95 protein-coding genes (2 of these 95 cut by a window edge) are annotated in these 115,343 nt (G+C 76.8%); 55 read left to right on the forward strand and 40 right to left on the reverse strand.

Annotated features, from left to right (window positions below; all coding sequences use genetic code 11):
* Window positions 1–129, reverse strand: the 5' end (the start) of a protein-coding gene (locus Q0848_RS01945) for a PPOX class F420-dependent oxidoreductase (RefSeq protein ID WP_299034026.1). It extends 285 nt beyond the left edge of the window; the window shows 129 of its 414 coding nt (coding positions 1–129); it begins with the start codon at window positions 127–129; its stop codon lies beyond the left edge, outside the window.
* A gap of 82 nt (window positions 130–211) precedes the next feature.
* On the opposite strand from Q0848_RS01945, the gene Q0848_RS01950 reads away from it, so the two are divergent.
* From Q0848_RS01950 to Q0848_RS01960, 3 genes are all read left to right on the forward strand, one after another.
* Complete coding sequence (locus Q0848_RS01950) at window positions 212–2,173, forward strand: AMP-binding protein (protein WP_299034029.1); 1,962 nt, start codon at window positions 212–214, stop codon at window positions 2,171–2,173.
* A gap of 168 nt (window positions 2,174–2,341) precedes the next feature.
* A complete protein-coding gene (locus Q0848_RS01955; RefSeq protein WP_299034032.1) occupies window positions 2,342–2,593 on the forward strand; it encodes a hypothetical protein in 252 nt (83 codons plus the stop codon).
* Window positions 2,594–2,698: 105 nt separating this feature from the next.
* A complete protein-coding gene (locus Q0848_RS01960; RefSeq protein WP_299034035.1) occupies window positions 2,699–4,147 on the forward strand; it encodes an NAD(P)/FAD-dependent oxidoreductase in 1,449 nt (482 codons plus the stop codon).
* A gap of 592 nt (window positions 4,148–4,739) precedes the next feature.
* Here Q0848_RS01960 and Q0848_RS01965 read toward each other — a convergent pair.
* Complete coding sequence (locus Q0848_RS01965; RefSeq protein ID WP_299034038.1) at window positions 4,740–5,645, reverse strand: MerR family transcriptional regulator; 906 nt, start codon at window positions 5,643–5,645, stop codon at window positions 4,740–4,742.
* Between the two features lie 537 nt (window positions 5,646–6,182).
* Between Q0848_RS01965 and Q0848_RS01970 the strand changes: the two genes are divergently transcribed.
* From Q0848_RS01970 to Q0848_RS02000, 7 genes are all read left to right on the forward strand, one after another.
* Window positions 6,183–6,956, forward strand: a complete 774-nt coding sequence (locus tag Q0848_RS01970) for a bifunctional 2-polyprenyl-6-hydroxyphenol methylase/3-demethylubiquinol 3-O-methyltransferase UbiG (RefSeq protein WP_299034041.1) — start codon at window positions 6,183–6,185, stop codon at window positions 6,954–6,956.
* On the forward strand, window positions 6,953–8,914 hold the full coding sequence (locus tag Q0848_RS01975) for an ABC transporter ATP-binding protein (protein ID WP_299034044.1): 1,962 nt from the start codon (window positions 6,953–6,955) through the stop codon (window positions 8,912–8,914). Before Q0848_RS01970 ends, Q0848_RS01975 begins: the two co-directional genes overlap by 4 nt.
* Window positions 8,911–10,773: an alpha/beta fold hydrolase gene (locus tag Q0848_RS01980; RefSeq protein WP_299034047.1), complete on the forward strand. Its 1,863-nt coding sequence runs from the start codon at window positions 8,911–8,913 to the stop codon at window positions 10,771–10,773. The genes Q0848_RS01975 and Q0848_RS01980 overlap by 4 nt, the downstream gene beginning before the upstream one ends.
* Window positions 10,770–11,507 carry a hypothetical protein gene (locus tag Q0848_RS01985; protein ID WP_299034050.1) on the forward strand — a complete coding sequence of 246 codons (738 nt, stop codon included), beginning with the start codon at window positions 10,770–10,772 and terminating at the stop codon, window positions 11,505–11,507. The genes Q0848_RS01980 and Q0848_RS01985 overlap by 4 nt, the downstream gene beginning before the upstream one ends.
* 51 nt (window positions 11,508–11,558) lie before the next feature.
* Entirely contained in the window at window positions 11,559–11,744 is a 186-nt protein-coding gene (locus tag Q0848_RS01990; protein WP_299034052.1) for a hypothetical protein, read from the forward strand.
* Window positions 11,744–11,929 (forward strand): hypothetical protein, encoded by a 186-nt coding sequence (locus tag Q0848_RS01995; protein WP_299034053.1) that lies wholly within the window; start codon window positions 11,744–11,746, stop codon window positions 11,927–11,929. The genes Q0848_RS01990 and Q0848_RS01995 overlap by 1 nt, the downstream gene beginning before the upstream one ends.
* A gap of 126 nt (window positions 11,930–12,055) precedes the next feature.
* The gene (locus Q0848_RS02000; RefSeq protein WP_299034055.1) at window positions 12,056–12,229 is read left to right on the forward strand and encodes a hypothetical protein; all 174 of its coding nucleotides are present in this window, start codon (window positions 12,056–12,058) and stop codon (window positions 12,227–12,229) included.
* 90 nt (window positions 12,230–12,319) lie between these two features.
* Here the strand turns inward: Q0848_RS02000 and Q0848_RS02005 are convergent, their stop codons facing one another.
* From Q0848_RS02005 to Q0848_RS02035, 7 genes are read right to left on the reverse strand one after another with little or no spacing between them, the layout of a single operon-like run.
* Entirely contained in the window at window positions 12,320–13,027 is a 708-nt protein-coding gene (locus Q0848_RS02005) for a DUF1345 domain-containing protein (RefSeq protein WP_299034057.1), read from the reverse strand.
* 8 nt (window positions 13,028–13,035) lie between these two features.
* A complete protein-coding gene (locus Q0848_RS02010) occupies window positions 13,036–13,719 on the reverse strand; it encodes a DUF1345 domain-containing protein (protein WP_299034059.1) in 684 nt (227 codons plus the stop codon).
* A 55-nt stretch (window positions 13,720–13,774) separates the two neighbouring features.
* A complete protein-coding gene (locus Q0848_RS02015) occupies window positions 13,775–15,610 on the reverse strand; it encodes an ABC transporter ATP-binding protein (RefSeq protein ID WP_299034062.1) in 1,836 nt (611 codons plus the stop codon).
* The gene (locus Q0848_RS02020) at window positions 15,607–17,454 is read right to left on the reverse strand and encodes a gamma-glutamyltransferase family protein (protein ID WP_299034064.1); all 1,848 of its coding nucleotides are present in this window, start codon (window positions 17,452–17,454) and stop codon (window positions 15,607–15,609) included. The genes Q0848_RS02015 and Q0848_RS02020 overlap by 4 nt, the downstream gene beginning before the upstream one ends.
* Window positions 17,451–18,383 (reverse strand): ABC transporter permease, encoded by a 933-nt coding sequence (locus Q0848_RS02025; RefSeq protein WP_299034067.1) that lies wholly within the window; start codon window positions 18,381–18,383, stop codon window positions 17,451–17,453. The genes Q0848_RS02020 and Q0848_RS02025 overlap by 4 nt, the downstream gene beginning before the upstream one ends.
* A complete protein-coding gene (locus tag Q0848_RS02030; RefSeq protein WP_299034070.1) occupies window positions 18,383–19,330 on the reverse strand; it encodes an ABC transporter permease in 948 nt (315 codons plus the stop codon). Before Q0848_RS02030 ends, Q0848_RS02025 begins: the two co-directional genes overlap by 1 nt.
* Window positions 19,330–21,000 carry an ABC transporter substrate-binding protein gene (locus Q0848_RS02035; protein WP_299034073.1) on the reverse strand — a complete coding sequence of 557 codons (1,671 nt, stop codon included), beginning with the start codon at window positions 20,998–21,000 and terminating at the stop codon, window positions 19,330–19,332. The genes Q0848_RS02030 and Q0848_RS02035 overlap by 1 nt, the downstream gene beginning before the upstream one ends.
* A 411-nt stretch (window positions 21,001–21,411) precedes the next feature.
* Here Q0848_RS02035 and dxr point away from each other — a divergent pair, with 411 nt between their 5' ends.
* The 6 genes from dxr to Q0848_RS02065 all read left to right on the forward strand — a co-directional run bounded on the left by dxr (window position 21,412) and on the right by Q0848_RS02065 (window position 29,711).
* Complete coding sequence (dxr, locus tag Q0848_RS02040; protein ID WP_299034076.1) at window positions 21,412–22,701, forward strand: 1-deoxy-D-xylulose-5-phosphate reductoisomerase; 1,290 nt, start codon at window positions 21,412–21,414, stop codon at window positions 22,699–22,701.
* Entirely contained in the window at window positions 22,698–24,056 is a 1,359-nt protein-coding gene (locus Q0848_RS02045) for an RIP metalloprotease (RefSeq protein ID WP_299034079.1), read from the forward strand. The genes dxr and Q0848_RS02045 overlap by 4 nt, the downstream gene beginning before the upstream one ends.
* Window positions 24,057–24,455: 399 nt before the next feature.
* Entirely contained in the window at window positions 24,456–25,634 is a 1,179-nt protein-coding gene (ispG, locus tag Q0848_RS02050; RefSeq protein WP_299034082.1) for a flavodoxin-dependent (E)-4-hydroxy-3-methylbut-2-enyl-diphosphate synthase, read from the forward strand.
* A gap of 2 nt (window positions 25,635–25,636) precedes the next feature.
* Complete coding sequence (locus Q0848_RS02055) at window positions 25,637–27,007, forward strand: alpha/beta fold hydrolase (protein WP_299034085.1); 1,371 nt, start codon at window positions 25,637–25,639, stop codon at window positions 27,005–27,007.
* Between the two features lie 75 nt (window positions 27,008–27,082).
* Window positions 27,083–27,967, forward strand: a complete 885-nt coding sequence (locus Q0848_RS02060; RefSeq protein ID WP_299034088.1) for a GNAT family N-acetyltransferase — start codon at window positions 27,083–27,085, stop codon at window positions 27,965–27,967.
* Between the two features lie 157 nt (window positions 27,968–28,124).
* Window positions 28,125–29,711: a sugar transferase gene (locus tag Q0848_RS02065; RefSeq protein ID WP_299034091.1), complete on the forward strand. Its 1,587-nt coding sequence runs from the start codon at window positions 28,125–28,127 to the stop codon at window positions 29,709–29,711.
* 102 nt (window positions 29,712–29,813) lie between these two features.
* Here Q0848_RS02065 and Q0848_RS02070 read toward each other — a convergent pair whose 3' ends face one another.
* Window positions 29,814–30,818: a DUF4397 domain-containing protein gene (locus Q0848_RS02070; RefSeq protein ID WP_299034094.1), complete on the reverse strand. Its 1,005-nt coding sequence runs from the start codon at window positions 30,816–30,818 to the stop codon at window positions 29,814–29,816.
* Between the two features lie 589 nt (window positions 30,819–31,407).
* Between Q0848_RS02070 and Q0848_RS02075 the strand changes: the two genes are divergently transcribed.
* Together Q0848_RS02075 and Q0848_RS02080 are read left to right on the forward strand one after the other, a co-directional pair.
* Window positions 31,408–32,385, forward strand: a complete 978-nt coding sequence (locus tag Q0848_RS02075) for a glycosyltransferase family 2 protein (protein ID WP_299034097.1) — start codon at window positions 31,408–31,410, stop codon at window positions 32,383–32,385.
* Window positions 32,382–33,626, forward strand: coding sequence for a glycosyltransferase (locus Q0848_RS02080; protein ID WP_299034100.1), 1,245 nt, complete (start codon window positions 32,382–32,384; stop codon window positions 33,624–33,626). Before Q0848_RS02075 ends, Q0848_RS02080 begins: the two co-directional genes overlap by 4 nt.
* Window positions 33,627–33,721: 95 nt before the next feature.
* Here the strand turns inward: Q0848_RS02080 and Q0848_RS02085 are convergent, their stop codons facing one another.
* The 7 genes from Q0848_RS02085 to Q0848_RS02115 all read right to left on the reverse strand — a co-directional run bounded on the left by Q0848_RS02085 (window position 33,722) and on the right by Q0848_RS02115 (window position 44,462).
* A complete protein-coding gene (locus Q0848_RS02085) occupies window positions 33,722–34,900 on the reverse strand; it encodes a cellulase family glycosylhydrolase (RefSeq protein WP_299034103.1) in 1,179 nt (392 codons plus the stop codon).
* Window positions 34,819–35,991, reverse strand: a complete 1,173-nt coding sequence (locus Q0848_RS02090; protein WP_299034106.1) for a glycosyltransferase family 4 protein — start codon at window positions 35,989–35,991, stop codon at window positions 34,819–34,821. The genes Q0848_RS02085 and Q0848_RS02090 overlap by 82 nt, the downstream gene beginning before the upstream one ends.
* Window positions 35,992–36,167: 176 nt before the next feature.
* Entirely contained in the window at window positions 36,168–37,361 is a 1,194-nt protein-coding gene (locus Q0848_RS02095; RefSeq protein ID WP_299034109.1) for a glycosyltransferase, read from the reverse strand.
* Complete coding sequence (locus Q0848_RS02100; RefSeq protein WP_299034111.1) at window positions 37,358–38,494, reverse strand: glycosyltransferase family 4 protein; 1,137 nt, start codon at window positions 38,492–38,494, stop codon at window positions 37,358–37,360. The genes Q0848_RS02095 and Q0848_RS02100 overlap by 4 nt, the downstream gene beginning before the upstream one ends.
* Window positions 38,491–39,294, reverse strand: coding sequence for a hypothetical protein (locus Q0848_RS02105; RefSeq protein ID WP_299034114.1), 804 nt, complete (start codon window positions 39,292–39,294; stop codon window positions 38,491–38,493). Before Q0848_RS02105 ends, Q0848_RS02100 begins: the two co-directional genes overlap by 4 nt.
* Entirely contained in the window at window positions 39,284–42,541 is a 3,258-nt protein-coding gene (locus Q0848_RS02110; RefSeq protein ID WP_299034117.1) for a hypothetical protein, read from the reverse strand. The genes Q0848_RS02105 and Q0848_RS02110 overlap by 11 nt, the downstream gene beginning before the upstream one ends.
* A 244-nt stretch (window positions 42,542–42,785) precedes the next feature.
* Window positions 42,786–44,462: a hypothetical protein gene (locus Q0848_RS02115; protein WP_299034121.1), complete on the reverse strand. Its 1,677-nt coding sequence runs from the start codon at window positions 44,460–44,462 to the stop codon at window positions 42,786–42,788.
* Between the two features lie 239 nt (window positions 44,463–44,701).
* Between Q0848_RS02115 and Q0848_RS02120 the strand changes: the two genes are divergently transcribed.
* Together Q0848_RS02120 and Q0848_RS02125 are read left to right on the forward strand one after the other, a co-directional pair.
* Entirely contained in the window at window positions 44,702–46,549 is a 1,848-nt protein-coding gene (locus tag Q0848_RS02120; RefSeq protein ID WP_299034124.1) for a proline--tRNA ligase, read from the forward strand.
* Window positions 46,550–46,614: 65 nt separating this feature from the next.
* The gene (locus Q0848_RS02125; protein WP_366146376.1) at window positions 46,615–47,409 is read left to right on the forward strand and encodes a TSUP family transporter; all 795 of its coding nucleotides are present in this window, start codon (window positions 46,615–46,617) and stop codon (window positions 47,407–47,409) included.
* Window positions 47,410–47,451: 42 nt separating this feature from the next.
* Here Q0848_RS02125 and Q0848_RS02130 read toward each other — a convergent pair whose 3' ends face one another.
* The gene (locus Q0848_RS02130) at window positions 47,452–48,522 is read right to left on the reverse strand and encodes a DUF4439 domain-containing protein (RefSeq protein WP_299034129.1); all 1,071 of its coding nucleotides are present in this window, start codon (window positions 48,520–48,522) and stop codon (window positions 47,452–47,454) included.
* Between the two features lie 146 nt (window positions 48,523–48,668).
* Between Q0848_RS02130 and Q0848_RS02135 the strand changes: the two genes are divergently transcribed.
* The 20 genes from Q0848_RS02135 (at window position 48,669) to Q0848_RS02230 (ending at window position 71,495) form a co-directional block, all read left to right on the forward strand.
* The gene (locus Q0848_RS02135; RefSeq protein ID WP_299034132.1) at window positions 48,669–49,325 is read left to right on the forward strand and encodes a GNAT family N-acetyltransferase; all 657 of its coding nucleotides are present in this window, start codon (window positions 48,669–48,671) and stop codon (window positions 49,323–49,325) included.
* A 112-nt stretch (window positions 49,326–49,437) separates the two neighbouring features.
* Entirely contained in the window at window positions 49,438–50,013 is a 576-nt protein-coding gene (gene rimP / locus Q0848_RS02140) for a ribosome maturation factor RimP (RefSeq protein WP_299034135.1), read from the forward strand.
* Window positions 50,013–51,227 (forward strand): transcription termination factor NusA, encoded by a 1,215-nt coding sequence (nusA, locus tag Q0848_RS02145; RefSeq protein ID WP_299034138.1) that lies wholly within the window; start codon window positions 50,013–50,015, stop codon window positions 51,225–51,227. Before rimP ends, nusA begins: the two co-directional genes overlap by 1 nt.
* Complete coding sequence (locus Q0848_RS02150; RefSeq protein WP_299034143.1) at window positions 51,224–51,619, forward strand: YlxR family protein; 396 nt, start codon at window positions 51,224–51,226, stop codon at window positions 51,617–51,619. The genes nusA and Q0848_RS02150 overlap by 4 nt, the downstream gene beginning before the upstream one ends.
* A gap of 375 nt (window positions 51,620–51,994) precedes the next feature.
* A complete protein-coding gene (gene infB, locus Q0848_RS02155) occupies window positions 51,995–55,105 on the forward strand; it encodes a translation initiation factor IF-2 (RefSeq protein WP_299034146.1) in 3,111 nt (1,036 codons plus the stop codon).
* Window positions 55,106–55,195: 90 nt separating this feature from the next.
* The gene (locus tag Q0848_RS02160) at window positions 55,196–55,492 is read left to right on the forward strand and encodes a DUF503 domain-containing protein (protein WP_299034149.1); all 297 of its coding nucleotides are present in this window, start codon (window positions 55,196–55,198) and stop codon (window positions 55,490–55,492) included.
* Between the two features lie 116 nt (window positions 55,493–55,608).
* Window positions 55,609–56,154, forward strand: coding sequence for a 30S ribosome-binding factor RbfA (rbfA, locus tag Q0848_RS02165; RefSeq protein WP_299034152.1), 546 nt, complete (start codon window positions 55,609–55,611; stop codon window positions 56,152–56,154).
* Window positions 56,155–56,206: 52 nt separating this feature from the next.
* Window positions 56,207–57,133, forward strand: coding sequence for a tRNA pseudouridine(55) synthase TruB (truB, locus tag Q0848_RS02170; protein WP_299034154.1), 927 nt, complete (start codon window positions 56,207–56,209; stop codon window positions 57,131–57,133).
* A complete protein-coding gene (locus Q0848_RS02175) occupies window positions 57,130–58,293 on the forward strand; it encodes a hypothetical protein (RefSeq protein WP_299034156.1) in 1,164 nt (387 codons plus the stop codon). Before truB ends, Q0848_RS02175 begins: the two co-directional genes overlap by 4 nt.
* Before the next feature lie 91 nt (window positions 58,294–58,384).
* Window positions 58,385–59,860 (forward strand): sugar porter family MFS transporter, encoded by a 1,476-nt coding sequence (locus Q0848_RS02180; RefSeq protein ID WP_299034159.1) that lies wholly within the window; start codon window positions 58,385–58,387, stop codon window positions 59,858–59,860.
* Window positions 59,861–59,983: 123 nt separating this feature from the next.
* Window positions 59,984–60,961: a bifunctional riboflavin kinase/FAD synthetase gene (locus tag Q0848_RS02185; RefSeq protein ID WP_299034162.1), complete on the forward strand. Its 978-nt coding sequence runs from the start codon at window positions 59,984–59,986 to the stop codon at window positions 60,959–60,961.
* Window positions 60,962–61,095: 134 nt separating this feature from the next.
* Window positions 61,096–62,520: a M14 family metallocarboxypeptidase gene (locus tag Q0848_RS02190; protein ID WP_299034165.1), complete on the forward strand. Its 1,425-nt coding sequence runs from the start codon at window positions 61,096–61,098 to the stop codon at window positions 62,518–62,520.
* A gap of 151 nt (window positions 62,521–62,671) precedes the next feature.
* Entirely contained in the window at window positions 62,672–62,941 is a 270-nt protein-coding gene (gene rpsO, locus Q0848_RS02195) for a 30S ribosomal protein S15 (protein WP_299034167.1), read from the forward strand.
* Between the two features lie 331 nt (window positions 62,942–63,272).
* Window positions 63,273–65,516: a polyribonucleotide nucleotidyltransferase gene (locus Q0848_RS02200; protein WP_299034170.1), complete on the forward strand. Its 2,244-nt coding sequence runs from the start codon at window positions 63,273–63,275 to the stop codon at window positions 65,514–65,516.
* Window positions 65,516–66,874 (forward strand): pitrilysin family protein, encoded by a 1,359-nt coding sequence (locus tag Q0848_RS02205; protein WP_299034173.1) that lies wholly within the window; start codon window positions 65,516–65,518, stop codon window positions 66,872–66,874. The genes Q0848_RS02200 and Q0848_RS02205 overlap by 1 nt, the downstream gene beginning before the upstream one ends.
* 725 nt (window positions 66,875–67,599) lie before the next feature.
* Window positions 67,600–68,268 carry a riboflavin synthase gene (locus Q0848_RS02210; protein ID WP_299034176.1) on the forward strand — a complete coding sequence of 223 codons (669 nt, stop codon included), beginning with the start codon at window positions 67,600–67,602 and terminating at the stop codon, window positions 68,266–68,268.
* Complete coding sequence (gene ribB / locus Q0848_RS02215; RefSeq protein WP_299034179.1) at window positions 68,265–69,692, forward strand: 3,4-dihydroxy-2-butanone-4-phosphate synthase; 1,428 nt, start codon at window positions 68,265–68,267, stop codon at window positions 69,690–69,692. The genes Q0848_RS02210 and ribB overlap by 4 nt, the downstream gene beginning before the upstream one ends.
* Entirely contained in the window at window positions 69,689–70,225 is a 537-nt protein-coding gene (gene ribH, locus Q0848_RS02220) for a 6,7-dimethyl-8-ribityllumazine synthase (protein ID WP_299034182.1), read from the forward strand. Before ribB ends, ribH begins: the two co-directional genes overlap by 4 nt.
* Window positions 70,222–70,974: a 4-hydroxy-tetrahydrodipicolinate reductase gene (dapB, locus tag Q0848_RS02225; RefSeq protein WP_299034185.1), complete on the forward strand. Its 753-nt coding sequence runs from the start codon at window positions 70,222–70,224 to the stop codon at window positions 70,972–70,974. The genes ribH and dapB overlap by 4 nt, the downstream gene beginning before the upstream one ends.
* Before the next feature lie 86 nt (window positions 70,975–71,060).
* On the forward strand, window positions 71,061–71,495 hold the full coding sequence (locus Q0848_RS02230; protein WP_366146377.1) for a hypothetical protein: 435 nt from the start codon (window positions 71,061–71,063) through the stop codon (window positions 71,493–71,495).
* 75 nt (window positions 71,496–71,570) lie between these two features.
* Here Q0848_RS02230 and Q0848_RS02235 read toward each other — a convergent pair whose 3' ends face one another.
* Window positions 71,571–72,737 carry a heparan-alpha-glucosaminide N-acetyltransferase domain-containing protein gene (locus tag Q0848_RS02235; RefSeq protein WP_299034189.1) on the reverse strand — a complete coding sequence of 389 codons (1,167 nt, stop codon included), beginning with the start codon at window positions 72,735–72,737 and terminating at the stop codon, window positions 71,571–71,573.
* A 219-nt stretch (window positions 72,738–72,956) separates the two neighbouring features.
* Here Q0848_RS02235 and Q0848_RS02240 point away from each other — a divergent pair, with 219 nt between their 5' ends.
* The 5 genes from Q0848_RS02240 to Q0848_RS02260 all read left to right on the forward strand — a co-directional run bounded on the left by Q0848_RS02240 (window position 72,957) and on the right by Q0848_RS02260 (window position 77,956).
* Complete coding sequence (locus Q0848_RS02240) at window positions 72,957–73,673, forward strand: HAD-IA family hydrolase (protein WP_299034191.1); 717 nt, start codon at window positions 72,957–72,959, stop codon at window positions 73,671–73,673.
* Between the two features lie 167 nt (window positions 73,674–73,840).
* A complete protein-coding gene (gene thyX / locus Q0848_RS02245; RefSeq protein WP_366146378.1) occupies window positions 73,841–74,566 on the forward strand; it encodes an FAD-dependent thymidylate synthase in 726 nt (241 codons plus the stop codon).
* A gap of 176 nt (window positions 74,567–74,742) precedes the next feature.
* Entirely contained in the window at window positions 74,743–76,101 is a 1,359-nt protein-coding gene (locus tag Q0848_RS02250) for a class II 3-deoxy-7-phosphoheptulonate synthase (protein ID WP_366146379.1), read from the forward strand.
* Window positions 76,102–76,241: 140 nt separating this feature from the next.
* Window positions 76,242–77,288 carry a threonine aldolase family protein gene (locus Q0848_RS02255; protein ID WP_366146380.1) on the forward strand — a complete coding sequence of 349 codons (1,047 nt, stop codon included), beginning with the start codon at window positions 76,242–76,244 and terminating at the stop codon, window positions 77,286–77,288.
* The gene (locus tag Q0848_RS02260) at window positions 77,285–77,956 is read left to right on the forward strand and encodes a molybdopterin-dependent oxidoreductase (RefSeq protein WP_299034198.1); all 672 of its coding nucleotides are present in this window, start codon (window positions 77,285–77,287) and stop codon (window positions 77,954–77,956) included. Before Q0848_RS02255 ends, Q0848_RS02260 begins: the two co-directional genes overlap by 4 nt.
* 39 nt (window positions 77,957–77,995) lie before the next feature.
* On the opposite strand, the gene pknB is transcribed toward Q0848_RS02260, so the two are convergent.
* Window positions 77,996–80,074 carry a Stk1 family PASTA domain-containing Ser/Thr kinase gene (gene pknB, locus Q0848_RS02265; protein WP_299034201.1) on the reverse strand — a complete coding sequence of 693 codons (2,079 nt, stop codon included), beginning with the start codon at window positions 80,072–80,074 and terminating at the stop codon, window positions 77,996–77,998.
* Window positions 80,075–80,141: 67 nt separating this feature from the next.
* Window positions 80,142–81,665 (reverse strand): LysM peptidoglycan-binding domain-containing protein, encoded by a 1,524-nt coding sequence (locus Q0848_RS02270; protein ID WP_299034204.1) that lies wholly within the window; start codon window positions 81,663–81,665, stop codon window positions 80,142–80,144.
* A 424-nt stretch (window positions 81,666–82,089) separates the two neighbouring features.
* Here Q0848_RS02270 and Q0848_RS02275 point away from each other — a divergent pair, with 424 nt between their 5' ends.
* Window positions 82,090–82,500: an Rv2175c family DNA-binding protein gene (locus tag Q0848_RS02275; RefSeq protein WP_299034207.1), complete on the forward strand. Its 411-nt coding sequence runs from the start codon at window positions 82,090–82,092 to the stop codon at window positions 82,498–82,500.
* 42 nt (window positions 82,501–82,542) lie between these two features.
* Here the strand turns inward: Q0848_RS02275 and Q0848_RS02280 are convergent, their stop codons facing one another.
* The 3 genes from Q0848_RS02280 to Q0848_RS02290 all read right to left on the reverse strand — a co-directional run bounded on the left by Q0848_RS02280 (window position 82,543) and on the right by Q0848_RS02290 (window position 86,379).
* Window positions 82,543–83,550 carry a phytoene/squalene synthase family protein gene (locus Q0848_RS02280; protein ID WP_299034210.1) on the reverse strand — a complete coding sequence of 336 codons (1,008 nt, stop codon included), beginning with the start codon at window positions 83,548–83,550 and terminating at the stop codon, window positions 82,543–82,545.
* Window positions 83,547–85,061: a phytoene desaturase family protein gene (crtI, locus tag Q0848_RS02285; protein ID WP_366146381.1), complete on the reverse strand. Its 1,515-nt coding sequence runs from the start codon at window positions 85,059–85,061 to the stop codon at window positions 83,547–83,549. Before crtI (Q0848_RS02285) ends, Q0848_RS02280 begins: the two co-directional genes overlap by 4 nt.
* Window positions 85,062–85,302: 241 nt before the next feature.
* On the reverse strand, window positions 85,303–86,379 hold the full coding sequence (locus tag Q0848_RS02290) for a polyprenyl synthetase family protein (protein ID WP_299034216.1): 1,077 nt from the start codon (window positions 86,377–86,379) through the stop codon (window positions 85,303–85,305).
* 184 nt (window positions 86,380–86,563) lie between these two features.
* Here Q0848_RS02290 and Q0848_RS02295 point away from each other — a divergent pair, with 184 nt between their 5' ends.
* From Q0848_RS02295 to Q0848_RS02310, 4 genes are all read left to right on the forward strand, one after another.
* Window positions 86,564–87,589: a methylenetetrahydrofolate reductase gene (locus Q0848_RS02295; RefSeq protein WP_299034219.1), complete on the forward strand. Its 1,026-nt coding sequence runs from the start codon at window positions 86,564–86,566 to the stop codon at window positions 87,587–87,589.
* Window positions 87,590–87,594: 5 nt separating this feature from the next.
* Window positions 87,595–88,323, forward strand: coding sequence for a CDP-alcohol phosphatidyltransferase family protein (locus Q0848_RS02300; protein WP_299034221.1), 729 nt, complete (start codon window positions 87,595–87,597; stop codon window positions 88,321–88,323).
* Complete coding sequence (locus Q0848_RS02305; RefSeq protein WP_299034223.1) at window positions 88,320–89,429, forward strand: acyltransferase; 1,110 nt, start codon at window positions 88,320–88,322, stop codon at window positions 89,427–89,429. The genes Q0848_RS02300 and Q0848_RS02305 overlap by 4 nt, the downstream gene beginning before the upstream one ends.
* A 345-nt stretch (window positions 89,430–89,774) precedes the next feature.
* On the forward strand, window positions 89,775–91,352 hold the full coding sequence (locus tag Q0848_RS02310; RefSeq protein ID WP_366146382.1) for a DEAD/DEAH box helicase: 1,578 nt from the start codon (window positions 89,775–89,777) through the stop codon (window positions 91,350–91,352).
* A 250-nt stretch (window positions 91,353–91,602) separates the two neighbouring features.
* Here the strand turns inward: Q0848_RS02310 and crtI (Q0848_RS02315) are convergent, their stop codons facing one another.
* The 8 genes from crtI (Q0848_RS02315) to Q0848_RS02350 form a co-directional block, all read right to left on the reverse strand.
* On the reverse strand, window positions 91,603–93,150 hold the full coding sequence (gene crtI / locus Q0848_RS02315; protein ID WP_299034229.1) for an NAD(P)/FAD-dependent oxidoreductase: 1,548 nt from the start codon (window positions 93,148–93,150) through the stop codon (window positions 91,603–91,605).
* A complete protein-coding gene (locus Q0848_RS02320) occupies window positions 93,150–93,707 on the reverse strand; it encodes a hypothetical protein (protein ID WP_299034232.1) in 558 nt (185 codons plus the stop codon). The genes crtI (Q0848_RS02315) and Q0848_RS02320 overlap by 1 nt, the downstream gene beginning before the upstream one ends.
* A 107-nt stretch (window positions 93,708–93,814) precedes the next feature.
* The gene (locus Q0848_RS02325; RefSeq protein WP_299034234.1) at window positions 93,815–96,418 is read right to left on the reverse strand and encodes an alpha-L-arabinofuranosidase C-terminal domain-containing protein; all 2,604 of its coding nucleotides are present in this window, start codon (window positions 96,416–96,418) and stop codon (window positions 93,815–93,817) included.
* Between the two features lie 213 nt (window positions 96,419–96,631).
* On the reverse strand, window positions 96,632–97,801 hold the full coding sequence (locus tag Q0848_RS02330) for a glycosyltransferase family 2 protein (protein ID WP_299034237.1): 1,170 nt from the start codon (window positions 97,799–97,801) through the stop codon (window positions 96,632–96,634).
* Between the two features lie 56 nt (window positions 97,802–97,857).
* A complete protein-coding gene (locus Q0848_RS02335) occupies window positions 97,858–98,766 on the reverse strand; it encodes a carotenoid biosynthesis protein (protein ID WP_299034240.1) in 909 nt (302 codons plus the stop codon).
* Window positions 98,767–98,789: 23 nt separating this feature from the next.
* The gene (locus tag Q0848_RS02340) at window positions 98,790–99,509 is read right to left on the reverse strand and encodes a monooxygenase (protein WP_299034243.1); all 720 of its coding nucleotides are present in this window, start codon (window positions 99,507–99,509) and stop codon (window positions 98,790–98,792) included.
* Between the two features lie 81 nt (window positions 99,510–99,590).
* The gene (locus tag Q0848_RS02345) at window positions 99,591–100,262 is read right to left on the reverse strand and encodes an SPFH domain-containing protein (RefSeq protein WP_299034246.1); all 672 of its coding nucleotides are present in this window, start codon (window positions 100,260–100,262) and stop codon (window positions 99,591–99,593) included.
* Between the two features lie 357 nt (window positions 100,263–100,619).
* Window positions 100,620–100,775: a four-helix bundle copper-binding protein gene (locus Q0848_RS02350; protein WP_299034249.1), complete on the reverse strand. Its 156-nt coding sequence runs from the start codon at window positions 100,773–100,775 to the stop codon at window positions 100,620–100,622.
* A 371-nt stretch (window positions 100,776–101,146) separates the two neighbouring features.
* On the opposite strand from Q0848_RS02350, the gene deoC reads away from it, so the two are divergent.
* The 4 genes from deoC (at window position 101,147) to Q0848_RS02370 (ending at window position 103,708) form a co-directional block, all read left to right on the forward strand.
* Complete coding sequence (gene deoC, locus Q0848_RS02355) at window positions 101,147–101,821, forward strand: deoxyribose-phosphate aldolase (protein ID WP_299034251.1); 675 nt, start codon at window positions 101,147–101,149, stop codon at window positions 101,819–101,821.
* 65 nt (window positions 101,822–101,886) lie between these two features.
* Window positions 101,887–102,966 (forward strand): adenosine deaminase, encoded by a 1,080-nt coding sequence (locus Q0848_RS02360; RefSeq protein WP_366146383.1) that lies wholly within the window; start codon window positions 101,887–101,889, stop codon window positions 102,964–102,966.
* A 44-nt stretch (window positions 102,967–103,010) separates the two neighbouring features.
* Complete coding sequence (locus tag Q0848_RS02365) at window positions 103,011–103,460, forward strand: hypothetical protein (RefSeq protein ID WP_299034257.1); 450 nt, start codon at window positions 103,011–103,013, stop codon at window positions 103,458–103,460.
* A gap of 56 nt (window positions 103,461–103,516) precedes the next feature.
* The gene (locus Q0848_RS02370) at window positions 103,517–103,708 is read left to right on the forward strand and encodes a hypothetical protein (protein ID WP_299034260.1); all 192 of its coding nucleotides are present in this window, start codon (window positions 103,517–103,519) and stop codon (window positions 103,706–103,708) included.
* A 42-nt stretch (window positions 103,709–103,750) separates the two neighbouring features.
* Here the strand turns inward: Q0848_RS02370 and Q0848_RS02375 are convergent, their stop codons facing one another.
* The 4 genes from Q0848_RS02375 to Q0848_RS02390 form a co-directional block, all read right to left on the reverse strand.
* Window positions 103,751–104,446 carry a uridine kinase gene (locus tag Q0848_RS02375; RefSeq protein ID WP_299034263.1) on the reverse strand — a complete coding sequence of 232 codons (696 nt, stop codon included), beginning with the start codon at window positions 104,444–104,446 and terminating at the stop codon, window positions 103,751–103,753.
* Window positions 104,443–106,191: a phospho-sugar mutase gene (locus Q0848_RS02380; protein ID WP_366146384.1), complete on the reverse strand. Its 1,749-nt coding sequence runs from the start codon at window positions 106,189–106,191 to the stop codon at window positions 104,443–104,445. Before Q0848_RS02380 ends, Q0848_RS02375 begins: the two co-directional genes overlap by 4 nt.
* Window positions 106,192–106,247: 56 nt before the next feature.
* The gene (locus Q0848_RS02385; RefSeq protein WP_299034270.1) at window positions 106,248–107,120 is read right to left on the reverse strand and encodes a purine-nucleoside phosphorylase; all 873 of its coding nucleotides are present in this window, start codon (window positions 107,118–107,120) and stop codon (window positions 106,248–106,250) included.
* Between the two features lie 220 nt (window positions 107,121–107,340).
* On the reverse strand, window positions 107,341–107,835 hold the full coding sequence (locus tag Q0848_RS02390; protein WP_299034273.1) for a gamma-glutamylcyclotransferase family protein: 495 nt from the start codon (window positions 107,833–107,835) through the stop codon (window positions 107,341–107,343).
* A 150-nt stretch (window positions 107,836–107,985) separates the two neighbouring features.
* Between Q0848_RS02390 and Q0848_RS02395 the strand changes: the two genes are divergently transcribed.
* Window positions 107,986–109,656, forward strand: a complete 1,671-nt coding sequence (locus tag Q0848_RS02395; RefSeq protein ID WP_299034275.1) for an NAD(P)H-quinone dehydrogenase — start codon at window positions 107,986–107,988, stop codon at window positions 109,654–109,656.
* 404 nt (window positions 109,657–110,060) lie between these two features.
* Here the strand turns inward: Q0848_RS02395 and Q0848_RS02400 are convergent, their stop codons facing one another.
* From Q0848_RS02400 to Q0848_RS02415, 4 genes are all read right to left on the reverse strand, one after another.
* Window positions 110,061–110,927, reverse strand: coding sequence for an endonuclease domain-containing protein (locus Q0848_RS02400; RefSeq protein ID WP_299034277.1), 867 nt, complete (start codon window positions 110,925–110,927; stop codon window positions 110,061–110,063).
* Between the two features lie 274 nt (window positions 110,928–111,201).
* Complete coding sequence (locus Q0848_RS02405) at window positions 111,202–112,971, reverse strand: biotin carboxylase N-terminal domain-containing protein (RefSeq protein WP_366146385.1); 1,770 nt, start codon at window positions 112,969–112,971, stop codon at window positions 111,202–111,204.
* A gap of 375 nt (window positions 112,972–113,346) precedes the next feature.
* Window positions 113,347–113,985: a nucleoside triphosphate pyrophosphatase gene (locus tag Q0848_RS02410; protein WP_299034281.1), complete on the reverse strand. Its 639-nt coding sequence runs from the start codon at window positions 113,983–113,985 to the stop codon at window positions 113,347–113,349.
* A 105-nt stretch (window positions 113,986–114,090) separates the two neighbouring features.
* On the reverse strand, window positions 114,091–115,343 hold the 3' portion of the coding sequence (locus Q0848_RS02415) for a dicarboxylate/amino acid:cation symporter (protein WP_299034283.1). 163 nt of this gene lie beyond the right edge of the window; 1,253 of the gene's 1,416 nt are visible here — the last part of the coding sequence; its start codon lies off the right edge, out of view — the gene reads right to left on this strand; the stop codon is at window positions 114,091–114,093.

Raw genomic sequence — 115,343 nt, forward strand, 5'->3', positions numbered from 1 at the left:
GCCGACCGGCACGACGTGGGGGCTGCCGTCGCGGCGCAGCGACGTCAGCGTCGCCAGGTGCCGCTCGGCGAGGAAGGCGAGTGCCTGCTCGGGCAGGCGGCGGGGGTCCAGGCCGGAGGGGGTGCTCACGCCCGCGAGCCTGCCACCCGGTCTGCGCGGGCCGCGCGGGTCCGGCGGCGGGCAGCCGGCCGTCTGGGCGAGGATGGCGGCCATGACGACGCAGGGGTCCGACGGCGGAGCGACGCGGGGGACGGCGCGCACCGGGGTGGCCTCGGGCGGGGCCTGGGAGGCGGCGCACCGCGAGTCGCTGGAGGACCCGGAGGCCTTCTGGATGCGGGCCGCGCGCGACGTCCGCTGGATCCGGCGCCCGACGTCCGCCCTCGACCCGGCCGCCGACGCCGCCGAGGGGTCGGCGCTGCCGCGCTGGTTCCGCGGCGCGACCCTCAGCACGGCCTTCAACTGCCTCGACCGCCACGTCATCGCGGGCCGGGGGGAGCAGCCGGCGCTCGTGCACCACTCGGCGTACACGGGGGAGCGGTTGACGCTCACCTACGCCGAGCTGCTCGACCACTCCGCCCGCCTCGCCGGGACCCTGCGGGAGCTCGGCGTCGGCAAGGGCGACCGCGTCGTCGTCTACCTGCCGATGGTCCCCGAGGCCGTCGTCGCGATGCTGGCCTGCGCCCGCATCGGCGCGGTCCACTCCGTCGTCTTCGGGGGCTTCGCGGCGGCCGAGCTCGCCGCGCGCATCGACGACGCGCAGCCGGTCGTCGTCCTCACCGCCTCGTGCGGCCTGGAGCCGACGCGCGTCGTGGAGTACATGCCGCTGCTCGAGGCGGCCCTGGCGCGCGCCGAGCACGCACCCGCCCACTGCGTCGTGCTGCAGCGGCCGCAGGCCCGGGCCGAGCTCGTGCCCGGCCGGGACCTGGACTGGCGCGAGGCCACGCGCCCGGGGGCCGCGCCGCCGGCCGAGTGCGTCGAGGTGGCCGCCACCGACCCCCTCTACGTGCTCCACACCTCGGGGACGACGGGGCGGCCCAAGGGCGTCGTGCGCGACCACGGCGGCCACGCGGTCGCGCTGACGTGGTCGGTGCCGAACCTCTTCGGCCTCGAGCCCGGGGACGTGGTCCTGACGGCCAGCGACGTCGGCTGGGTCGTCGGCCACTCCTACATCGTCTACGGACCCCTGCTCGCCGGGTGCACGACCGTCCTCTACGAGGGCAAGCCCGTGGGGACGCCCGACGCGGGGGCGCTGTGGCGCGCCGTCGCCGAGCACGGCGCCTCGGTGCTGCTCACCGCGCCGACGGCCGTCCGGGCGATCCGCGCCCAGGACCCCGACCTGGCGCTCGCCGCCGAGCACGACCTGTCCAGCCTGCAGGCGCTCTACCTGGCGGGGGAGCGGCTCGACCCGGACACCTGGGCGTGGGCGGGCGAGCACCTGGGCGTCCCGGTCGTCGACAACTGGTGGCAGACGGAGACCGGCTGGCCCATCGCCTGCTCCCCGCGCGGGCTCCAGGAGCTGCCGCTCAGGCCGGGCTCGCCGTCGGTGCCCTCGCCCGGCTACGACGTCCGCGTCCTCGACTCCGCGGGCCAGGAGGTGCCGCCCGGGGTCGAGGGGGCGCTCTGCCTCACGCTGCCGCTGCCGCCGGGGACCCTCGCCGGGGTCTGGGGCGGGGACGAGGTGCTGCGGGCCTCCTCGCTGGACGCCCACCCGGGCTACTACGTCACCGGGGACGGCGGCTTCGTCGACGACGACGGCTACGTCCACGTGCTCGGGCGCACCGACGACGTCATCAGCGTGGCCGGGCACCGGCTGTCCGCGGGCCAGCTCGAGGCCGCCGTGGTCGGGCACCCCGACGTCGCCGAGTGCGCCGTCATCGGCGTCGCAGACCCCCTCAAGGGGCAGGAGCCGCGGGCGCTCGTCGTGCTCGCGGGCGGGACGACGACCTCGCCGCAGGACGTGGCCGCGCAGGTCGTCCAGCGGGTGCGCGAGGAGGTCGGCCCGTTCGCCGCCCTGCGCAGGGTCGACGTCGTCGCCGCCCTGCCGAAGACGCGCTCCGGGAAGCTCCTGCGCAAGACGCTGCGCGAGATCGCCGACGGCGTCGACGCGGTGGTACCCAGCACCATCGAGGACCGCTCGGTGCTCGAGGACCTGCGCCCGGTGCTGCGGGGCTGAGCCCGGGGGCCTGCGGCGGTCGCCGGGGCGGGACGTCGACGGACGATGTCACCGATCTCTGTCACGGCAGACGCTGCTGGAAGGGAGCGCTCCCGCCCGCTCGGTGCCATCCTCCGAGCACGACGGGGAGCACCCCGGCAGTCGGAGACGGACAGAGCGGGGCACGACATGGCGGCAGGCGACGGCAGGGCCACCTCGGGCGCGGGGCTCGGGGGCGGGGGGACCGCGGCGGGCAGGGCCCCCGCGCGCACCCAGCGGTGGGGCGTGCTGGTCGGTGCGCTGGTGGGCCTCGTCTTCGGGCTCGTCTTCTTCAGCGGTGACGGCCGCTCGCTGCTCGTGACCGGCGCCCTCTGCGTCCTGTTCGCGATCGTCGGGGCGGCGATCGGCCACTACGCCGTGCGCGGGCGCGAGCGGTCCTAGCGGTGCGGAGCCGGCGGCCGGGACCGACCGCGGGCGCCGGCTCGCCCGAGCACGCCAGCGGCGGCGCCGGGCGGGTGGGGGCCGGAGGGCCTCCCGCAGGGTGCCGTGCTTGACGCGGTGGTCGTGGGGTCGGGTCCGAACGGGCTGGCCGCCGCGCTGGTCCTGGCCCGGGCCGGGCTCGACGTGGAGGTGCTGGAGGCCGCCCCGACGGCCGGTGGAAGCGCTCGGACCGCGGAGCTGACCCTCCCGGGCTTCCTCCACGACCGGGGCTCGGCGGTGCACCCGATGGCGCTCGCCTCGCCGTTCCTGGCGAGCGTCGACCTGGCGGGCCTGGGCGCGGAGCTGCTCCAGCCGGAGGTCGCCTACGCCCACCCCCTCGACGGGGGGAGAGCCGCACTGGCCGTGCGCGACCTCGAGTCGACCGCGGAGGGCCTGGGGACGGACGGAGCGGCGTGGCTCCGGGTGTTCCGGCCGCTCGTCGAGCGGTGGCGGGGCGTCGTCGCGCTCGCCCTGGGGGACATGCGCAGCACACCTCCTGACCTCGCCGCCGCGTGGCGCTTCGGCCTCGCGGTGCTGGAGCAGGCAGGCCCTGCGCGCGGGGTCCGGTTCCGCGGAGAGGCAGCACGGGGCCTTCTCGCCGGAGTCGCGGCGCACGCCGCCGCGAGGCCGCGCGGCGTGGGGCCCGCCGGCGTGGCCGTCCTGCTCGCCGCCCTGGCGCACGCGGTCGGGTGGCCCGTCCCGCGCGGGGGCTCCCAGACGATCTCGGACGCTCTCGTGGGAGAGCTGCTCCAGCGGGGAGGGCGACTGCTCGTCGACACCCGGGTCGAGCGCCTGGAGGAGCTGCCCGCCGCGCGCGCCGTCCTGCTCGACGTCAGCCCCCGGGGACTGCTCAGCATCGCCGGCCCGCGGCTCCCCTGGTCCTACGCCGCTTGGCTGCGCCGCTACCGGTACCGGGCGGGCGCGGCTCCCGTCCACTTCGCTCTCAGCGGGCCGGTGCCGTGGAGCGCCGCGGGCGTGGGAGCCGCGGGGACCGTCCACCTCGGAGGACCCCGCGAGCAGGTGGACGCCGCCGAGGGGGAGGTCGCGGTCGGTCGCCACGCCGACCGACCGTTCGTCCTGGTCTCCCAGCCGTCCGTGGTCGACCCCGGCCGCGCCCCCTCCGGCTCCCACGTCCTGTGGACCTACGCGCACGTCCCGCTGGGCTCTCCCGTGGACGTCTCCGCGCGGGTGCAGGCGCAGGTGGAGCGCTTCGCGCCGGGGTTCGGCGACCTGGTCCTGGCCCGCACGTCGATCTCGGCCGCGCAGCTGGAGCGCGAGAACGCCAACCTGGTCGGCGGGGACGTGACCGCGGGCGCGGCCACCCCCTGGCAGCTGCTCTTCCGCCCGGTGCCCCGCTGGGACCCCTACCGGACGCCGGTCGAGGGCGTGTACCTGTGCTCGGCCGCCACCTCGCCGGGACCGGGCGTGCACGGCATGAGCGGCGTGCACGCCGCGCGCCGGGTGCTGCGGCAGCGGTTCGGCATCCGGGTCGGGCTCGACGGCGGGCGGCGCTAGGCGTGCTGCCCGGGGACGTCGCGTCGACCTGGTGGTGGGTGGGACCCCGCCGGCGGATGGCGCAGGGGGTCGGTGGTGACCGAACCGGTGGGGGAGGCGGGCCGCGCGTCGCGTCGACCGGCGTCACCCTCGGTGTGACGGGCGGTGACCGGTCCGCCGCGATGGTGCGGTGGAGGCGATCCTCCTCGCCGTCGGTCCGCGGCCGGTCGGGGAGTCTCCTCAACCGCGATGCCGAGGTCGGCGCACGCGGCCGCCCCGGCCGGAGCCCTGCGGGCTGAGCCGTCGCCGGGCAGCACCCGCTCGACGAGGCCCCGCGGGCAGCGGACCGGGGACGCCCGCGCCGGACCCCGGCGGCGGTGAGCGCGGTCTCGCCGGCCGAGATCTCGGCGTGGGGACCCCCGGACGTGGTCGTCAGTGACGGACTGCAGGAGAGCGGTGCCCGTCCGGGCCCCGTGGTGCTCGGTCCGGACCTCGTCGGGGGTGGCGGCGCGGTCGCGGTGGCCCGGGGCGCTCAGAGGTGCTCGCCCGGTGGGCACGACGCGCTCGCACGCCCAGGTCGCGCTCACGTGACCGACGTCCCCGGGCGGTGCAGCTACCGGGGTCCGGACACCGGCCCGGCCGCGGCGCCCCGGACGCCCGCGGAGGACGGCGGGCGCGGGCCCGCCCGGCGCCGCGGAGCAGCCGTCAGCCCGTCCACGGCGTCGCCGCCGGCGAGGGGCTCGTGCGGTGCCCGCCGCCCTCCGGCCGGGAGGTGCCCCAGGCCCGGACCGCGGACCTCGGGGAGCGCGGCGACCGCTGCCCGCTGAGCGGGCGCCACCACGGCCCCACCGGCGACGACCCACGGCAGGGGCGCCACCCCGGCGAGGAGGGCCTCGTCGGACGCGTGGCGCCGGATCGCCAGGACCATGGTGGTGGCGACGACCTCCTGGACCCCGCTGCGTCGGTCACCTCCCGCCGGCACGTGGGTGTCGATCCACCCCAGCACCTCCTTGGCCAGCGGGGAGAGCCCCTCCAGCAGCCGGCACAGGACGGCGGTCGCCGTCGTCTGGTCCGCGCCCAGCTCGACGAGGCGGGAGACGGCGCGCAGGGCCTCGGGTTCGAGGACCTCCCAGCAGCCGTCGACGCCGGCCCGCAAGACGCCGATGCGCTGCAGCACGTCGACGGCCGCCGGGCTGGTCACGTCGAGGCGCTCGAGGAGCCGCTGCTCGGGGGAGGCGTCCTCCGCAACGACGTCGGCCGCCGGGTCCCCCAGCGTCACCTGGATGGCCGCGAGGTTGAACCCGCGCCGCTGCATGAGCTGGATGGCCCGGATCCGCTCGACGTGCGCGGCGCTGTACCGGGCGCACCGGTTGTGTCGGCTCGGCGGGGACAGGAGGCCGCGCGCCTGGTAGGCGCGCACGTTGCGCACCGACATGCCGACCAGCGCTGCGACCTCGGCGACCGTGTAGCCGTCGCAGCCGTCGGGGTCCAGCGGGCCGTCGACGACCGCGTCCAGCACTGGTGGCAGCCGGGTCGGGGCGTCCGGGCGGGCGGCGCGGGCCGGGGACCGGCGACCCCCGGACGACGGTGGTCCGGTCCCTCGCTCGCGACCAGCCCCGCCAGCGCCTGTCGACACGCTCACGCGTCCCCCCGCCGCCGGTCGCAGCCCGACCGGCCGTGTTCGTCAGCCGCACCCCCGGCTTCCTGTCCGCAACGTACTCAGAAGGGGACCAAACGATCAAGAGATCACGAGATGGAGGAACGGTGGCGCGGTCCGCCGTGCCGGGGGGGGGCGGTGCGACACGGCGGTGGCCGAGCGGCGGCTCCGCTCGGTGGCACACCGGCGGCCCCGGGCCCGACGGTGACACCGACCGCTGGCACGCCAGTGCCGCAACCGCCGGCTCTCGTGGCATCGCGCCCGGGCTCTGGTCACCGACTCGCGGCTGCTGTTGCGTGAGCCGGACCCGGGCACCAGCCAGGTGCGGGGTGACGGGCCGGGCGGTGGCGTCGGCGAGGGGTCCGCGCCACGGGTCGCAGGAGCAGAAGAGGAGCGCACGTGGTGGTCCAGGACCAGTCCACGCGGTACGGCGCCCAGTACGCCGGCGTCTACGACCTGATCTTCCAGCGGGACGCGGCTGCCGAGGAGACCGCGGACATGCTCTTCCGGCTCGCCGGCGGCGGTCGCCCGACGGTCGTCGAACTCGGCGTCGGCACCGGCCGGATCGCGCTCCCGCTCGCTCGTCGGGGCGCCCGGGTCATCGGCGTCGACACCTCTCGGGAGCTCCTGGGGCTGGCCCGAGAGGCCGCTGAGCTGGACCAGCTCCCCGTCCAGCTGGTGCTCGCGGACATGCGCTCGTGGACCGCGGAGGTCCGGGCCGACCTCACGTACTGCGTGTGCGCCACGATCTCCATGCTCGCGACGGCGGCCGAGCAACTGCGCACCCTCGGGCGAGCCGTGGCGTCGACGCGTCCCGGGGCCCACGTCGTCGTGGAGACGCACAACCCCGCGTACGTCGCCGCGCTCCACGCCGACCGCGAGTCGGTCGACGTCCCCGTGCCGGTGAGCGGGCTGGTCGAGGGCATGGTCATGCACAGCCGAGCCCCCTCGCCCGATGGCCTCTGGCAGGTCACGAGCTCCTGGAGCGATGGATCGGAGCGTCTCTCGGCCGAGGAGTTCAGCCGGCTCACGACCCCTGATGACCTGGAGGCCCTCGCCCTCGAGGTGGGCCTGGTGCCCGTAGCCCGGTCGGGGGACTTCCGCGGCGGGCCGGTCGAGCCGACGAGCGCCACCTACGTCAGCACCTTCCGAGTGGGAGAGGACATCCGATGAGGACCACGTCGGCGGGCGAGCGCTCGAGGACGAGCAGGCGCGCGCTGCGGCGCGCCCGCGACGGGACGGCACCGCGCACAGGTCTGCAGGCGCTGCGACAGCTGCTGGTGCACGTGCGGCCGGTGCGGGCGGTCCTGCTCGCCGGGCTCCTGCTGCTGGTCGTCTCGACGCTCGTGGCCCTGGTGCAGCCGCTGGCGGCCCAGGCGATCCTCGACGGGCTCACGGCCGGGGGGGAGCTGAGAGGGCCCGTGCTCCTCCTCGTCGCGGTGGTGCTGCTGTCCGCCGTGACGCAGGGCTTCGGGAACTACCTGGTCCTGCGCGGTGCCGAAGACGTGGTCCTCGGCTCGCGCCGGCGTCTCGTGTCCCAGATCTTCGACCTGTCCCTGGGCGGCATGCGCGGTCAGTCACCAGGGGATCTCATGTCGCGCGTGACGTCGGACACGGCGCTCATACGCCAGGTCTGCGTGTCCTCGATGGTGCAGTTCGTCACGGGGTCGGTGGCCCTGGTCGGCGCCGTCGTGCTCATGCTGACGCTCGACGTCGTGCTCCTCGCCGTGACGGTCGCCGTCGTGCTCGTCCCCGCCGGGCTGCTGGGCGTGATCATGCCGCGCGTGCGACGAGCGGCGCGCGAGACGCAGGAGGCCGTCGGGCGGATGGGCAGCGAGCTCGAGCGCGTGCTCGGGGCCTTCACGACGCTGAAGGCGTCCGCAGCCGAGGACGAGGAGGACGAGCGCTTCCGGGCGACCAGCCGGCGCGCCCGCGACGCCGGCGTGCGGTCGTCGCTGTGGACGGCGCTCGCCGCCATGACCTCGGCACTGTCCGTCCAGGCGGCCTTCCTCGTGGTGCTGGGCGTCGGCGCGCTCCGCGTCCAGTCGGGGGCCATGACCGTCCCCGTCCTCATCGCCTTCCTGCTGTACGCCATGCAGCTGTCCGCACCGGTCGTGCAGCTGACCGCGGCGGTCTCGTCCTTCCAGACGGGGCGCGCTGCGCTCGAGCGCGTCGCCGAGGTCGAGAGCATGGAGCGGGAGATGGACGTCGAGGACTTCCGCCCGGCCGACGGCGGCGCCGTCGCCGAGCTCCCCGTCGCCGAGCGCGCGCCGGGCTCGCTCGCGGCCCTCGGCCCCATCTCCTGGAGTCCCGCGGCGGAGCTGCACGACGTGACCTTCCGCTACCCGGACGCCGAGGAGCCAGCGCTGCGAGACCTGTCGGTCACCATCCCCGAGCGCGGCACGACGGGCGTCGTCGGACCCTCCGGCTCGGGGAAGTCGAGCATCCTCCGGCTGCTCAAGGGGTTCTTCCCGGTCGAGGCCGGGCAGGTCGTCGTCGGGGGCAGGGACCTCGTCGAGTGGGACCTCACGGAGCTGCGCCAGCACACCGCCTACGTCGAGCAGGAGACGCCCGTCCTCGCCGGGTCGCTGCGCGACAACCTCGAGTACGGCCTCGAGGACGTCGACGACGAGCGGCTGCGGGCCGTCCTCGTCACCGTCCGCCTCCACGAGCGGTTCGCCGCTCCGGGCGCGCTGGACGCCGAGCTCGGCCACCGCGGGGCCTCGCTGTCCGGCGGGGAGCGGCAGCGCATCGCCATCGCCCGCGCCATCCTGCGCGAGCCGAGGCTCCTCCTCCTCGACGAGGCGACGTCGCAGCTGGACGCCCGCACGGAGGCGGTGATGCGCGACGTCGTGGCCGACCTCGCCCGGCACATGTCGGTCGTCGTGGTCGCGCACCGCCTCTCGACGGTGGTCGACGCCGAGCAGATCGTCGTGCTGGAGGCCGGCCGGCAGCGAGCGGTCGGCCGCCACCAGGAGCTCGTGGAGCGCGACGAGGTCTACCGGCGGCTCGTGCAGGAGCAGACGCTCCCGGCGAGCGCGGGGCCCTCGCTCCTGGGGCCGCCCCCGCCCGCACCACCGGGTTCCACCGCCACCGCCACATCCGTCCCCTCGTCCGTGGAGGCCCCGTGATCCCTGTCCGAGCGCTGTCGTCCCTGGTGCGTGCGGCGACGGCACCCCCGGGCGCGACCCGCGGCGGCGCCCTCGCCGCGACCGAGCGCATCTCCGCCGTCACCCATCTGCTCATCAGCAGCGAGCACCTCGCCCGGCCCGGTCTGCGCCAGGCGTCCGGGCTCAACGACTGGTCGCTGTCCGGCCTCGGGCTCGAGCAGCGGTCACCGCTGCTGGCAAGGGTGATGCGCGTCGTCGCGGACGACCGGGTCACCACGCTGCTCAGCGCCGCCCGGGCCGCCTCCGCGCTCGTGCTGCTGAGCCCCGTCCGCGACCCGAGGCTGCGGTGCGGCGCGGACGCGGTCGCCGCCGGCGCAGCGGTCCTGCTCCACCCCCGTCTGCGCTACGGCACCGACGGGTCCGACCAGGTGAGCGTCCTGGTGCAGGTGGCAGCCGCGACCGCGCGCGCGGCAGGGGCTCGCACCAGGGTCGTCGACGCGGCCCTGTGGGGCGTGGCCCTGCAGGCGACCCTCTCCTACGCGGCGTCGGGCTGGGTGAAGCTGGCGGGCGCGTCGTGGCGCAGCGGCGAAGCCCTGCCGGGGGTCATGCGCACGGCGACCTACGGCAACCCGGACGTCTGGCGGCTGGCGCGGTCGTACCCCGCCGTCGCGCGCGTCCTGGGCGCCGGCATGCTCGCCCTGGAGTGCACCTTCCCCCTGGCGTACGTGGCCGGCGGGCGCCTCGCCCGCCCCTACGTGGCGTCCGCCGCGTGCTTCCACCTGACCGTCGCGCGCATCATGGGGCTCGGGCGCTTCGTCCCCTCGTTCCTGTCCATGCACCCGGCGGTCCTCTACACCGCCCGGCGCCGGTCGGGCACCGGTTCGCCGGTCGACCCCCGCCGCGACGACGCCGTCCCGGTCGCCGCGGCGGTGGCGGTGGCCGCTGTCGCCGCGCGCGGCCTGGCGGTCCGCCTCGCGGACGAGCGGCTGCTGGACCGTCCGCGTCCCGGCGAGCAGCGGTTCACCACCCGCAGCGGCAACGAGCTCCGGTACGTGGAGCAGGGGCCGACGGGGACGGAGGTCGTCTTCATCCTCGAGAACGGCATGGCGTCGACCACGGAGCACTGGTCCTGGGTGGTCGACGACCTGCGGCGCGACCACGCCGTCGTCACCTACGACCGGGCCGGTTACGGGGCCTCGTCCTGGCGCTGCGGCACCGTCCGCTCGCTGGCGGGCATCGCCGACGAGTCGCGCCAGCTGGTCGAGCACGTCGCCCGGGGCCGACGCGTCGTCCTGGTGGGCCATTCCCTCGGTGGCTACCTGATGATGCTGGCGTCCCGGGGCGTGGCCGCCGACGTCGTCGGACTGGGTCTGGTGGACACCAGCCACCCCGACGAGCTGGTGCTGTCCGAGAAGCAGGCCCGTGGCGCGCGACACCTCGACGAGGTGCTCCCGGTCATGGCGCACTCCCTGGACCTGGGATGGGGCGCACTCCTGCGACCACCGGACTTCCTTAACCGGCTCCCGGCGGCCGCGCGGCGCCGGGCCGTGGCCCAGTACCGCACCAGCCGTCTGTGGCGGGCCGGGCGCCGCGAGTGGGCGGCGACCCGGGTCGAGTTCGAGGTCTCCCCTGGCCTGCCCCCGCTGACCGCACCGGTGCAGGTGGTCAGCGCGGCGAGGACGGTCGCGACCGACGGCGTGCAGGAGGACCTCTACCGGCGCATCCTCGCTGCCGCGCCGGCCGGCGGCTTCCACGTCGTGCCCGGCTGCGACCACGACAGCATCCTCAGCGACCGCACTGCCGCGCGTCAGGTCGCGGAGGTCCTCCGGGCGTCGGTGGCGGGGCACGTGCGGGCGTGCCTCCAGGAGGTGCCGGCATGAGCGCTGCGTCGGTCCTCGGCCGGGGCGCCGAGGTCGTGGTCCCGGTGGCCGTGGCCGGGTGGTGCGCCGTCACCGTCGTCAGCCAGCACCCGAACCGGGCCTTCGACCGGTTCCGCGGTGGCGTCCTCACGAGCGCCCTGCTCCCGAACTGGCGGTTCTTCGCGCCGGAGCCCGCGATGCACGACTTCCGGCTGCTGCACCGGTGCCTCCGGGAGGACGGCACGCAGACCACGTGGGAGGACACCCACGACATCGCCCCGAGGACGTGGCAGAACGCCTTCTGGTTCCCCGAGCGCCGTCGCGACAAGGCCCTCATCGACCTGTGCAACGAGTTGCTCACGCACGTCCAGCAGATGAGCGCCGAGGACCTCCCGGGCACGATCGCCTACCAGCTGCTCCGACGTTTCGTCGCCCGCGAGGTGCGGGCGCGCGAGGCGCTGCAACCCGGCGGGGCGCCGGTCGTGGGGCTCCAGTTCCTCGTGGTCCGCGACGCCGGGCACGACGAGGAGCCCGACCCCGAGTACCTGCTGGTCTCCCGGTTCGAGGAGATCGCCGCCACCGCCCCGGGCTCCGCGGCAGCGAGGACCCGCGTCGCCGAGCGGGCGTCGTCGCCCGCCGGGCCGGTACCGCGCACGACGTCCCGACCGCGGTCCGCCGCGGCGGGGACCACCAGCTCGGCCACGGACGAGCGGCGCGCCGGTGGCGCCCGGCCGTCCCGGGTCGTCACCGCGTGAGGGGCGCCAGGGCCCACCACGAGCAGCACCCACCACAGGAGGAGAGAGCACATGGACGCACTACCCCGACGCGTCGCAGGCGCGGGCGAGATCTGCGGTGACATGACGACGGGCGCGGTCCGCGTCGTCGTCCTCGAGGCGGCACCCGTCATGGCCACGCCCGCGATCGCCGCCGGTGTGGGCGTGGTGGGCAGCGCCGCGGTCGGGTACTTCGCCGAGGAAGCGGGGGACAGCTGATGGCCCGCACGCGCGTCGAGCGGGTCTCGCTCGACGCCCGGGTGGCCGAGATCGGCGTGGACGCCGGCTCGGTCACGGTCTTCCCAGACGTGACCCCCGTGACCGCCACGCCGGGCATCGTCATCACGGGGGCCATGGTCAGCGCGGCCGTCGCCGGCTCGGAGATCGGCAAGAACGCCGACTGAGGACGTTGCGGCCCGTCCGGGTGCGACCCGACGGATGCTCGTCGGGTCGCACCCGGTCGGACTCGCCGCGGTGAGGAGGACGGGGGCCTCGGCTGCCCGTGGTGGCCCATCAGCGAGGAGGACGGGATGGAAGCGCGCGAGCGCCGCGTCCGCGGTGCGTCCGCGGTCAGCGGCGACCTGTCGGAGAAGACGTGCCACGTCGTGGTGCTGGACACGGCACCGGTCACGTCGACGCCGGCGGTCACCGTCGGCACGGTCGTCGGTGCGGTCGACGTCGTCGCCCAGGTCGGCGGCGGCTGAGCACGACGTCCGGGTGCGGCACGGCGACCGGCGGTCGTCGTGCCGCACCCGTGGCACGTCCGGCACCCGCGGCCGGTCGCCCGGCCCAGGTCAGGCGGGGGCCAGGGACGCGACGAGGAGGCCGACGATGACCGTGTTGAAGACGAGGGCGACGAGCGAGTGGGCCGTGACGACGCGGCGCAGCTGCGGGGTGACCACCGCCACGTCCGTCGTGCCGAGCGTCGTGGACACGGCGCCGGCGAAGTACACGAAGTCGGCGAAGCGCGGGGCGTCGTCCTGCGGGAAGTGCAGCCCGCCCTCGAGGTGGGTCCGGGTCGCGTAGTCGGCGGCGTACGTGAGCGTGAGGGTCACCCAGGCGAGCACGACGGCCGTGGCCGACACCGCTGTCGCCGCGGCCGAGTCCGCTGCGCCTCCCAGCGCGCGGGCCGCCGGCAGGTACACGGCGGTGGCCACGAGCACCACGGGGCAGACGAGGACGGCCATGATCGTCCCGGCCCTCGGGACGAGCACCCACCGCACGACCCAGCCCCCCCGCGCGGGCCGTGCGCGCAGGCACTCCTCCGGGAAGCGCCAGAACGCGGCACCGGTCAGGCCGACGTAGGCGAGGAGGAAGACGGAGAAGCCGGCGAGGGCGCGGGTCGCTCCCTCGGCCACCTCGTCGACCGCCAGCTCCGGCAGCCAGGAGAGGCCACCGCCGCCGTAGACGAGCGCCCAGACCAGGATCGAGAGGTAGTAGCGCCCGCTCTCGCGGCCCACCAGTCGGGGGAACCACCGCGCCCCCGCCGCTCCTGCGACCACGGCGGGGGTCAGACGGCCAGCGAGGTCACGAGCAGGGCGAGGACCACCGTGCTGAAGGTGAACGCCAGGACGCTGTGCACGAGGACGACCCCGCGGCTGCCCCGGTCGCGGACCGCGACGTCCGTGGTGCCGAGCGTGGCGGAGACGGCGACCGCCAGGTAGAGGTGGTCGGTGAACCCGGACCCGCGTCGTCCGGGCACGTCGAGCCCGCCGACGTGCTGCTCGCGACGCGCGTACACCACCGCGAAGCTGACCGTCATGGTGATCCAGGCGGCGACGACGAGGAGCACCGCGCACGCACCGCTGACCAGCTGCGCCAGCGGCGAGGGCAGCCCACCCGCGTAGGGCACGTACCAGAGGGCCACCGCGAGGGCGATCATCGCGGCCAGCGAGCCGGGGACGAGGTCGCGGCGCGTGGGGGTCCTCATCCGCCCGGTGATGTCCTTCGACGCGTTGTCCTCGCGGTGCCTGCTGAAGGCGCGCACCGTCAGCGCGCTGAAGACCAGCATGGTCACGGCGTAGCAGAGCACCCAGCGGTAGGTGACGAGCGGCACCTCCGACGCGTCGTCGCGCAGGGGCTGCAGGGCGACCGCGAGCGCGAGCCCGCTCCCCGCGGCGGCGTACCACCGGGCGACGTCGGTGTGCCACCACGTCGGCGGCTGGCGCGAGGCGACGCGCTGCGCTGCGACCACGCGGGCATGCTAGGGCGGGCCGGGGGCACCGGGGGCACCGGGGGCCGCGGGGGCCTCAGCCCGCCCGGGCGGCGTAGAACTCGGCGCCGGGGATGGCGGCGAGCAGCTCGCGCGTGTAGTCCTCCTGCGGGTCGCCCATGATCGCGTCGGTGGTCCCGTGCTCGACGAGCCGGCCGCGGCGCATCACCGCGACCGCGTGCGCCACCTGGCGCACCACGGCCAGGTCGTGGGTGATGAACAGGTAGGCGACCCCGAGCTCGCGCTGCAGCTCGTGCAGGAGCTCGAGCACCTGGTCCTGGACGAGGACGTCGAGCGCCGAGACCGCCTCGTCGAGGACCACGAGGCGGGGCTCCACCGCCAGTGCGCGGGCGATGGCGACGCGCTGGCGCTGGCCGCCCGACAGCTCGGCGGGCCGGCGCTGCGCGGCGTCGCGGGGCAGCGAGACCTGGTCCAGCAGCTCGCCCACCCGTCGCCTCCTCGACGCGCGGTCGCCCTCGTCGAAGACGCGCAGCGGCTCGTCGACCAGCCGCTCGACGCTCATCGTCGGGTCGAGGGAGGCGTACGGGTCCTGGAAGACGGGCTGCATGGCCCGGCGGACCGCCCGCCGACGGGCGCCCCGGGCCTCGCCCACGACGTCGTCGCCGACCAGCAGCCGCCCCGACGTCGGCTCCTCCAGGCCGAGGACCATGCGCGCGAGCGTGGTCTTGCCCGAGCCGGACTCGCCGACGACCGCGGTGGTCGTCCCCGCCGGCACCACGAGCGAGACGCCGTCGACGGCGGTGAGGTCGCCGTTCCCCCGGCCGCGCACCCGGTAGGTCTTGGTGACGTCCTCGACGCGGAGCACCGGCACCCCGTCGCCGCGGTCGTGCCGGCGCCCGGCCACCGGGGCCTCGCGCGCCTGCGCCCGCACCGTCGCGCGCGCCGCGCCGACGCTCGGCGCCGCGGCGACGAGGCGCCGGGTGTACTCGTGCTGGGGGTCGGTGAGCAGCTGTGCCGCCGGCCCCCTCTCCACGACGCGCCCCTTCGACATGACGACGACGGTGTCCGCGCGGTCGGCCGCCAGCCCGAGGTCGTGCGTCACGAGCAGCATCGAGGTGCCCGTCGACTCGGTCAGGTGCTCGAGGTGGTCGAGGATCTGCCGCTGCACCGTGACGTCGAGCGCGGAGGTGGGCTCGTCGGCGACGAGCAGCCGCGGCTCGCAGGCCAGCGCGATCGCGATGAGCACGCGCTGGCGCATGCCCCCGGAGAACTCGTGGGGGTAGGCCCGCGCGCGCCGGGCGGCGTCGGGGATGCCCGCGTGGCCCAGCAGCTCCACCGCGCGCTCGCGCGCCCGCCGCCCGGAGGCCAGGCCGTGCGCCCGCAGGACCTCCTCGACCTGCGCGCCCACGCGCATCACCGGGTTGAGGTTGCTCATCGGGTCCTGCGGCACGAGCCCCACCTCCCGGCCGCGCAGCTGCTGCAGCCTGGCGGGGGACGCGTGCGTGACGTCCTCGCCCGCGAACGAGATCGTCCCCGCCGCGACCCGTCCGCTGCCGGGCAGCAGGCCGATGAGCGCGGCGGCCGTGGTCGACTTCCCCGAGCCGGACTCGCCGACGACGGCCACCCGCTCGCCCTCGCGCACGAGCAGGTCCACGTCCTGCACCGCGGGCACCTCGTCCGCGCCCGTGCGGTAGGTCACCGTCAGCCCGCGGACCTCGAGCAGGGGCGGCCCGAAGACCTTCTCGGGCGCCGGCTCGACGTCGCCGTCGGTCGTGCCCGGCGACGAGCCGGCGATCCGGGCGCGCAGGGCCCGGAAGGCCTCGCCCGCGCCCTCGACGCCGCGTCCCAGGGCGTGGCCCACCGGCCCGCCCGGCCGGTCGTCCGGGCCGGCCCCGCCCGCGACGTGGCTCATCGCCCCACCGCGTAGCCCTGGTCGCCGCGGGGGTTCGCGGCCCCCTGCAGCAGCCCGGTCGCGGGGTCGCGCGTCACGACGGACAGGCGTCCGAGCGCCCAGTCCCCGGCGCGGGTGACGACGTGCCCCCGCTTCTCCAAGGAGCCGATGACCTCCTCGCCGAGGCGGTCTTCGACGACGGCGCCGCCCGGCGTCCAGGTGCGCGGCCAGAAGGAGCCGGGCATGGACGTCGTGTGCAGCGCCGGCGCGTCGACGGCCTGCTGCGGGGTGTACCCGCCGACGAGCGTGCGCAGCAGGTACAGCAGCTGCCACTGGTCCTGCTGGTCGCCGCCGGGGGAGCCCAGCCCCGCGACGCAGGAGCCGTCGCGCAGCACGAGCGTCGGCGTCAGCGTCGTCCGCGGCCGGCGGCCCGGGCGCAGCGAGGACGGCGCCCCGGGCTCGAGCCACGTCATCTGCAGGCGGGTGCCGAGGCAGAAGCCCAGCTCGGGAATGGTCGGCGAGGACTGCAGCCACCCGCCGGACGGCGTCGCCGAGACGACGGTGCCCCAGCGGTCGACGACGTCGAGGTGGCAGGTGTCCCCGCGGGTCGCGCCGGAGGCGCGCGGCACCGGCGCGCCGGAGGAGCGGACGGTCGGCTCGCCGGCCGCGGCACCGGCGGCGGCGACGTCGTAGGTCTCGCGCAGCGGCGGGAGGAAGGGCGTGCGCCCGTCCGGGGACCCGGGGCGCACCTCCCGGCTGGCGCCGGAGCCGATGAGCGCGCGCCGCTCGGCCGTGTACGCGGGGGACAGCAGGGTCCCCAGCGGGACCTGCTCCTCGTCGGGGCCGGGGTCGCCGTACCAGGCGTCCCGGTCGGCCAGCGCGAGCTTGAGCGCCTCGAGGACGACGTGCGCCCCGTCCGGCGTCGAGGGGTCGAGGTCTTCGGCGTCGAAGCCCTCGAGCAGCGCCAGGGCCTGCAGGAGCACCGGGCCCTGGCCCCAGGCGCCCGTCTTGGCGACGGTGGCGCCGAAGACGTCGAGGGTGACGGCGTCCTCGAAGCCGGCGGAGAAGGAGGCCATGTCCTGCCCGCGCAGCACCCCGGCGTGGTCGGTGCCGCTCGCGTGGCGGTGGGGCGCGCGCACGAAGGCGTCGACCGCCTCGGCGACGAAGCCCTCGCCCCAGGCCGAGCGCGCGGCCTCGATGCGGGCCTCGCGGCTCGGCCGGCCCGCGCCGGCGTCCACCAGCCGGTCGAGCACGTCGGCGTAGGCGGGGTTGGCGATGCTCGTCCCCGCGGTCGGCGCGGCGCCCGACGGCATCCACAGCGCCGCCGAGGTGGGCCAGTGCTCGGCGAACAGCTGCGCGACACCAGTGATCGTCGTCCCGACGCGGGCGAGCACCGGGTGGCCGTGCCGGGCGTAGCCGGTCGCGTAGCCGAGCACGTCGGCCAGCTCCCACGTGCCGAGGTCGCGCAGCAGCACCAGCCAGGCGTCGACCGCGCCGGGGACCGCGGCCGCGAGCGACCCCGCGCCCGGCACCAGGTCGAGCCCCTCGGCGCGGAAGTGCTCGGGCGTCGCCCCGGCCGGCGCCGGGCCCTGGCCCATCAGCACCCGCGGCGGCGCGCCGTCGGCGGTCGCCACCAGCCCGGTGACGTCGCCGCCGGGTCCGTTGAGGTGCGGCTCGACGACGTGCAGCACGAACGCCGCGGCGCAGGCCGCGTCGACCGCCGTGCCCCCGCGCTCGAGGACGGACATGGCGGTCCCGGAGGCGATCCAGTGCGTCGTCGCGGCCATGCCGAAGGTGCCCTGCAGGGTCGGCCGCGTGGGCTGGACGTCGGCGGAGGGGGGCGTCGTGAAGAGCGGTGGCGTCATCGGGCTGCCTTCCCCCGGCTGCGGCGCCGGGCGGTCACGGTCATCGGGTCGAGGGCGTCGCGCAGGGCGTCGCCGAAGAGGTTGAAGCCCAGGCAGATCACGGCGATGGCCAGACCCGGCAGGACGGCGGCGGAGGGCGAGCGCAGGAGGTACTGCTGGGCGTCGGAGAGCATGATCCCGAGGCTCGGCGTCGGGGGCTGGATGCCCAGCCCCAGGAAGGACAGCAGGGCCTCGCCGATCACCGCCGTCGGCATGATGATCGTGGCCTGCACGATGATCGCCGACGCGGCGTTGGGCAGGACGTGCTGCACGAGGATGCGCGGGCCGGAGGCGTCCATGGCCCGCGCGGCGTCGACGAAGGGCTTCCCGCGCGTGCGCAGCGTCTCGGCGCGGACCACGCGCACCATCGTCGGGATCGCGGCGACGCCGAGCGCGATCGCCGCGTTCCCCAGGCTCGCGCCGCCGATGGCGGCCAGGCCCACGGCGATGATGAGGAACGGGAAGGCCAGCAGCAGGTCGGTGAGCCGCGACACGACGGCGTCCACGCCCCGCCACCAGCCCGCCACCAGGCCGAGCGGCACCCCCACGAGGACGGCGAGCCCGACGGCCAGGGCGCCCACCTGCAGGGAGGCGCGCAGGCCGAAGAGGATGCGCGAGAGCACGTCCCGGCCCAGGTCGTCGGTGCCCAGCAGGAAGCCGACGGTGAGCGGGCGCTGGAACGGCGTCTCGAAGTGCACCTGCGTGGGCGAGTACGGGGCCAGCAGCGGCGCGAGGAGCGCCGCGAGCACCACGACCGCCAGCAGCACGAGCCCCACGACGCCCTTGGGGTCGTGGACCAGCCGGCGCAGGACCCGACCCCGGCCGCCGCCCAGGCCGTCACCGGAGTACCCGCTGCCGGCGGGGACGGCGGCGGTCGCCTCGGCGGCCATCAGGCCTCCACCCGCACGCGGGGGTCGAGCAGGGAGTAGAGCGCGTCGACCGCCAGGTTGATGACGACGTAGAACGCCGTCACGAGCACGACCACCGCCTGGATCACCGCGTAGTCCCGCGTGAAGACGGCGTCCAGCGTGAGCCGCCCGAGGCCGGGGAGCCCGAAGATGCGCTCCGTGACCACGGCCCCGGAGATCAGGCCGCCCAGCTGGAGCCCGATGACGGTGACCACGACGACCAGGCTGTTGCGCAGCGCGTAGCGCCCCAGCACCCGCCGCGGCGACAGGCCCTTGGCGCGGGCCGTGCGGACGTAGTCGGCCGACAGGGTCTCGAGCATCGAGGCGCGCGTCTGGCGCATGACGACGGCGGAGATCGCGGTCCCGAGGACGAAGGCCGGCATGGTCAGGTGCCAGAGCGCGCGCAGGGGGTCCTCCAGGGGGGAGACGTAGCCGGAGGCGGGGAAGAGCCCGAGCCAGACCGCGAGCACGAGCACGGCGAGGATGCCGATCCAGAAGCTCGGCACCGACAGCAGCAGCACCGACGTCGAGGAGACGGCCCACTCCTGCCAGCGCCCGCGCCGGACGGCGGCCACCACGCCGGCGCCCACGCCGAGGACGACGGCGACGACCATCGCGTACAGCGACAGCCACGCGGTCACGGGCAGGGTCGTCGCCACGAGGTCGGCCACCGGCTGGCCGGTGCGCACCGACTCCCCGAGGTCTCCCCGGAGGAGGTTCCCGACGTAGCGCCCGTACTGGACCGGCAGCGACTGGTCGAGGCCCAGGTCGGCCCGCACCGCGGCGAGCTGCTCGGGGGTCGCCTCCTCCCCGGCGAGCGCGAGGGCCGGGTCGCCGGGCAGCGCGCGGACGCCGAGGAACACGACGACCGACGCGAGCACGAGCGTCACGAGCGACTGCCAGGTGCGGTGGAAGAGGTAGCGCCCCATCAGCCCTCCCCGGGGTCGACGAAGGCCGCGCGGGACAGGCGCACGACGCCGTCGGCGAAGGTCTGCACGCCGGCGAGCTCGTCGGTGTGCGCCGTGAGGTTGCGCTGGCGGTAGAGGTACACGATCGGGTTGTCCTCCTGGACCTTCGTCACGACCTCGCCGTAGGTCGCGGCCCGCGCCGCCATGTCGGTGCCCGAGGCCGCGTCGACGAGGAGGGCGTCCATCTCGGCGTCGGAGTACCCCGAGTAGTTGTTGCCCGCCCCGGTGGACAGGAAGTTCTGGGTGTTGGCCGCGGGGTCGACGCGTCCGGACCAGCCGAGCTGGAGCATCCGGAAGTCGCCGCGGCTCTGGACGTCGAGCAGCGTCGAGTACTCGACGGGGGAGATGTCGAGGGCGAAGCCGCCCTCGGCGACCGACGCCTGCAGGGCCTGGCCCAGGCGCAGGGAGTCGGGGGTGTTGGTGATCTCCATCTCGATCTCCAGCGGCGGCTCCACGCCGGCCTCGCGCAGCAGCTCCAGCGAGCGCTGCGGGTCGTGCTCGGGGCAGGTCTCGCTCGCGGGCGTGCTGAAGGGGCTGTCGGGGCTGATCGGCGAGCACGCCGGGTCGAACCAGCCGTTGAAGACGGACCCGACGAGCGTCTCCCGGTCCACGGCGTGGGAGAACGCGAGGCGGACCCGCGGGTCCTGCGCCTCGGGGGTGTCGACCTCGCCGGGGGGCTCACCCGCGCCGTCCACGTTCCCCACGTTGAAGGTGACGGCCTGGTAGCCCAGCGACCCGGTCTGCAGCAGCTCGACCCCGGACTCGCGGGAGAGCGCCTCGGCGTCCTGGGTGGAGACGGTGTCGACGACCTGGACGTCGCCCGAGCGGAGGTTGGCGGCGCGGATGGCGGCGTCCGTCATGATCCGGTAGGTGATCGAGTCGAGGTGCACCTCCTCGGCCGCGTAGTACTCCGGGTCACGCTCGACGACGATCTCGGTCTGGGGGACCCGCTCGACGAAGCGGAAGGGGCCCACGCACACCGGTGAGCTGCCGAAGTCCTCGCCGAGCTCCTCGAGCGCCGTCGGCGACATCACCATGCCGGCGCGGTCGGCCAGGGCGGCCGTGATCGGGGCGAAGGGCGTCTCGTAGGTGAGGCGGACGTGCGTCGGGTCCACGGCCGTGATGTCGGCGACCGGCCCCAGCTCGCTGCGCCGCGAGGAGTCGGGCAGGTCGAGGTGGCGCTGCAGCGTCGTGGCCACGGCGTCGGCGTCGAACGGCGTGCCGTCCGCGAAGACGGCGTCCTCGCGGACGGGGACGACGACCTCGAGCCCGTCCTCGGACACCTCGGGCAGCGCCGTGGCGAGCTGCGGGACCAGCTCGCCGTCGGCGTCGATGTCGTAGAGCTTCTCGCACATCGAGGCCATGACGTAGCGCGTGTAGAGCGACGACGACGTCGTCGGGTCGAGCACGTCGGGCTCGGCCGACAGCCCCATCACGAGGTCGCCGCCCTCGCGGACGGGCGCGTCGCCGACCGGCGTCCCCACGACGTCCGCGCGCTCCACCGCCGACCTGGTGTCCTGGACGGCGTAGCAGGAGGTGAGCCCGAGCAGGAGCGCGGCCGCCCCCGGGACCGCCGACCACCGCGGGAGGCGGCGCGGCGGACCGCCCTCTCGTCTGCGAGCTGCTGCCACGGGAGCCTCCTCGTGCGCTGACGTCCTGCGGCACCGGGGGACCGGTGCCGAGCCCCCCGGCTGGGGCAGACCGTACGGACCCGGGCGCCCGGAGGGAACGGTCCGCGCCGAAGTGGTCACGCCGGCCTCGACCGGCCCGGGTGCCCCCGGAGGACGGCCAGCGGGCGCTCGCGGCGGCCGCCGCGGCGCAGGGGGGGTGGGGGGTCTGAGCGCCGGCCCACCGGGGGAGGTCCCGGCCTCGGGCGCTGCGTCGCGGCAGCGAGATGGAGGTCTGGGTCGAGGACGAGGTGGATCCGTGACGCAGACCTCCATCTCGCCGCGGGACGGTGGTGGTGCGCCCGGTGGTGGGCGCCCGGCGCAGCGCGCGGGGCGGTCCAGGAGGTCTCCAGGCAGCGGTGGCACGATCCCGGTGTGACCCCACCGACGTCGCCGAGCACCCCCGACCAGCGCCGCGTCGTCGTCCTCGGCTCCACCGGCTCGATCGGCGTGCAGGCGCTCGCCGTCGTCGCCGCCGCGCCCGAGCGCTTCCGCGTCACCGCGCTGGCGGCGGGCGGCTCGGACCCGTCCCTGCTCGCGCGCCAGGCCGTGGCGACCGGCGCCGAGCACGTCGCCGTCGCCGACGAGAGGGCCGTGCCGGCGCTGCGCGAGCACCTCGCCGAGGCGGCCCGCGCCGCCGGCCGCGCCGGGTGGGCGCCGGTCGTGGAGGCCGGTGCCGACGCCGTGGTGCGGGCGGCCGCGCTGCCCGCCGACGTCGTCCTGAACGGCATCACCGGCTCGGTCGGCCTCGCGCCCACGCTGGCGGCGCTGGAGGCCGCGGCGCCCGGGGGCGCCGCCGAGGGGGCGCTCCTCGCGCTCGCGAACAAGGAGTCGCTGGTCGTCGGGGGCCCGCTCGTGCTGGCCGCCGCCGAGCGCGCGGGCGGCATGGACCGCGCCGTGGTCCCGGTGGACTCCGAGCACTCGGCGATCGCCCAGTGCCTGCGCGGCGGGCGCGCCGAGGAGGTGCGCCGCCTCGTGCTCACCGCCAGCGGCGGTCCCTTCCGCGGCTGGAGCCGCGAGCGCCTGGAGGGCGTGACCCGCGAGCAGGCGCTCGCGCACCCCAACTTCGCCATGGGGCCGGTGATCTCCACCAACTCCGCGACGCTGGTCAACAAGGGCCTGGAGGTGATCGAGGCGCACCTGCTCTTCGGGCTGCCGATGGACCGGGTGGACGTCGTCGTCCACCCGCAGCAGGTCGTGCACTCGATGGTCGAGTTCTGCGACGGCGCCACGATGGCCCAGGCCTCGCCGCCGAGCATGCTCATCCCCGTCGCGCTCGGCCTGGGGTGGCCCGACCGGGTCCCGGAGGCCGGGCCGGGCTGCGACTGGAGCACCGCGCAGACGTGGGAGTTCGCGCCCCTGGACGACGAGGCCTTCCCCGCCGTCCGCCTCGCCCGTCAGGTGGGGGCCGCCGGGGGCACCGCGCCGGGCGTCTTCAACGCCGCCAACGAGGAGTGCGTGGAGGCCTTCCTGGCCGGGCGGACGTCCTTCACGAGCATCGTCGACACCGTCGCCCGCGTGGTCGAGGAGTCGGCGTCCGCGCCCGACGTCGCGAGCGGGACGACCGCGCAGGAGCTCACGCTGGACGACGTGCTCGCCGCCGAGCGCTGGGCGCGGGCCCGGGCGCGCGAGGTGCTGGGCGCGCGCGAGGGGGCCGCGCGATGACGATCACGTGGGGTCCCGAGGCGGTCCTGCTCGTCGTCCTGGGCGTCCTCGTCTTCGCGCTCGGCCTGGCCGCCTCCATCGCCCTTCACGAGGTCGGGCACCTGCTGCCCGCCAAGCGGTTCGGCGTCAAGGTGACGCAGTACATGGTCGGCTTCGGGCCGACCCTGTGGTCGCGCCGGCGCGGGGAGACCGAGTACGGCGTCAAGGCGGTCCCGCTCGGCGGCTACATCCGCATGGTGGGCATGTTCCCGCCGCGGCGGGGGGAGGACCCGGCCGTCATCCGGGAGTCCTCGACGGGCGTCTTCCAGACGATGGCCGACGACGCCCGCCGGCTGTCCGCCGAGGAGGTCGGTCCCGAGGACGCGGGCCGCGTGTTCTGGCGCCTGCCGGTCTGGAAGCGCGTCGTCGTGATGCTCGGCGGCCCGGCGATGAACCTGCTCATCGCCGTGGTCCTGCTGGGTGTCCTGACCACGACGATCGGCACCCGGGCCGTCTCGACCACCACGGTCGGCGCCGTCAGCGAGTGCGTGCTGCCGGCGTCCTCGACCGCCAGCGCGTGCCCGGCCGACGCACCGCCCACACCCGCCGCGGCGGCGGGCGTCCTCCCCGGCGACCGCGTCACCGCCTTCGACGGCGAGCCCGTGAGCGACTGGGAGGCCCTGCGCCAGGACATCCGCGACGCCGCGGGTCGCGAGGTGCCGCTCGTCGTGGACCGGGGCGGCGAAGCGGTCGAGCTGTCCATCACCCCCATCGCCACCGAGGTGCCGCAGCTCGACGACGAGGGCGCCGCCGTCCTCGGCGCCGACGACGCCCTGCTGACGACGCAGGCGGGCTTCATCGGCGTCACGCCCGTCCAGGAGCGCGCGGCCGACCCGGTGACGGCGGTCCCCGGCGTCGTCGTCGACCAGGTGGTCGCGGTCGCGGGCGTGGTCCTCACCCTGCCGCTGCGCATGGTCGACGTCGCCCGGGCGGCCTTCGGCGACGCCCCGCGCGACCCCGAGGGCCCCATCGGCATCGTCGGGGTCGGCCGCCTCTCGGGCGAGATCGCCGCCATCGACCAGTTCGAGCTGTCCGACCGCGTGGCCGGCCTCCTCGGCGTGCTCGGCGGCCTCAACGTCGCCCTCTTCGTCTTCAACCTGATCCCGCTGCTGCCGCTGGACGGCGGGCACGTCGCGGGAGCCCTCTACGAGGGCCTGCGCCGCCAGGTCGCCCGCCTGCGCCGCCGCCCGGACCCCGGGCCGGTCGACGTCGCCCGCGCTATGCCGGTGGTCTACGTCGTCACGGGGCTGCTCCTGGTGATGTCGCTGATGCTGCTCTACGCCGACATCGTCCGACCGGTGACGCTGCTGGGCTGAGCTCCCACGGGTCCGCGCGGGGTCGGGTGGGTCCGGGCCGGGTGCCTCCCCGGGCACTGGCTGCGCGCCCGGTCGGGGCTGCCGCCCCAGCCCGGACGCTCGCCTCACGTGCCCGGGGAGCCACCCGGCCCGGACCCGCGGGCGGGTGGCGCTCGGTCACGGATCCCGAGCCCTCGGCCCAGTCCCGCGCGCGGGAAGCGCTCGACCGCGGGTCCGGGGCGGTGGCCTCACCGGGCACGTCAGGCGAGCGCCCCGACCCCAGCGCTCGTCTCCACCGCGCGCGCTGCCAGTGCCCTGGGAGGCCGCCGCGCCGGGCCACGCGGCCACACCGGAGCTGCCCCAGCGCACGCCGTCGCCGTCGCCGCGAGCTCATCGAGACCAGGGGGGATACTGCAGGGCATGAGCCCCTCGGTGCCCGTGTCCCTCGGCATGCCCGCCGCGCCGCCGCCGGTGCTGGCGCCGCGCCGGCAGTCCCGCAAGATCAAGGTCGGCACCGTGGACGTCGGCGGGGACGCGCCCGTCAGCGTCCAGTCGATGACGACGACGCCGACGACGGACATCAACGGGACGCTGCAGCAGATCGCCGAGCTGACGGCGACCGGCTGCGACATCGTCCGCGTGGCGTGCCCCAGCCAGGACGACGCCGACGCGCTGCCGGCCATCGCGCAGAAGTCGCAGATCCCGGTGATCGCCGACATCCACTTCCAGCCGAAGTACGTCTTCGCGGCCATCGACGCCGGCTGCGCGGCGGTCCGGGTCAACCCGGGCAACATCCGCAAGTTCGACGACCAGGTGGCCTCGATCGCCAAGGCGGCCAAGGACGCCGGGGTGAGCGTGCGGATCGGCGTCAACGCCGGCTCCCTCGACCGCCGCGTCATGGAGAAGTACGGCAAGGCCACGCCCGAGGCGCTGGTGGAGTCGGCCGTGTGGGAGGCGTCGCTGTTCGAGGAGCACGACTTCCACGACTTCAAGATCTCCGTCAAGCACAACGACCCCGTCGTCATGGTGCGCGCCTACCAGCTGCTCGCCGAGCGGGGGGACTGGCCGCTGCACCTCGGCGTCACCGAGGCCGGGCCGGCGTTCCAGGGCACCATCAAGTCGGCCACCGCCTTCGGGGCGCTGCTCTCGCAGGGCATCGGCGACACGATCCGGGTGTCGCTGTCGGCGCCGCCGGCGGAGGAGGTCAAGGTCGGCAACCAGATCCTGGAGTCGCTGAACCTGCGCCCCCGCAAGCTCGAGATCGTGTCCTGCCCCTCGTGCGGGCGCGCGCAGGTGGACGTCTACACCCTCGCCGACCAGGTGACGGCGGGCCTGGAGGGCATGACCGTGCCGCTGCGCGTGGCCGTCATGGGTTGCGTCGTCAACGGCCCGGGGGAGGCCCGCGAGGCCGACCTCGGGGTGGCGTCCGGCAACGGCAAGGGGCAGATCTTCGTCAAGGGCGAGGTCATCAAGACCGTGCCCGAGGACCAGATCGTCGAGACCCTCATCGCCGAGGCCGAGCGCCTGGCCGAGCAGATGGGCCTCGACGCGGAGGCGGCCGAGGCCGCCGCCGGGGCGCCGACCGTCAGCGTGGGCTGAGGGTGCCGCTGCGCTCGTCCACCCGCGTCCTGCTGCGGGGCCTCGCCGTCACCGACCACGTCGTCGACGTCCCGCTGCGGTGGGACGTCGGCCACGGGCGCCCCGTGCCCGCCGCCGGTCCCGTCGCCGCGGCGGACCCCGGCGCGACGCTGCAGGTCCTGGCCCGCGAGGTCGTCGACGTCCGGCGCGAGCACGAGGACCTCCCGCTGCTGCTGTTCCTGCAGGGCGGGCCCGGGGGCAAGTCGCCGCGGCCGGTGCCCGGGCAGGGGTGGCTCGCCCGCGCGACGAGGACGCACCGCGTCGTGCTGCTCGACCAGCGCGGCACGGGGCGCAGCAGCCGCGTGGACGCCTCCCGGGTCGCCGAGCTCGGCGGCGACGAGGCGGTGGCCGAGCACCTGCGCCACCACCGCGCCGACGCCGTCGTGGCGGACGCCGAGCACGTGCGGCACGCCGTCTACGGAGGCCGCCGGTGGGAGAGCCTCGGCCAGAGCTACGGCGGCTTCCTCACGCTGACGTACCTCTCGCGCGCCCCGCACGGCCTGGCCGCCTGCTACGTGACCGGCGGCCTCGCCGGGCTCGAGGCGAGCGCCGAGGAGGTCTACCGGCGCTGCTACGCGCGCGTCCTCGACCGGAACCGGCGCCACCGCGCCCGGTTCCCCGGCGACCAGGCGCTGCTCGACGCCCTGGCCGACCGGCTCGACGCCGAGGACGTCCGCCTGCCCTCGGGCGACCGGCTCACGACGCGCCGCCTGCAGTCCCTCGGCATCGCCCTCGGGCGCGAGGACGGCTCGGACGACCTGCACTGGCTGCTCGACGAGGCGTTCCGCGACGGCCCGGGTGCGGCGCCGGACGGGCCGCTCGCGCCGTCCTTCCTCGCGGAGGTCGAGGAGCGGACCGGCCACGCGGACGGGCCGCTCTACGTCGTCCTGCACGAGTCCATCTACGCGCAGGGGCCGGCGCGGGGCCAGGGGCCGACCGCCTGGGCGGCCCAGCGCACCCTGCCGCCGGAGCTCGCGCCGTCCGCGCGCCCGCTCGGGCTGGTCGGGGAGATGACGTACCCCTGGCAGCTCGAGGAGACGGCGGCTCTGCGGCCCTTCCGCGGCGCCGCCGAGCTGCTGCACGCGGTCGACGACTGGGAGCCGCTCTACGACCTCGACGTGCTCGCCGCCAACGAGGTGCCGCTGGCGGCGCTGGCCTACCACGACGACCTCTACGTCGACGTGGACCTCTCGCTCGCCACGGCGCGCGCCGTCGGGTCCGCGGAGGTCTGGGTCACCAACGAGTGGCAGCACGACGGCCTGCGCGCGAGCGGCGGGGCGGTGCTGGACCGGCTCCTGGGGTCCGTCGGCGACCGGGGCGGCCCTCTGCCCTGAGCCGAGCCGCCGGCCCGCGGGCGATCCGGCGGGGCGATGGCTGCGGCCGCGGCGGCGAGGTGGTGGGATGGCGGCGTGCTGCGATCCGGGGCGAGGGTGCTCGACGACGCCGACCGGGAGGAGCTCCTCGAGCTCTGCGCCCGCGACGCGGTGACCAACGTCTTCGTGGCCGGCCGGGTCGAGGCCCTCGGCGCGTCGCCGCGCCGGCTCGGCGGCGAGGTCTGGGGCTTCGGCGCCCCCGGCCGCCTCGAGTCCGCGTGCTGGTCCGGGGCCAACCTCGTGCCCGTCGAGGCGCACGACCGGGCCCTCGACGCCTTCGCGTCGCGCGCCCGGTCCCAGGGCCGGCGCTGCTCCTCGGTCGTCGGCCCGGCCGACGCCGCCCTCGGCCTGTGGGAGCGCCTCGCGCCGGCGTGGGGCCGGGCGCGCGAGGTGCGCCCCCGCCAGCCGCTCCTCGTGCTGGACGGCCCCGCCGCCGTCGAGCCCGACCCCTTCGTGCGGCGGGCGCGGCCGGACGACCTCGACCTGCTCGTGCCCGCGTGCGTGGCCATGTTCACCGAGGAGGTCGGCTACTCGCCGGTCGCCTGGGACGGCGGTCGCGCCTACCGCGCGCGGGTGGGCGAGCTGGTGGCGGGCGGCCGCTCGTTCCTGCGCCTCGACGCGGGGGAGGGGGCCGAGGCCCAGCCCCTGCTGCCCGGGCGGGGCGCCCGACGGGTCGCCTTCAAGGCCGAGCTGGGTGCCGTCTCGTCGGCGGCCGTCCAGGTGCAGGGCGTCTTCGTCGACCCGGAGCTGCGCGGTCAGGGGCTCTCGGCCCCCGGCATGGCCGCGGTGGCCCAGCTGGCCCGCGAGCGGTCCGACGTCGCGGTGAGCCTGTACGTCAACGACTTCAACGTCCCGGCCGTCGCCTCCTACCGCCGGGCGGGCTTCCGCGAGGCCGGCGTGCTCGCGACCGTGCTCTTCTGAGGGGCCCTGCCCACGGTGTCCTGGGCACCACGTTCGGGTGGATCGACCGCAGGACCGGCCCCGCCGTGCGACGATCGGTCGTCCGGCAGTCCCGAGGTGCGCCGCTGGAGTCGCTCCTGACGAAATCGACGGTCCACCCCAGGGAGAGCGACATCCCATGGCCGAAGCCCCCAGCGCCGCCCATGACGCCCGCTCGGTGACCACGTCGGCCGGCGGGGAGTCCCGAGCGCACGCCGCCGGCACCCCGAGCCTGGACGCCGTGCCCGGACCGCGGAGCCGCGCCGCCTCGCGGCTGGCCGCGGTGGCGGAGCGGACGGCGACCGGGCCCAACCCGGCCCTCCTGGGCTCCGGCGACGCGGAGGGGCTGCTGGCCGCCGCCGCGGCCACGGGCGCGAACCGGCGCCGCGAGGTGGACGTCCACGTCGTGCTCCTCCTCGCGGTCGACCTGCTGGTGGTCGTGCTGGCGGCGGTGGCCGTCGAGCTGCAGCCCCTCATGGCCGTGCTCACCACGCTGCTGCTCACCTTCAGCCGCGCGTCGCTCGACCTCTACCGGCGGCGGCTGGGCCTCAGCGTCCTCGACGAGATGCCGCGGGCCGTGCAGAGCACCGTGCTGACCCTCGGCGTGGCCAGCATCTCGGTGGTGCTGTGGGGGGCGACGTACCTGCTGGCGCCCACGACGCGCTTCCTCGCCGCCTTCCTCGTGCTCAGCGTGCTCGGGCGGCTCGTCGTCTACGCCGCGATGCGGCGTCGGATGCGGCGCCACCCGGAGGCGCGCCGCCGCACGCTGGTGCTCGGCGCGGGCGCCGTCGGGACGGAGCTGGCGGCCGCCATGCAGCGCCACCCCGAGCAGGGGCTGGAGCCGGTCGGCTTCGTGGACGGCCACAGCCGCCACCGGGGCGCCGCCCCCGACGTCGCCGTGCCGGTGCTCTCCCAGGACGAGACCCGGCTGCACGAGGCGCTGGAGCGCCACGGGGTCGAGACGGTCGTCGTCGCCTACAGCTCCCAGCCGGAGGCGGAGGTGGTCAACAGCGTCATCGTGGCCGCCTCGCACGGATGCGAGGTCCTCGTCGTCCCGCGCCTGTTCGAGCTGCAGCACGACGGCCCGGACGTGGAGAGCCTGCGCGGGACGCCCCTGGTCCGGCTGCGGACCGACGTCACGACCTCGCCCGCGTGGCTGGCGAAGACCCTGGTGGACCGGGTGGTGGCCGGGGTGGCCGTCGTCCTGCTGGCCCCGGTGCTCCTGGCCGTGTCGGTCGCCGTCGTCATGGACTCGGGGTTCCCCGTCCTCTTCCGCCAGGAGCGCGTCGGGCTGTGGTCGCGGCCGATCACCCTGCTGAAGTTCCGCTCGATGCGGCCGGCCACCGAGGAGGAGAGCCGGACCAACTGGAACATCGCCGGTGATGCGCGGGTCAGCCCCATCGGGCGTTTCCTGCGCAAGACGTCCCTCGACGAGCTGCCGCAGCTCTTCAACATCCTGCGCGGCGACATGAGCCTGGTGGGGCCCCGGCCCGAGCGGCCCGCGTTCGTCCAGCAGTTCTCCCGTGACCACGACCGCTACTGGGCCCGCCACCGGGTGCCCGTGGGCCTCACCGGCTGGTCGCAGGTCAACGGCCTGCGTGGTGACACGTCCATCCAGGACCGCTCCCGGTACGACAACTACTACATCGCCAACTGGTCGCTGTGGCTCGACGCCAAGATCATCCTGCTGACGCTGCGCGAGGTGCTGCGGGGCAGCGGCGGCTGACCGGGGCGCCGGGCCGCTGCAGCTCTCGGTTCCGCGCAGTCGGGGCGGAGGACGACGGCACGCCCGCGTCGGGGGGTGCCGCCGTCCGCGGTGCGGCCTCGGTCAGCCGGCGTCGGCCCGACGCCGGCGGGCGCTGGTGACCGTCCCGGCCGAGCCGCCGATCACGAGGAGGGCTCCTCCGGTGAGGAGGAGCGCGTCCGAGAGCCCGCTGCTCGCGCCGCCGACCCCGGTGTCAGCGCCCCCCGACGGGACGACCGCCATCCCCGCCGCACCCTCGGCGGCCGTCGAGCCGTCCCCGTCGCCCGGGACAGGGGTGCTGGTCGCACCTGCCCCTTCGGCGGGAGCTGCCACGCCGACCGCGGGGGCCACCCCGGTCGTGCCCGTGGCGTCGACGACGGGGAGCAGCGACGGCGCGTCGCCGTCCTGACCGAGGAGGAAGACGGTGTAGACGGTTTCGGCGTCCAGCGTCGCGGTCGCGGCGCTCACCGCCCCACCGGCGTTCACGCGCAGGTCCCAGTCGCCCGCGGGGACGTCGGAGTAGGCGGTCGCCTGCCCGAAGACCGCGCCCTGGGCGATGACGGGCCCGTCCACGGCTGCGACGTCGACCAGGGGCGTGCCCTGCGCCGCGTTGACGAGGCGGACGCGGGCGGAACCGTCCTCGGGCGCCGTCCGCTCGTCCGCCAGGGTGGCCAGGCGCGGTTGGTCGAGCGTCCCGAGCCCGGCCAGCGTCGTCGCGGCACCCGGCGCGAGGTCGAAGGTCCCCGACAGCGCGGGCGCGTCCGCCTCGTCGCTGCCCGTCGGGCGGACGTCGACGCGGTACTCGCCCGCGGGGACGTCCTCGTAGCCCCCCACGGTCCCGTAGCCGGCGGCGTCGGCCAGCTCGACGGGCTCGCCGCCGTCGAGGGGCGTCGCGACGAAGTCCATCCCCTCGAGACCCGGCACGAGGTGGGCCGCCCGGACGGACGTCTCGGCCGCGGGGGCGCCTGAGGCCAGCGCCGGGGAGGAGCCGAGCCCGATCGCCCCGGCGAGGAGGGGCAGGACCACGACGCCGCGTCGCGCGGGCCGCCCGACGCGACCCGTGGCGCCGTGTCGGGATGGGGTGCTCATGCGCTCGTCCATGGTGTCCCTCCGTGACCGACGGGCAGCGCGACCACGCAGCCCGGTTGCCACAGCATGCTGCACCGTGACCGTGCGCGAGCACCGGTGCGGCGAAGAGGGTGCGCCCGAGCCCGCGGCCCGGCGCCCCACCAGAGCGCCGGGGCGGCGTCAGCGTCGCGGGCTCGTCATCGCTGTCGCGCTCCTGCGCAGGAGTCGGTCGACGACCGCGGACCGCCGCGCGGAGGGCCCGTAGGAGGGGCAGGTCCGGGCGCCGCAGGCGCCGCAGTCCGACCCGCGGCGGAAGTGCTCGTGGGTGTCACGGTCGTGCCCGCACCGGCATGCGGTCGCGGTGCGGCGGGCGGCGGATCGCATGTCGTCCTCACACATCGTCGGGGTTGCTCACTCAGCGTAGATCCGACCCGCCGCTGGACGCGACGTCCGGTGAAGTTGACCCATCCGGGTCAGCGCGAGCGCCGAACAGGGGCGACTGCACGCCACTACTCTCGGTCCCGGAGTCGTCGCCTGCCGCGCCGCCTCCTTCGCGATCCCGACGGCGTGTGAGCGAAGGCTCTGCCCTCCTCGCCGAAAGGTGCCACTCATGAGCACGCTCCGTCATGTCAGGTCGCAGTGGGTTCGACCGGAGCGGACGGCCACCCCGAGCGTGACCATCGTCGTCCCGGCCCGCAACGAGGCCCGCAATCTCGAGGTCGTCCTCCCGCAGCTCCCTGCCGTGCACGAGATCCTCGTCGTCGACGGCCACTCCTCGGACGACACCGCGGACGTGGTCCGGCGCGTGCGACCGGACGCGCGCCTCCTCCAGCAGACGCGTCGGGGCAAGGGCAACGCCCTCGCCGTCGGCTTCGAGAACGCGACGGGCGACGTCGTCGTGATGTTCGACGCGGACGGCTCCGCCGACGCCGACGAGATCCCCGCGTACGTGGCGGCTCTCGAGGCGGGCGCCGACTTCGCGAAGGGGAGCCGTGTGCTCGCCGCGGGGGGCAGCGAGGACATCACCGTCCTCCGCGACGCGGGCAACCGGGGACTGACCCTGGTCGTCAACACGCTGTTCCGCACCCGCTACACCGACCTCTGCTACGGGTACAACGCCTTCTGGCGCGACATCCTCCCCGTCGTCTCCGTCCCCGCCTCGGCCGGGGCTGACCCCGTGTGGGGCGACGGCTTCGAGATCGAGACGCTCATCAACTGCCGCATCGCCGCGGCCGGTCTCGTCATCCACGAGGTGCCGAGCGTGGAGAAGGAACGGATCCACGGCGAGAGCAACCTCAACACCTTCCGCGACGGCTTCCGGGTGCTGAGGACCATCCTGCGCGAGCGCCTCCGCCGAGGTGGCGCGTCGCCGCGGGGGATCGAGCCGCCGGTGGTGGAGGTCCCCGCGGCCGAGGTCCTGCCCCAGGGCCTGCGCACCGACCACGTCGACCTCACCGTCGCCTCAGCGGCCGCCGAGGACCCGACCGAGCGTGAGCGCCAGCACCGGGCGGACGACGCCCAGCGCGAGCGGCACGCCGTGGCCCCGGAGCCCCGCCGGCTGGCCCCCACCAGCCAGGAGGCCCGGTGACGGGGACGGCCCCCGCGCCCCGGGCGCCTGGTGAGGCCCCCGGCCCCCCGTCCGTGCTCGTCGTCGGGGCGGGGTGGATGTTCACCTCGGGCATCAGCTACTACACCTGTCGCCTCGCGAACGCCCTGTCCACGCGGGCCACCACGAGCGCCCTCCTCATGCGCCGCCTCGTCCCACGCGCGCTGTACCCGGGCAGGGCGCGCGTCGGGACGCGCGTCAACGACCTGGACTACGTGCCCGAGGTCGACGTGCTCGACGGCCTCGACTGGTTCTGGGGCGCGTCGGCCCTCCGTGCCGCGAGGTTCGTCGGCCGCCGCTCGCCGGACGTCGTGGTGCTGCAGTGGTGGACCGGTGCCGTCCTCCACAGCTACGTGATGCTCGCCCTGCTCGCTCGACGGCGCGGCGCCCGGGTCGTCATGGAGTGGCACGAGGTCCAGGACACGGGGGAGGCGCGCATCCCCGGGGTGGCCCGGTACGTGAGGTTCGCGATGAAGGCGCTCCTGCGGATGGTCGACGCCCACGTCGTCCACTCCGAGTACGACCTCGACCTCCTCGTGCGCGCCTACCACCTCGACCGCGCGGACGCCACGCTCGTGGCTCACGGGCCGTACGACCACGTGGGCACCGGACCGGCGGCGCCGGCGGGCGAGATCCCCTCGCCGGGGGAGGGGAGTCGCACCAGCACGGTCGAGGACCCCTTCACCCTCCTGTACTTCGGCGTCATCCGTCCGTACAAGGGGGTCGAGGACCTCGTCGCGGCGTTCGAGGGGCTTCCCGACGAGGTCGGCCGCCGCGTCCGCCTCCTCGTCGTCGGCGAGACGTGGGAGGGGTGGACCGCCCCTCTCGAGGCCATCGGCCGCAGCCCGGTCCGCGACCGCATCGACGTCGTCAACCGCTACGTCACCGATGCCGAGGTGTCGGAGGTCTTCGCCCGGGCCGACGGCGTCGTCCTCCCGTACCGCCGCTCCTCGTCCTCCGGACCGCTGCACATCGCCATGAGCTCCGGGCTCCCCGTCGTGGTGAGCGCCGTCGGCGGGCTCGTCGAGGCGGCCGGGGACTACGAGGGCGTCCGCTTCGCGCCCCCCGGGGACGTCGATGCCCTGCGCTCCGCCCTGGTCGAGCTGGTCGACCGGCGCGGCGAGCGGTACGCGGACCCGCACAGCTGGTCCAGGACGGTGGAGCGCTACGGGCGGGTCCTGACCTCTGTGGGCGTCTCGTCGTGGGACCAGGGGCCCGCCTAGGCCGGCTCCTCGTCGCGCTCCTGCGGCGGCAGGCCGCCGCCCGGTGCCGGCCCTCCCGACGCCGGCACCGGGCCGACGGGTTCGGCTCGTGAGGGCTACGAAGACGGGTCCGAGGCCTCCTCGGCGGTGCGGGCCAGCTCGCCGAGCACGTCGAGCGCCGGGTCGCCGGGACCGATGTCGTAGCCGTCGGTGTCCTCACGGCTCCAGTGCCACAGCAGGTATCCGGAGGCCCCGGCGTCCAGCGCCGCACGGCCCTTGTCTGCCAGGAGCCGGGCGCGGCGCTCGCGACCGCGCTCGTCCTGCGCCGTGATGCCCACCTCGCCGACGACCAGGGGCTTCCCGAGCTCGGCGGCGATCGCGAAGGCGCATCCGACGGGGGCGTCCGTGCGCCGGCACCGGGCGTCGTCGACGGACGGCGGCCGGCCGGCCTCCCCGCCGGGCATCGCGGACTCGTCGTCGCCGTAGAAGGCCCAGTCGTGGACCTCGACGAAGTCCATCTCCGGCAGCTCGTACACCTCGCGCAGGTCGGTGCCGCTGCCGCCGGGGGCGCCGTTGCCCTGGGTGCCCAGAGTCACGAGGTGGTGCGGCGCAGCCTCGTGCACCACGGCCCCCACGTCCTGGGCGAAGGACACGAGGACGCTCCGGTCCTCGCTCGTCCGCCGAGGGGTCTCGGCCTCGTTGACGAGGGTCCAGGCGGCCACCACCGGCTCGTCCGCGTAGCGCTCGGCCACCAGGGCGGCGTAGTCCCGGAACGAGAGCCGCGCCGTGCCCAGGGGCTCCCGGTACCCCTCGGTGTACCAGCTGTCGCTCTCGACCTGGTCGAGCGGGACGTCCTCCTCTCCCGTCGAGCAGTCGCCCGGCCCGTCCTCGAGGACCGGCATGACGCGGAGCCCTGCGTCCTCGGCGGCCCGCAGCACGCGGTCGACGCCCGAGAAGTCCCGCCCGCCCTCGGTGTAGCTCTGGAAGGCCCAGAAGCGGACCACGCCCGCACCCTTCTCGCGCAGCTGCTCGAAGGTCGCGGCGAGCTCGACGTCGGTGAGCCGTCCCGCGGGGTTGCAGCTGTAGACGTCCGAGGCGGCGGCGTCGTAGAGGTTCACGCCCACGAAGCGGTACGGCTCGCCCCCGGCGACGAACCGGTCCCCGTCCCGCTCGACGAACGACTCGTCCGGGCCGGCGCAGGCGACCGCCGAGGTCAGGACGAGGGCGACCGCCGCGACGACTCCCCCAGCGCGAGGTCGAGAGCGGGCGCCATGCGCTCGACGACCCGGTCCCATGTGAGCTCCTCGACGACCCGCCGGCGACCGGCCCTGCCCGCGGCCGCTGCGGCGGCCGGGTCCGCCAACGTTCTCACGAGCGCGTCGGTGAGCGCGTCGACGTCGCCGCGGGGCCCGATCCGCCCCTCGACGCCGTCGGTGAGCATGTCCGGGATGCCGCAGCTGTCGCTCGTGACCACGGGGAGGCCGTGCGCCATGGCCTCGATGAGCACGAGGGGGAACGGGTCGAACAGGGACGGCAGGACGAAGAGGTCGGCCTCCTCGTACAGCCGGTGGACGACGGCGCGCTCGTGCACCCGCCCGAGCACCTCGACGCCCGGGGGGACGTCTAGGTGGGACGGGCGCGTCCCGACCAGCTGCAGGCGCGCGCCCGGGTGCACCTCGCGGACCCGCTCGAAGGCCTGCAGGAGCAGGTGCCCGCCCTTGCGCTCGAAGTCGTTGCCGATGAAGAGGAGGACGGGGCCCCTGCTGCCCGGGGCGCGCCGGGCGGCCGGTGCGGGCAGCTCGTGCGCGTTGACGCCGGCGCCCACGACGGAGACGCGCGCGGGATCGACCCCGTAGTCCTCGACCAGCGAGGTGCGGGTGGCCCGGCTGAAGGCGAACAGGTGCTCGGCGCCGCGGTAGGCGGCGCGCTCGCGGGCGTACCAGGCCTCCAGGTCCGCGCCCGCCAGCGGGTTCCAGGGCGCCCACCCCTCGGCGGACTGGCGGTGCGTGCAGTCCACGTAGAGCAGGGTCGGCGCGCCGGCCACCTCGAAGAGCGCGTGGACCTGCAGGACCGGGGTGCTGGGCGCCGCGAGGCGCTCCAGGCGTCGGACGGCGTTCGACGAGCGGAGCGCGTACGCCCAGCTGCTCTTGTAGAAGCGCTCGGCCCAGTCCTCCCGCCGGGGCCGGAAGGTGGTGGCGGCGACCGCGAGCCGCTGGATCCGCGTGAGCTCCGGGCTCAGGTGGGCGGCGACGTCGTACCGGCGGCCGACCGCCGCGAAGAGGTAGGGGGTCAGGGCGTCCCCCCGCGAGGCCAGGACGAGCCCTCCCGGTGGGCCGTCTCCCTCGCGCGCGGACCGCCCCGCCGCTCGGTCCGTCCCCTGGTCCACCGCCACGTCGTGCACTCCTCCTCCTCAGCCGCCGGCGGCGGCCCTGCTCATCGTGTCCCCCGTGCTGCCGCGAGGGTCGTCGTCCGGGCGGGCGTCACCGAGACGGAGGAACGAGCTCCTCGAGCGGCTCCGGGTGAGGGCGTCCGACCGGGGCGCGCCGACCGTCGCGGAGCGGGTCAGCCCCGCGCCGCCCGCCGACCACCGCGCGCAGACCGCCGCGGGCCCCGGACGCGCTCGGCCAGCAGCCGTGCGTAGAGGGCGTCGACCGCTGCCGCCGCGGAGTCGGCGCCGTAGCGCTCGACCAGGCGGTCCGGAGCCGGGCGGCGGGGGGCGGCCGCGTCGACGACCGCACCCTCCAGCGCCTCGGCGAGCTCCTCCACGTGCTGCTCGGCCGTGCTCATCGCCCCGTTGCTGCGCACCTGGTGAGCAGCGGGCGCGCCGCCGACCTCGTCCACCGCCGGGCACTGGGCGTAGGCCACCGGCAGCCCGCTGCCGAGGGCTTCGACGACCGCCATGCCGAAGGTCTCGTCCCTCGAGGCGCTGACGAGGACGTCCATCGCCGCGAGCACGTCCGGCACATCACCCCGAGCGCCGAGGAATCGGACGCTGCCCCCGACGCCCAGGTCGCCCGCCAGCGCCTCGAGCCGGTTCCTCAGCGGTCCGGTCCCGACGACGACCATCACCGCACCTCCCGCACGCAGGCGCGGGGCCGTGGCGCGCAGCGCCTCGTCCACGCGCTTGACCGGGTCCAGGCGCCCCACGAGGCCGAGGACGAGGTCATCGGTCGCCACCCCGAGCTCGGCGCGCACACGCTGCCGGGCCTCGGCGCCGGGGCGCAGCGCGGCGAAGTCGATGCCGTTCTCGACCACCACGACGCGGTCGGGCGGGACGCCCCACCCCTCCAGCCGCTCGGCGGTGGTCGCGGAGACGGCCACGGTCACCGAGGTGCCGCGCTCGAGCAGGCGGTACAGCGCTCCCAGCCACCACGAGCGAGGGCGGCCCTCGATCGTGCCGTCCATGAGGGAGTGCTCCGTCGAGACGACGACCGGCACGCCCGCGAGCCGCGCCGCCGGGATGCCCCAGAGCTGCCCGGAGAGCAGGTGCACGTGCACGACGTCCGGGCGCAGCCGGCGGAGGCGGACGGCCAGGCGGGGGACGGCGAGGGCCTTGCGCCACCCGTCCATGCCGAGCACGTCCACCACCCCGCCGTCGCGCCGGATGCTGTCCGCGACGGGCCCGCCGCCGTACAGGGCGACGGTGCGCGTCGAGGCCCCCGAGCGCGCCACGAGGGTCTCGAGCTGGCGCTCGGCGCCGCCGGTGACCAGCGTCGTGATGACGTGCACCACGCGCAGCGGGCGCGCGGGCGTCACGGCCGTCCCCGACGGGCGAGCACGTCGCGGTACACCTGCGCCAGCGCCTCGGCGCTCGTCTCCCAGGTGGGCAGCTCCACGGGCAGGGGGGTGTGCGGCACCGGGCCGCGGGCGGCCGTGGCCCGCAGGGCCGTGACGAGCGCTGCCGCGACCGCGTCGTCGTCGGCGTCCTCGGGCACCCCGGCGACGAGCCCGTCCTCCACGAGGTCGCCGATGCCGGCGACGTCCAGCCCGACGACCGGGAGCCCGAGGGTGACCCCCTCCATGACGGCCACGGGGTGGGCCTCGTAGCTCGACATCGCCGCCATCACCGAGGCGGACGCCAGCTCGCGGGCCATCGCCGACCGGTCGGCGGGTGGCAGGGAGCGGATCTCCACGGCATCGGCGACGCCCGCGCGGTCGGCCAGGCGCCGCAGCTCGCCCTCGAACTCCCCGCTGCCGAGGACCACGAGGTGCGCGCCCGGCACCTGGCGTCGCACGGCGGGCAGGGCGGCGACGGCCCGGTGGTGCCCCTTGTAGCGCTCGAGGCGCCCGCTGGACACGATGCGCCCCGGCACGGGGACGACGTCGCCCGGCACGGGTGGCAGGGCGCCGCCGTTGGGGATCACCGTGAAGCGCCCGGGGTCGATGCCGGCGGCCTGGGAGAAGCGGCTGCGCTCGAAGCGGCTGACCGCGACGAGGCGGTCGGCGCGGCGCAGCAGCGGTGTCAGCGCGGCCCACTGCGCGCCGCGGACCGCCGTGCGCGAGGGCGAGGAGTGGCCGCCGCTGTGGAAGGTGAGGACGTACGGCGTGCGGGACAGCGCAGCCGCGAGCATGCCGAGGGGCGGTACGAGGGTGTGGACGCCCTGGAAGTGGACGAGGTCCCACCCCCCGCGGGCGATGACGGGCACGATGCCCGGGCTCAGGTAGAGGTCGGCCTCCCGGGGCCAGGAGCGGCGACGGACCACGGGGACGCCGCCCACGACCTCCTGCCGCGGCAGGCGCCCGCTGCGGTCCGTGGCGAGGACCGTGACGTCGAGCTCGCCGGAGCGCACCAGGCGCCCGGCCACCTCGGCGACGTGCGTCTCCGTCCCGCCCAGCTCCGGGAAGAAGCGCTGCACGACCTGCAGCACCCGGGGCGCGCGCGCGCTCACCGGTCCACCACCAGCGTGCGCAGCGGCTGCGCCCTCCCCGGGTCGCTGACCGTGATGGTCGTGCGGCCCCGCTCGGGCACGAGCACCTCGGTCGTCGTGCTGCCGCCCGCGGGGACCTCGAGCACGGGGTAGCTGAGCGTCGACCCGGTGCCGGGGTCGGAGCGGATCTCGAGGGGACCGGTGCCGGCCTCGGAGGAGATGAGGACCCGGGCGCTGACGCCCTCGACCGAGACCAGAGAGGCCTCGAAGGAGGGGCCCTCGAGGGAGGAGAGAGAGCGGACGGAGGCGTGGACGGACACGGCGACGACGACGGCGACCAGGGCGCCCCAGACCGCCAGCCGCCCGCCGGCGCGGGTCGCGGCCGGCGACCCGCCGACCGGGGTCGCACGAGGCTCCACCTCGACCGGCGGGCGCGCGACGTCGGCGACGAGGACGGCGAGGCCCACGACGGCGAGCGACAGCGTCCACGACGTCTCGCCCAGCGGGATGCGCAGCAGATCCAGGACCACGCCCGTCAGGACGGTGGCGACGACCGCGCCCCCGACCGCCAGGAGCACGGCGTCGGCGCGCCCGCGCCCGCGCCCGCGCCGTCGGGCGCCCACCCGGGCCACCACGGCGACAGCCGCCGCCACGAGCAGCGCTCTCACGGGGGTCGGGGCGTGCAGCAGCACGGCCAGGACCGCGGCGAGGACGAGCGCGCCGGCGACGCCCGCGGCCCTCGGTCGGCGCGCACCGCGCCTTCCGGCGGCCCGGTGCCCACCGGCGTCCGCCCGGTCCTCGGCCATCGTCTCAGCGGTCACTGTCGAGCGCCTCCAGGTCGTAGATGCTGATCGCGCCGTTGTCGTAGATGCGGTCGACACCGGGGACGTCGTCGAACTTCGTGAGCGCCGCGAGCGGCACCGGCTCGGTGCGGCCCGCCTGGCCGAACTCGCCGTTCTCCACGTAGACCTGCTGGTTGGGCAGGCCGTTGGCGTCCCGGCGGTCGACGACCAGGTAGCGGATGCCCGCCCGCTGGACCAGCTCGGCGTCGCCGGGCGTCACCTGGGGGTCGAGGAGCAGGCGCGAGGCGTCCACCTCCGTGCTGATGTTGCGCACGGTGTACATCCCGCCGTCGGAGGCGGCGAGCAGGCCGTTGACGCGGTTGGCGTAGACGCGCGTGCCGGGCGGCAGGTTCTCCGCCATCCACTCGGCGGCCGCGACGCTGGTCTCGTCGACGCTGCGCGCGTCCGCGGAGATGCGGAACGGACCCGGCAGCTGCCCGGTGACGGGTCCCGCACCCAGGACCACGCCCCCGAGGAACGCCACGACCACGCCCGCGGCGCCGAGGGGGACGACCCAGAGCGGGCGCCGCCGCCGCAGCGCCCACCACGCCACGAGGAAGGCGGCCCCGACGTAGACGAAGCCCGCGGCCCGGTCGCCGACCTCAGCCGTCGCGTGGGTCAGGTGCCCGCCCGGCACGACGGGCCACAGGAGGGTGACGAGCACCAGCAGCACCGCGAGCGTGACGCGTCGGCGCACCCACGTGCGGGCGGCCAGGACGGCGGGGACGAGGACAGCCGCCGTCAGGAGGACGGCGGCGACGAGGAGGACCTGCTCCCAGGGCTGGCTGGTGGAGCCGGCGGAGTTCGCGAAGAGGGCCTCGCGCGTGCGCTCGCCCCGGCTGAGCGCGCTCAGGCTCTCGCCGGAGCTGGTGGCGATGGCCCCGAGGTAGCTCGCGAGGGTGTTGCCGGGCCGGGCCAGGGAGAGGGCGAAGAGACCGGCGCCGACCACCGCGGTCCCGGCCAGCAGGAGCGCCTCCCGGTGACCCTCCCGTCGCCGCAGCACGAGGGCCGTCGCGGACCACGCCGCGAGGGCGAGGACCACGAGCACCGTGGTGACGTGGTGGGTGGCGACGACGGCCGCCAGCGCCAGGAGCGCCGGCACGATGGCGGACCAGGAGTCCCGCCGGCGCGTCGCGAGCAGGTGGACCACCAGCACGGCCAGCGGCAGGGCGAGGGTCTGGTAGGAGAACTGGGAGTTGAAGAAGAGCATCTGCGGGTTGCAGGCGTACAGGACGACGGCCCCGGCGGCCACGCGCGTGGAGCCGGTGAGGTGCCGCACCACCCCGAGGAGGGCGAGGGTCAGGACGAGCCGGGCGGCCAGCAGCACCACGACGGACGCGAGGTGGTCGCCGACGCCGGTCAGGGAGGTCACCGCGTGGGTGGCGATGCCCAGACCGGGGTAGAAGCCGGTGATGGGCAGCAGCGGGTTGTCCGAGCCCAGACGGCCCGTGTCGTCGATCTGGCGCAGGACGGTCGCGTGGATGAGCTCGTCGTGGAACATGAAGCGGGTCGGGTACAGCACGAGCCGGCTCACCTGCAGGGTGAGGGCCATGGCGAGCGCGACCGCCACGAGCGTCGACCGGCGCACGCCGGGCAGGAGGACGACGACGGCGGCCGGGGCCACCATCAGGACCAGCCCGAGGACCCAGGCCGCGCTCGCGGTGGCGGTGTCGCCCTGACCCCGCGCCTCGGTGACGGCCAGCGCGGTCGCCAGGAGGCCGAGGGCGGTGGCGAAGACCCAGGCCCCAGGACCCGTGGCGGCGGCGCGCGCCGCGACCCGACGGGCGGCAGCGGCGCCGCCCTGCCGCGAAGATCGGTCCGCCGGGCCGGCCGCGACCTCGGTCGCCACCGGTGGGGCCTCGCCGGTCGCGGGCTCCGGCGTCGTCCCGGCGGGAGGTGCGACTGCTTCCCGGGAGGTCACCGCGTCGAGCAGGAGAGCGGCGCCGGCGCTCTCCGAGCCGCCCACGACGGCTGCGGCGGAGGGGTCGCCGGCGGGCGCGTCCCGACCGCCCGCGCGCGCGCGCCGCGCGGCGGACCACAGCGGCAGCACCAGCACGACGGCCTGGACGTAGACGACGACGAGCCAGGCGACCACGAGACCCTCGAGCCCGCCGGCCCGGGCGCCGGCGGCGGCCGCCAGGAGCTCGACGGCGCTGAAGGCGAGCAGGACACCGGTGGCGCCCAGCGTCCGCCCCTGGGTGCGGCGCAGCGCGACGAAGTGGTCCTTGACGACGAAGGGCATCCCGGCCAGGACGAGCAGCCGCAGCACGTCTGCGCCCTCGTCCGCGTACACCTCCCCGAAGAGCGACAGCACCAGCGGGGCGAGCGGGAGGAGCGCCAGGACGGCCAGCGCGCTGACCCCCAGCCCCAGGGGGATCGTCACCCGCATCTTGCTCAGCACCTGGCGCGGGTCGTTCTCGGCTGCGGCGAACAGCCCGACGGCGAGGGCGTACGGCAGGGCGAAGACGAAGCCCGTCAGCTGCAGGGCCGTGGAGAACAGGCCGTTGTCGCCCGTCGACAGCAGCACGACGACGAGGACGGGCAGCAGCTGGAGCGGTGCCTGCAGGGTCGTGTTGAGGGCGTGGTGGCCGGCCGCCGCTCGTCCCAGGCCGCGCAGGGACGACGGGTCGAGGAGCCGCCGCCCCGACTCCAGGGCTCGACCGCCCCGGGTGCGCCACGCCACCACGGGGAGGGAGACGAGGGTCCCCACCGCCCAGGCGGCGAAGACGGCCATGCCGTCCTGGGCGCCGAGCGCGGCCAGCGCCAGCAGCGCGAGGACCTTGACCGCGCTCGCGACGGCGTTGCGCTGCAGCTGGATGGCGCCGGACCCGAGGACGAGCACCGCCTGGTCGACCACGATCGCCACCGCCATCAGGCCGGTGCCGACCGCGAAGAGGGCTGCGCGCCCGGGGCCTCCGGCGACCTGCTCCAGCGCCTGCGCGCCGACGACGTGGATGGCCACCAGCGGCACCACCACGGCGAGCAGCGTGGCGGCACCACCCGCCACCGCGAGCGCGGTGCGCACCAGGACGCGACGCGAGCCCTGGTCGGTCTGCGGGATGCGGCTGATCAGCAGCGTCCCCAGCCCGACGGTGCCGAGGGCGCCGATGAGGCTCATCGCCGCCACGGACGCACCGGCCACCCCGACGGCCTCGACCGTGAAGGACCGTGCGGCGAGCGCCCAGAAGAGGAGGCCGAGGACGCTCGTGACCGCCTGCGTCGACACGAGGGACGCGCTGATCGTGACGATCCTGCGCAGACCGGACGGAGATGTCGAAGGCTGCGGCCCGGTCGCGGGTGGCGCGGCGGTCGGGCTCACGGAGCGGGCCTCCAGGTGGCGTGGGCGCGTGGGTCGAGGCGCCGTCGGCTCGACCGCACATGGTACGGACGGCGGGAGCCCGCCCGGTCTCTTCGGGGCCGCTGCCGCCCCGGTCTGGTCCTCCCTCCGGGTGACGCCGGGCGATGCAGGGTCAGGCCCGGCAGAGGGCGGCCATCCGCGCCGCGTGCGAGGTCAGCACCTCCTGGACGGCGGCCATCGCCGTCGTCGTCGCGGGCCAGTACATGGCGAAGCCGTCGTCGTGCGGGACGGGGACGCCGTCCTCCGCGTACGGGATGAGCGACCAGTAGAGGGTTCCCGCCATCCCCTCCTGCTCCGCCGCGGCCAGGAGCGAGCGCGTCGCCGACGCGTCGGTCCAGTCGAACTCGCCGACCACGTAGGCCTTGCCGTGCGCTCTCGCGGTGCGGGCGTCCCGGACCGCCCAGGCGACGTCGACGGGGTAGAAGTGCCCGCCGACGACGTCCACGTGCGGCGAGTCCAGCGCCGCGCGGGCGACCGTCATGCCGTCCGCAGCCGACCCGTCGGCGACCAGCTGCCGCACCCCGAGGTCGACCTTGAGGTACCGGGCGAGATCACCCGTCCAGGAGGTCGGGGCGGTCCACAGCTCGTTGCCCGTCTCCCAGGCGAGGAAGACGGGGTCGTCCTTCCACCGCAGGCCCGTGTGCGGGTTGACGTGCTCCAGCAGGCGGGCGACGTACTCCCGGAAGTCGGCGCGGGTGGCCGGGTCGCTGTAGAAGTGGGACTCGGCGGCGCGCTGCTCCGGGTCGTTCGCCGCCGTCCGCGAGCGGTCGGGGACGGACGGGAAGCCGTTGCGGGCCGTGAACTCGCCCATCCCGCCGTGGTACCAGCGCCACTGGTCGACGAGGGGCACGACCAGCCGCAGGCCGCGCTGCTTCGCCGCGGCCGCCGCGTAGTCCGCGGCCGCGAGCGCCGACTCCCGGTACACGCCGCGGCTGGGCGAGAAGCACTCCGCACAGCCGACCGAGATGCCCAGGGTGTGCGAGCGGACCACCGTGGCGCCGGAGGCCCTCGCGGCGTCGAGCGCCCGGTCGATGCGCCAGCGCGACGGCTGGGTGGGGCGGCCGCCGGCGTCACGGATGTTGTCGTCGAGGCCCAGCCAGTAGACGTTGGCGCCGGCGAAGCGGAAGGGCGAGCCGTCGAGGACGAGGTCGGCCCCCGATCGCGTGACGAAGGTGGTGGACGGGGTCGGCGCGGCCGGGAGGGGCGTCGTCGTCGCGGACGCCGCGTGGCCCAGCACCCGGACCGAGTCGAGCGACGCCCGCCGGCCGGTGGAGGCGGGGGCCCGGTCGGCCGTCAGCTGCAGCGTGACCTGGTGCCGTCCGTGCGGCAGCCCCTCGACGCGAGTGAGGGGGCGGTCGTCCTGGCGGGTGGGGGAGTACAGGTCGACGACGTCGTGCCGGCCGCCGTCGACCTGGACCCGCGCGCGGCCGCGGTCCGGTCCGGTCGCCCCCCGCAGCTCGACGCCCGTGCCCACGAAGGTGATCGTGGCCACGTCGTGGATCGAGGCGCTCGTGCGGTCGGTGCCGCCGACCCGACCCGGTCCGCGGCTGGTCCACCAGCCCGACGTGAAGGCGAAGGCGGCCGCCCCGGAGCGGCTCGTGTCGTCCACCACGAGATCCTCGGACGAGGCGGCCGACGCCGTGCCGCCGGGGGCGACCCCCTCCACCGCGACGAGGCCGGCCACCGCGACGAGCACGGCGGTCACGGCCGCGGCGGCGCGCAGGCGGCCCCGCCCGGCGGCGGCGTAGCGCGCCCGGGCGGGGGGGCGGTGGTCCTCGGTCGTGCTCACGTCGTCCTCCGCGGTCGCTGGCGCTCGTCGTTGCGGCCAGGAGCGGCCTCCGTCTCGAGGGCCTGATCGGCAGCCCGGCGCGGCGCCCCCCGGACCGGGCGCGAGGTCACCCGGACGGGTCAGCCGTCGACCCCGGGGCCCGGAGCCGGACGGGGAGCGGTCGAGCCGCCGCGCGCGGGCGCCCTCCGCGGGCCGGGCGCCGGGCGCCGGGCGTCCCGGGGCGCAGTAGCCTCGCCGACGTGCTGCTGCGGATGTCGTCCCTGTTCGTGCGAACGCTGCGGGACGACCCCGCCGAGGCGGAGGTCACGAGCCACAAGCTCCTGGTGCGGGCGGGCTACATCCGCCGCGCCGCGCCGGGCATCTACACGTGGCTGCCGCTCGGGCTGCGCGTGCTGCGCAACGTCGAGCGCGTCGTCCGCGAGGAGATGGACGGCATCGGCGGCCAGGAGGTGCTCTTCCCGGCGCTGCTGCCGCGCGAGCCCTACGAGGCCACCGGCCGCTGGACCGATTACGGCGACGGCATCTTCCGCCTCCAGGACCGCAGGGGCGGGGACTACCTGCTGGCGCCGACGCACGAGGAGGTCTTCACGCTCCTGGTGAAGGACCTGTACTCCTCGTACAAGGACCTGCCGCTCATCGCCTACCAGGTGCAGACGAAGTACCGCGACGAGGCGCGCCCGCGCGCCGGCCTCCTGCGCGGGCGCGAGTTCGTCATGAAGGACGCCTACTCCTTCGACGTCGACGACGCCGGCCTCGAGCGCAGCTACGCGCTCCACCGCGACGCCTACCTGCGCGTCTTCGCGCGCCTCGGGCTCGAGGTGGTCGCGGTCAAGGCCATGTCGGGGGCCATGGGCGGCTCGATGTCGGAGGAGTTCCTGCACCCCACCCCGGTCGGGGAGGACACCTTCGTGCGCTCGGCGGGCGGGTACGCCGCCAACGTCGAGGCGGTCACGACGACGGCGCCCGGGCCCGTGCCGTTCGACGGGCTCCCCGCCAGCCACGTCGAGGACACGCCGGGGACGCCGACGATCGACACGCTCGTCGCGCACCTGCAGCAGGCCCACCCCCGCGACGACCGCCCGTGGACGGCGGCCGACACGCTGAAGAACGTGCTCGTCGTGCTCGTCCACCCGGACGGGCGCCGCGAGCCCCTCGCCGTCGGCCTGCCCGGCGACCGCGAGGTCGACACGACGCGCCTGGAGGCCGTGCTCGCCCCGGCGACCGTCGCGCCGTTCGAGGCCGCCGACTTCGCCGCGCACCCCGAGGTGGTCAAGGGCTACCTCGGCCCCGGCGTCCTCGGCCCCAACGCGCCCCTCGGCGAGGACGGCGAGCGCGCCGCCTCGACGGTCCGCTACCTGCTCGACCCGCGCGTCGTCGACGGCACGCGCTGGGTCACCGGCGCCGACGCCGACGGCCGGCATGTCCTCGACCTCGTCGCCGGGCGCGACTTCACCGCGGACGGCGTCGTCGAGGCCGCCGAGGTGCGCGCGGGCGACCCGGCGCCGGACGGCTCCGGCCCGCTGGAGCTGGCCCGCGGCATGGAGATGGGCCACATCTTCGCCCTCGGCCGCCGGTACGCCGAGGCCCTCGGGCTCACGGTGCTGGACCAGAACGGCAAGCAGGTCACCGTGACCATGGGCTCCTACGGCATCGGGGTGAGCCGGGCGCTGGCCGCCGTCGCCGAGGCCGGCGCCGACGAGAAGGGCCTCGTCTGGCCCGCCGCGATCGCCCCGGCGCAGGTGCACGTCGTCGCGGCCGGCAAGGGCGAGGACGTCGTCGCCTACGCCGAGCAGCTGAGCAGCGACCTCGTCGCCGCCGGGCTCGACGTGCTGCTCGACGACCGGCCGAAGGTCTCCCCGGGCGTGAAGTTCAAGGACGCCGAGCTGCTCGGCATGCCCTTCGTCGTGCGCGTCGGCAAGCGGCTCGCGGACGGCGTCGTCGAGCTCGAGGACCGCCGCACGGGCGAGGTCGCCGAGGTCGCCGTCGGCGGCTCCACGACCGGCGCCGTCCTGGCCGCCGTGCGCGGCGAGCACGTGGGCGAGCACGGCAGCGACGTCCCCGACGGGTCGTCCGGCGGCCCCTCCTGAGCGGGGTCGTCCCCGTGCTGGCCGGCGCCCTCGCGGGGACGGCGAGCACCGGTGCCGGACCGGGTCTGCTCCCCGCGGACCTCGCTCTCGGCACGGTGCTCCTGCTCGTCCTCGCCGCGGCGACCGCCGGCTGGGTCGACGCGGTGGTCGGCGGCGGCGGGCTGGTCCAGCTCCCCGCGCTGCTGCTCGTCCCGGGCATCGCGCCGGTGCAGGCGCTGGCGACCAACAAGCTCGCGGGCATCGCCGGGACGAGCGTGAGCGCCGCCACGTACCTGCGGCGCGTCCCCGAGGAGTCGCGGCCGTCGGCGCGCACCGCCGTCCCGATGGCGCTGCTCGCCCTCGCCGGGGCGGCCGGCGGTGCCGCGCTGGCGTCCTCGCTGCCCGGGGAGGCGCTGACGCCCCTGGTGCTGGTTGCGCTCGTCGTCGTCCTCGTCGTCGTGGTGGCCAAGCCGAAGCTCGGGGAGATCACTACCCAGCGCCTGGCCGGTGCCCGGGAGGTCGCCGCGGCGGCGCTCCTGGGCGCGGCGATCGGCGCCTACGACGGCCTGCTGGGGCCGGGCACCGGCACCTTCCTCGTCTTCGGTCTGGTCGGGGTGCTGGGTCTGGCGTTCCTGCGCGCGACCGCCACGGCCAAGGTCGTCAACGTGGCCACGAACCTGGGGGCCCTGATCGTCTTCGTCCCGCAGGGCCACGTCGTCTGGGGCCTCGGCGTCCTCATGGCGCTCGCCAACGTCGCCGGCGGCTACGTGGGCGCCCGCACCGCCGTCGCCCGGGGCAGCCGGTTCGTGCGCGTCGTCTTCCTCGTGGTCGTCAGCGCGCTCGTGGTGCGCCTGACCGCCGACGTGCTCGGCCTGGCGTAGCCCGACGGGCGCGCGAGCCGACGGCCCGTCCCGCCCGGTGCGCTACGGCGCGGCGGTGCCCGGCAGCGCGAGGGTCGCCGCGTCGGCCGGGCGCGGCCGCCACGCGGCCGCCGTGACGGAGGTGCGGGCGAGCACGTCGGCGGCGAGCAGGCGCTCCTCGCCGTCGAGCGCGGGCACGGCCTCGAGGGCGGTCGCGGCGAGGCGCTCCAGCACGACGACGACGAGGCCCACCGCGTCCTCGGGACCCGTGACCGGACCGGGAAGCGCGTACCCCGGCGCGGGGACCGGGGTCGGCCCGCCGGCGACCGCGCCGGCGAGGGCCTGCGCCTCCAGCACGAGGGCGTCGCGCAGCGCCAGCGCCCGCGCGCGGTCGTCGTCCCCCAGCGCCGCCGCCGCGACCTCGGCGGCCCGCGAGGCGGCGAGCTGCCCGTCGACGACGTCGAGCAGCGCAGCGGCACCGCGCGGGACGGGTGCGCCGGTCGCCCCGGGCTCGCCCGAGCCGACGGCGTCGCCGTCCGCGGGCGCGGGGAGCGGGGGCGCGGCGGGTGCCGGCAGGGCGGCGGCCGCGGCGAGCGATTCCGCCAGCAGCGCGCGCGAGGCCGCCACGGAGGTCAGCAGGCGCGCCAGGCCGGGCGACGTGCCCGGCACGGCCGCGCGCGCCGACCCCGCCGCGGCGACGAGCTCGGCCAGCAGCGCCTCCGCCGACGGCGCCTCCGCCACCAGCGCCTCCGCGGACGGCGCCGGGGCCGACGGCGCACCCGTGGCGGTCGCCGTCGGTGCGGCGGCGTCCACGGGCTCGCCCAGCTGCTCCCGGTGGACGGCGCAGACGTCCACCACCAGGGCGAGCGCGGGAGCGAGCGCCGCGGGATCGGGCTCGAGCAGCGCCGCGGACGCGCGCAGCGCGCCGGCGGCGCCGGCGGCCTCCCGGCGCGCCAGCTCGTCCGCGTCGGGCACGGGCGGGGCGGGCGCGCCCGGCCAGTCGGGGTCGACCCGCACCTCGTCGAGGGCGGGCAGGCGGGAGCAGCCGGCGAGCGGTGCGCCGAGCGCCGCGAGCGCGAGCAGCCCCAGCGCCCGCCGCCGGGTCGGCGACCCGGGGAGTGGTCGGCTCGGCACGCCGCGATGCTGCCACGTCCGGCGCGCCGGCCGAGGAGGGCAGCGGGCGCCCGCCCCGGGGGGCCACCGCCGAGGGCGGGGTCGGGGCCCCGGTGACGGCGGTGCGGCGCGCGGCCCCGCCGGCGGCCGTGTGCCACCGTGCGCGCATGCCCGTCCCGGACCGCGCCGGCAGCCCGGGGAGCCTGGACGGCCCGCTCCACGACGCGACCACCGCTCGGTTGGGCCTGCGCGCGCCGGTCGCCGAGGACGCCGGGGTGCTGCACGAGCGGGTCATGACCGACCCGCGCACGTGGGAGCTCGACGCGGCCCTGCGCCCCGGCGCGGCCGTCGAGGTGGCCGAGCAGCTGCGCACGCAGGTCGAGCGGTGGCGCCGGCACGGGCTCGGCTCGTGGGTGGTGCGGGAGCTCGCGGGGCCGGGAGCCGGAGCGCCGGTCGGCATCGGCGGGTGCTCCCTGCCGACCGACCGCGCCTGGAACCTCGCCTTCCGCCTCCGGCCCGCCGTCTGGGGCCGCGGGTACGGCGTCGAGCTCGCCGTCGCCGCGCTCACCGCGGCGCACCGGGTGCGCCCCGACCTGCCCGTGACGGCCGTCGCCGTCGAGGCGAACGCGCCGTCGCGCCGGGTGCTCGAGCGCTCGGGCCTGGTGGAGGTCGCCAGGGCCCCGGACCCGCGGGGGCTCTCGCCGTCACCGGTGTGCCTCCACGCGGACCGGCCGCTGCCGCAGGAGCTCGTGCAGGCCCTGCTCGCGTGGCGACCGCGGCGACCCCCCGTCGTGCCGGACGGGGCAGCCCCGGGCGCCGGATAGTCTCCTCGTCCCGGCCGTCCGGCCGGCGGGGCGCGAGAGCGCGCCCCCACCGCACGACCGCCCCGGCAGCGCGCCGGGCGGAGCAGGACACAACTGGACACGGGAGGACGTCGTGGCGAGCAGCGCCCCGAGCAGGCCGGCGGAGCTCACGGAGCTCCTGGACCCCGTGGTCTCCGCCGCGGGTCTCGTGCTGGAGTCCGTCACCGTGACCCCCGCGGGGCGCCGCCGCGTGGTGCGGGTCACCGTGGACCTCCCGGAGGACGCCGTCGGCTCCATGTCCCTCGACCAGGCCGCCGAGGCGACCCGCGCGGTCTCCACCGCGCTGGACGACGCCGGCGCGTTCGGCGAGCAGCCGTACCTCCTGGAGGTCGGCAGCCCCGGCGTGGACCGGCCGCTGACCGAGCCGCGCCACTGGCGCCGCGCCCGCACCCGCCTCGTGGCGGTCGACGTCCGCGACGAGGGCGGCACCGTGCGCCGGGTCACCGGGCGCGTCGTCGAGGCCGGCGACGACGGCGTCGTCCTCCTCGAGGGCGAGACGCGCGTGGAGGCCGCCTGGGAGCAGCTCGGGCGCGGTGCGGTGCAGGTGGAGTTCCGCCGCCACGACGACGACGCGGACGACCAGGACGACGACGCGGACGACCAGGACGACGACGCGGACGAGCACGACGAGGACGAGGACGAGGTCTGATGGACATCGACATGGCGGCGCTGCGAGCGCTCGAGCGCGAGAAGGAGATCCCGCTCGACGTGCTCGTGGACGCGATCGAGGGCGCGCTGCTGCTGGCCTACCAGCGCACGGAGGGCGGGGCGGCGCGCGCTCGCGTCGAGCTCGACCGCAAGAGCGGCCGGGTCACCGTCTGGGCGCGCGAGCAGCAGCCCCCGGCGCCCGAGGCAGCCGAGGGTGACGAGCCGCCGCAGCCCCCGCCGGCGGCCCGCGAGTACGACGACACGCCGAGCGACTTCGGCCGCGTGGCCGCCTCGACGATGCGCCAGGTGATCTTCCAGCGGATGCGCGAGGCCGAGGACGCGGCCGTGCTGGGGGAGTTCCAGGGCCGCGAGGGCGACGTCATCTCCGGCGTCGTGCAGCAGGGACGCGACCGCTCGATGGTCCACGTCGACCTCGGGAGCGTCGAGGGCGTCATGCCGCCGGCGGAGCAGGTGCCGGGGGAGACCTACCCGCACGGCTCGCGCGTCCGGGCGATCGTGGTGTCCGTGCGACGGGGGATGCGCGGGCCCTCGATCACGCTGTCGCGCACCCACCCCGACCTCGTGCGGGAGCTCTTCGCGCTCGAGGTGCCGGAGATCGCCGACGGCGCGGTGGAGATCGTCGCCCTGGCCCGCGAGGCCGGGCACCGCACCAAGGTCGCGGTCCGCACGGACGTCGCCGGGCTCAACCCCAAGGGCGCGTGCATCGGCCCCATGGGCCAGCGCGTGCGCGCGGTCATGGCCGAGCTGCGCGAGGAGAAGATCGACATCGTCGACTGGGACGACGACCCGGCCCGCTTCGTCGCCGCGGCCCTCTCGCCCGCCCGCGTCTCGAGCGTCGAGGTCGTCGACGCGGAGGCCCGCTCCTGCCGCGTCGTCGTGCCCGACTACCAGCTCTCGCTCGCCATCGGCAAGGAGGGCCAGAACGCCCGGCTCGCCGCGCGGCTCACCGGCTGGCGCATCGACATCCGCAGCGACACCGCTCCCGAGCCGCCGCCGCTCGACCCGTCCGCCCCGCGCCGCGAGCCCCTGCGGGGGGGCCCGCGCACGGGTGAGGCCGGCGGCCGCGGCGGTCCGCGTGACGGCGGCCCCCGGACCGGCGGGCCCCGGACGGGTGGACCCCGCGCGGGTGCCCCCCGCACGGGCGGCCCTCGCGGCGGGGCCGCGGGTCCGCCGCGCCGCGACCCCCGCGGGTGAGGCCCGCGGGGGGCGCCGCGGGGGAGCGGCACCGCCCTCGTCGCACCTGCGTGGGCTGCCGCGCCACGACGACGGCCGACGAGCTGCTGCGCCTGGCCCTGCCCGGCTCGGCTCCCTCGGGCTCGGCTCCTCCGGGCACGGCTCTACCGGGCACGGCGCCGTCGGTCCCGGCGCCGGACCTCCCCGCGCCGGAGGGCGGCGGCTCGACGCCCGCGGTGGTGCCGGACGTGCGGCGGCGCCTCGGCGGGCGCGGGGCCTGGCTGCACCCCGACCCCGCGTGCCTGGCCCTCGCCGTCCGCCGACGAGCGCTGCCGCGCGCCCTGCGGGTGCCGCCGCCGGTCGACGTCAGCGCCGTCGAGGCGCTGCTGGCACCGCGCGGCGACGCGGGCTGAGCCGCGCTCGGCGCACCCCGGGAGGACGGCGCTCCTGGGCGGCGCCGCACCCGGTGGCAGCCGCGGCTCCCGACCCCCGGCGAGCACTCCCGGTGCGCCGTCCGGACGCCGCGACCGGTCCGAGCGGGCCCCGTGGTGACGCGCAGTGGCGCGGAGGGGGCACAATGGTCTGCGGTGCGTCGGTCTCCCGGTCGACGCCCGCTCCCGCCGACGCCCTCGGGCGGGCGGGTCCGCTCCACGGCACCACCCCGGGACGACGGTCGATATCGAGAGCGGGTCGGCATCTGATGGGCACCCGATGAGCTCCCAGCGATGAGCACCCCCCAGCATTGATCGGCTCGTGCCTGCCATGGCCCGGGCCAGGACAGGAGAGATGTGGCAAAGCCCCGGGTCCACGAGATCGCCAAGGATCTCGGCGTCGAGAGCAAGGTCGTGCTGGCCAAGCTCCAGGAGATGGGGGAGTTCGTCCGGTCGGCATCGTCGACCGTCGAGGCTCCCGTCGTCCGACGCCTGAAGGACGCGTTCCCCGCCGCTGACGGCGCGGGCGCCTCCACCAGCACCCCCCCGAGCTCCGGCGGCAGCCGGAGCAGCGCGGCCCGTCCGGGCCCCGCGCGCCCCGCAGCCCCGACGTCGGCCGCGGCCGGCTCCGGCGCCCCCGCGCAGCCGCGCCCCGCCGGCCCGGCGCCCACGCCGGGTCCCCAGGCGCAGCGTCCCGCCCCGGCCCCCGAGGTCCCCGCGGCGCCCGCCCCGGCACCGCAGGCCCCGGCGCCCCAGAGCCCGGCCCCCCAGGTCCCGCAGGCGCCGGCCGCCCGTGCCGACCAGGGCGCCCCCGGCGGCGCGCCGAGCCCCGGCGCCCGGCCCGGGCCCGCGCGTCCCGCCCCGCAGGCGCCCCAGGCGCCGGCGGCCCGCTCGAGCGAGCGGCCCGCCCCCGGCGGTCGTCCCTCGTCCGGCGAGCGCGGCGGCCGCCCCGGCGGCCCCACGCGCCCGGGCAACAACCCCTTCGCGACGAGCCAGGGCATGCCCCGGCCCGGCGCGCGCCCCGGTCCCGCGGACCGCGGCGACGCCCCCGCCCGTCCCGGCGGCGACCGTCCCGCGGGCGAGCGCCCCGCCGGCGACCGTCCGACCGGGGACCGTCCCGGCGGCGAGCGCAGCGGCGCGGCCGCCGGTGGCGGCCCCCGCCCCGGCGCCCCGCGCCCGGGCAACAACCCCTTCGCCACGAGCCAGGGCATGCCCCGCGGCGGCGGTCCCCGTCCCGGGGGTCCGGCCGGTGCGGGCGCGGGTGCCGCGGCCGGCGCCGGCGACCGTCCGGGCGGACCTCGCCCGGCGCCCCGTCCCGGTGGTGCGGCGGGCCCCGGTGGCCCCCGCCCGAACCCGGGCATGATGCCCGGCCGCTCCACGGTCGGTCGTCCGGGCGCCCCGGCGCGCGGCGGTCGCCCGGGTGCGCCCGGACGCCCCGGTGCGGGCGGTCGTCCCGGCGGCGGCGGCCCCGGCGGTCCCCCCGGTGCGGGCGGCGGCGGCTTCCGCGGCCGCGGCGGCGGCGGTCGCGGTGCGACCGCCGGCGCGTTCGGCCGCAGCGGCGGTCGTCCGGTCCGCGGGCGCAAGAGCAAGCGCGCGAAGCGCCAGGAGTACGAGGCGATGCAGGCGCCGTCGGTCGGCGGCGTCACCGTCCCCCGCGGCGACGGCTCGACCGTCATCCGCATCCGCCAGGGCGCGTCCCTGACGGACTTCGCGGAGCGGATCGAGGCGAACCCGGCGAGCCTGGTCACCGTGCTGTTCCACCTCGGTGAGATGGCCACGGCGACGCAGTCCCTCGACGAGGACACCTTCAAGCTGCTCGGCACCGAGCTCGGCTACGACATCTCCCTCGTGTCGCCGGAGGAGGAGGAGCGCGAGCTCTTCGCGTCCTTCGACATCGACCTCGAGGGCGAGCTCGAGGGCGAGGGCGACGACGTCCTGGAGCAGCGGCCGCCGGTCGTCACGGTCATGGGCCACGTCGACCACGGCAAGACGCGCCTGCTGGACGCCATCCGCTCCGCGGACGTCGTCTCCGGCGAGGCCGGTGGCATCACGCAGGCCATCGGCGCCTACCAGGTGCTGACCCAGCACGAGGGCGCCGACCGCGCCATCACGTTCATCGACACCCCGGGTCACGAGGCCTTCACGGCCATGCGAGCCCGCGGTGCCGACGTCACCGACATCGTGGTGCTCGTGGTCGCGGCCGACGACGGCGTGATGCCCCAGACGATCGAGGCGCTGAACCACGCCCAGGCGGCCGGCGTGCCGATCGTCGTGGCCGTCAACAAGATCGACAAGGACGGCGCCAACCCGGACAAGGTCAAGCAGCAGCTGACCGAGTACAACCTGGTCGCCGAGGAGTACGGCGGCGACACGATGTTCGTCGAGGTCTCCGCGCGGGAGAACGTGAACATCGACGGGCTGCTCGACGCCGTCCTGCTCACCGCGGACGCGGCGCTCGACCTGCGCGCCAACCCCGACAAGGACGCGCGCGGCGTCGCCATCGAGGCCCACCTCGACAAGGGCCGCGGCTCCGTCGCCACGGTGCTCGTGCAGTCGGGGACGCTGCGGGTCGGCGACGCGATCGTCGCCGGCGGCGCCCACGGCCGCGTGCGCGCCATGCTCGACGAGCGCGGCGGCACCGTCACCGAGGCGGGGCCCTCCCGCCCCGTGCAGGTGCTCGGCCTCACCCAGGTCCCGGGCGCCGGCGACACGTTCCTCGTGGCGTCCGACGACCGCACGGCCCGGCAGATCGCCGAGCGCCGCGAGGCGAGCGAGCGCGCCGCCCTCCTGGCCAAGCGCCGCAAGCGCATCAGCCTCGAGGACCTCACCGCCGCCCTGGCCGAGGGGAAGGTCGACAACCTCAACCTCATCCTCAAGGGCGACGGGTCCGGCTCGGTCGAGGCGCTGGAGGAGGCGCTGCTCAAGATCGACGTCGGCGAGGAGGTCGCGCTGCGGATCATCCACCGCGGCGTGGGCGCCATCACCCAGAACGACGTCAACCTCGCCACGGTCGACAACGCGATCATCATCGGCTACAACGTGCGCCCCGCCCCGCGGGTCGCCGAGCTGGCCGAGCGCGAGGGCGTGGACCTGCGGTTCTACTCGGTCATCTACGCGGTGATCGACGAGGTCGAGGCGTCGCTCAAGGGCATGCTCAAGCCCGAGTTCGAGGAGGCCCAGCTCGGCACCGCCGAGGTGCGCGAGGTCTTCCGGTCCTCCAAGTTCGGCAACATCGCCGGCTGCCTGGTCCGGACCGGCCTCATCCGCCGCAACTCGAAGGCGCGTCTGCTCCGCGACGGCGTCGTGGTCGGGAACGACCTCACGCTCTCCTCGCTGCGCCGCTTCAAGGACGACGCCACCGAGGTCCGCGAGGGCTACGAGTGCGGCATCGGGCTCGGGACGTTCAACGACATCAAGCCGGACGACGTCATCGAGACCTACGAGATGCGCGAGAAGCCGCGCGCCTGAGGCGCACGGCACTCCTGACGGGCGCCCCCGCACTGCGGGGGCGCCCGTCGGGCGCGTGCGGCCCCCGCACGGGGGAGAGGAGGAGGACGCGTGTTCGTCGGCGCCCTGGTGTGCGACCTCCTGCTGCCGCCCGAGGTCGGCTCCCTCAAGGGCAAGCGGTCCGTCGTGCGCCCGCTGCTGGCGGACCTGCGCCGCCTGGAGGTCGCGGTGGCCGAGACCGGCTCCCTCGACCTGCACCGCCGGGCCGAGGTCTCGGTCGCCGTCGTCGCGGCGACGGCCGACCGGTGCCGCGAGGTGCTCGCCCGCTGCGAGCGGCTGGTGGCCGACCGCCCCGAGGTGCAGCTGCTCTCCGCGCACGAGCTGCTGCGCTCCGACACCGACGAGTGAACGGCACCGACGAGTGACCTGCACGGGCGGGTGAGCCGCACCGCCCCGGACCACGCACGACCGGACCCGCACGACCGGGCCGCACCACAGGGGCCCGCACCAGCCGAGGAGGACCGATGGCCGACCCCGCGAGGGCCCGCAAGCTCGCCGACCGCATCAAGGTGGTGGTGGCCGAGACGCTGGAGCGCCGCATCAAGGACCCGCGCCTGGGCTTCACCACGATCACCGCGGCGCGCGTGACCGGGGACCTCCAGCACGCGACCGTCTTCTACACGGTCTTCGGCGACTCGGCGGAGAAGCGCGAGACCGCCAACGCGCTGGCCAGCGCCCGCGGCGTGCTGCGCGCCGAGGTCGGCCGGCGCACCGGGGTGCGGCTCACCCCGACGCTGGAGTTCGTCGAGGACGCCGTGCCCGAGAACGCCCAGGCCATCGAGGACCTCCTGCGCGCGGCCCGCGAGCAGGACGAGGCGGTGGCCGCGCTGGCGGCCTCCGCGCAGCCCGCCGGCGAGGCCGACCCCTACCGCCACGACCCGGTGGCCCTCGACGACGAGGACGACGAGGACGACCTCGAGGACGACGAGGTCGAGGACGTCGCGCACGACCCGGACGCCCGCCCCGGGGCGGACGTGCTGGACCCGGACGTCCGGGACCGCCGCCGGTGAGCCGTCCGCCGGCGGGCGCGTCGCCGGGGGAGCCGGCGCCGGGGGGCTCCGCATGAGCCGCCGTGAGGCGGGCCCCGCGCCCGCGGGCGGCCTCGTCGTGGTCGACAAGCCGGCGGGCTGGACGAGCCACGACGTCGTCGCCCGCACCCGGCGGCTCGCGGGCACCCGGCGCGTCGGGCACGCCGGCACGCTGGACCCGATGGCGACGGGCGTCCTGGTGCTGGGGGTCGGGCGGACGACGAAGCTGCTGACGCACCTCGTGCGCGCGGACAAGGAGTACCTCGCGACCGTGCGCCTCGGGGAGTCCACGACGACGGACGACGCCGAGGGCGAGACCACGACCGCCGCCGGGGCTCCGCGCCTCGACCGCGCCGCGCTGGAGGCCGCCGCCCTGCCGCTGACCGGCAGCATCGAGCAGGTGCCCAGCTCGGTGAGCGCCATCAAGGTCGACGGACGCCGGGCCTACGCGCTCGTGCGCGGCGGCGAGGAGGTGGCGCTGCGGGCCCGACCCGTGCAGGTCGACGTCTTCGAGCTCGGCGAGCCCCGGGCCGCCACCGGAGCCTCGGGCGTCCCCGTCGTCGACGTCGACGTGCGCGTCGTCGTCAGCTCCGGCACCTACGTGCGCGCCCTCGCGCGCGACCTCGGCGCCGCGCTGGAGGTCGGCGGCCACCTGGTAGCCCTGCGGCGCACGCGCGTCGGGCCCTACGCGCTCGAGGGCGCCCGCACGCTGGAGCAGCTCGAGGAGGCCTTCGCCGTGCTGCCCCTGGCCGACGCCGCGCGCGCCGCGTTCCCGGTGCGCGAGCTGACCGAGGCCGAGGCCCTCGACCTGCGGCACGGCCGGTCGGTCGCCCCCGCCGACGGCGCCGCCGGCACCCGGGAGGCTCCCGTCGCGGCCTTCGCGCCCGACGGCGCCCTCGTGGCCCTCGTCCACGACGAGCGCGGCGCCACGCGGCCCTCCCTCGTCCTGCAGCCGGCGTGAGCGCCCCCGCGAGCGGTCCGACGACGCCCACGGCCAGGTCCTACGCCGTCCTCGTGACCCCGGTGGCCAACCGCGCCTTCGCGGGCGCCGCGCCGCGCCTGCTGGCGGCCGAGGTCGCCGCCGTGGGGCGCGGCCCCCTCGGCGGGCGCCTGCGCGACGTCGCGGTGCTGGAGCTCGCGGGCGTCGCCTACGTCGGCCTCACCAGCGAGGGGCCCCTCGAGGGCGACGACCTGCGCGCCGTCGCCGCCCTCTCGACGGCGCACGCGCTGTTCGAGCGCCGCGGGCGGCCGGGGGAGGACGAGGCGCTGGTGCCCGTGCGCCTGCCCGCCCGGGACCGCTACGACGACGACCTCGTCACCATCCCGAAGTACGTCGGCAAGACGAACGAGCACGTCACGCGTCTGCTGCTCAACCTCACGACGGCCGCCCTCGAGGCGCCGGTGGGCGCCCCCGGGCGCGTCCCGGCGCGCCGCCTGCGGCTGCTGGACCCGCTGGCGGGGCGAGGCACCACCCTGAGCCTGGGGCTCCTGGCCGACATGGACGTGACGGGGGTCGAGGTCGACGCCGGCGAGGTGGACGCCCATCGGGCCTTCCTCACGCGGTGGCTGCGCACCAAGCGCCTCAAGCACTCCGTGCAGGCCGAGCGCCTGCGCGTGGCGGGGAGGACGCTGGGGACCCGTCTGCGGGTGAGCCTCTCGCCGACCAAGGAGGCGGCTCGGGCCGGTGACGTGCAGACCCTCGAGCTCCTGGGCGCCGACACCGCAGCGGTCGGCCCGGTCCTCGCCGCGGGCTCCTTCGACCTCCTGGTCACCGACGCGCCCTACGGCGTCCAGCACGGCAGCAGCCGGGCCGGGGGCGGCCTCGCGCGCAGCCCGCGCGAGCTGCTGGAGCGGGCGCTGCCCGTGTGGGTGCCCCTCCTGCGCCGCGGCGGGGCGCTGGGCATCGCCTGGAACACCCACGTGCTCCCGCGCGCCGAGCTCCGCGCGCTGCTGGAGGCGAACGGCCTCGAGGTGCTCCCGGCGGGGGAGGACGGCGAGCTCGCCCACCGCGTCGACCAGGCCGTCCACCGCGACCTGCTCGTCGCCCGCCGCCCCCGGCGAGGCGCCGGCAGCGGAGCCGCACCCGCGTCCGACGGGAGCCCGCCGCGCCGCGCCGGGTGATCGTGCTGGTGGCGCGGGGCCCCGACGGGGCGTACAACGGTCCGGCGGCGCCGCACCTCGCGGGTCGCGCGCGCAGCGACGGGAGCCCGGCATGAGCAGCAGCGACGAGGACGGCGGCGGCGGGACGGCGCCACCGGCCCAGCGGGACAGCAACCGCAAGGCGGTGGCCCTGGCCCTGGCGGCGGCGGTCGGCGGCTTCCTGTTCGGCTTCGACTCCTCGGTCATCAACGGGGCGGTCTCGGCGATCCAGGGGCAGTACGAGCTGACCTCCTTCGTCATCGGCTTCGTCGTCGCGATCGCCCTGCTGGGGTCCGCGGTCGGCGCGTGGTTCGCCGGGTCGATGGCCGACCGCATCGGCCGCACGCGGGTCATGCTCGTGGCGTCGGTCCTCTTCCTGGCCTCGGCGCTGGGCTCGGGCTTCGCCTTCACCCCCTGGGACCTGACCTTCTGGCGCGTGGTCGGCGGCTTCGCCATCGGCATCGCCTCCGTCATCGCGCCCGCCTACATCGCGGAGATCTCGCCCAGCAAGATCCGCGGTCGGCTCGCCTCGTTCCAGCAGCTCGCCATCACGCTCGGCATCTTCGCCGCCCTGCTCTCCAGCGCCTTCTTCGCGGGCGCGGCGGACGGCGGCGCGTCCGGCACCTTCGCGGGCCTCGACACCTGGCGCTGGATGCTCCTGGCCGAGGCCGTCCCGGCGGTCGTGTTCGGCATCCTGGCCCTGCTCATCCCGGAGTCGCCCCGCTACCTCGTGGCCAAGGGGCAGACGCAGAAGGCCATCCACGTCCTGCGCGACTCCCTGCACGCCCGCAACCCGGAGAAGCTGGTCGCCGCGGTCAAGAAGAGCCTCCAGCGCGAGGACGAGCCGTCCATGAAGGACCTGCGCGGGCCGAAGCTCGGCCTCCAGCCGATCGTCTGGACCGGCATCACGCTCTCGGTGCTGCAGCAGTTCGTCGGGATCAACGTGATCTTCTACTACTCGACGACGCTGTGGCAGTCCGTCGGCTTCGACGAGTCGGACTCCTTCACCATCTCGGTCGCCACCGCCGTGCTCAACGTCCTGGTGACCTTCATCGCCGTCGCCTTCGTCGACAAGGTGGGCCGGCGCAAGCTGCTCATGGCGGGCTCGGCGGGCATGGTGCTCGGCCTGGGGGCCGTGACGGCCGCCTTCACCCAGGGCGTGGCCGTCCCCGGCTCCGACGACGTCTCCCTCCCGGCCGGCTGGGGCACGGTCGCCCTCGTCGGCGCCAACCTCTTCGTCATCGCCTTCGGCGCCTCGTGGGGCCCGGTCGTCTGGGTCCTGCTCGGCGAGATGTTCCCCAACCGGATCCGCGCCGCCGCCCTCGCCGTCGCCGCGGCGGCCCAGTGGGTGGCCAACTTCATCGTCACGGTGACCTTCCCGGTGCTCTCCCAGGACGTCTCCCTGTGGGCGACCTACCTCATCTACACGATCTTCGCGGCGCTCTCCTTCGTCTTCGTCAAGACCAAGGTGCAGGAGACGAACGGCGTCGAGCTCGAGGACATGGGCACGGACGCCCAGCCGGCCGCGAGGGCCGGGAAGGGCGCCTGACCCGCGCACCGCTGCCGCCGGCGTCCGGCGGCAGCGGTGCGGGGCCGGGGCGGTCGCCGCCCGGTCCTCCTGGCACAGTGGGCCCGACCGGGACCGGCCCGGACCGAGAGGGGCGGCCCCGCCGTGGAGCGCTGGTTCGGAGCGGACGAGGTGCCCGTGGCACCGCAGGGCTCCGTCGTCGCCGTCGGGAACTTCGACGGCGTCCACCGCGGCCACCGGGTCCTGCTCGACGAGGTGGTCCGCGTCGCCGGCGAGCGCGGGCTGCGCTCGCTGGCCGTCACCTTCGACCCCCACCCCCTCCACGTCTTGCACCCCGACCGGGCGCCCGGGCTGCTCACCGGCCTGGAGGAGCGGCTGGAGCTGCTGGCGGGCACGGGCCTGGACGGCGTCGTGGTCCTGCCCTTCACCCCCGCGCTGGCGGCGCGCACGCCCCGCGAGTGGGTGGCGGAGGACCTCGTCCGCGATCTGGGCATGCGGGTGCACGTCGTGGGCCACGACGTCCGCTTCGGAGCGGGCAACAGCGGTGACCTCGGCGTCCTGCGGGCCATGGCCCCCGACCTGGGCCTGGAGGTCGTCGTCCTGGACGACGCCCGCTCGGCCGGCCGCCGCTGGTCCTCGTCGTGGGTGCGCGAGCTCCTGGCCGCGGGCGACGCCGTCGGCGCGGCGGAGCTGCTCGGCCGGCCGCACCGCGTCGTCGGCGAGGTCGTGCACGGCGACCACCGCGGCCGAGAGCTGGGCTACCCCACCGCCAACCTGTCGCCCGAGGCGCAGGGCCTGGTCCCCGCGGACGGGGTCTACGCCGGGTGGCTCACCGCGCTCGCGGACGGCGCGCCCGGCAGCGGCGTGCGCGCGGGGGAGCGACGCCCGGCGGCCGTCTCGATCGGCACCAACCCGACCTTCGACGGCCTCGAGCGCCGCGTGGAGTCCTTCGTGCTCGACGTGCCGCCCGGGGCGCCGCTGGACCTCTACGGGACCCGCGTGCGCGTCGAGCTCGTCGAGAGGCTCCGCGAGACGCTGCGCTTCGACGGCGTCGAGGCCCTCTGCGCGCAGATGGCGCGCGACGTGGCCACGGCCGGCGACGTCCTGGACGCCTCCCGCTGAGCGGACCGCGGGACCGGGATCGGTGCGCAGCCCTTGACCGCCGCGGGAGCGGCTGGTCTGGTGTGCATGTCCGCTTCGTCCTCCCGGTCCTGCGCGTCCGCCCGACGGCAGGGCTCCCACGCCTGGAGCCGTCCGTGCGCCGTCGCCACCCCGCCCGCGTCACCGTCCGACCGGCCGCCGCCGCGCGTCCCGCCGCCCGCCGGAGCATGGTCGCCGTCGGCCTGGCCGCCGCGCTGGCCCTGACGGGCGCGCCGGGAGCCGCAGGCTCGGCGGCCGCACCCGCGCCCGACCCGGCGGCGACCGCCGCCGGCGACCCCGTGCTGCCGGCCGACGCCCCGCGCACGGCCTTCGAGGAGTCCGGCGGCGCCGCCTGGACGAGCCTGGAGGAGGAGCAGGACTTCCTCGCGGCCGTCGACGCCGCCAGCGACCGCGTGGGCCTGCGCACGCTCGCCACGACGGCCGCGGGCCGCCCGCTGCAGCTCGTGCAGGTCGGCTCCCGGCAGCTGTCGCCGCGCGAGGTGGCCCTGCGCCCGAGCATCCTCATCACCTGCCTGCAGCACGGCAACGAGCCCGCCGCCCGCGAGGGGTGCCTGCAGGTGGTGCGCGACCTCGCCCTCGACGACAGCGCCCGGACCCGCGGCCTGCTCTCCCGGGCGACCGTCCTCGTCGTCCCCACGGTCAACCCGGACGGGCGGGCGGCGAACACCCGCGCCAACGCCGACGGGGTGGACGTCAACCGCGACCACCTGGCGCTCGAGACGCTCGAGGCGCAGACCGTCGCCGCCCTCGTGCGCGACTACGACCCCGAGCTCGTCGTCGACGTGCACGAGTACGGCGGCCGGGCCGACGTCTACGACCGCGACCTCATCCGCCTGTGGCCCCGCAACCTCAACGTCGACGAGGGCCTGCGCGCCCGCGCCGTCGAGCTGGCGGAGGACTTCGTCGACCCGGTGGTGGAGGCGGGCGGCTGGAGCACCGGCGTCTACGGCATCTGGAACGGCCCCGGCGGGGAGCCGATCGCCCAGGTCGCCGGCGACGGGGACGAGCGGATCATGCGCAACGCCGTCGGGCTCAAGCACACGGTCGGCCAGCTCACCGAGTCGCAGGTGCGGGCGCTGGCGCCCGACGAGCAGGCCGACCCGCGGGTGAACGCGAACCGGCGCGTCGAGACGAACGTGCTCGCGCTGCGGGGCTCGCTCGACATGCTCCGCACCCGCGGAGGCGAGCTGCGCCGCGAGACCGACGCGGCCGAGCGCGAGGCCACCCGCCTCGGGGCGGCGGGCGAAGGCCGGATCGCCCTCGGCGGGGCCGACAACGAGCCGCCCGCAGCCGACCGGCTGCTGCTCGAGCCGCCGTGCGCGTACGTGCTGACGGCCGAGCAGCACGAGGCGGTCGCGCAGACCCTGGCGCTGCACGACGTCGCGACGACGCCCACGGGGGAGGCCGACGGCTCCGTCGAGGTGCCGATGGGCCAGCCCGCCCGCGGCGTCATCCCGCTGCTGCTCGACGAGCGGGCCACCTACGCGCTCGTGCCGGCCGCGCCCGTCGCCTGCGGCTGAGGACCGGGGGCCGACGGCGGGCGGCCGCGGCGCCGGGCATGCCGGCGGGGGCCCCGCTGCTAGTCTGGGCGAGCCGTACGACCGGCCGCGGAGCCAGAGAGCCCGGGTGGACCAGCCCCGGAGCACCGCGCAACGAACCCCAAGGAGAGCAGTGCCCCTCGACGCCGCCACGAAGCAGCAGATCATGACCGAGTACGCGACGCACGAGGGCGACACCGGCTCGCCCGAGGTGCAGATCGCGATGCTCACCAAGCGCATCACGGACCTGACCGAGCACCTCAAGGAGCACAAGCACGACCACCACAGCCGCCGCGGGCTGCTGCTGCTGGTCGGCCAGCGCCGCCGGCTCCTGAAGTACGTCGCCAAGAGCGACGTCAACCGCTACCGCGACCTCATCGGTCGCCTCGGCATCCGCCGCTGAGCCCCTGACGCCGCCCCCTCCACGAGGGGGCGGCGTCGGTGCGTCCCGGCCCGTCGAGCCGACGGCCCCGCGGCGCCGCACCACCCGCACGACGCACCAGCACGACCGCACCAGCACGACGCAGACCCGTCGCGACCCGGCCCGAGGCCGGGCGCCGCGACCACGGGTGCCGACGAGCCGGAGAGCCGGTCCTCGGTGGTGGCCCCCGGGAGGCGCGCGAGCAGCGCGCCGGCCCGTGGGCCTCGATCGGGAACTGGCCCCGCACCGGCCGTCGTCGCCCCGGTGCGCACCGGGACCCCGGTGCGCCGGACCGACGAACGGAGACCTCCTCGTGGAGACCACCCCCACCGCCGTCGAGACCGTGATCGACAACGGCTCCCACGGCACCCGCACCATCCGCTTCGAGACCGGCCGCCTCGCCAAGCAGGCCGCCGGCTCGGTCGCCGCCTACCTCGACGGCGAGTCGATGCTCCTGTCGGCGACGACGGCGGGCAAGCACCCCAAGGACCACCTCGACTTCTTCCCCCTCACGGTGGACGTCGAGGAGCGCATGTACGCCGCCGGGCGCATCCCGGGGTCGTTCTTCCGCCGCGAGGGCCGCCCCAGCACCGACGCGATCCTCACCTGCCGCCTCATCGACCGGCCGCTGCGCCCGTCCTTCACCTCGGGCCTGCGCAACGAGGTCCAGGTCGTCATCACGGTGATGGCCCTGCACCCCGACGACGGCTACGACGTCCTGGCGATCAACGCCGCGTCGCTGTCCACGCAGCTGTCCGGCCTGCCCTTCTCCGGCCCGATCGGCGGCGTCCGCGTGGCGCTGGTCGACGGCCAGTGGGTGGCCTTCCCCAAGCACAGCCAGATGGAGCGCGCCGTCTTCGACATGGTCGTCGCCGGCCGCGTCGTCGGCTCCGGGGACGACGCCGACGTCGCGATCATGATGGTCGAGGCCGAGGCCACCGAGGGCTCCTGGGCGCTGGTCTCCGAGGGCGCGCAGAAGCCGACCGAGGAGGTCGTGGCCGCGGGCCTCGACGCCGCCAAGCCCTTCATCGCGCAGCTCTGCGCCGCGCAGCAGCAGGTGGCCGACGCCGCCGCCAAGGAGACGCAGGAGTTCCCGCGCTTCCTCGACTACCAGGACGACGCCTACGCGGCGGTGGAGCAGGCCGGGGCCGAGCGCCTCACCCAGGCCCTGACCATCGCGGGCAAGCAGGAGCGCGAGGCCGCGATCGACGAGGTCAAGGACGCCGTCCGCGGCGACCTGGCCGACGCCTTCGCCGGCCGCGAGAAGGAGGTCTCGGCGGCCTTCCGCTCGCTGACCAAGCAGCTCGTGCGCCAGCGCGTCCTGCGCGACGGCGTGCGCATCGACGGCCGCGGCCCGGCCGACATCCGCACGCTGGGCGCCGAGGTCGAGGTCCTGCCGCGCGTCCACGGCTCGGCGCTGTTCGAGCGCGGCGAGACCCAGATCCTCGGCGTCACGACGCTGAACATGCTCCGCCTCGAGCAGCAGATCGACTCGCTCGGCCCGGAGACGCGCAAGCGCTACATGCACAACTACAACTTCCCGCCGTACTCCACCGGCGAGACCGGCCGCGTGGGCTCGCCCAAGCGCCGCGAGATCGGCCACGGCGCGCTGGCGGAGCGGGCGCTCATGCCCGTGCTGCCCAGCCGCGAGGAGTTCCCCTACGCGATCCGCCAGGTCTCCGAGGCGCTGGGCTCCAACGGGTCGACCTCCATGGGCTCGGTCTGCGCCTCGACCCTGTCCCTGCTGAACGCCGGTGTGCCGCTGCGCGCCCCGGTGGCCGGCATCGCCATGGGCCTGATCACCGACACGGTGGACGGCGAGACCCGCTACGCGGCGCTCACCGACATCCTCGGTGCCGAGGACGCCTTCGGGGACATGGACTTCAAGGTCGCCGGCACGAAGGAGTTCGTCACGGCGATCCAGCTCGACACCAAGCTCGACGGCATCCCCGCCTCGGTCCTGGCCGGCGCCCTGACGCAGGCTCGCGACGCGCGCCTGCACATCCTCGACGTCATGGCCGAGGCCATCGACGCGCCCGACGAGATGAGCCCGCACGCGCCGCGCGTCATCGCCGTCCAGGTGCCGGTCGACAAGATCGGCGAGGTCATCGGGCCGAAGGGCAAGATGATCAACCAGATCCAGGACGAGACCGGCGCCGACATCTCCATCGAGGACGACGGCACGGTCTACATCGGCGCGACGGACGGCCCGTCCGCCGAGGCGGCGCGGACGATGATCAACGCCATCGCCAACCCGCAGATGCCGGAGGTCGGCGAGCGCTTCGTCGGCACCGTCGTCAAGACGACGACGTTCGGCGCCTTCATCAGCCTCTCGCCGGGCAAGGACGGCCTGCTGCACATCTCCCAGATCCGGAAGATGGTGGGCGGCAAGCGGATCGACTCCGTCGACGACGTCCTCGGCATCGGCCAGAAGGTCCAGGTCCAGATCGCCGAGATCGACCCGCGCGGCAAGCTCTCCCTCGAGCCGGTCCTGGCCGAGGGTGCCGACGGCTCGGGCGACGCCCAGGGCCAGCAGGCGGAGGCCGCCAACATCTGATGCCGGTCGACCTGACCTCGCTCGAGGGCCCCACGGGGTGGCTCGAGCGCGACGCCGCCGGGCAGGCGGGTGGGCGCGTGCGCCGCACCCGCCTGCCCGGCGGCGTCCGGGTGCTCACCGAGCAGGTGCCGGGCATGCGCTCGGCCACGCTCGGCGCGTGGGTGGGCGTCGGCAGCCGCGACGAGGCCGACGACCAGCGCGGCTCGACGCACTTCCTCGAGCACCTGCTCTTCAAGGGCACGCGCCGGCGCTCGGCGATGGACATCGCCGTCGCCCTCGACGAGGTCGGCGGCGACGCGAACGCCGCCACCGGCAAGGAGTCGACCTCCTACTACGCGCGCGTGCTGGACGCCGACCTGCCCGTCGCGGTGGACGTGGTCTGCGACATGGTCACCTCCGCCGTCCTGCGGCCCGAGGACGTCGACAGCGAGCGCGGGGTCATCCTCGAGGAGCTGGCGGCCGCCGAGGACGACGACGACGACGTCGCGCACGAGCGCTTCTCCGAGCTCGTGCACGGCGACACCCCGCTGGGCCGCCCGATCGGCGGGACGCCCGCCGACATCGAGGCCGCGACCCGCGAGGCGATCGAGGCGCACTACCGCCGCCACTACGTGCCCGAGGGCCTCGTGGTCACGGCCGCCGGCGGGCTCGAGCACGACGCCGTCTGCGACCTCGTGAGCGGCGCCCTGGCCGAGGCGGGCTGGCCCGTCGGGGACGGCGCGCCGCCGCTGCCGCGGCGGACGAGGACGGTGGGGGAGCCGGTGCCCAGCACGCGCCGCCCCGGCGGTGTGCTGACGGTGGAGCGCGACACCGAGCAGGCCCACGTCCTGCTGGGCGGACCGGGCCTGACCGCCACCGACGAGCGCCGCTGGGTCCTCGGCGTGCTGACCGCCGTGCTGGGCGGAGGCATGAGCTCTCGGCTGTTCCAGGAGATCCGGGAGAAGCGCGGCCTCGCCTACTCCACGTACGCCTTCGACGCCGGGTACGCCGACGACGGCCTCTTCGGGCTCTACGCCGGGTGCACGCCCCAGCGCGTGCCCCAGGTCGTCGAGCTGCTCGCCGAGCAGTGGGCCCTGCTGGCCCGCGACGGGCTCGGCGAGGACGAGATCCGCCGGGGCCGCGGGCAGCTGTCCGGCGGCCTCGTGCTCGGCATGGAGGACTCCGGCGCCCGCATGACGCGCCTCAGCCGCGCCGAGCTGGTCCACGGCCAGCACACCGGCGTCGACGAGGCCCTCGCCCGCATCGCGGCGGTGACCGCCGACGACGTCGTCGCGCTCGCGCAGGAGCTGCACGACGCGCCGCGCTCGCTGGTCGTCGTCGGCCCCTTCGAGGACGACCCGGTGCCCGTCGCCCCCTGAGCCGCTCCCTCCCCGCACCCTGTCGGCAGTTCGCCGTCTTGGGGTGCCTCTTCCCGCACTCTGTCGGCAGTTCGCCGTCTTGGGGTGCCTCTTCCCGCACTCTGTCGGCAGTTCGCCGTCCTGGGGCGCCCCTTCTCGCACTCTGTCGGCAGTTCGCCGTCTTGGGGCGCCTCTTCCCGCACTCTGTCGGCAGTTCGCCGTCGGGGAGGCGTCGGACGGGCGCTCTGCCGGCAGATCGCCGTGGGGACAGACGCTCGTGGGGCACGTCGTCGGCGGGCGCCGCGCCCATGGCCCGCCGCCGCCTGCGCCGTCGGAGGGAGCCTCGGTGCGCGGGTGCGCCCCGCAGTGGCACCATGGGGGTGCTCGACGTGGCCAGCGCCCCGTCCAGCGCGTGCTCCCGGGGTCGGTGAGATTCCGAACCGGCGGTGACAGTCCGCGAACCGCGGGGACGTCCGCACCTCCCAGGTGCGCTGCGCCCCGCGGCCGACCCGGTGGAACTCCGGGACCGACGGTGACAGTCCGGAGGGGAGGCAGCACGCGGTGGCCCGGTGGTGCGCTGCGCCGTCGACCCGCCGCGGGCGCGTCCCCCGGTGCGTCGTCGGCGTGCGCGCACGACCGCTCCGCCGACCGCCGCACACCGGCGGTGCTGCCCCCTGCACGCCCTCCCCGGCGGCCGCTCTGGCGCGGTCGTCCGGCCCGCGAGCTGCGGAGCGGAGGAGGAGCGGATGTTCACGGGGATCGTGGAGGAGCGCGGCGAGGTCGTCGCGCTCGAGGCCAGGGGCGACGACGACGCGCGGCTGCACGTGCGCGGGCCGCTGGTCGTGTCGGACGCGCGCGAGGGCGACTCGATCGCCGTCGACGGCGTGTGCCTGACGGTGACCGGGCGGCCGGTGGACGGCGTCTTCGCCGTGGACGTCATGGGGGAGACCCTGCGGCGCTCCAGCCTGGGCGCGCGCAGCCCCGGGGACCCGGTGAACCTCGAGCGGGCCCTGCGCGCCGACTCCCGGCTCGGCGGCCACGTCGTGCAGGGGCACGTCGACGGCGTGGGCCACGTGCTCGCGCGGACGCCGTCCGAGCGCTGGGAGATGGTGCGGTTCTCCGTGCCCTCCGCGCTCGCCCGGTACGTCGCCGAGAAGGGCTCCATCACCGTCGACGGCGTCTCGCTGACGGTCACCGGGGTCGGCGACGACGGCCCGGAGGTCGGCCCCGGCGGGCTGGACCTCACCGGCGAGCGGTCGTGGCTGGAGGTCGGGCTCATCCCGACGACGCTCGCCGCGACGACGCTCGGCGCCCGGCAGCCGGGTGACGCCGTCAACCTGGAGGTCGACGTCCTCGCCAAGCACGTGGAGCGGCTGCTGCAGGCGCGCGGCGGCTCGGCGGGGGACGCCCGGTGAGCGCCCCGGCGAGCGCCGCCGCCGTCGTCCCCCCGCGCGACGGCGAGGGCGTCGTGGCGCTGTCCGCGGACGCCCCGGCGGTCGACGGGGACTCCGGCGTGCGGCTGGACCCGCTCGAGGACGCGCTCGCGGCGCTGGCCGCGGGCCGTCCCGTGGTCGTGCTCGACGGGGCGGACCGCGAGGACGAGGGCGACCTCGTGGTCGCGGCGCAGCTGGCGACGCCGGCGTCCGTCGCCTTCGTCGTGCGCTGGACCAGCGGGCTGCTCTGCGCGCCGCTGGCGCCCGAGGTCGCCGACCGGCTGGACCTGCCCCTCATGGCCGCGCCCTTCGCGCGCGCCGGCGGGGACGCCCACGGCACCGCCTACACGATCACCGTCGACGCCGTCGCGAGCACCACGACGGGCATCAGCGCCGCCGACCGCGCCCGCACCCTGCGCGTGCTCGCCGACCCCGCCTCCGCGCCCGCCGACCTGCGCCGCCCGGGGCACGTGCTGCCGCTGCGGGCCCGCGCGGGCGGCGTCCGGGAGCGGCCGGGGCACACCGAGGCGTCGGTGGACCTGTGCCGCCTCGCGGGGCTGGCGCCGGCCGCGCTCATCGCCGAGCTCGTCGACGACGCCGACCCCGAGGGCGGGATGCTGCGCCGCGACGGCTGTCGCGCCTTCGCCGACGCCCACGGCCTGCCGCTGGTCTCCATCGCCCAGCTGGCGGCGCACCTGGACGCCGCGGGCGTCCCGCAGGCGCCGCCGGCGGAGCAGGGCCTCGTCGTGGCGGGGGCGGTCGCGAGCCTGCCGACGGCGTCCGGCGCCTTCACCGTCCACGCCTTCACCGAGCCCGCCACCGGGACCGAGCACCTCGCGCTCGTCCCCGCGGGCGCCGCGCTGCCCGCCGACGGAGCGCTCGTGCGCGTGCACTCCGAGTGCCTGACCGGTGACGCCCTCGGCTCGCTGCGCTGCGACTGCGGCCCCCAGCTGCGGGCCGCCCTGGGGGCCGTCTCCGCCGAGGGCGCCGGGGTGGTCGTCTACCTCCGCGGCCACGAGGGCCGCGGCATCGGGCTGGGGGCCAAGGTGGCCGCCTACGCCGAGCAGGACCTCGGCGCCGACACCGTCGAGGCCAACCTGCGCCTGGGCCTGCCCGTGGACGCCCGCCAGTACGGGGCGGCGGCCGGCGTGCTGCGGGCCCTGGGCGTCCGCAGCGCGCGGCTGCTCACGAACAACCCGGAGAAGGAGGAGGGCGTGGCCGAGCACGGCGTCGCCGTCAGCGACAGGGTGCCCCTGGTGGTCGCCGCGGGGCCGGAGTCCCGCCGCTACCTGGAGGTCAAGCGCGACCGGATGGGGCACCTGCTGCCGCTGTCCGCACCCGACGGGGCCACCGCCGACGGGACCGGCGACCACCAGACCAGCGACCACCAGGGAGGTGCCGCGTGAGCGGTGAGGGATCGCCGACGCCGGCGCTGGACGGGGCGGCGCGCCTGCGCGTCGCCGTCGTCGCGGCGTCCTGGCACGAGCAGGTCATGGGCGGGCTGGTCGCGGGCGCGCGGGCGGCGCTCGCCGACGCGGGCGTGCGCGACGTGCTCGAGGTCCGCGTGCCGGGGACGGTCGAGCTCGGCGTGGCCGCCGCGCGGCTGGCCCCGCGCGTCGACGCCGTCGTGGCGCTCGGCGTTGTCGTCCGCGGCGGGACGCCGCACTTCGAGTACGTGTGCCAGTCCGCCACCCAGGCGCTGACGGAGGTGGCCGTCCGCACGGGGATCCCCGTGGGCTTCGGCGTGCTGACCGTCGACACGGTGGAGCAGGCGCTCGACCGCGCGGGCCTGGAGGGCAGCCGCGAGGACAAGGGCCGCGAGGCCGTGGAGGCCGCGCTGGCGACGGCGCTGGTGCTCGACGACGTCGCCCCCCGCAGCGGCGCGGCCCTGGCGCACCGCAGCACCCTGCCCGGCGACGTCGCGGGAGCGCGCGCGTGAGCGCTCCGCGCAGGGTCGCCGTCGTCGGCGCGGGCGGGCGCATGGGCACCGCGGCGTGCGCCGCGGTGGAGGCCGCCGAGGACCTCGAGCTCGTGGCCCGCGTGCACCGGGGCGACTCCATGGACCTCGCGGCGGGCGCCGACGTCGCCGTCGTCCTGTCCGTGCCCGACGCCGCGCCGGCGCAGGTGGACTGGTGCGTGCGGCACGGCGTGCACGCCGTCGTCGGCACGACCGGGTGGACCGACGAGCGCCTCGACGCCGTCCGCGGGGCCCTCGGCCCGGAGCCGGCCACCGGGGTGCTCGTGGCGCCGAACTTCGCCGTCGGCGCCGTGCTGGCGATGCGCTTCGCCGCGCAGGCCGCGCGCTTCTACGAGTCCGTCGAGGTCGTCGAGCTGCACCACCCGGACAAGGTGGACGCGCCGTCCGGCACGGCGGTGCGCACCGCGCGCGTCGTCGCGCAGGCGCGCCGGGACGCGGGCCTGCCCGCCTCGCCGGACGCCACGACCAGCGCCCTGGAGGGCGCCCGGGGGGCCGACGTCGACGGCGTGCGGGTGCACAGCGTCCGGCTCCGGGGCCTCGTCGCGCACGAGGAGGTCCTCCTCGGGAGCCCGGGGGAGCAGCTGACCATCCGCCACGACTCCTTCGACCGGGAGTCCTTCATGCCCGGGGTGCTGCTCGCCGTCCGCCGCGTCGCCGACCACCCCGGCCTGCTCGTGGGGCTCGAGCACCTGATGGACCTGGACGGCTGATGCCCGGCTCGAGCGCCGTCCCCGACCGCCCGGACGAGGAGCCCGTCGACCCCCGCGGGGACGCCGGGCCGGCGCCCCGGCGCGGCGTGCCGACCAAGGCGGTGCTGGCCGTCCTCCTGGTGCTGTCGGCGCTCTACCTGGGGCTGCTGGTGCAGCAGGGCGTGCGGCTGGTCGCCACGGGCGAGGTGGTGGGCGTGCTGCTGGGCGTGGCCGTGCTGCTCGTCCCGCTGCTGTGCGGCTGGGCGGTGGTGCGCGAGCTGGCGTTCGGCCGCTCCACCGAGCGCCTGGCGGACGAGCTGGCCGCCGTCGGGGGGCTCCCGGTGGACGACCTGGAGCGCCGTCCGTCCGGCCGCGTCGTGCGGGCCGACGCCGAGCGCCTCTTCACGCGCTACCGGGCCGAGGTGGAGGCCGAGCCGCAGGACTGGGCCGCGTGGTTCCGCTTGTCCCTGGCCTACGACGCCGCGGGGGACCGCCGCCGCGCCCGCGCCGCCGCCCGCCACGCGATCGAGCTGCACGGGTAGGGCAGCACCCCACCTGCTCGACGGACGTGACCGTGCACGGTCACCTCCGCCGAACAGGTCCTCGGGGAGGGGCGCTCAGCGCGCGGACCCCCGCGCGGCGGCCGAGGCGGAGGCGGCGAGGCCCTCGAGCGGGCCGCGGAGGCCGGTGAGCTGCCAGAGGCCGCCGACGAGGAGGAGCCCGGCGACCTGGGCGGCGTACAGGGGCGCCTCGGGCACCGTGGCCCCGGTCGCGAGCTCGCGGGCGGAGAGCACGGCGAGGGAGAGGACGTGGAGGGAGTAGAGCGTCAGCGTCATCGCCCCCATGGCGGCGAACGGCCACACGAGCGGCCGGGCGACGCGCGCCAGGAGCAGGGCGGCGCCCAGCACGACCAGCGCGCTGCCGGCGACGCCGACCAGGTCGGGGGGCGTGCCGGAGTGCGGGGCGTCCACGACCAGCCACCACCAGGACGTCGTGGGGGTGGTCCCGTAGAGGCCGGTCTGCAGCGTCGTGGCCAGGGAGTCGCCCGACCCGGGGAAGCCGGACGGGACCTCCAGGGAGGGGGCCGCCCGAGGGGTGAGCGCGGCGGAGACCGCCCAGGCGCCGAGGGCGGCGGCGAGGCCCGCCAGGGCCACGGCGACCACCGTCGACGCGCGGCGCAGGTCGAGGCGTCCGACGCCGAGGCCCAGGAGCACCAGGCCCGTCCACGAGAGCACGGGGTAGTACCCGGTCAGGAGGAGCTGGCCGAGCAGGACGCCCGGCTCGGCCAGCGACAGCAGGGACGGGCTGCTCCCCGGGCTGACCGGGAGGACCCCGCCGCCGACGAGCGCGTCGCGCACCGGGTGCAGCAGCACCGGCACCACGAGGAGCCACAGCGCTCCGAGCGGCAGCAGCCGCCGCGGCCCCCACCCGAGGAAGGGCAGCACGACGAGGAAGAGCAGCCCGTAGTTCACGAGGATCACCGCCACCGGCGCGCCGAGGGCGCCCACCAGCAGGCCGATCACGGCGACGACGCCCGCCCGGGCCGCGACGCCCCGGCGCGCCCGGGCGAGCGAGGTGCCGGTCGGCGGCTGCGCGCCGCCGTTCGCCAGCGCCAGCGAGACGCCGGCCAGCACGGCGAACAGGGCCGACGCCCGACCCGCCGCGACGAGCGCCGTGGCGCTGGGGCCGGTCTCGAAGCCGTCGGCGTCGTAGAGGACGAGCGACAGGACGTGCGTGGCCACCATCCCCAGCAGCGCGAGGCCGCGCGCGGCGTCGACGCCCACGAGCCGGGACGGTGAGCGCAGCCCCGCCCCGCGGGACGGCGGGGCGGACGGGGCGGTCACGGCGCGGTCACGGGGCGATGCTCGCACGGGCCCCGCGCGCCGTCGCGGCTCCCGGCTCGACCCGCGCGTCCCGGTCGTCGGCACCGACGCGGCGACCTCCGGGGCGGGCGTCCCCGCAGCGCGCCGAGCCGCCCGGTGACCGCCCGTAGGGTTCCGGCCATGTCCAGCGACACCGCGCCGACGGCCCCGACCGCCCCGCGCCCCGACGGGACCCCCCTCCACCCCGGACGCTCGCCCTTCGCCGCCGTGCTGTTCGACATGGACGGCACGCTGATCGACTCCACCCCGTCGGTCGAGCGCTGCTGGGCGCGCTGGGCGGAGGAGATGGGCATCGACCTCCAGCAGCTGCTCGGCTGGCACGGCGTGCCGGCGCGCGCCATCGCCGAGGCGCTGCTGCCGCCCGAGCGGGTCGAGGCCGGCGTCGCGCGCATCGACCAGCTGGAGGTCGAGGACACCGACGGCATCCGCCCGCTGCCCGGCGCCGCCGAGGCGCTCGCGCTGCTGCCCGCGGGCCGGGCCGCCATCGCCACCTCGTGCACCCGCACCCTCGCGGCCGCGCGGATCGCGGCGGCGGGGCTGGTGGTGCCCGAGGTGGTCGTGACGGCCAGCGACGTGGCGCGCGGCAAGCCCGACCCCGAGCCCTTCCGGCTCGCGGCGCAGCGCCTCGGCGTCGACCCGGCGCGCTGCCTGGTCGTCGAGGACGCTCCCGCGGGCCTGGCCGCCGCCCGCGCGGCCGGCTGCGCCACGCTCGGCGTGACCACCACCACCCCGGCCGAGGGCCTGGACGCCGACGTCGTCGTCCGCGACCTGTCGCAGGTGCGGGTCGTGGTCGACGACGACGGCGTGCACGTCCTCGCCGCGGGCGGCCCGGCGTGAGCGGCGGCGAGCAGGACCCCCGCGTGGGCGCCGAGGAGCAGGGCCCCGGCGTCGACGGCGGTGTCGGCGGGGGGAGCCCCGCCCAGGAGGTCGCCCGCCAGGAGCAGGTGCAGGGCGCCGCGCCGGCCGGGAGCGGCGCGGGCGGCAGCGGGGCCGGGGGGGAGCCGGTGCCCGAGCCGGTGTTCCGCAGCGACGTGGTCGTCGAGCTCGTCCGCGCCAGCGCGAGCGACGCCGACGTCCTCTTCGCGGCGCGGGTGTCCACGCGCGGGGAGGCCAGCCGCGAGGACGTCGACGCGGACGAGCAGGCGCAGGCCCGCTCGGCCGGGCTCGTCAACTACCTGATGCGGGACCGGCACGGCAGCCCCTTCGAGCACACGTCGATGACCTTCTACGTGCAGGCGCCGATCTTCGTCTTCCGCGAGTTCATGCGGCACCGGATCGCCTCCTACAACGAGGAGAGCGGGCGCTACCGCGAGCTGCGGCCCGTCTTCTACGTCCCCGGGCCGGAGCGGCGGCTGGTGCAGGAGGGCAAGCCCGGCGCCTACCGGTTCACCGCGGGCACGCCGGACCAGCACGCGCTCGTCGACGCCGAGGTCCGCGCCGCGAGCACCCGCGCCTACGAGGCCTACCGCGCGATGCTCGACGCCGGGATCGCCCGCGAGGTCGCCCGGGTGGTGCTGCCGGTCACGACCTACTCGTCCATGTACGTGACGATGAACGCCCGCGCCCTGATGAACTTCCTGTCGCTGCGCACGCAGCGCGAGGGCTCGACGTTCCCCTCCTACCCCCAGCGCGAGATCGAGATGTGCGCCGAGGTGATGGAGGAGGTCTGGCGCGGGCTCATGCCGCTCACCGCCGCCGCCTTCGAGCGCAACGGGCGCGTCGCGCCGTAGACGTGCACGAGCCGGGCGGGGGCCCGCACCCGACCGGGCGTCGCCCCGGGCGCGCAGCGCCCGGTGCCCGCGCTGCGGACGCCGGGACCGGGCTGTCGGCGGCGGCGCCTACCCTGGCGCGCGTGAGCACCGCACCCGTCACTCCCCGTGACCACTCTGGCGTCCTCGACGGGGCGGTGGACGACGTCCCCGGCCCCGCGCCGCTCGCCCCCGGCGGCCTCGACGCCCACCGCGACCTGCCCCGGGTGCAGCAGCCCAGCTGGCCGGACCCGGTGGCGCTCGACCGGGCGACCGCGGAGCTGTCGGCCCTGCCCCCGCTCGTGTTCGCGGGCGAGGTCGACCGCCTGCGCTCGCGCCTCGCGGAGGCGGCCCAGGGCCGGGCGTTCCTGCTCCAGGGCGGGGACTGCGCGGAGACCTTCGCCGACGCCACGGCCGACGCCATCCGCCGCCGCGTCAAGACGGTGCTGCAGATGGCCGTCGTCCTCACCTACGGCGCCAGCCTGCCGGTCGTGAAGATGGGGCGGATGGCGGGCCAGTTCGCCAAGCCCCGCAGCAGCGACAGCGAGACCCGCGAGGGCGTCACGCTGCCGGCCTACCGCGGCGACGCGGTCAACGGCTTCGCGTTCACCGAGGAGGCGCGCACCCCGGACCCGCAGCGGCTCGTGAAGGCCTACCACACGGCCGCGAGCACGCTGAACCTCATCCGCGCCTTCACCTCCGGCGGCTTCGCCGACCTGCGCCAGGTGCACGAGTGGAACCGCGGCTTCGTCGGGAACACGGCGACCTCCCGGTACGGGGAGCTGGCGGGCGAGATCGACCGGGCCATGGCCTTCATGGCCGCCTGCGGCGCCGACTTCGACGCGCTGCGCTCGGTGGAGATGTTCTCCAGCCACGAGGCGCTCCTGCTCGACTACGAGCGCGCGCTGACCCGCATCGACTCGCGCACGCAGCTGCCCTACGACGTCTCGGCGCACTTCCTGTGGATCGGGGAGCGCACGCGCCAGGTCGACGGCGCGCACGTCGACCTGCTGTCGCGGGTGCGCAACCCCGTCGGCGTGAAGCTCGGCCCCACGACGACGCCCGAGGACGCCCTCGCGCTCGCCGACAAGCTCGACCCCGAGCGCGAGCCGGGCCGCCTGACCTTCGTCACGCGCATGGGCGCCGGGAAGATCCGGGAGGCGCTGCCGGCGCTCGTGCGCGCCGTCGCCGACGCGGGCCGGACGCCGCTGTGGATCTGCGACCCCATGCACGGCAACACGTTCACGACGCCGTCCGGGGTCAAGACCCGCCACTTCGACGAGGTGGTCGACGAGGTCCGCGGCTTCTTCGAGGTCCACCGCGCCGCCGGCACGGTGCCGGGCGGCCTGCACATCGAGCTCACCGGGGACGACGTCACCGAGGTGCTCGGCGGCGTCGAGGACATCGACGACGCGGCCCTGTCCACGCGGTACGAGTCGCTGTGCGACCCGCGGCTGAACCACCAGCAGTCGCTCGAGCTCGCCTTCCTCGCCGCGGACATGCTGCGGGGGCGCTGAGGGTGGCGGCCCCCGCGGCGTCCGCCGCCGTCGCCGACCCGGCGGCGGCTCCCGCCCCGTCGACCTCCGGCGCCGGGCCGGACGGCGGCGACCAGCCGGTGGACCTGCGCTCGGACACGGTCACCCGGCCCACCGCCGCCATGCGCCGGGCCATGGCCGAGGCGCTGGTCGGCGACGACGTGTACGGCGAGGACCCCACCACCTCGGCGCTGGAGGAGCGGGTGGCCGCCCTGCTCGGCCACGAGGCGGGCCTCTTCACGCCCACCGGGTCGATGGCCAACGTCCTCGGCGTCCGGCTGCTCGTCGAGCCTGGCCAGGAGCTGCTGTGCGACAGCCTCGCCCACGTCGTGCGGGCGGAGATGGGCGCGCACGGGGCGCTGGGCGGCATCACGACCCGGACCTGGCCCTGCGTGCCGGGGCCGGGCGCGCCGGCGGGGCTGGTCGACGCCGGCGTCGTCGAGGCGATGATGACGCCCGACGCGGGCCCGTACCTCGTCTCGACCGCGGCGGTGGCGGTGGAGAACACCCACAACTTCGGCGGCGGCACCATCACCCCGCTGCCCGTGCTGGAGGACCTGCGCGAGCGCACCCGCGCCGCCGGGGTGGCGGTCCACCTGGACGGCGCGCGGCTGTGGAACGCGGCCGTCGCCGACGGCGTGGAGCTCGCCGCCTACGGGGCCTGCGCGGACACGGTCTCGGTCTGCCTGTCCAAGGGCCTCGGCGCACCCGTCGGCTCGGTCCTCGTCGGCAGCGCCGAGCGCATCGCCCGCGCCCGGGTGCTCCGCAAGCGGTTCGGCGGGGGCATGCGCCAGACCGGCGTGCTCGCGGCCGCGGGGCTGCACGCGCTCGACCACCACGTCGACCGCCTGGCCGAGGACCACCGGCGCGCCGCCGACCTCGCGGCCGCGTGCGCGGCTGCGCTGCCCGGCTGCGTCGACCCCGCCGCGGTGCGCAGCAACATCGTCGTGCTCGACGTCCCCGGGGCGGCCGCGCTCGCCGCCGCGGCCGCCGAGCGCGGGGTGCGCACCTCCGCGCTGGGCCCGCGCATGCTCCGGCTGGTCACGCACCTGGACGTCGACGAGGCGGGTGCGCGCCGGGCCGCGGAGGTGCTCGCGGAGGTGCTGCACGGCGCCGCGGAGACCGGCGGCGGCGCCGCGAGCGGGTCACCGGGACGCCGGCAGCCGTGAACCGGGGAACGGGGGGACCGACCGGGGGCGACGGGGAGGACGACGGTGCGGGGGCGCCGCTGGGCGCCTACGTCGCGCCGCGCGTCCTGCCGCCCGGCCAGCAGGCGCTGCCGGACCTGCCGGTCATGCACTACGGGCGCGTGCCGCGCTTCCGCCCCGAGCGGTGGAACCTCGTCGTCGAGGGCGCCACCCGGGACAGCCAGCGCCACACCGTGGACTACGAGGCCTTCAGCGCCATGCCCCGTGCCCGGGTCCGGGCCGACCTGCACTGCGCGGCCCGGTGGAGCGTCCTCGACAACGAGTGGGAGGGCGTCCCCGCCCGCGAGCTGGTCGAGCAGCACCCGCCGTCCGACGACGTCGTCGGCGCCCTCGTCTACGCCGAGTACGGCTACTCGGCCACCGTGCGCCTGGAGGACCTCACCTCGCCCCGGACCCTGCTGGCCACCCACCGCGGCGGGGAGCCGCTGACGCCCGAGCACGGCTTCCCGGTGCGCCTGGTCCTGCCGCACCTGTACTCCTGGAAGGGTCCCAAGTGGTTCCGCGGCTGGGAGTACCTCACCGAGGTCAAGCGCGGCTTCTGGGAGGACCGCGGCTACCACGCCGTCGGGGACTGCTGGCGCCAGGAGCGGTACGCCTACCAGGAGGACGAGGCGCCCGGTCGGGGCTGACCGGCACCCGCGGCCCGGCGGACGGCGCGCCGACGGCCGTCAGACGACGGTGAGGGTGACCGTGCTCCCGGGCTCGGCCTCGCTGCCGCCGTCGACGCTCTGGTCGCGGACGGTGCCGAAGAACCCGCCGAGGACGCTCTCCTCCTCCACGACGAACCCGGCGTCCTCGAGGGCCGTGCGCGCCGCCTCCAGCTGCAGGCCGACGACGTCGGGGACGGGCACGAGCTCGGGGCCGAGGGAGACCACGAGCGCGACGTCGTCGCCGGCGAAGAGGGTGCCGTCCTCGGGGCTCTGCCGGACGACCTCGCCCTCGGGCACCTCGTCGCTGTTCTCCTCGGTGACGACGGCCTCGAGGCCGGCCTCCGAGACGGCGTCGACGGCGTCGCCCCGGGGGCGTCCGACGACGTCGGGGACGTCGAGGGGCTCGCGGCCCCGGGAGGCCACCACCTCGACCCCCTCGCCGCGGCGCAGCTCCTCGCCGTCCTCGGGCTCCTGGCTCACCACGTCGCCCTCGGGGACCTGCTCGTCGTAGACGGGCTCGCCCTCCTCCAGCACCAGCCCGAGGCCCTCGACCTCGCGGCGGGCGTCGCCGAGGTCGTCGCCGACGAGGTCGGGCACGGCGGCGAACTCCGACCCGCGGGAGACGAAGAGCCGCACGACCTCGCCCGGGCCGACGTCCTGGCCCGCGCCGGGGCTGCTGTCGATCACGGTGCCCGCCGGGACCCCGTCGTCGAAGCGCTCGGAGACCTCCGAGGCGAGACCCGCGTCGGCGAGGACGTCCTGGGCCACCTCGGCGGGCAGCCCGGCCGTCGGGGGCGCGGCCACGTCCGCGCCGGGGCCGAGGAGGACCCACCACGCGGCGCCGCCGACGAGCACCGCGGTGAGCACGAGCGCCAGGAGGGCGCCGAGCGCGCGGCGCCGGCGCCGGGGCCGACGGCCCGGTGCTCCTGCGGGCGCGGGCGCGGGCACGGCGGCGGCTGCGGACCGGCTCCCGCGGCGCCCGCCGGTGCCGTCGGGCAGCGCCGTCGTGGGGGAGGTGGTGCCGGGGGACGAGGCGTCGTGCCCGGACGCGCGCGTGCCCGCGCCGACCGCTCCGCCCTCCACGGCCGCGGGCTCTCCGACCGGGAGGGGTCCCACGTGCTCGCGGTGGCCGGGCAGCGCGGCCGTCGCCAGCGCGGGAGTCGCCGCGCCCGCCCCGCGCTCGGGTGCGCGACCGGTGGGGCGGGGCGCGGCGTCCGCGGCCGTGACGGGCAGGTCGCGGCGCAGGGCCCGCACCTCGTGCACGAGCTCGCGCGCGTCGGCCGGGCGCTCGTCGGGGTCCCGGGCGGTCATCCACAGCACGAGGTCGTCCAGCTCGGCGGGGACGCCGTCCACGAGCTCGCTGGGGGCGGGCACGTCGCGCGTCACGTGCTGGTGCGCCACCTGGATCGGCACCTCGCCGGTGAACGGCTGCGTGCCGGTGAGCATCTCGAACAGCGTGATCCCGGCGGCGTAGACGTCGGTGCGGGCGTCGGCGGTGCCGTGCAGGACGAGCTCGGGGGAGAGGTAGGCCACGGTGCCCATGAGCACGCCCGTGGCGGTGGACGTCTGCGTGCTGGCCGCCCGCGCGAGCCCGAAGTCGGCGACCTTGACCCGCCCGTCGTCGGTGAGCAGCACGTTCTCCGGCTTGACGTCGCGGTGCACGACCCCGGCCCGGTGAGCGGCGGCGAGCGCCTCCAGGACGGGCTCGAGCACCGCCAGCGCCGTGCCGGCGCGCAGCGGGCCCTCGGCGGCCAGCAGGTCCCGCAGGGTGCTGCCCGGGACGAGCTCGAGGACGAGGTAGACCACGCCGTGGCCGAGGGCGTCGTCGCGTCCCTGGTCGAAGACGCCGACGACGCTGGGGGACGACACGCGCGCCGCGGCGACGGCCTCGCGGTGGAACCTCGCGACGAAGTCCGGGTCCTGGGCGAGGTGGGGGTGCATCACCTTGAGCGCGACGTCGCGGTCCAGCCGCGTGTCGGTGGCGCGGTAGACGGTGGCCATCCCGCCCCGCGCGATCCGGCTCACCACGGTGTAGCGACCGTCGACGGAGGCGCCGACGAGGGGGTCCGCGACGCCGTCCGCCAGACCTCCCGCCATGGGCCGAGTCTAGGGAGGGCCGTGCGCCGGCCCGGTCAGCCCCGCCGGGGCGGACCGGGCCGACCGGTCAGCGGTACTGGCGCATCAGGGTCTGGATGCCGGCGACGTACCGGCGCGTGTCGGCGTACATGCCGCGGCTGCGGACCGAGCCGAGCCCCTGGTAGTACCCGGCGATGGCGGTGGCCTGGTCCGGGGCGCTGCGCGTCAGCGAGCGCAGGATCACGACGCCCGCCGTGACGTTGTCCTGCGGGTCGAGCAGGTCGATCCGCTGGCCGGAGAGCTGCGAGGCCCACTCCCCGGACGACGGGACGACCTGCATGACGCCGACGGCGTTGGCCGGGGAGACGGAGCGCATGTTGAAGCCCGACTCCTGGAAGGCCACCGCCTGCGCGAGGGCCGGGTCGACGCCCCAGCGCCGGGCCGTGTCGCGGACCATCTGCCGCATCTGGTCGCGGCTCGGCACCGAGCGGGCGGCGAGCGCGTCGCGGTTCGCCGTCGCCGCCCGCGTCGTCGAGGACGGGTACGAGCGCCCCAGGAACGTGGAGGGCACCGGTGCGCTGCTGCTGGGGGCGGGGGAGGCGGAGCTCCCCGGGACCGAGAGCCGCTGGCCCACCCTGATCAGCCCGTCGGCGCCCACGCCCGGGTTCACCTGGCGCAGCGCGGACACCGTGGTGCCCTGCCGGCGGGCGATGGTGCTGAGGCTGTCGCCGGGGCGCACGGTGTAGGTGCCGGACGCGCGGGGAGCGGCCGGCGCGGGTGCGGCCGCGCCCTTCCCGCCGGACAGGCGCAGGACCTGGCCGGCGCGGATGGAGGCGCGGGAGTCGAGGCCGTTGGCCTCGATGATCGCGCGCTGGGAGGTGCCGGTGCGGGCGGCGATGGCGCCGACGGTGTCGCCGGGGCGCACGGTGTAGGTGCCGCCGGCGGGCGCCGCGCTGCGGCCGGGGGCGGCCGGCGCCGCAGCGCCCTTCCCGCCGGACAGGCGCAGCTCCTGCCCGGCGCGCAGGGACCCGCGGGAGTCGAGGCCGTTGGCCTCGATGATCGCGCGCTGGGAGGTGCCGGTGCGGGCGGCGATGCCGCTGACCGTGTCCCCGGGCTGCACGACGTACGTGCCGCCACCGGGCGCCGCGGCCGCGGCGGCGCGGTCGAGGCGCAGGACCTGGCCGACGCGGATCGAGCCGCGGTCGTCGAGGCCGTTGGCGGCGACGACCTCCTGCTGGGACAGGCCGCTGCGCCGGGCGATGCCGCTGACGGTGTCCCCACGCTGCACGACGTAGGTGCGCCCCGTGGCCGCAGCCACCACCGCCACCGGGGCGGCGAGCTGGACCTCCTCGCGCGGCGCCTCGGGGCGCGGGGCGGCCGCGGTCCCGCCCGCCGGGCGTCCGCGCTCGTCCGCGCGGGGAGCCTCCTCGGCCGAGGCCGCCGCCGCCGCGGGCAGGAGACCGCCCGCGCCGAGCGCGGCCGCGACGACGAGGGAGAGATGGCGGCCGCGTCGGCGGCGGGGGGTCCCGTGAGCGCTCGCAGTGGCCGTGGTCGGGGCGGTGGCGTGGGGGGCGTCGGTGCCGGCCGGGGCCAGCGCGGGGGGCGTCGTCATGGCGTCCTTCGCGGTTCTCGTCTCGATCGGGCGGACCCGGTCGCCCCGGCGGGGCGGGCCCCGCAGCAGCTCGTCGACGGGCGACGTCGCGGGACGTGTGACTCGTGTGACTGGCGTGGTTCGGGAGGTTCAGGTGGTTCGTGATGCTGCTGTGACGAAACGTACCTCAGTGACGAACGGCTGCGGAGAGTCACAACGGTGCAACTCCTCCTGGCGGGTGACGGACGCCGCGCCGCCGTCGGGACGGGGCGTGTCGGGCGGTCCCGCCGCGGTTCTCGTGCTGCGGCGGCGACGCGGGGCCGAGCCGTCCGGCCGCGGTGCCGGTGGGCGTGGGAGGGCGGCCGTCGGGGGCGGCACGGAGGCCGGAGCGGGACGCGAGCGGCGGTGCGTGGTCCGGCGGAGCCGTCCGTGGCAGGCTCGGGGCGTGAGCACGGCACCCGCGAGCCCCCGAGGCGACGACCACCAGCAGGAGCGGTCCGCCGCCGCCGAGCTCGAGGAGCTCGTGGAGGAGTGGTGGACGCTGGCCGAGGTGGCCGAGCACCTCGACCTGTCGCTGAACCAGGTGCGGCGACTGGTCGCCGACCGCGACCTGGTCGCCGTCCGCCGGGGGAAGCCGCGCGCCGACTGCGTGCCCCGGGCGCTGGTGGACCCGGAGCCGCTCCGGCGGCTGCGGGGCACGGCGGTGGTGCTCCACGACGCCGGCTACTCCGACGCCGAGGCCCTGCGGTGGCTCTTCACGCCGGACCCCTCGCTGCCCGGGACGCCCGTGGAGGCCCTGCGCGCCGAGCACCGCACCACCGAGGTCCGCCGGAGGGCGCAGGCGCTCGCGTTCTGAGGCGCCGCCCCTGACCCCACCCCCGCGGCGGTCCGGGCGGGGTCAGGCGCTGCGCCAGGCCCGCTCGTCGCGCCGCGCGCGCCGCGCGCGGGCCAGCGCGGGCAGCGCCACGCGCAGTCGCCGGGGCGTCGGCACGGAGACGCGCCGGTGCAGCACCCGCAGGTCGGCGTCCTCGACGGCGCCGAGGATCCCGCCGTAGAGCTCCTCGGCGCAGGCGATGGCGTCGCGGGTCGTGGGGTCGAGCATCCCCACGCCCGGCGCGGCGCGCGCGTACAGCTCGCGCGTGCGGGCCACCTCGAGCTGCAGCAGCGTGCGCACGCCGGGCGTCAGCGACGCCGACCGGCGGCAGTGCCACAGCTCGTCGCGGTCGACGCCGCAGGCGTCGAGGTCCTCCTGCGGCAGGTACACGCGGCCGCGCTCGAGGTCCTCGCCGACGTCGCGGATGAAGTTCGACATCTGGAAGGCCTCGCCGAGGGTGCGCGCGCACCGGGCCGCCGGCTCCTCCAGCCCGGGCAGCGGCTCCAGGACCGGCAGCATCTGCAGCCCGATGACGGCCGCGGACCCGTGCATGTACTCCACGAGGTCGGCCCACGTCGCGTAGCCGGTCTCGGTGATGTCCATGCGCATCGAGGCGAGGAACGCGCGCACGTGCACCCGGGGGATGTCCCAGCGCTCCATGGTCAGCGCCATGGCCCGGCTCACGGCGTCCGGCGCCGTGCCGCCGGCGCGCGCGCCGTCCAGGCCGAGCCAGAACTCCTCCTCGAAGCGCACGAGCGCGTCGGGGTCGGGGGAGGTGAGGCTGTCGACGAACTCGTCGGCGTAGCGCGCGAAGCCGTACAGCGCCCACACCCAGGGGCGCTTGGCCGGCGGCAGCAGCGTCGTCGCGAGGTAGTACGTGCGCCCGTGCTCGGCGTGCAGCCGGCGGCACTCCTGGAAGTCGGCGCGCAGGCCGGCGTCGGAGATGCCGGCCGCGTCGAGCGAGCGCTCCCCGACCCGGTAGCGGCCGTGCGCGGGCGCCCGCACGCCGACGGTCGTCGTCGCCCCGCTCACCGGTAGGCCCGCGAGCGGTAGCCGGGCACCTTGCCGGTGATGCGCTCGGCGGCCAGCCGGCCCGAGACGAGCACCATGGGCACGCCCACGCCGGGCTGGGTGCCCGAGCCGGTGAAGACGACGTTCTCGCCCCACATGTTGCCCGGCCGGAAGGGCCCGGTCTGGCTGAAGGCGTGCGAGGCCGCGAACGGCGCCCCCGCCTCCATGCCGCGGCGCTGCCAGTCCAGCGGCGTCGTGACGTCCTCGACCTCGATGCCGTCCCCGAAGCCCGGGAAGCCCCGCGACTCCATGGTCCGCAGCACGTGCTCGCGGTAGTGCGGGCCGATGCGCTCCCAGTCCAGGTCGGGGGCGCTCTGGAGGTTGGGCGTCGGGAAGAGCACGTAGTAGGTGTGCCGCCCCTCCGGCGCCGCGGTCGGGTCCGAGACCGAGGGGGTGGAGATCAGGACGCTGGGGTCGCTCATGAGCCGGCCGCCGGTCAGCTCGGCGAACACCTCCTCCCAGGCGTGCCCGAAGGAGATCGTGTGGTGGGCGGCGTCCGGGTAGTGCGCCGTCGAGCCGGCGAGCATGAGGTAGCAGGACGGCGAGTACGTCATCCGCTTCGACGTGCGGCTCTCGACGCCCAGCAGGTCGCGGTAGGCGACCGGGAGGTCGGGGTTGAGGACGACGGCGTCGCAGGGGATGCGCTCGCCGCCCTCGGTGATGACGGCGCTCGCCCGACCGCCGCTGTGCTCCACCGAGGCCACCGGGGTGCTGTACCGGATGTCGACGCCGTGGGCCTCCAGCGCCCCGGCCATGGCCTCGGGGACGGCGGCCACGCCGCCGCGGGGGAAGTACACGCCCGCGACCGAGTCCATGTAGGCGATGACGGCGTACAGGGCGAGGGCGTCGTAGGGCGACAGGCCCGCGTAGAGCGCCTGGAAGGAGAACGCCCGCTGGGTCCGGGTGTCCTTGAGGTAGCGCTCGACCCGCGGCGCGAGCTTGCCGAAGCCGCCGAGGGCGGCGAGGCGCGCGAGGTCGGGCGTGACCAGGTCGAGCGGGGTGTCGATGTTCGTGTCGATGAAGTCGCGCATCTCCGCGCGGTAGAGCTTGGAGACGTAGTCGACGTAGCGCAGGTAGCCCTTCGCCTCGTCGGGACCGACGACGCGCTCGATCTCGGCGGCCATGTCGCCGGCGTCGGAGTGCACGTCCATCGAGGAGCCGTCCGCGAACTGGGCGCGGTACAGCGGGGAGACAGGGTCGAGGGTGAGCCAGTCCTCCATCGACTCCCCGAGCGCGTCGAAGCAGTCGGCGATGAGGTCGGGCATCGTCAGGACGGTGGGGCCCGGGTCGAACCGGTAGGTGCCCGTGGGGCCCTGCAGCTCCAGGCGGCCGGCGCGGCCGCCCGGGACGGCCTCGCGCTCGAGCAGGGTCACGCGCCGCCCGGACCCGGCCAGGCGCATGGCAGCGGACAGGCCGGCCAGGCCGGCGCCGACGACGACGACGTGGTCGCTGGGGCCCGACGTCGTGCGCAGCCGGCCGGGGACGGCGGCCTGGGCGGCCCAGCGGGCCCAGCGGCGGGAGCTGCCGGAGCCCTGGCCGAGGCCGGTGAGGAGCGGGCTCACGGGGCGTCCTCGCGCAGGCGGCTCGTGCGGTCCTCGGGGTGCTGGCTCATGGGGTGTCCTCGCGTGGGAGCGGCTGGTGCCGGGGGGATGTCGGCGGGGTCGGGGCCGGCACGGTGAGGCGGTGGGGCGCGGGGCGGGGCGCCCCGCGCGGTCAGGCGGTGCGGGCGGTGGCGATGGACACGAGCTCTCCCAGCGCCGCGCGGGCCTCCTCGGTGACGGGAGCGCCGGACAGCGCCGCTCGGGAGCGGGCGACGAGGTCGTCGATGAGCTGCTCGACGGCCGCCAGCGAGCCCGTCCGCTCGATGAGGTCCTGCAGCGAGGCCACGCCGTCGTCGTCGAGGTCGGGGGCGCCGAGCAGCGAGGCGAGCAGCGCGGCGTCCCCCGCGCTGCCGCGCTGGGCGGCGAGGGCGACGAGCATCGTGCGCTTGCCCTCGCGCAGGTCGTCGCCCGCGGGCTTGCCGGTGACGGCGGGGTCGCCGTACACGCCGAGGACGTCGTCGCGGAGCTGGAACGCCTCGCCGAGGGGGAGCCCGTAGGCCGACAGGGCGGCGCGCTGGGCCGCGTCGGCGCCCGCGAGGGCGGCGCCGATCAGCAGCGGGTGCTCCACGGTGTACTTGGCGCTCTTCCACCGCAGCACGCGCAGGGCGCGGTCGTCGGCGCCCTCGGGGGCGCCGCCGGAGGCCTGCTCGAGGACGTCGAGGTACTGCCCCGCCATGAGCTGGGTGCGCATGCGGTCGAAGACGAGCCGGGCCGCCACCAGGCGCTCGGGGTCGGCGCCGCAGGACGTGAGGGTCTCGTCGCTCCAGGCCAGGCAGAGGTCCCCGGCCAGGATGGCCGCCGCCTCCCCGAACCGCTCGCACGACCCGCTCCAGCCCTCGGCCGCGTGGGCGTTCGCGAAGCGGCGGTGCAGCGCGGGCATGCCCCGGCGGGTGTCGGAGCCGTCCATGACGTCGTCGTGGATGAGCGCGGCCGCCTGGAACAGCTCCAGGGCTGCGCCGACGCGGGCCTCCACGGCGCCGTCCTGCCCGCCCGCGGCCCGGTATCCCCAGGCGCAGAAGGACGGTCTCAGCCGCTTCCCCCCGGCCACGAGGTCGGCCACCGCGTCGACCAGGGGCTCCGTCTCGGGGGCCACCTCGGCGAGCACGCCCCGCTGACGGGCGAGCACGGCGTCGAGCTCGGCCTGGACGCCGCGCCGCAGCGCCTGGGCCCTCGCCGCGTGCGCGTCCACGTCCGACCTCCTGCCGTCGTGCCCGCTGCTGGACCCGATCGCCTGCCGCCGCCCGGAGGGGCGCCGTCCGGGAAGCGTAGGCGCCAGGGCCACAGCTGTGGGGGTCGGGCGCCGCGGGCGGCTCGGCGCGTCCACGGGCCGGAGCACCTCGGGGCGCCCGGACGGGCGCGGCTAGCCTCAGGCCATGGTGACCGGCGGGGCCCCCTTGCAGGACGTGCTGGCGGACCTGCGCGCCAGCGGCAGGCCGTCGCTGTCCTTCGAGTTCTTCCCCCCGCGCGACGACGCCGGGGAGGGCGTGCTCTGGGAGTCGCTGCGGCGCGTGGAGGCCCTCGAGCCCACGTTCGTCTCCGTGACCTACGGCGCCGGCGGGTCGACGCGGGACCGCACCGTGCGCGCCACGCGCGCGGTCGCGCGCGAGACCACCATGTCGCCGGTCGCCCACCTCACGTGCGTCTCGGCCTCGCGGGCCGAGCTGCGCAGGGTCGTCGGCGAGTACGCCGACGCGGGCGTGTCGTCGGTGCTGGCGCTGCGCGGGGACCCGCCAGGCGGCCCCGGGACTCCGTGGGAGCGGCACCCGCAGGGGCTCGGGACGGCGCTGGAGCTCGTGGAGCTGCTGCGCTCCCTGGGGGGCTTCACCGTGGGCGTCGCGGCCTTCCCGCACCGGCACCCGGAGTCCGCCGACGCCGAGCAGGACGCCCGCGTGCTGGCGCTGAAGGCCCGCGCGGGCGCCTCCTTCGCGGTGACCCAGCTGTTCTACGAGGCCCGGCTGTGGACCGAGCTCGTGGACCGCGCCGCCGGCCACGGCTGCGACATCCCGGTGCTGCCCGGGCTCATGGCGATCACCTCGCTCAAGCAGGTCCCCGTCTTCGCGAAGCTCTCGGGGGCCCCGGTGCCGCCGCCGCTCGTCGCGCGGCTCGAGGCGGCGCAGCGCAGCGGCGGGGACGCGGAGGTGCGCCGGGTCGGCGTCGAGGCGACGGCCGAGCTCGGCGCCGAGCTCCTCGAGGCGGGCGCCCCGGGGCTGCACCTGTACACGCTCAACCGCTCGTCCGCGTCGCTGGAGGTCGTCCGCGCCCTCGGCCTGCGCGACGAGGACCGCACCGCCGCAGCCGTCCGAGCCGTCCCGGCCCAGGCGGGCGCGAGCCAGGCGGGGGCGAGCCAGACGGGTGCGACCCCGGCGGGCACCGCGCACCCCGTGCCCGCGGCGCCCTGAGCCGGGTGCGCGCCCGCGACCTGCCCGACCGGGAGGAGCACCTGCGCCGCTGGGCCGCGCTGCACGGCGCGCCGGTGCCCACGGGCCTCGTGCGCTGGTGGCTGTCGGTCGTCCACGCGCTCTCGCTCCCGCTGGCGCGCGCCGGCGTCGCGCCGACGGCGCTGACGGCCGCGGGCCTCCTGCTGCCGCTGGCCGCGCTCCCCGCCGCGGCCGCCGGCGGGCGCTGGGCGCTGCTCGTGCCCGCCCTCGTGCTCGTCTCGGGCGTCGTCGACAGCCTGGACGGCGGTGTCGCGGTGCTGCGGGGGGCCACGAGCTCCTGGGGGGCGGTGGCCGACGCGCTCGCCGACCGGCTCGCCGACGCGCTCGCCCTGGCCGCGCTGTGGCTGCTCGGCGCGCCCGGGCCGGTGCTCGTGGCCGCGGGGGCGCTCGCCGCGCTCGCCGAGTACGCCCGCGCGCGCGGCGGGGCGGCCGGCGTCCAGGACGTCGGCGTGGTCACGGTGGGGGAGCGGCCCACGCGCGTGCTGGTCGTGTCCGCGGCCGCGCTCGTCGCCGGCTCGCGTCCCGAGCAGGCGGGGACGTGGGCCGCGGTGGGGGCGTGGGCCGCTCTCGGCGTGGCCGTCGTCGCGCTGGCGCAGCTGCTCCCCGTCCTGCGGCGCCAGCTCCGGGACCTCGACCGGGACAGCGAGCGGGACGCCGGCCGGGAGACCTCCGGCGGCGGGGGAGGGTCGGCGTGAGCCTCCTCGACCGCGTGCCCGAGCGGGCGCCCCGCCCGACCGGCACCCGCTGGATGGACGGCGCCCGCGTCGTCGCCATCGTGGCCGTCGTCCTGATCCACCTGCTGGCCCCCGTCGTGGAGGGACGCGGCGTGCCGACCGGGAGCGCCGGCTGGTGGGTGGCCAACGCCCTCGACGCCGGGACCCGCTGGTGCGTCCCGGTCTTCGTGATGATCTCCGGCGCGCTGGCGCTCGACCCCGCGCGCACGAGCCGCCCGCGCGACTACTTCCGCCGTCGCCTCGCCCGCATCGGCGTGCCGCTCGCGGTGTGGACGGTCGTCTACCTGCTCTTCCGCGCCGTCGTGCTCGGCGCCGACCTGACGCCGGCCGACGCCGCCGTCGACGTGGCCCGCGGGGCGCCGTTCCTGCAGCTGTACTTCCTCTACGTCCTCGCCGGCCTGGTCCTCGCCACGCCGTTCCTCAAGGTCGTGACGCGCCACGCCACGTGGCGGATGTCCCTGGGGCTCGCGGTGGTGCTCCTGGCGCTGGGCGTGCTCGACCAGGTCCTGGCCTTCGCGGGCGGGGTGGGGGAGGCCAACGCCGCCACGCAGTTCCTGCCCTTCGCGGGCTACTACGTCCTCGGCTGGTGCCTGCGCGACGTCCTCGTCCGGGGCCGGGGGCTCGCCCTCGCCCGGGCCGGCCTCTACGGGTCGATCGCGCTCACGGCTCTGGCCGCGGGGGTCGCCGGCTACGGGAGCCTCGGGCGCTACGCCTACGACTTCCTCTCCCCGACCGTCGTCGTCGGCTCGGCCTGCGCCTACCTGCTGCTGCACCGCGGCCTCGACCGCCTGCCGGAGCGGGTCGCGCGCGCCGTGGACCGGTGGGCGCCCTACGCGTTCGGCGTCTTCCTCGTGCACGGCGCGCTCGTCTACGGGCTGCGCTCCCTGACCGGCCCCCCGGACTCGCTCGCCGAGGTGCTCGCGACGGTGCTGCTGCTCCTGCCCGCGCACCTGGTCGCCGCCACAGCGCTGACCTGGGTGCTGCTGCAGGTCCCCTACCTGCGCGCCGTGCTCGGCGAGCCCGCCCGACGCCCTCCCCGGCGCGCCGCCGGAGCCCGGACGGGCTGACGAGACGGGGCGATGGTCCCGGATGAGGCACACTGGGAGTTCCGCGGCGCCTCCGGCGCCCCGCCGAGCCGCCCCCGCAGCTCTCCGGCAGCGGCTCGGCAGCACTCCGCCGAGCCCGCCGGCCCCCGCGGGAGGAGCCCCTCGGCGCCCGCACCTCCGGCCCGAGAGGCACCTGTGCCCGAGTCCCGTCCGTCCCGTCCCTCCTCCTCCTCCCGCGGCGGCTCGCCCCGCCGCGGCGGCGGTGCCCCGCGCAGCGGCGGTGCACCGCGCAGCGGTGGTGCCCCGCGCGGCGGTGGCCGCCCGGCCCCCGCCCCGTCGGCGCCCGCCGACGACCTCGCCGGCGCCGTGCTCGTCTCCGAGGACGCCCTCGTCGAGCAGTCCTTCGCCGAGCTGGGCGTCCCGCAGCCGCTGGCGACCTCGCTGTCCGGTCGCGGCTTCGAGAAGCCCTTCCCCATCCAGGCCGTCACGCTGCCCCACACCCTCGCCGGCCGCGACGTCCTCGGCCGCGGGCGCACGGGGTCGGGCAAGACGCTCGCCTTCGCGCTGCCGCTGGCCGCCCGACTGGCCGGCACCGCCGGCGGACGCCGCAGCCCCGGGCGTCCCCGCGGTCTCGTGCTGGCGCCGACGCGCGAGCTCGCCACGCAGATCACCGCGACGCTCGAGCCCCTCGCCACCGCGGTCGGCCTGAAGGTCACGACCATCTTCGGCGGGGTGCCCCAGGGCCGTCAGGTCACCGCGCTGTCGGCCGGGGTCGACGTCGTCGTCGCCTGCCCGGGCCGCCTGGAGGACCTCATCGGCCAGGGCCACCTGCGCCTGGACGAGGTCGAGGTCACCGTGCTGGACGAGGCCGACCACATGGCCGACCTCGGCTTCCTGCCCGGCGTCAAGCGCCTGCTCGACCGCACGCCCGAGGTCGGCCAGCGCATGCTCTTCTCGGCGACGCTCGACAACGGCGTGGACGTGCTCGTGCGCCGCTACCTCACCGAGCCCCTCACCTTCGCCATCGACCCGGCGACCTCGCCGGTCGTGGAGATGACCCACCACTGGCTCTCGGTGCGCGACGCCGACACCAAGGCCGAGGTCGTGCGCACGCTCGCCTCCGGCACCGGCCGCCGGATGATGTTCCTGCGCACCAAGCACCAGGCGAAGAAGCTGGCCCGCCAGCTGACGGCCTCCGGCATCCCGGCGGTCGACCTGCAGGGCAACCTGTCCCAGAACAAGCGCCAGGAGAACCTGGCCGCCTTCTCCACCGGTGACGTCAAGGTGCTCGTGGCCACCGACATCGCGGCGCGGGGCATCCACGTCGACGACGTCGAGCTCGTCGTCCACGTCGACCCGCCCACGGAGCACAAGGCCTACCTGCACCGCTCCGGGCGCACCGCCCGCGCCGGCTCGGGCGGCGACGTCGTGACCCTCGTGCTGCCCGAGCAGAACGGCGACGTGCGCACGCTCGTGCGCCTGGCCGGCATCGCGCCCGCCAAGCACGACGTCGACGCCTCCTCCCCGGTCGTCGCCGAGCTCACCGGCTCGGTGGCCCCCCACGTCGAGCCGGCGCCCCCGGCGCCGGTCCAGCAGCCCTCCGCCGGGACCGGTCGACGCGGCCGCGGTCGCGGCGCGGGCGGCGGCCCCACCTCGGGCGGCGCGGCCTCCGGCGGCGGTGCTCGCGGCGCGGGCGGCGGCTCGCGCGGCGGCGGCGGCGGTCGTCGACCCAGCGGTGGCGGTGCGGGCGGCGGTGGCCGCGGCGGCGGCGCGCCCAAGACCTGGTCGTCGTCGTCCGACGGCTGGGGCGGCGGCTCCTCCTCCGGCCAGTCCTCCTCCGGCGCAGGCTCGTCCGGCGGCGGGTCGGCGGCTCGTCCGCCGGCGCAGCGCCGCTCGGTCGTCGACGTCTCCCGCGCGAGCGGCGGACGCCGCGGCGGTCGCTGACCGCACCGCAGCCCCGGCGCCGAGGACACCCGGCCACGACGACGTCGTGGCCGGGTGTCCTCGTCTGCGGGGGCGTCCGTCCCCGCACGGCGGGGCGGGCGGCCGGGGCGGCGTCGTGCCCCGCCCGTCGGTGGCCGGACGCCGGGCGGCGCGCCCGGTCTCGCCCGTCGGTGCCACGTGGTGTCCGGGGCGCCGGTCCCGCGGCACGTCGGTCCCGCCTCGCCGTCCGGGGGCTGTGGCGGTCGCGGCGTCAGGCGCGGCCGACCAGCCCCGCGACGATCTCGGCGGACAGGCCCACCAGGGGCAGGCCGCCTCCGGGGTGGCTGGACCCGCCGACGCAGTACAGGCCCGCCAGCTCGGTCTCGTTCGAGGGGCGCAGGAAGGCGGCGCGCGCGCCGTTGCTGGAGCTGCCGTAGATGGACCCGCCCACGCTGCCGGTGAGCCGCTCGAGGTCGGCCGGCGTGCGGACGCCCCGCCAGCGCACCCGGTCCCGGACGTCGAGGCCGCGCGCGGCCATCACGTCGAGCACGTGGTCGGCGTACCGCTCGGCCAGCGGGGTGCCGTCGTCCTCGACGGCGTCCCAGTCCACGCCCTCGCGAGGTGCACCGGGGCGGTGGCGCGGGGCGTTGACCAGGACGAACCAGGCCTCGGAGTCCTCGTCGGGCCGGGTGGCGGGGTCGTCCGGCGCGCTGATGTAGACCGTCGGGTCCTCGACCGGTGCCGGCGCCCCGCGGGAGCGGCCGGTGCCCGACAGCGCGTCGAACTCGGCGTCGTAGTCGGCGGGGAACAGCACGGTGTGGTGCTGGAGGTCCGGCGTCCTGCCCTCCAGGGCGAGCAGGAGCACGAAGCCGCTGGCGCTCGGCTCGGTGCGTCGCAGGCGGGCCGCGCCGCGCCGCCGCGCCCGGCCGGGCGGCAGGAGGGCCCGCCCCCCGGTGCCGACGCCGTAGAGCGCGGCGGCGTCGCCGGCCATGACGACGACGTCCGCCGCCACCTCCTCGCCGTCGGTGAGGCGGACGCCGGCCGCACGGCCGCCGCGGACGAGGACCTCCTCGACCGGTGCGCCGCAGCGGATCTCGCCACCGAGCGCCTCGACCCGCTCGGCCATGGCCACCACGAGCCGCCGCAGGCCACCGCGGACGTACCAGGAGCCGAAGGCGTGCTCGACGAAGGCCGTGGACGCGAGAGCGGCCGGCGCCCGGCGCGGGTCGGAGCCCGAGTAGGTGGCGTAGCGGTCGAGGACCATCCGCAGGGAGGGGTGCTCGAGCAGCTGCTCGCCGAGGCCGCGCAGCGACGTGAGCGGCGCGATGGTGCGCAGGTCCTCGCGGCGCCGCGCGAGGGGCAGCAGGGTGCGCAGACCCCGCAGCGGGGAGGTGAGGAACGGCCCGCGCGAGAGGTCCCAGATGCGCGACCCGCGCTCCAGCAGAGCCAGCCACTGGGCGCCCGCGCCCTCGCCGAGCGCCTCGTCGAGGGCGCGCCGCAGCGCGCCGCGCGAGCCCGTGGGCACGTCGACCCGGGTGCCGTCGGCGAAGCGGTAGCGGCACGCGACGTCGAGCGGGACGAGGTCGACGCAGGCCTCGAGCTTCTTCCCGGTCTTGAGGAACAGGTCCCGGTACACGGCGGGCAGCGTCACCAGGCTGGGGCCCGTGTCGAAGCCGAAGCCGTCGTGCTCGACCCAGCCGAGCTTGCCGCCCACCTCCTCGGCCGCCTCGAGGACGAGGACCTCGTGCCTCTGGCGGGCCAGGCGCATGGCGACGGCGAGACCGGCCGCCCCGGCGCCGACGACGACGACGCGGGCCATCAGGCGAGCTGGCCGCCGATCGAGAAGTCCTGCAGCCCGCCGGAGGAGGTGACCGAGAGCGTGAGCAGGTCCGCGGCGGCCGCGCGCGAGAACGTGGTGACGACGGCGCCCTCCACACCGGGCGGCGTCGTGGCCGTGAAGCCCTGGTCCGTGAGGGCCCCGGTGTAGAAGGCGACGACCTCCTCGGCGCTGCGCGACGTGCGACCGGCCAGCGCCACGGTGCGCCCGCCGCCCTCCTGCACCACGGCGTTGGACAGGGTCAGCTCGGCCTCGGGCAGCAGGGGCACCACGTCGAGGGGGAAGCCCTCCGCCACCTCACCGACCGCCACGCCGGTCGGGGACCCGGTCGGGACGTCGGAGGGGGACGGCGAGGCCGAGGGGTCGGGGCTCGCCGCGGGGTCGGACCCGCTCGGGGAGGGGACCTCCACGGGGGTGGGCACGGGCTCCGCGACGGTGCCGGGGTCTGCCTCGGACGTGCAGCCGGACAGGCCCAGGGCCGCGGCGACGACGAGCGCGGCGGCGGCCCGGGCCGGGCCCGGGGACGAGGAGGTGACCACCTGCTCACGGTAGCCCAGTGCGCCCCGGCTCCTCCCGGCGCGCGCCGGCGCGCGGGAGAGGCCCCCGGGGCCCCGCCGCGGCGGGGTGCCGGGGGCCTCAGCGCCCCTCAGGGGCGGGTGGCGATCCGGAGGAACGTCACCGAGCTCGGCTCGAAGTCGTAGGTGAGCCGGTCACCGCGGATGCCGAGCAGCCGCTCCTCCGGCCCGATGGGCGAGCTGTCCGAGGAGTGCTCGGCGCCGGGGTCGCCCGTCAGCGTCGTGACGGTCGAGGTGCGGCCCCAGTCGAAGCCGTCCCCGAGGTCGATGTCGGCCCGCGCGGGGACGTCCTGGGCGTTGACCACCTTGAGGATGACGTCGCCGGTCTCCTCGTCGTAGGTGGTCACGTGGCGGAAGGGCTCGGCGACCGCGTCGTCGGTGAAGCTGCCCCACTCCTGGCCGTCGACGTACATCGTCACCGTCCGCCCGCGCACGGAGACCTTGAGGTCGTAGTCGCGCCCGGCCTCGATGGTGCGCACGGTGTCGCCCTCGAAGACCGTGGACTTGCCGCCGCCCTCCGCCTTCTCCACGAGCGAGCGCGTGTTGCCGAAGCCGCCCAGGTTCCACCAGTAGTAGTCGCCGGTGCCCTGGACGCCGAAGGCCACGAGGAAGCCCTCCGCGCCGGCGGTCTTGCGCGCCGTCAGCTCGAGGTCGTAGTCGGTCCACGACTCGTCCCCGGCGCTCACCAGCCCGCCCTCGCTCGTCAGGCTGCTCTGCACGTACTCGCCGTCCTGCACCGACCAGGCGCCCGTGCCGCCGAGCACCGACCAGGCGCCGGCGCCGTCGGCGAAGTCGTCGTCCAGCAGCACCTCGCCGTCGGCGGAGGTGACCCGGACGTCGTCGTAGGCCGCGCTCGTCAGCCACGTCGACAGGCCGACGGCGCCCCGGACGGGGCGGGTGACGACCTCGCTGCTGGAGGCCGTGCTGGGGACGACGCGGTCGCCGACGTTGGTCATGAACAGCTTCTGGTTCTCGTAGCTGGGGGTGCCCCAGACGCTGTCGTCGTCGAACCAGATCAGGTTGGGGAACCACTGGTCGTGGCCCTCCGAGGCGAGCAGCGGGGCGTAGGACGCCAGCTTGACGACGTCCGCGTTGCGCTCCAGGCCGGTCATGAACGAGGCCTCGGCCAGGGCGTTGCGCCACTGCTGGCCCTGGGAGGCGTACTCGCCGAGGAAGACGTCCGGGCCCTCGCGGTCGTAGGCGTCGTAGCGCTCGTTGTTCTGGAGGAACCAGGAGGGGCTGTTGTAGTAGTGCTCGTCGACCATCTCGGTGCCGGCGTCGCGGTTGAGCTGCCAGAGCCGGTCGAAGTTGCGCCCCTCGTCGTCCGGCCCGCTGTTGCCCACGACGACGATCTCGGGGTGGGCCGCCTCGATGGCCTCGCGGAAGGCGAGGAAGTTGGCGAAGTAGGCGTCCGCGAGGTTCTCCTCGTTGCCGACGCCGATGTGCGTGAGGCCGAAGGGCTCCGGGTGGCCCATCTCCGCGCGCAGGCCGCCCCACTCGGTGGAGGCGTCGCCGTTCGCGAACTCGATGAGGTCGAGGGTGTCCTGGATGTGGCGCGCCAGGAGCTCGGGGTCGTCGGTGGCGCGGTTCTGGCCGCAGCCCGTGACGAGCGCGGGCACGACCGGCAGCGGCATCGCGCCGAGGTCCTCGGCGAACTGGAAGTACTCGAAGTAGCCCAGGCCGTAGGTCTGGTTGTAGCCCCAGAAGTTGGCGTTGGTGGCCCGCTCCTCGACCGGCCCGACGGTGTCCTTCCACTGGTAGGAGCGCTGGCGCTCGTACCCGGACGCCTCGTCGTAGCCCTCCATGCTGCCGGTGTTGACCAGGCAGCCCCCGGGGAAGCGCAGGAAGCCGGGCTCGAGCGCGGCGATCTTCTCGGCGAGGTCCTTGCGCAGGCCGTTCTGGCGGCCCTTGAAGGTGTCCTGCGGCATGAGGGAGACCATGTCCAGGCGGACGGTGCCGCCCCCGCCGGCCAGCACCTGGAGCCGGGCGTCGTTCGTCGTGCTGCGGGCCCGCACCTCGCCGGTGTACTTCGCCCAGCCGTCCCCGGTGACCTGCAGATGCAGGGGCTTGGACAGGGCGGTGAGCCCGGAGGCGCTGCGCAGGGTGACCGTCAGCGGGGTGCCGCCCGCGGCGTCGGTGCGCGCCCACACCGAGAAGGTGTAGCGCTCGCCCTTCACGACCGGCATGCCCTCGGTGAAGCCCTCGTTGCGCACCCCCGTCTGCCCGCGGCCCTCGCCGAGGTCGAGCTGCAGGTAGGTGCGGTTGCGCTCGTTGAGCCGCTGGTCGTCGTCGACGACCTGGACGGTGCCGCGGCTGCCCCCGGTGCGGACCTCGCGGTAGCCCGTCAGAGGGCCGTAGGCGGCGTTGTCCTCGGGGGAGAACTCGAAGGAGCGGTTGCGGACGAGCTCGGCGTACAGCCCGCCGTCCGCGGCCCAGTTGATGTCCTCGTAGAAGATCCCGTACATCGAGTCGGAGATCTCGGGGCCGTCCGCCCCGCCGGTGAGCGAGATGTCGTACTCGGCCGGCTCGACGGGCGCCGCCGTGGAGGCGGGGAGGGGCAGCAGGACCCCGCCGAGCAGCAGGGCGGCCACGGCGGTGGCCCGGGTGCGCCCTCCGGTGCGCCCTGCGCCGCTCGGGCGCGCGGGGCGGGGTGCGGGCAGGTCGTGGGACGTCATCGTCGCTCTCCTGGGTGGTCGTCCGGACCCCCCGGTGGACTCATGTGAGCGCTCACCTTCGCCGCACTGCGGTGTGCCGCGGTCAGAGGGGGATAGACCGATTGATAGCCGACGAGAAGGACATCGGTCAACGGGTGCCGCGCGCGCGGCCGATCCACCGGTGCGGGCGTCGCGTCGTCGTCGGCGCGGGTCTCGGCCGCGCCGGTCCCCCGGTCAGCGCCCGCGGCCGTGCGGCGGTGAGGGGAGGCGGCGGCCCTTCCACTCCAGGTCGCCGCGGCGGTGCCCGCGGACGGAGCGCACGACGAGCGCGGCCAGCACGACGAGCGACGCCGGGTGCGCGGCGGCGTCCGGCCAGGCCCGGCCGCCGGTCCGGCGCGCGGCGACCACCCGCGAGGCGACGCCGGCGGCGAGGCCCAGTGCGCCCGCCCGCGAGCCCGCCAGCGCCCCCGCGAGCGGGGCGACCCCGAGCGCTGCCAGGCCCGCGGCGAGGACGAGCGAGCGCCCGGGGGAGCCGCCCGCGCTCCACAGCGACTTGGCGTAGCCGTCGCGCACCGCGGGCCAGCCGTCGTACATGCGGCACGTGGCGAGCGCCGTCCCGTCGGTCACGCCGCCGCGCCCGCCCGCGGCCTTCACGGCGCGGACGAGCGCGACGTCGTCGAGGACGTCGCCGCGCACCGCCGCGTGCCCGCCCGCCGCCCGGTAGCGGGCGGCGTCGACGACGAGCAGCTGGCCGTTGGCGGCCGACAGCGAGGGGCGCGGCGAGCGCTCGGCCAGGCGCAGCGGCAGGGTCGCGAGCCACGACCACTGCAGCAAGGGCTGGACCAGGCGCTCGCCGGGCGTGACGGCGACCTGGCGGGGGTAGGGGGAGACCAGGTCGAGCCCGCTGCGGCGCAGCTGGTCCACGGCGGCCGCGACCGCGCCGATCGCCAGGCGGACGTCGGCGTCCACGAAGACCAGGACGTCCCCGCCGGCGGCCTCGGCGAGCTGGGCGCACGCCCACGTCTTGCCGAGCCACCCGGCCGGGGCGGGGCGACCGGCCAGGACGCGGACCCGCGGGTCGCCGTCCGCCGCGGCGCGGGCGGCCTCCGCGGTGCCGTCGCCGCTGGCGTCGTCGAGGACCAGCACCTCCAGGTCCGGGACGCCGCGCTGGGCCCGCACGGCGGCCAGGCACGCGGCGACCTGGTGCGCCTCGTCGCGCACCGGCAGCAGGACGCTCACGGCCCCGCGGACCGGCGGCGGGTCGGCGGCGGGTCGGCGCAGCAGCAGCGCGTTGGCGCACGTGTGCGCCAGCAGCGCCGTCGAGACGGCCGACGTCGCGGCGACGAGCCCGCGCCCGGCCCGGGGGAGCACGCCGAGCGAGCGCGTGCCGCGGACGCGGCTCACGAGCGGGCGATCACGGACGGGCGCTCACGGACGGGCGATCACGGACGGGGGCGCGCTCATCGCCGGCGGCGCATCGGGCCGGCGGCCCACAGCCAGTGCGCGAGGGTCGGCGCGACGACGGCGCCCATGACGACGAAGCCCCACAGCCCCGCCCACGGCCGGCCGGAGAAGACCACCGCGTCGACCGTCGAGCCGAGCCAGGTCCAGCCGAGCAGGAGGCTGGGGACGGCCAGCTCGGCCGAGCCGCGCGCGCGCTCGGTGCCCGGGGCCGCGTGGCGCACCAGCCGGCGCGGGGCCGCCGGCTGCTCGCGCCGGCGGGGGGTCCGCCGCGGGTCCGGGACGACGCGGTGCAGCACGGCGCTGATGACGAGCGCGACGAGCAGCCAGCCGAGGTAGTTCGTCAGCGGGATCCCGGGGACGCCGGGGAGGGCGGGGGTCGGGTCGGCCCAGGCCCAGTGGCCCTCGGCGACCATCATCGGGTCGAGGAAGAGGTCCCAGGAGGCGAGCCCGACCGCGGCGACGGGGACGGCGGTCCAGCTGCCCGGAGGGGCGAGCGTGCGCCCGGCGAGCAGCATCGGGTAGGCCATCATCGTCCAGGCCAGCGGCACGACGACGGGGACGTCGAGCACCTGGGGCCCCAGCGTCCCGGCGTAGGAGTACTCCCCGAACGGCCACCCGGTCGCCGTCCCGACCGCCTCGGCCACGAGCCCGAGGCCGCCGGCGACCACGAGCACGGCGGCCGCGGCGGGGACGCCGAAGCGCCGGGCGGCGTCGGCGAGGACGGCGGCGGCGAACAGCGCGACGGCCGCCATCGTGGTGGTGTGCAGCGCGGTGCCGGACAGCAGCGGGTGGGCCACCTGGGCCAGCACCGCGGCGCCGGCGAGGACGAGGGAGACCACGCCGAGGCGCGAGCGCGGGCGCCTGCCCGTCGCCGTCGGGCGCTCCGAGGACTTCGTCGTGACCACCAGCCGAAGAGTAGGCGGCTCGGTCAGGGCTCGCGCCCGGCGAGCGTGCCCTCGAGCGACGTCACGGCGAAGCGGGCGAAGAGCTCCTCGGCGTACCAGTCCTCCCGCGGCGTCCGCTCGACGACGGCGCGGTGGGGCGCTCGGCCGTGCGCGAAGGCCGTCAGCGCGGCGCTGTCGCGCCACAGGCTCACGGTGCCCTGCAGGCCCACGGGCGCCTCGCCGACGCCGATCGCCATCCGCAGGCCGTCCACCGCCGAGAGGTCGTCCGAGACCGGTGGCACGGCGCGGGTGAAGGTGCGCCACGAGCCCAGCCGCACGCGGGCCCGGGTGATGCTCACGACGGGCGCGTCCGCCGGGGGACGGCGCGGGGGCGGGTCGCCGAAGGGCGCGAGGCCGCCCCAGCGCCCGCGGCTGGCGACCGGCGTCATGGCCAGGCGGAGCCGCTCCTGCGCCAGGCGGCCCCACGCGCGGGCGGTCGCCGAGCGCTCGAACCAGGCGGCGTCGCCGGGGGAGTCCCAGGCGGCCAGGAGCCCCCAGTGCAGGGGGTCGGCGTCGCGCGCGGTGAAGGTGCGCCCCGACCCGGTGCCGAGCAGCTTCGTCCACCGGGCGCCGCTGCGGCGCAGCAGGGCGCGGTCCAGCGCCATCCGCCCGAGCGCGGCGGGGACCGCGGCCGGGCCCACCCCCCAGACGTGGAGCGTGACGAGCGCCGGGACGTCGTCCCGCGCTCCCGCTGCTCCGCCCACGGGGCGAGGGTAGGCGGACACCCCTCCCGCCCCTCAGCGGGCCGGGGCCCCAGCGGGCGGGGACCTCAGCGGGCGGGGACCTCAGCGAGCGGGCCCCTCGGCGGGTGCGCCCGCCCCGTGGAGGACGACGGTGCCGCCGCTCGCCTCGACGGCCTGCAGCGTCCGCAGCTCCAGCAGCCCCGGGGAGCCGGCGACCAGCCGGGCCGCGTTGGCGAGCGCCCGCGTGGCGGCCACCTCCGCGCGCGCCCGCTCGAGGGAGGCCAGGCCGAGCGCGCGCGCGGTCACCGCCTCGGCGGCCGCCTGGCGGACCTCCGCCGGCGCCGAGAGGTCGCGCAGGGCCGCCCGCCGGCAGACGGCGCCGACCTCGGCCAGGGGGTCGGCGACGAGGGCGCGGACCTCCTCCCCGAGACCGGCGCGCGCGGCGAGGAGGTCGTCGTACCCGCGGCTCGTCACGGCGTCCCGCAGGCCGAGCTGGAGGGTCACGTGGACGAGGTCGTCGGCGTCCTGGACCGCCTCGATCCAGCGCTGGGGGTCGACCACGGCGACGTCGGCCACGAGGGAGCAGCGCACCGACAGCCCCTCGGCGGTGGCGACCTCCTGCGCGGAGAGCACGACGGAGCGGGGCCGGGTGTCCACGCGCTCCCACCGCGTGCGCCACCGGGGCCGCCGGTGCGCGCCGGGGCCGAGCACCTCGACGAGGGCGCCGTCGCGGTAGCGCAGCACCCGCTCCCAGCCGTGCACGACGACCCGCACGTCCTCGCCCTCCGCTCCTCCGGCGCCCCGGGGACGCGCAGGAGCCGGGCTCGGCCCGGGGTGCGACCGGTGCGGCGCGCCGGCGCGGGGGGCGCCCCTCGACGGGGACGCCGCTGACCGCGCCGCCGGGGGTGCCGCGCCGGCCGCACCGGTGGGAGTCGAACCCGTGCGTCCGTGAGCGCATCGCCTGGTGGCGGTCCGGGCCGACCTGCAGGACCCGCGGCGGCGACGCCGCCCGGCTGCTGCCCGGACGCGCCGGACGCTACGACCCCTCGCGCGGGTCGCGCACCGCCTTTCCCGGTCCGGCCGGGGGCCCGCCGTCCGACGTCCCCCGGACGGCGCAGGCGGCGAGGGCGCTCAGACGAGCGTGTCGAGCAGCGCGCGGCACGCCCGGGCGCACGCCCCGCACGCCTCGGCGCACAGCCGGCAGTGCCCGTGGTGGCCGGCGTGGGAGGCGCACTCCTCGCCGCAGGTGGTGGCGGCGGCGACGGTGGCCAGGAGCAGTGAGCGCACACCTCCGTGACGCGGGTGCTCTGGCGCGAGAGCACGCGGGCGGTCGCCGCGCAGACGTCGGCGCAGCCCAGGTCCGTGCTGACGCACCGTCTTCTGGGGCGTCGTCGGCCTCGGACAGGCAGGCGACGGCGCCCGCGGTGCAGGCCTGCGAGCAGTCGAGCACGGCCTGGACGGCGGCCGCGAGCAGGTCCAGCTGCGGTGAGGGGCTGGGGTGGGCGGCCAGGGCGGCGGCGACGGTCACGGGCCCCCGGGCGTCGGGGCGCTCCGGCGGTGCGCCGGAGCCCGGCCAGGCCGGGGCGCGGGCGCCGGCGCGCACCCGCGGCCCGCGCCCGCGCGGGCGGGGTGTCGGCGCCGGCTGCCAGGATGCCGTCATGACAGCCACCACGAGCGCCCTGGGCCGCGCGCAGATCGCCGCGATGGTCGACCACACGCTCCTCAAGCCCGAGGCCGCGCCCGCGGACGTCGCGGCGCTCGTCGCCGAGGCCCGCGCGCTCGGCGTCCTGGCCGTGTGCGTCTCGCCGTCCGCGCTGCCGCTGGAGGAGACCGGCGACCTCGTCGTCGCCACCGTCTGCGGCTTCCCCTCGGGCAAGCACGCCAGCGAGGTCAAGGCCGCCGAGGCGGCCCGCGCCGTCGCCGACGGCGCGCACGAGGTCGACATGGTCATCGACGTGGGCGCGGCCCGCGCGGGGCTGTGGGACGCCGTGCGCGCCGACATCGCTGCGGTGCGCGCCGCGGTGCCGGCGCCGGGCGTCCTCAAGGTCATCATCGAGTCCGCGGCGCTCGAGGACGACGCCGTCGTCGCGGCCTGCCGGGCGGCGGAGGAGGCGGGCGCCGACTTCGTGAAGACCTCCACCGGCTTCCACCCGAGCGGCGGGGCCAGCGAGCACGCCGTGCGGCTCATGGCCGAGACGGTCGGCGGGCGCCTCGGCGTCAAGGCCAGCGGCGGCATCCGCACGGCGGAGCAGGCGGCCGCGATGGTCGCCGCCGGCGCCACGCGGCTCGGGCTCTCGGCCAGCGCCGCGGTGCTCGACGGGACCCCGGCGTGAGCGCCGGGCCGTCCCGGGGCGGGCGGGAGCGGGGCCGCAGCGGCCAGGGCGTCGACGAGCGGGCGCTGCGGGCGATCCCGTCGCTGCCCAAGGTGGTCCTGCACGACCACCTCGACGGGGGCCTGCGGCCGCAGACGGTCCTGGACCTCGCCGCGGAGGTGGGCCACGAGCTCCCCGCCGCCACGGCCGACGCCCTCGGGCGCTGGTTCGAGGAGTCGGCGAGCTCGGGCACGCTCGTGCGCTACCTCGAGACCTTCGACCACACCACGGCGGTCATGCAGAGCGCCGACGCGCTGCGGCGGGTGGCGCGCGAGAGCGCGCTCGACCTGGCGGCGGACGGCGTCGTCTACGCCGAGCAGCGGTACGCCCCCGAGCAGCACCTCGCCGGCGGGCTCTCCCTCGACGAGGTCGTCGTCGCGGTGCAGGAGGGCTTCGCCGAGGGGGAGCGGGAGGCCGCCGAGCGGGGCACGCCCATCCGCACCGGCACCCTGCTGACGGCGATGCGGCACGCCGACCGCGGCGTCGAGATCGCCGAGCTCACGGTGCGCCACCTCGGCTCGGCGTCCGGCGGGTCGGTCGTCGGCTTCGACATCGCCGGCGCCGAGGACGGCTTCCCGCCGGAGCGCCACCGCGAGGCGTTCGACCTGCTCCACGCCGCCGGGGTGCCCGTGACCATCCACGCGGGCGAGGCCGCCGGGCTCGACTCGATCCACGGCGCGGTGCACGCGTGCTCGGCCCAGCGCATCGGCCACGGCGTGCGGCTGCTCGAGGACGTCGAGGGCGCCGGCACCCCGCAGGCCTCCCCGGGCCCGCTCGCGGCGTGGGTGCGCGACCGGCGCCTCCCGCTGGAGCTGTGCCCCAGCTCCAACGTGCAGACGGGTGCGGCCACGTCGGTCGCCGAGCACGGCATCAGCGCGCTGCGCGACCTCGGGGTCGTCGTCACCGTGAACACCGACAACCGGCTGATGTCGGCCACGACGATGAGCCGGGAGATGGAGCTGCTGGTCCGCGAGGCCGGCTGGACGCTCGAGGACCTGGAGGCGGCCACCGTCGCGGCGGCGCGGACGGCCTTCCTCCCGCACCCCGTGCGGGAGGTGCTCGTCGAGGAGCTCGTGCGCCCCGGCTTCGCCGCCGCCCGCGGCTGAGCGACGGCGCGCGGGGGCTCGTGGACGTCCCGGACGCCGCGGCGGTGGCTGGACCGGCCGCTGCCGCGGCGGTGCACCTGGCCGCCGCCGCGGCGTACGCCGGCTTCCAGTGGACCGTGCGCGTCGTGGTCTACCCGCAGCTGGCCACCGCGGCCCTCGCCCCGGGGGGCGAGGCGCCCTTCCCGGCGCTCGAGGCCGCGCACAGCCGCCGGGTCTCCCGGCTCGTCGGCCCGCTCTTCCTGCTGCTCGTGGGCTCGACGGGCTGGCTCGTCGTGGCGGGGCACGGCTCGGCGGACGCGCCGCTCGCCGTCACCGCGGCGGGCTGCACCGCCGTCGTGCTCGCCGCCACCGCGCTCGGCGCCGTCCCGCAGCACCGCGTCCTCGGGAGCCGCTGGGACCCCGCCGCGCACCGGCGCCTGGTGCGCTGGGACGGCGTCCGCGTCGCGGCGGCCACGCTGCAGCTGGGCCTCGCGCTCGTCCTCGTCCTGCGCTGACCGCAGCGCCGGCCCGGCCCGCCCGCTCCGGCGGGAGGCGGCCCTACCGTCGGACCGTGCTGCGCAGACACCCCCAGCTCACGTCGTTCGCGGTGGTCGTCCTCACCGTCTTCGGGGTCCGCACCGTCCTCGACGCGGTGGCCCCCGACCTCCCCTGGTTCGCCGCGTCCGCGATCGCCGTGCTCACGGCCGCCGTGCTCGGCAGCGTCGTCGCGCGGCGGCTCGGAGCCGGCTCCGGCGACGACTGACCCCGCCCCCCTCCGACCCGACCGCCGAGCTCGCGCCCGGCGTCAGAGGAGGGAGCGGACGGCGGCCTCGGCGTCGGCGACGGGCAGCGGGCGGCAGCCGAGGTCGGTCCACCGGCGCACCAGGGCCGGCTCGGCGCGCGCCAGCGCCAGTCCGCGGCGCACCAGGACGTGCGGCGGCTTGCGGCTCTCGGCGACGTCGCGCAGGAGGCGGAAGGTGAAGCTGACCGCGACCGGCCGCTGCAGGCAGATGGCGTCGGCCAGCAGGGCGCGCTCGCGGCAGGCCGCCACCAGGTCGGCGGCGAAGATGCCCTCGGCGACGACGACGGGGGAGGTCCCGACGGACAGGTGGACGGTCCCGGTCCGCCTGCTGGAGGGGATGTCGTAGACGGGGACCTCGGCCTCGCCCTCGCGGCAGAGCCGCTCCAGCGCGGCGAGCGCGCGCCCGGCGTCCCAGCTGCCCGGGTCGTCCCAGTCGACGATGCCGAAGCGGTGCGGCAGCCCCGGCTCGTCGCCGTCCCGGTAGAAGTCGTCCAGGGCGAGCACCGGCAGGCCCAGCCGCCGCACCATCGACGTCTTGCCCGAGCCGCTGGGCCCCGTCAGGAGGACGACGCGGCGACCCGGCGGACGCCGGGCCCCCGCGGGCTCGGCGAAGAGGGCGTCCTGGGCGGCGCCGAGGGGGGCGCCGGTCGCGTCGACAGCTCGGCCGTGCCGCCCGCCGGGGGTCGTGGGCTCGCTCACGCGGGGAGGGCGATGGCGCGACGCAGGTCGGACCGGACGGCGTCCAGGCGCAGCGCCGCCTCGCGCCGGGCCGCCGCCACGGCGAGGGCGTCCGCCCCGCGCTCCACGGGCACCACGACCTCGCAGTAGCACTTGAGCTTCGGCTCGGTCCCCGACGGCCGGACGACCACCCGGGCGCCGTCGGCGGTGCGGTACACGAGGCCGTCGGTGGGCGGCAGCTCCTCGTCGCCGGCGGACAGGTCGGTGACGGCGACGACCTCGCTGCCGGCCAGCGACGCGGGCGGCTCGGCGCGCAGGCGGGCCATCGCGTCGGAGATCAGGACGAGGTCGTCCACGCGCAGCGTCAGGGGCGCCGTCGCGTGCAAGCCGTGGGCGCGCGCGAGGTCGTCGAGGACGTCGAGCAGCCCTCTGCCCCGGGCCCTCTCGGCCGCCGCCAGCTCGGCGACGAGCACGGCGGCGCTGATCCCGTCCTTGTCGCGCACCGCGGCCGGGTCGACGCAGTAGCCGAGGGCCTCCTCGTACCCGTAGGCCAGGCCCGGCACGCGGCTGATCCACTTGAAGCCGGTCAGGGCGACGGCGCTCTCCAGCCCGTGGGCCTCGGCGACGCGCGCCAGCAGGTCCGAGGAGACCACCGAGCGGGCCAGGACGGAGCCCGGCGGCAGGCCCCGCTCGGCCAGGTGGTGGCCCAGCAGGGCACCCACCTCGTCGCCGGTGAGCTGGCGCCAGCCCCCGTCGCCGGAGCCGTCGGCCCCGTCGTCGACGCCCGGGCGCAGCGGCACGGCCACGGCGCAGCGGTCGGCGTCGGGGTCGTTCGCGATGACGACGTCGGCGCCGCTCTCGCGCGCCAGCGCCAGCGCGAGGTCGAGCGCGCCGGCCTCCTCGGGGTTCGGGAACGCCGTGGTGGGGAAGTCGGGGTCGGGCTCGGCCTGCTCGGCGACGGTCGTGAGGTCCTCGAAGCCGGCGGCGCGCAGCGCCCGCTCGACCAGGACGCCGCCGACGCCGTGCAGCGGCGTCAGGACCACGCGGAGGTCGCGCGGCCCGGTGCGCCCGGCGACGGCCGCGGCGCCGTCCACGTAGGCCTCGACGACGTCGTCGCCGAGCACGTCCCAGCCGCCGGCGGCCAGGGGCACCTGCGCCGGGTCGGTGACGTCGCCGACCGCGGCGATGCGCGCGGCGATCTCGGCGTCCGCGGGGGGCACGATCTGCGCGCCCTCCTCGCCGGGCCCGCCGAGGTAGACCTTGTAGCCGTTGTCCTGCGGCGGGTTGTGGCTGGCCGTGACCATGACGCCCGCGTCGGCGCCGAGGTGGCGGACGGCGGAGGCGAGCACGGGCGTGGGCAGCGGGCCCGGCAGCAGGGAGGCGCGCAGCCCGGCGCCCACGACGACGGCGACGGTGTCGAGCGCGAAGGGGCGCGAGCCGTGGCGGGCGTCGTACCCGACGACGACGTGCGGGGGGGACTCCGGCCCGCCCTCGCGGTCGACCAGGTAGCGGGCCAGGCCCGCGGCGGCCCGGCGCACGACGACGCGGTTCATCCGGTTCGGCCCGGGGCCGAGCCGGCCGCGCAGACCGGCCGTCCCGAAGGCCAGCGTCCCGGCGAAGGCGTCGTCCAGCTCGGCGACCGCCCCGGCGTCGCCCTCGTCGGCGCGCTGCACCAGCGCGCGGAGCTCGGCGGCGGTCGCCTCGTCCGGGTCGGCCGCGGCCCACGCGAGGGCCTCCTCGTGCCGGCCGGCCCGGGCGCGGTCCAGGGCGCGCTCGCGGTCCGCGCCGTCGGGCACCCGCTCCTGCTGCTCGTCCGGGCCGCTCACAGCCGCTCCACCACCTGGGCGAGCAGGGCGCCGATGCGGGGACCGGCGGCCCGGCCGGCCTCGACCACCTCCGCGTGGCTGAGGGCCTCGTCGCTGATCCCGGCCGCCAGGTTGGTCACCAGCGACAGCCCGAGGACCTCGAGCCCGGCCGCGCGGGCGGCGATGGCCTCGAGCGCGGTGGACATGCCGACGAGGGAGGCGCCGAGGACGCCGGCCATCCGCACCTCCGCGGGGGTCTCGTAGTGCGGGCCGGGGAACTGGGCGTAGACGCCCTCGGCCAGCGACGGGTCCACCTCGCGGGCGACGTCCCGCCAGCGGCTGCTGTAGAGGTCCGTCAGGTCGACGAAGGTCGCGCCCTCGAGCGGCGAGCGACCGGTGAGGTTCAGGTGGTCGCTGATGAGGACGGGCTGGCCGGGCGAGTAGGCGGGGTCCAGGCCGCCGCAGCCGTTGGTGAGCACGACGCCGCGGCACCCGGCCGCGGCGGCCGTGCGGGCGCCGTGGGCGACGGCGCGCACGCCGCGGCCCTCGTACAGGTGGGTGCGGCTGCCCAGGACGAGCGCCCGGCGGTCGCTGCTGCCGATGCGCACCGAGCGGAAGACGGGCACGTGCCCGGCCACGGCCGGCGCGGTGAAGCCCGGGACCTCGTCGGCCGGGACCTCGGCCAGCACCTCGCCGAGGGCCTCGACCGCCGTGCCCCAGCCGGAGCCGAGCACCAGTGCGAGGTCGTGGCGCTCGGCGCCCGTGCGCTCGGCGAGGACCCGCGCCGCGCGCGCGGCGGCGTCGTGGGGGTCGGCGAGCACGTCGTCCGGAGCACTGGTGGGGGCGCTGGTCGGAGCGCTGGTCGGGGCACTGGGTGGGGTGCTGGCCATGGGCGCACGGTACCGGCGGCCCGCCGCCGTCCCGGGCACCCCGGCCCCGGGGTCCCGGTGCTGACCCGCCGTCCTGAGCGGCCGGGCGCCGGGCTCCGGCGCGCTCCTGCCGGACCTCGAGCGCCCGCTCGGGACGCCGCCGCGCCGCCGGTGCCCCAGGTCCCTCGGGCGTCGACGAACGCTCCGGCGCAGCCGGAGCCCTCAGGCGCGGCTGTCTCCCTCAGGCGCCGCCGACGAGCCCGGTGGGCGGCGGGCCGCCGGCGGGGGAGGGGCGGCAGGGCCGGGCCCGCAGCGCCGTGACGTAGTCGCCGGGCGCACCGGCGGCCTCGGCCGCGTCCGCGACCATGCCGAGGTAGCGCGCGGCCGGCAGCCCGCCCTCGTAGGCGTCCAGGACGTAGACCCACGCGACGACCTGCCCGGAGAGGGTGTCCACGCGCACCCGCACCTTCCGGTAGAGACCCATCCCGGCGCCCTCGAGGTCGTCGAGCGCGCGGGCGTCGGGCTCGGTGAGGTCGTAGAGGCCGACGTAGACGGCGGCGTCGGCGGCGTCGTCCTGGACGACGGTGGCCAGGGCGCCCTCCCAGCCGCGGTCCTCGCCGCCGAAGGTCAGGCGCCAGCCGCGCAGCCACCCCGTCTCGGCGAGCGGGGAGTGCGGGGCCCGCTCGGCCATGCGCGCCGGGTGCAGGTTGCTGCCGTAGGCGGCGTACTGGGGCATGATCGCGACTGTATCCAGCCCGGGGGCCGCGCCCCCAGCGGCGGCAGCCGGTGGCGCGCCGACCCGCCCGAGCCGCGCGTGCGCGGGCGCGGCGGACGGCGGCGCAGCCGGCCCTCACCGCGGGCTGCCCGCGAGGCAGAATGGCGCGCGATGCCTCCCTCCGCGCGCGACCCGCAGACCCCCGTCCCCGACGAGACCGCCGGCAGCGACGGCGCGTCCGCCTCCGTCGAGCCCTCGCCGGAGGAGGGCGCCGCCGGCGCGGAGGGCATGGGCGCCCCCGCCGAGCGCGCCCCGGAGGGCAGCGACGCGGACGGCGCCCCGGCACCGCCGCCCGGTGTGGCCGGTGACGCCGAGCGACGCGCCGCCGAGACCCCGCTGCCCCTGAGGTCGGCGGTCACCGACGTCGCCGGCACGCGCGTCGTCGTCGTCGGCGGGGGCCCGGGCGGCTACGAGGCGGCGCTCGTCGCCGCGCAGCTCGGGGCCTCGGTCACCGTCGTCGAGCGCGACGGGCTGGGCGGCTCGACGGTGCTGACCGACGTCGTCCCCTCCAAGACGCTCATCGCCACGGCCGAGGTGATGGCGACGGTCACCGAGTCGACCGAGCTCGGCCTGCGCTTCCCCGGCGGCGGGCAGGGCGGGACGGACGCCCAGAGCGCCGTCACCGTGGACCTCGACCGGGTGAACACCCGCGTGCGGGGGCTGGCCCGGGCGCAGTCGGAGGACATCCGGGAGCGGCTCGAGCGCGAGGGCGTCGACGTGCTCGTGGGCCGCGGCACCGTGGTCGCCCCCGACCGGGTGCGCGTCGAGCTGGCGGGCGGCGAGACGCGCGACCTGCGCGCCGACGTCCTGCTGCTGGCCACGGGCTCCCACCCCCGCGAGCTGCCCGACGCGATGCCCGACGGCGAGCGCATCCTCACGTGGAAGCAGCTGTACGACCTCACCGAGCTGCCCGAGCGGATCATCGTCGTCGGGTCGGGCGTGACAGGGGCCGAGTTCGCCAACGCCTACGAGGCCCTCGGGTCCGACGTCGTCCTGGTCTCCAGCCGGGACCGCGTGCTGCCGGGCGAGGACGCGGACGCGGCGCAGGTCATCGACGACGTCTTCCGCCGCCGCGGCATGACCGTCATGGCCCGCTCGCGGGCGCAGTCGGTCGTGCGCGACGGCGACGGCGTCCTCGTGACCCTCTCCGACGGGCGCGAGGTGCGCGGCTCGCACTGCCTGATGGCCGTGGGCTCCATCCCCAACACCGAGGGCCTCGGGCTCGAGGAGGCCGGGATCAGGACGTCGGAGTCCGGTCACGTCGTGGTGGACCGCGTCTCGCGCACGTCCATCCGCGGGGTCTACGCGGCGGGCGACTGCACCGGCGTCCTGCCGCTGGCCTCAGTGGCCGCCATGCAGGGCCGGATCGCCATGTGGCACGCCCTCGGTGACGCCGTCTCGCCCCTGAAGCTGCGCACCGTGGCGGCCAACGTCTTCACGGCGCCGGAGATCGCCACGGTGGGCTGGACGCAGGCGCAGATCGAGTCGGGCGAGGCGCAGGGCCAGGTGGTCAAGCTCCCCCTCGCCGGCAACGCGCGCGCCAAGATGCTGGGGATCCACGACGGCTTCGTGAAGCTGTTCTGCCGCACCGGCTCCGGCACGGTGATCGGCGGCGTCGTCGTCAGCCCGCGAGCCAGCGAGCTGGTCTTCCCGCTGACCCTCGCCGTCGAGCACCGCCTCACCGTCGACCAGGTGGCCCACGCCTTCAGCGTCTACCCCTCGCTGTCCGGCTCCCTCGCCGAGGCCGCCCGGCGCCTGCACACCGCGCCCGAGGTCGACTGACCCCTCGCCGGGAGCGCCTCTGAGGCGCACTGTGTCGACACCCTGTCGCCGAAGGCGCCCCTGAGGCGCACTGTGTCGCCACCCTGCCGCCGAAGGCGCCCCTGAGGCGCACTGTGTCGCCACCTTGCCGTTGTGGGTGCCACTGGAGCGCACTGCGTCGGCACCTTGCCGCCGAGGTGGCCCCTGGGGCGCACTGTGTCGGCACTCTGCCGCCGAGGCTGCCCCTGGGGCGCACTGTGTCGGCACTTCGTCGCTCAGGGCGCCTGTGCGACGCACTGTGTCGCCACCTTGCCGCTGTGGGGGCCACTGGAGCGCACTGCGTCGTCATCGTGCCGGTGGCGCTGCCGCTGCTGGGCGGCGCCGGCACTGCGACGTCCCCGGCGTCTCCTGCGTCCGAGGCGGTGTCACCGACGCGCCATCGCCGCGCGGACGAGCGCTACGGCACGGCCGGGCTCGGCCATGTCGGCGGCGGTGACGTGGACGACGATCCAGCCGGCCTCGCGCAGCCGGTTGAGCCGGGCCCGGTCCTCCTCGAACTGGTCGGGCGCCCCGTGCCAGCGCCCGTCGTACTCGACGGCGATCCGCAGGTCCGGCAGGGCGAGGTCGACGCGGGCCACGGCGCGGCCGCGGTCCCGGACGACGACCTGGGGGACGACGTCGATGCCGGCCCGGCGCAGGTGGACCCGCAGCGCCGACTCCGGGAGCGACTCGGCCAGCGGGTCGACCTCCTGCAGCGCCGTACGGACGCCCACGACGTCGTTGTCGTGCCGGCCCTCGAGCCAGGTGGCGAGGCGCTCCTGGGAGATGTCACCTCGGCGGAGCAGCTGGTCGAGGCGACCGACGGCGACCACGAGGGGCACGCGAGCGGCGGCGTCGAAGGCCATCCGCTCTGGGGCGGCGAGCGACGTCGTGCGCCAGGGCGTGCCGGGGGGCAGGGGGGCCGCCGCTCGCCGGGCCGTGACGCCGCGGATGGACGGATGGGGACCACCGGAGGGCAGCACGACCTCCACCGGGTCGCGAGGCCGGAGCCAGTCAGCACCCAGGACGGCAGCGGCGGACGCCCCCGTGATCTGCGCCGAGCCCGGGAGCAGCAGGCCGGCCGCCTCGCACATCAGCGCGTGCGTCACCTCGACGTCGCGTCGTGTGTACACGCCGTGCAGGAGCCGCACCCACGGCCCGTCCCTCAGCTGCCTCGGCGTCAGCGCTTCGGCGGCGATCGCGTCGCGGCCGCGGAAGACGAGGGGCAGGTCGACGTCCGGCGAGCTCCGCATGGCGGGACGCTGCCGTCTCCACGCGGGCGCCCGCTGGCGTCGTCCACAGGGGCGCGTGCTGCGGGACGGCGCCTCGTCGAGGTCGTGGCGCCGCACGACCGGCTCCGCCGGCGAAGTGCCGACACAGTGCCGTCTGAACAGCGCCCTGACCGTCAGATTGTCGACAGAGTGCGCTGGGACGGGGCGCCGGACGTCAGAGTGCCGACAGAGTGCGGTGGAGGGGCGCCCCGGGCGCCCCGGGCGCCGTCGAGGTGCGGGGAGGGCGCCGTCCAGGTCAGGCGGGGTCGACGATCTCGCAGAGGACGGCGCCGGAGGCGACGGACTGGCCCACCTCGGCCGCGAGGCCCCGGACGACGCCGGCGCGGTGGGCGGTCAGCGGCTGCTCCATCTTCATCGCCTCGAGGACGACGACGGTGTCCCCGGCCTCGACCGCGTCGCCGTCGGCCACCGAGACCGCGACGACGGTGGCCTGCATCGGCGAGGTGAGCGACTCGCTGCTGCTCGTCGCCTTCTGCGCCCGCCCGCGGCGGGTCTTCGCCCGCGCCGGTGCGCCGGTGGGAGCACCGCCGCCGCCGAGCCCGGCGGGCAGCACGACCTCGAGGCGCCGTCCGCCCACCTCGACGACGACGCCCTCGCGCTCGCCCGCCTCCGGCGCGTCGGCCGCGGGGCCCGCGAAGGGCTCCACCTGGTTGTCGTACTCGGTCTCGATCCAGCGCGTGTGCACCGTGAAGGGGCCCTGCCCGCCCGAGACCTCGGGGGCGAAGGCCGGGTCGACGACGACGGCCCGGTGGAAGGGCAGGACCGTCGGCATGCCGTCGACGACGAACTCCGCCAGGGCGCGACGGGCGCGCTCCAGCGCCTGTCGGCGGGTGGCGCCGGTGACGACGAGCTTGGCGAGCATCGAGTCGAAGGCCCCGGCCACCGCGTCCCCGGCGACGACGCCGGAGTCCACGCGCACGCCCGGCCCGCTGGGGGCCTCGAAGCGCGTGGCCGTGCCGGGGGCGGGCAGGAAGCCGCGCCCGGCGTCCTCGGCGTTGACGCGGAACTCCAGCGAGTGCCCGCGCACGGGCGGGTCGTCGTAGCCGAGCGCCTCCCCGGCGGCGATGCGCAGCTGCTCGCGCACGAGGTCGAGGCCGGTGACCTCCTCGGAGACCGGGTGCTCGACCTGCAGGCGGGTGTTCACCTCGAGGAAGGAGATGGTGCCGTCCTGGGCGACGAGGTACTCGCAGGTGCCCGCCCCCACGTAGCCCGCGGCGCGCAGGATCTCCTTGGACGCCCGGTAGAGCTCGGCCTCCTGCGCCGGCGTCAGGTAGGGCGCCGGCGCCTCCTCGACGAGCTTCTGGTTGCGGCGCTGCAGGGAGCAGTCGCGGGTCGAGACCACGACGACGCCGCCGTGGGCGTCCGCCAGGCACTGGGTCTCGACGTGGCGGGGGCGGTCGAGGAAGCGCTCGACGAAGCACTCGCCGCGGCCGAAGGCGGTCACGGCCTCGCGGACGGCGGAGTCGTAGGCGGCCACGACCTCCTCGCGCTCGCGCACGACCTTCAGCCCGCGCCCGCCGCCGCCGTGCGCGGCCTTGATGGCCACCGGCAGGCCGTGCTCGTCGACGAACGCGAGCACCTCGTCCGCGCCCGACACCGGGTCCTCGGTGCCGGCCACGAGCGGTGCTCCGGCGCGCTCGGCGATCTTGCGGGCGGCGACCTTGTCGCCGAGGGACCGGATCGCCGACGGCGGCGGGCCGACCCACACCAGGCCGGCGTCCAGCACGGCCTGGGCGAACTCGGCGTTCTCCGACAGGAAGCCGTAGCCCGGGTGGACGGCGTCGGCGCCCGAGCGCTGCGCGACGCCGAGCAGCAGGTCCTGGCGCAGGTAGGACTCGCCCGGCGTCGTCCCTCCCAGGGCGAAGGCCTCGTCCGCGGTGCGCACGTGCAGCGCGTCGCGGTCGGGCTCGGCGTAGACGGCCACCGAGGCGATCCCCGCGTCGGCGCAGGCCCGGGCCACGCGCACGGCGATCTCCCCGCGGTTCGCGATGAGGACCTTGGAGATCGTGCGCCTGCCGTCGTCCGCCGTCGCCATGCCGCGTCCCGCCTCCTGGTGCTCAGCTGCCGTCCGCGTCGCGCCCCAGCGCACCGCGGGTCCGCCTGACGGCGGGCCGCCGGGAGCCTAGTCCCGCACCGGAGGGGTGCCCCGGCGACGGGCCGCGGCAGCGACGGCCGCACGGGGGCGCCGGGAGGGCCCCCGACGTACCGGGGGAGAGGGGCCCGGACGGCGAAGTGGCGACCAGGTGCCCCGAGAGGGGGCGTGCGGACGGCGAAGTGGCGACGAAGTGCCGGGAGAGCGGATGTGCAGACGGCGAAGTGGCGACCGAGTGCGGAAGGAGGGGCGGGTGCGGACGGCGGGTCGGCGACGACGCGCGGGCCTTCAGGCCGGGCGGCGCAGGTCCGACCAGCGGACACCGGCGTCGTCGAGCAGGGAGCGCAGCGTGGCGAGGCCGAGCCCGACGACGGCCGAGGGCTCGCCGTCCACGGACTCGACGTAGGGGGCGCCCAGGCCGTCGAGGGTGAAGGCCCCCGCCACGCGCAGGGGCTCGCCGGTGGCGACGTAGGCCGCCACCTCCTCGTCGTCGAGGTCGGCGAAGCTCACCGTCGTGGAGGAGACGGCGCCGAGCGTCGCCCCGGAGCCGCCGTCCTCGCGGGCGTCGACGAGCCAGTGGCCCGTGTGCAGGACGCCGGAGCGGCCCCGCATCCGGCGCCAGCGCGCCGCGGCCTCGTCGGCGTCGGCGGGCTTGCCGTGGACCTCGCCGTCGAGCTCGAGGACGGAGTCGCAGCCCACGACGAGCGCGCCCTCGTCGGCGACGGCGTCGAGCTCCTCGAGGCGGCCCGCGACGTCCTCGGCCTTGGCGCGGGCCAGGACGAGGCAGACGTCGAGGGGGTCGGTGACGCCGTAGCGCTCGACGACGGCGGGCTCGTCGACACCGCTGACGAGCACCAGCGGGTCGACGCCGGCCGAGCGCAGCAGCGCGAGGCGGGCGGGGGAGGCGGAGGCGAGGACGAGGCGCACGCCGCGACCGTAGTCCGCCGCGCGCGACGCCAGCACGACGCAGGGCCCGCCCCCGGGTGGGGGCGGGCCCTGCGTCGTGCAGCGGGTGGAGCAGGTGCGGAGCGGTCAGACGGCGGCGGTGACCCGGGTGCCGTCGTGGCTGCCCTCGCGGGCGTCGTCGGCCTCGCCGGGGCGGACCCCGGCGTCGCCGCGCTCGTCCTCGCGGAAGGAGAGCGGGTCGCGCCCGCGGGGGGCGTGGTAGGCCTCGACGTCGAGGATGCCCTCGCGCTTGGCGACGATCGCCGGCACGAGCGCCTGCCCGGCGACGTTGGTCGCCGTGCGGATCATGTCGAGGATCGGGTCGATGGCCAGGAGCAGGCCGACGCCCTCGAGGGGCAGGCCCAGCGTGGACAGCGTCAGCGTGAGCATGACGACGGCGCCGGTCAGGCCCGCGGTCGCCGCCGAGCCGACGACGGACACGAAGGCGATGAGCAGGTAGTCGGTGATGCCGAGCTGGATGCCGAAGAGCTGCGCCACGGTGATGGCGGCGAGCGCCGGGTAGATCGCGGCGCAGGAGTCCATCTTCGTCGTCGCGCCCAGCGGCACGGCGAAGGAGGCGTAGGAGGACGGCACGCCGAGGTTGCGCTCGGCCACCCGCTGGGTGACGGGCAGGGTGCCGACGGAGCTGCGCGAGACGAAGGCCAGCGTGATGGCCGGCCAGGCGCCGGAGAGGTACTTGCGGGCCGAGAGGCCGTGGGCCTTCGCCAGCAGCGGGTAGACGCCGAGCATGACGATCAGCGAGCCGATGTAGACGTCGGCGGTGAAGACGGCGAGCGGGGCCACCAGGTCCCAGCCGTAGCTGGCCACGGCGTTGCCGAGCAGGCCGGCGGTGCCGATCGGGGTGAGGCGGATGACCCACCACAGGACGGTCTGCGTGACGGCGAGCGCCGAGCGGACGAAGGCGAGGAAGGGCTCGGCCTTCTCGCCCGTCTTGAGCACCGCGGTGCCGATGGCGAGCGCGAGGACGACGAGCGAGAGCACGCCGAAGGAGAGGCTGGTCGAGGCGGTGTCGCCGTCGACGCTGGTGCTCGCGTTGAGCGACAGGATGTTCGAGGGCACCAGCTGGTCGAGGAAGTCGAGCCAGCCGCCCTGCGTGCCGGAGGCCTCGGCCCCCTCGGTGCTGATGTCGGCGTTGGCGCCCGGGTTGGTGAGCAGGCCGAGCGTGATGCCGATGGTCACCGCGATGAGCGAGGTGATGGCGAACCACAGCAGCGTCTGGCCGGCGAGGCGGGCCGCGTTCGTCACCTCCCGCAGGTTCGCGATGGAGACGATGATCGCCGTCACCACGAGCGGCGGGACGACGACGCGCAGCAGCTGGA

It is taken from the genome of uncultured Pseudokineococcus sp., assembly GCF_947495735.1.
Lineage (GTDB): Bacteria > Actinomycetota > Actinomycetes > Actinomycetales > Quadrisphaeraceae > Pseudokineococcus.

Bases quoted from the DNA above. Each gene is read 5' to 3' on its own strand.
- Q0848_RS01950 (WP_299034029.1), top strand. From the start codon at position 212: ATGACGACGCAGGGGTCCGACGGCGGAGCGACGCGGGGGACGGCGCGC.
- Q0848_RS01955 (WP_299034032.1), top strand. From the start codon at position 2,342: ATGGCGGCAGGCGACGGCAGGGCCACCTCGGGCGCGGGGCTCGGGGGC.
- Q0848_RS01975 (WP_299034044.1), top strand. From the start codon at position 6,953: ATGAGGACCACGTCGGCGGGCGAGCGCTCGAGGACGAGCAGGCGCGCG.
- Q0848_RS01985 (WP_299034050.1), top strand. From the start codon at position 10,770: ATGAGCGCTGCGTCGGTCCTCGGCCGGGGCGCCGAGGTCGTGGTCCCG.
- Q0848_RS01990 (WP_299034052.1), top strand. From the start codon at position 11,559: ATGGACGCACTACCCCGACGCGTCGCAGGCGCGGGCGAGATCTGCGGT.
- Q0848_RS01995 (WP_299034053.1), top strand. From the start codon at position 11,744: ATGGCCCGCACGCGCGTCGAGCGGGTCTCGCTCGACGCCCGGGTGGCC.
- Q0848_RS02000 (WP_299034055.1), top strand. From the start codon at position 12,056: ATGGAAGCGCGCGAGCGCCGCGTCCGCGGTGCGTCCGCGGTCAGCGGC.
- Q0848_RS02015 (WP_299034062.1), bottom strand. From the start codon at position 15,610: ATGAGCCACGTCGCGGGCGGGGCCGGCCCGGACGACCGGCCGGGCGGG.
- Q0848_RS02020 (WP_299034064.1), bottom strand. From the start codon at position 17,454: ATGACGCCACCGCTCTTCACGACGCCCCCCTCCGCCGACGTCCAGCCC.
- Q0848_RS02025 (WP_299034067.1), bottom strand. From the start codon at position 18,383: ATGGCCGCCGAGGCGACCGCCGCCGTCCCCGCCGGCAGCGGGTACTCC.
- Q0848_RS02030 (WP_299034070.1), bottom strand. From the start codon at position 19,330: ATGGGGCGCTACCTCTTCCACCGCACCTGGCAGTCGCTCGTGACGCTC.
- Q0848_RS02045 (WP_299034079.1), top strand. From the start codon at position 22,698: ATGACGATCACGTGGGGTCCCGAGGCGGTCCTGCTCGTCGTCCTGGGC.
- ispG (WP_299034082.1), top strand. From the start codon at position 24,456: ATGAGCCCCTCGGTGCCCGTGTCCCTCGGCATGCCCGCCGCGCCGCCG.
- Q0848_RS02065 (WP_299034091.1), top strand. From the start codon at position 28,125: ATGGCCGAAGCCCCCAGCGCCGCCCATGACGCCCGCTCGGTGACCACG.
- Q0848_RS02070 (WP_299034094.1), bottom strand. From the start codon at position 30,818: ATGAGCACCCCATCCCGACACGGCGCCACGGGTCGCGTCGGGCGGCCC.
- Q0848_RS02075 (WP_299034097.1), top strand. From the start codon at position 31,408: ATGAGCACGCTCCGTCATGTCAGGTCGCAGTGGGTTCGACCGGAGCGG.
- Q0848_RS02085 (WP_299034103.1), bottom strand. From the start codon at position 34,900: ATGGGACCGGGTCGTCGAGCGCATGGCGCCCGCTCTCGACCTCGCGCT.
- Q0848_RS02135 (WP_299034132.1), top strand. From the start codon at position 48,669: ATGCCCGTCCCGGACCGCGCCGGCAGCCCGGGGAGCCTGGACGGCCCG.
- nusA (WP_299034138.1), top strand. From the start codon at position 50,013: ATGGACATCGACATGGCGGCGCTGCGAGCGCTCGAGCGCGAGAAGGAG.
- rbfA (WP_299034152.1), top strand. From the start codon at position 55,609: ATGGCCGACCCCGCGAGGGCCCGCAAGCTCGCCGACCGCATCAAGGTG.
- truB (WP_299034154.1), top strand. From the start codon at position 56,207: ATGAGCCGCCGTGAGGCGGGCCCCGCGCCCGCGGGCGGCCTCGTCGTG.
- Q0848_RS02180 (WP_299034159.1), top strand. From the start codon at position 58,385: ATGAGCAGCAGCGACGAGGACGGCGGCGGCGGGACGGCGCCACCGGCC.
- Q0848_RS02205 (WP_299034173.1), top strand. From the start codon at position 65,516: ATGCCGGTCGACCTGACCTCGCTCGAGGGCCCCACGGGGTGGCTCGAG.
- Q0848_RS02210 (WP_299034176.1), top strand. From the start codon at position 67,600: ATGTTCACGGGGATCGTGGAGGAGCGCGGCGAGGTCGTCGCGCTCGAG.
- Q0848_RS02240 (WP_299034191.1), top strand. From the start codon at position 72,957: ATGTCCAGCGACACCGCGCCGACGGCCCCGACCGCCCCGCGCCCCGAC.
- Q0848_RS02255 (WP_366146380.1), top strand. From the start codon at position 76,242: ATGCGCCGGGCCATGGCCGAGGCGCTGGTCGGCGACGACGTGTACGGC.
- pknB (WP_299034201.1), bottom strand. From the start codon at position 80,074: ATGGCGGGAGGTCTGGCGGACGGCGTCGCGGACCCCCTCGTCGGCGCC.
- Q0848_RS02270 (WP_299034204.1), bottom strand. From the start codon at position 81,665: ATGACGACGCCCCCCGCGCTGGCCCCGGCCGGCACCGACGCCCCCCAC.
- Q0848_RS02295 (WP_299034219.1), top strand. From the start codon at position 86,564: ATGGTGACCGGCGGGGCCCCCTTGCAGGACGTGCTGGCGGACCTGCGC.
- crtI (WP_299034229.1), bottom strand. From the start codon at position 93,150: ATGGCCCGCGTCGTCGTCGTCGGCGCCGGGGCGGCCGGTCTCGCCGTC.
- Q0848_RS02325 (WP_299034234.1), bottom strand. From the start codon at position 96,418: ATGACGTCCCACGACCTGCCCGCACCCCGCCCCGCGCGCCCGAGCGGC.
- deoC (WP_299034251.1), top strand. From the start codon at position 101,147: ATGACAGCCACCACGAGCGCCCTGGGCCGCGCGCAGATCGCCGCGATG.
- Q0848_RS02385 (WP_299034270.1), bottom strand. From the start codon at position 107,120: ATGGCCAGCACCCCACCCAGTGCCCCGACCAGCGCTCCGACCAGCGCC.
- Q0848_RS02390 (WP_299034273.1), bottom strand. From the start codon at position 107,835: ATGCCCCAGTACGCCGCCTACGGCAGCAACCTGCACCCGGCGCGCATG.
- Q0848_RS02395 (WP_299034275.1), top strand. From the start codon at position 107,986: ATGCCTCCCTCCGCGCGCGACCCGCAGACCCCCGTCCCCGACGAGACC.
- Q0848_RS02400 (WP_299034277.1), bottom strand. From the start codon at position 110,927: ATGCGGAGCTCGCCGGACGTCGACCTGCCCCTCGTCTTCCGCGGCCGC.